Origin of the sequence: Streptomyces malaysiense (assembly GCF_000980885.2) — a bacterium.
GTDB classification, from domain to species: domain Bacteria; phylum Actinomycetota; class Actinomycetes; order Streptomycetales; family Streptomycetaceae; genus Streptomyces; species Streptomyces malaysiense.
Genome location: NZ_LBDA02000015.1, coordinates 1 through 90544 on the forward strand (window position 1 = coordinate 1; position 90544 = coordinate 90544).

The window sequence follows — 90544 nt, forward strand, 5'->3', positions numbered from 1 at the left end:
ACCCTTTCAACCTCAGCGGCAACGCCGACGGCAACACGGGCGCACAGGAGGGGACTTTCACACACATCCACGGACTGGCCGGATTGCGTTGACCTGTGAAAATGCAGATGACGGCACCTCGGCCAGCACACGTACTATGTGCTGGCTGGAAATACGCCGGTTCTGGTGCACAACGTGTGTCCGACGGCGACGCAGGTTCGAAACTCGCCAGGCGTTGTAAGTGGTGGCGAGGGGCTAGCACCCGTATCCGGCTCGTGGCTTCGAGGCTCCGAGGGTAATTTCGGAAGGATTCCAGGGCAGATAGCTGACCAGCTCCGTGGCCAGTCGTTCAAGACCTTCGGCGACTTTCGAGAGGCGTTCTGGAGGGCAGTCGGGAACGATGCGGGCATCGCCGCAAATTTCTCGCCGCAAAATGTGACCAGGATACAGAACGGGCTTTCACCTTTCGTTGTGCAGGGGCAGGCTTATCGCGGTGGATTCAACTATGTGCTACATCATTCGACACCAATCTGGGACGGCGGAGGGGTGTATGATATGGACAACATAGTTGTCATTACACCCAGGCTCCATGCAGAAATCTTGGATCCTGCCTACCATTATGAGAGGTGATGGCAGTGGCTGAGCTCAATGCTAACGCAACGAGGGCACTCGAGGTCGTCGCCCTTATTCGCAGCGGCACGCTCCCTGACGAGGATTGCGCCGAACTCCTCACCGAGCTTCAGCGACTGATTCCTCACCCGGCATGGCTGGATCTAATGTTCCACAACGATCCATCGCTTACGGATGAAGAGGTGGTCAATGCGGCCAGTTCCTATCGTCCATTTGCACTGTAGCGGGCATTTCGGAGCCCCCTGGAAAAGGTCGAAGGCGCGCCGAGGGAATTTTCTGGCACGTCCCTAAACTCGATCAGGCCGAAGCTCGCATGTAAAAACGAACGAGACCTCCCCCGCCATCTGACGAGGGAGGTCTCGCGGCTTTGACGCTGCGGCAACGCTGACGCTGAGGTTGAAAGGGCAGGGTGACGGGGGCTCCAGTGTCAGTCCGGTGCCGGTGATGAAGCCGTCAAGTATCTCGGGTCGGCGTTGGATGCCGCGTAAGCGGTTCTTCACGAGCGGGGCGAGATTGTCGATCGCGTGGGACGCGAGGTTGCCCAGGGACTTCTTCAGATGCGCCCGGACGCCTTCGACGGGGTTGAGGTGGTGAGCCAGTCGCTGTTGCGTCGCAGAACTCCCGCAGGGCCCTGACGTGGTGGGTGCTGGCGTTGTCCCAGATCGAAAATCGGGCCGAGGGCAGCGTCCATTACACATAGCGATTTTCGGCCCATTCTGTGTCGGTTCTAGCAGTCCAACTACCGCAGTCAGTTCAGCACTTCGGAAGGAAAGCCCGTGTCTGCTCCAGATGCCCTCATTCCCCTTCTCGGTCAGCCCTCACAGAGAAACATCGACACCTTCGAAACCCTGGAGCGGAAGTGGGGAGTAGCCTTCCCACGCGAATACGTGGAGTTCGGCCGCTCCTACGGGGACTCGACGATCTCGGAGTTCATCTTCGTCTGCGGCCCCAAGACACTGGAGTCTTATGCCGAGCGCATGAGTTCGAGGATGGAGCGCAACCCCTTCGTCCCGCGAGATTTCCTCCCCACGAAAGATGGCATGCTGCTGTGGGGCAACACGGTCGAGGGCGATCAACTCTTTCTGGTCGACCGGGGCAATAGCGAGTGGAACGTAGCGGCCTTCCGGCGAAACTGGTCCGACTGGTACGAATCGGAGCTGACGCTCGTGGAGTGGCTACACCTGGCTCTCACCGGACAGATCGCCTCGGACTGGCTTCCGGAATGGCCGAAGCATCACACGCTTTCACCGATGGAGGACTGAAGCGTACTCCGTTGAGACGGAAGAGCCAGCGCTCGGCCGAACAGGGCGGAACGCGGTCCCCGTCGGCACACCGGGAAACTGTCCGGGGCGAGGAGCGGTGAGCGGATCACGGCTTCAAAAGCTCGCACCGGACCCTCCGGGCGACGATCACTCCAGGGTTGAGCCGGCTGATCCGGATGCGGCGCATACCTCAGTTGCCGCAGACCCTGGCGTCCTGCCAGGCGGTGAGCCCCGCCCGCGGCAAGAACATCGGCGGTGAGGCTGACGCCGAACGCATCGGCACGGAACGCCCTTGACCGCGAGGCCGCCGTGCGGGCGATGGTAGTTGCAGCCCCCTCACTCAGCTCGTCGTACGCGCACGGAGCCGCGCGGAAGCCGGACTCGACGTCGAGGCCGCGCCGGACCCGGAGCCCCTGCCGTGGCCGGACGGGCCGTCGCCGCCCCCGCGTTCGGCCATGTCGGATGCCGTCCCCGTCCCCCGCGCCGTTCACTTCGGCTCCGCAGGGGTGCCGGGGTCCTCGTCCGTGGCACCCGGGTCCGGTGCCAGGGTGCGGGCGAGGCGTTTGAGGCCGCGGTGCGCGGCGGTACGGACCGCGCCGGGCCGTTTGCCGAGGACACGCGCGGCGGCCGGGCCGTCGAGGCCGACGACCACCCGCAGCAGCACGGCCTCCGCCTGGTCGCGCGGCAGCAGGCGCACCAGTTCCAGGGCGCGCGCGGTGGACAGCGACTCCAGGGCCTGCTCATGGGTGCTGTGCGGGGCCGCCCGGTCCAGGGCGGTCTGGTCGAGCGCGGTGGTACGGGGCCGGGTGCGGCGGCGGCGCAGATGGTCCAGGGCACGATGGCGGGCGATGGTCGCGGTCCAGCCGCGGAAGCCCGCGCCGTCCCCGGTGAACCGGCCGAGGTCCCGCGCTATCTCCAGCCAGGCGTCGGCGGCCACGTCCTCCGCGTCCTCGCCGACCAGACCGCGAAGATAGCCGAGGAGGCCGGGCTGCACGATCCGGTAGGCCACCGCGAAGGCGCACTCGTCACCCTCCTGGGCCCGCGCGACGGCCGCGCCCAGCTCCCCGTCCCGCGGCCGCCGGCTGCGGGGCTGCCCTCCCTGGCCCAAGACCGTCCTCGTCGTGCCGAGTTCATGGCCGCCGGAGCGTCCCGCGCGGTGCGGCACGCTCGGGCCGTGTCTTTTCGCCTTCCACGGTCATCAGCGTCCGCCCTGACAGAAGTGTCACAGCGAACGCGCCGGTGGACGCGTCACGGTGGACGGCCCGTCAGGCGCCGGCGGCCGCGCCGTCACGCACAGGCCGCCGCGCCCTCAGGTGGCCGCCGTCGCGTCCCGGCACAGCAGCCGCAGCGAGCCGTGCCCCATGAAGGAGCGCCGGGCCTCCTCGATCGGGTCCCAGAGCCGGCCGTCGGGGGTGCGCACCCAGTGTTCGCCGCCGGTCGTCCACCACTCGGCGCCGGTGCGGCGGACGATCACCTCGCCCGTGTAGGCGCCGAAGCCGCGCAGCACGCCGTCGACCGCCTCGACGGGCGTCCCCTCGCGTCGTATCTCCTCGATCATGCGGTCCACGCGCCACAGGCTCGTCGCCGAGTAGTCGAGCCGCACCCGGGCGCCCTCGCGCATGGTCGCGACGGCGTCCGCCGCCCAGCGCACGGGCTTCGCGGCGGCGTGCGGCCTGCTCTCCTGCGCGTTGGCCGGCGCATGGGCCGTCACGGGAGCCGTCACATGGGCGTTCGCATAGGCATTCACATAAGGAAGAGCGAGCGGGGCGAAGCTTTCGTCACCCTCGGAGGAAGCGTTTCGCCAACCGTCGCAGGACCACCCCACCGCCCTCGCACGACCGTCACACCCCGCTCTCCGCGCTCCCCCGGGCCCGCCGCGACACGACCGCGCGCAGCACCCGGCGCCCCTCGCCCGACACGTCGAGCGCGCGACGCAGGCCCTGCTTGCCGTGGTCTTCGAGGAGTTCCAGCACGGTGATCTGACGGCGCAGTTCGGCGGCGACGAGCGGTGGCAGCTCCCCGGTTCCGGCGGGGTCCGGGGCGCCCTCGGCCGCCGGGTCGAGCAGCCGGTGGACGCGCAGCGAGACCGCGGAACAGGACTCGGCCCACGGCCGTACCGCCTCGGCGGTGCGCTCGGCCGGGGCCGAGTCCAGCATGTGGGCGACGAGCCGCACCGCCGCCGGGTGCCCGTTCCCGTCCTCCGCCGCCTCCCCGTGCTCGCCGAGACCGAGCAGGGCGTCCCGCGCCTTCTCCAGCGGGGCGCCCCAGTCCGATCCGTCGGCGAGGCTGCCCCAGAGCGGGCGCAGCAGTTCCCCGTCGCCGTCGAGCAGCGGCAGGCACCGATCCAAACAGGCCAACCCACTGGCGGCCAGCCCCCGCTCGTCGGCTCGCGCGATCCGTTGCTCAAGGCTCATGAAGCCTCCCTGGTCTGGGCGCCGACCGGTACGGAGCCCGCACTTCCCCTTACTGCGTGCAATCGGGCCTAAGTGTCACAGCAGTCGAGTTTCAGCCAAAGGCGGGCATGGGTACGGGGGCCGCGAGGATCCTGGCCCGCTGCATCCTGGTCAGGTGTACGACGACCACGACGGCGAGGATCGCGGCCGCGGCGTCGAGCGCGTCGGAGAACAGCATCAGCCGGGCGGCGTCACCGAGTCGACCGGGGCCGTGGGCGGCGTCGTACTGCCGGGCGGCGGTCCGGCCCACGAGGAGGCTGAGGACCCACAGCGTCCACCAGGCGTTCACCGGGGTGGTCCGGACGCGGCTGCCCGGCGGGACGCTGGCCGTCCAGACGTCCACGACCACCCGGCGCGGCAGCCACAGGTTCCCGATCGGTACGAACCAGGCCCCGATGGCCCAGCCGCGCTTCATACGGTGCCCGTGCGGTTCGAACACCTCGGCGTTCGCCCGCACCCGCCACAGCCAGCACAGATAGACGGCGGCCGTGGCCACCAGGGCGAACCCCTGCGCGACGCTCGCCGCGTTGTAGAGCGTGTCGGCGCGGTGGGCCCGGTGGACGAGATCCCCGTCGACGCCGCCGCGGAGCAGGTCCTGGGCGACGGCCGCCTGCGTCTGGTCCGCGAAGCAGGCGAACAGGTCGGTGACGACGACCAGCCCCAGCAGGACGGCCGCGGCCAGGCCGAGACCGGCGGGCGAGCGGGGCCGGGCGCCGGGCGGAGGCGCCAGGGGCGGCGCGGGCTGGGGCGGGACGGGCATGGGCGTGGCCATGGTGTGGGATTCCCCCGAGGTCAGAACGGCGACCGGCGGGCCGCGCACGACACGCACATGGCCCGCCGGAGATATGAACACCGGAAGATACGACCCGAGATGACGCCGCGTCCACAGGATTCGCACAGTGCCGTCCGCCGCCGGCTCCGACCGTCGGGGGCACCGGCTCCGACGGTCGGGGGCACCGGCTCCGGCGACAGCGGCCCCTCAGCCCAGCCGGTCCGCCAGGGACTTGAAGTCCGTCCAGGACATGGTGGGCGCACCCGGGTCCCAGAGCTTCTGGACGGTGGCCCGCAGCGGCATCCGGATGCCGGCCGCGACCTGGTCCGGGGTCTGCGCGTCGGGGAAGTCGCCCCACACCGCGAAGGTGCCGCCGAGGATCTGGTCGTCGTACCGCGCCGGCACGGCGGTGGTGCCGCGCACCACCCGCGGGTTCCACTGCTCGTAGATCCGCCGGCCCGTGGGATAGACGAAGGTCTGCGGCTGGCCGAGGACGTAGTAGAGGAACTCGTCGTTGTGGTTGACGAGCTTGCGGCCGGCGCTCAGATACTCCTCCGGCTGCCGGGCGCCGATCTCCTTGCCGGTCCAGTAGGCGACCTGGAGATCGCCCGCGGGCCGCACGGCGGTGGAGCTGCGGTAGAAGCCGTCGTTCCAGGCGCGCACGGTCCTGCCGTGGGCGCGGACGGTGGCGGCGCGGTCGTTCAGCCACCGGGTGGTCAGGTCGGCGACATTGCCGTTCGCGCCGAACTCCCGCCGGGCGGCCGCGGCCAGCTGCGGATAGGCGGTCTGGGGATCGCTCGCCATCAGCGCCTGGTACTCGTCGCCGCCGAGGTTCCACTGGTCGCCGGTGAACAGCCCCGCGTACTCGTTCAGCAGGTCGTCGATCAGCCTGGCCGAGCCGGGCTTGGAGATGTCGATCGCGCCCTTGGTCACCACGCCGTTGCCGTTGCGCAGCCTGAGGTCGGGGTGGGCGGCGAGGACCGCGCCCAGGTGTCCCGGCGAGTCGAGTTCCGGTACGACGGTGATGTGCCGGCTGCGGGCCAGGTCCACGATCCGCTTGACCTGCGCCTTGGTGAGGTGGTCCGGGGAGACGATCTCGGGGTGGGTGCTGGACTCGATCCGGAAGGCCTGGTCGTCGGAGAAGTGCAGCCCCAGCTCGTTGTACTTCAGGTCCCCCAGCTCCCGTATCCGGTCCTCTATCCAGGACTCGGAGTACGGCTTGCGCGCGATGTCCAGCATGAAGCCGCGCACCGGCTTGGCCGGCTCGTCGCGTACGACGCCCTCCGGCGCCGTACCACCCCCGTGCACCTCCTGCTTCAGGGTCCGGGTGCCGTAGAAGACCCCCGCCCGGCCCGGCCCGCTTATGTCGACCCGGCCGCCCCGGACGGTCATGGTGTACGACTCCCGGCCGCCGCCACCGCCGCCCAGGGACAGCCGCAGATCGCCCGCCTCGGTGTCGCTCCTTCGGCCCGCGTAGCTCATCCCCAGCTCGCCGGCTATCAGCCTGCCCTCGTCGGCGAGGCCCGCGTCACTGATCACCACGCGGTCGCCGGGCCGCGGACGCCAGCCGGGGCCGCGCGCCGGGGTGTGGGAGCGGACCGCCGGGATCGTCCGGGGCGCCGTGGACATCGGGTACGACCGGGTGGGCGAGGGACTCGTCTCGGCGACGGCCGCCTGCCCGGAGGGCGCCTGGCCGCCGCCACCGCCCGACGAGGCCCACACGCCGATGCCCGTCCCGAGGACGACGGTCCCGGCCACCGCGGCGGCCACCGTCATCCGCTTCCGCTTCACCTGTCGCGCCGACGCTCGGCGCCTGTGCTGGATCACTCGCCCAACGTAAGGCCCCTCACCACTCGAACGGTCACCCGAGCGTGAGCAAACTCTCCCGTCCGAGTGAATTTCAGCCAGCGCGCGGACACAGAGTCACCACTCTCGATAGCCTGACGACACACCTTTCACGGCACTCCCCTGCCACACACGACACACACGATCCGTGACGCGAGGATCCACGCTGCCCTCCCACCGCCCACATCCGCCCCGCCCCCTCGACGCTTTCAACGCGGCGTGCGCCACCGAGGCCCGGACCCTCCTCCTGCGCTGCCTGCACAGCCCGCTCTGGTCCCATCGCGTCGCGGCCCACCGCCCCTACCCCGACCTGGACGCCCTCCTGGCCGCGGCGGACGAGGCGGCGTACGACCTCTCCCCGACGGACCTCGCGGAAGCCCTGTCCCACGAGTCCCTGCCGGGGCTGCCGCAGGACACGTACTCGGCGGCGCACGTGGCTCTCGACGCCGCCCACGCCGCCTACGAGGCCAAATTCGGTCATGTGTTCGTCATCTCGCTGGGCGGCGTCCCGGCCGCCGAGACCGCCGACTACGTCCTGGAAGCCATCCAGTCACGATCGGCCAACGATCCCGACAGGGAACGCGAGATAGTCGCGGACGAGCTCCGCCGCCTCGCGAGGGGCCGTCTGGGTACTTGCCTCAGGGGCGCGAGGCCGAATCCATGTGCGGCTCCACCGCGTGGCGCGACCAGCCCAAACGCACCCACACCCGGTAGATAACGGGACGGACCGCCGCGCGTGTCCGCCCCCCGCTAGCCCAACCGCGTGCCAGTTTGATCACACAGGTAGGCCCCCCGTAAGCCTCGCCCCGCCACACGGATACCATGCTGGGGGCCGGTGGACCGTACCCGGCCGGGCCCGACCGACAGTGAAGCCGGCGCGGCCCTAGTCCCCGCTCCCGGAGGGTTCTTCCGTGCCGGCTGGAACGCTGTACCGCGGCCGGGAAGGAATGTGGTCCTGGGTGGCTCACCGAGTCACCGGCGTCCTCATCTTCTTCTTCCTGTTCGTTCACGTGCTGGACACCGCTCTCGTGCGTGTCTCCCCCGAGGCCTACGACAAGGTCGTGGCCACGTACAAGACGCCGATCGTCGCGCTGCTGGAGTACGGCCTCGTCGCCGCAATCCTCTTCCACGCGCTCAACGGTCTGCGCGTCATCGCCGTCGACTTCTGGTCGAAGGGCCCGCGCTACCAGAAGCAGATGTTCTGGACCGTGATGGGTGTCTGGGTCGTGCTCATGCTCGGCGCGATCTACCCCGTGCTCGGCCACGCCGCTCGTGTTCTGTTCGGGAGCTGACGCCGATGTCTACCACTGAGACCACCGCCTCCGGGGTCGGCCCCGTCGAGGGTGCCGCCGTCTACAACGTGGACAACCCGGCCCCGCTGATCGAGGCCCCGCGCAAGCGGACCAAGAAGACCCCGAAGTCCACCCGCGGCAACTTCGAGCTGGCGGCGTGGCTGTTCATGCGCCTGTCCGGCATCGTGCTGGTCGTCCTCGTCATCGGCCACCTGGTCATCCAGCTGGTCCTGGACGGCGGCGTGTCCAAGGTCGGCTTCGCCTTCGTCGCCGGCCGCTGGGCCTCCCCCTGGTGGCAGATCTGGGACCTGGCGATGCTGTGGCTCGCGATGCTGCACGGCGCCAACGGCCTGCGCACGGTCATCAACGACTACGCCGAGCGGGCCGCGTCCCGCATGTGGCTGAAGGCCCTGCTGTACACCGCCACGGTGTGGACCATCCTGCTGGGCACGCTGGTGATCTTCACCTTCGACCCGAACATCCGCTAGGCACGGGGCTGCGAGAATCATGAAGATCCACAAGTACGACACCGTCATCGTCGGCGCCGGTGGCGCGGGCATGCGTGCCGCCATCGAGGCGACGAAGCGCAGCCGCACCGCGGTCCTGACCAAGCTCTACCCCACCCGCTCCCACACGGGCGCCGCGCAGGGCGGTATGGCCGCCGCGCTCGCCAACGTGGAGGAGGACAACTGGGAGTGGCACACCTTCGACACGATCAAGGGCGGCGACTACCTGGTCGACCAGGACGCCGCCGAGATCCTGGCGAAGGAGGCCATCGACGCGGTCCTCGACCTGGAGAAGATGGGCCTGCCGTTCAACCGGACGCCCAAGGGTGAGATCGACCAGCGCCGCTTCGGCGGTCACTCCCGCAACCACGGCGAGGCCCCGGTCCGCCGTGCCTGCTACGCGGCCGACCGCACCGGCCACATGATCCTCCAGACGCTGTACCAGAACTGCGTCAAGGAGGGCGTGGAGTTCTTCAACGAGTTCTACGTCCTGGACCAGCTGATCACCGAGGTCGACGGCGTCAGGAAGTCCGCCGGTGTCGTGGCCTACGAACTGGCGACCGGCGAGATCCACGTCTTCCAGGCGAAGTCGGTCATCTACGCGTCCGGCGGTACCGGCAAGTTCTTCCGGGTGACCTCCAACGCGCACACCCTGACCGGTGACGGCCAGGCCGCGTGCTACCGCCGGGGTCTGCCGCTGGAGGACATGGAGTTCTTCCAGTTCCACCCGACCGGCATCTGGCGCATGGGCATCCTGCTCACCGAGGGCGCCCGCGGTGAGGGCGGCATCCTGCGCAACAAGGACGGCGAGCGCTTCATGGAGAAGTACGCTCCCGTCATGAAGGACCTGGCGTCCCGCGACGTCGTGTCCCGCTCCATCTACACGGAGATCCGCGAGGGCCGCGGCTGCGGTCCCGAGGGCGACCACGTGTACCTGGACCTCACGCACCTGCCGCCGGAGCAGCTGGACGCCAAGCTCCCGGACATCACCGAGTTCGCGCGCACCTACCTCGGTATCGAGCCGTACACGGACCCGATCCCGATCCAGCCGACCGCGCACTACGCGATGGGCGGCATCCCGACCAACGTCGAGGGTGAGGTCCTGGCGGACAACACCACCGTCGTGCCGGGTCTGTACGCGGCCGGCGAGGTCGCCTGCGTGTCGGTGCACGGCGCCAACCGCCTGGGCACCAACTCGCTGCTCGACATCAACGTCTTCGGGCGCCGCGCGGGCATCGCCGCCGCCGAGTACTCCCACACGGCCGACTTCGTCGAGCTGCCGGAGAACCCGGAGTCCTTCGTCATCGAGCAGATCGAGCGACTGCGCGACTCCACCGGCAACGAGCGGGTGGCCACGCTGCGCCGCGAGCTCCAGGAGACCATGGACGCCAACGTCATGGTGTTCCGCACGGAGCAGACGATCAAGACGGCGGTCGAGAAGATCGCCGAGCTGCGCGAGCGCTACAAGAACGTGTCCATCCAGGACAAGGGCAAGCGGTTCAACACGGACCTCCTGGAGGCCATCGAGCTGGGCAACCTGCTCGACCTGGCCGAGGTCATGGCCACGTCGGCCCTGGCCCGCAAGGAGTCCCGCGGCGGTCACTACCGCGAGGACTACCCGAACCGCGACGACGTCAACTTCATGCGCCACACCATGGCGTACCGCGAGGTGGGCGACGACGGCACCGAGTCCATCCGTCTCGACTACAAGCCGGTCGTCCAGACCCGCTACCAGCCGATGGAGCGTAAGTACTGATGGCTACCCCTGTTCTGGACAAGGCGGACGCGGCCGGCCAGCCCGAGCCCGGCTTCGCCGACTCCCCCTACATCACGGTCACCTTCCGGATCCGCCGGTTCAACCCGGAGGTCTCGGCGGAGGCCGTCTGGGAAGACTTCCAGCTGGAGATCGACCCGAAGGAGCGCGTCCTCGACGGCCTCCACAAGATCAAGTGGGACATCGACGGCACCCTCACGTTCCGCCGCTCCTGCGCGCACGGCATCTGCGGCTCGGACGCCATGCGGATCAACGGCAAGAACCGCCTTGCCTGCAAGACGCTGATCAAGGACATCAACCCCGAGAAGCCGATCACGGTCGAGCCCATCAAGGGCCTGACGGTCCTCAAGGACCTGGTCGTCGACATGGAGCCGTTCTTCCAGGCGTACCGGGACGTGATGCCGTTCCTGATCGCCAAGGACACGAACGAGCCGACGCGCGAGCGTCTGCAGTCCGCCGAGGACCGCGCGCGGTTCGACGACACCACCAAGTGCATCCTGTGCGCCGCGTGCACGTCGTCCTGCCCGGTGTTCTGGAACGACGGCCAGTACTTCGGCCCGGCCGCGATCGTCAACGCCCACCGCTTCATCTTCGACTCGCGTGACGATGCCGGGGAGCAGCGCCTCGAGGTGCTGAACGACCGTGACGGCGTGTGGCGCTGCCGTACGACCTTCAACTGCACCGACGCGTGCCCGCGTGGCATCGAGGTCACCAAGGCGATCCAGGAAGTCAAGCGGGCGCTGATCACCCGCCGCTACTGACGCGACGTCCGGCACGGCACGAGGGCCGTTCCCCCGCTCGGGGGAACGGCCCTCGTGCGCTCCCCGGGCGGACGCCCCGATGCCGCCGGGCGGCGTGCGAGCCGACGGCCCGGTCATTCACGGGATCCCGGGGGACCGCGCTCTAATCTGACGACATGTCAGGCGAAGAGTCGTACGAACTGCTCGGGTTCGACAACGTACTGCTCCCCGTCGGGGACCTCGCGGAGGCCGTCGGGTTCTACGAGCGGGCCGGGTTCGGGGTGGGTTTCCGGTTCGACGAGGCCGGGATCGCGCTGCTCACCGCGGGGAAGGAGACCCCCGGAATCCTGCTGCGGGTGGAGGAGGCGCTGGGCCATCGCGGTCCGCCATGGCCCTCGCCGCGCCTGTGGCTGGAGGTCCCGGACGCGCGGGTGGCGGCGCGGCGGCTCTCCGCCGCGGGCATCGAGCCGGTGGACGAGGTGTTCCAGACGGCGACCGGCTGGACGGTGGAGTTCGCGGACCCCTGGGGCAACGTGCTCGGTCTGACGGACTACACCCGGCGCCCGGAACTGGGGCGCAGAGGCTGAGCCGAGCGCCCTCAGGGCACTCGTTAGGCTTCGTGGCGTGCCCGTGAACAACGACGGTCCCGAGGCGGCCGGTACCCCCAGCAGCAAGTCCGAGCAGACCCGTGCGCTGATCCTGGAGACGGCCATGCGGCTGTTCCGGGAGCGGGGGTACGACAAGACCACCATGCGGGCGATCGCCCAGGAGGCGGGCGTCTCCGTCGGCAACGCGTACTACTACTTCGAGGGCAAGGAACACCTGATCCAGGGCTTCTACGACCGGATCGCGGCCGAGCACCGGCAGGCGGTCCGGGGAATCCTGGAGCGGGAGACGGACCTGGAGACGCGGCTCGCGGGCGTCCTCACCACCTGGCTGGACATCGCGCGGCCGTATCACGAGTTCGCGGTGCAGTTCTTCAAGAACGCGGCCGACCCGGACAGCCCGCTGAGCCCCTTCTCCCAGGAGAGCGAGCACGCGCGCGAGCAGGCGATCCAGGTGCACCGGGAGGTGCTGGCCGGCTCCAGGGCCAAGGTCCCGGCCGAGCTGAAGGACGTGCTGCCGGAGTTGATGTGGCTGTCCCAGATGGGCCTCATCATGTACTGGATCTTCGACCGCACCGAGAACCGCGAGCGGAGCTACCGCCTGGCCCGCCGCGGCGCCCGCCTGACCAGCCGCGGGGTCACCCTCTCCCGCTTCCGCGTCTTGCGCCCCCTGGTCCTGGAGGTCCACGAGCTGTTCACGGACTTCCTGCCGGGCATGACGAGGCTGCTGCCGACGCCGAGCCCGGCCCCGGGCACGCGCACGGAGAGCCGGGACTGAACGACGCGGGGCCGCCCCCTCGCGGGGACGGCCCTCGATGCGTCCGGAGTCAGATCCAGTCCAGCCGCCACAGGCGGTACACGCCCGTGCCGTCCGTCAGGTACTGGCCGCCGCCCACGTCCTCCGTGGTGACCGTGTATTCCTTGCGCTGCCACAAGGGGATGAGGGGGACGTCCTCGGCGATGGCGCTCTGGATCTGCTGGAAGTCGGAGGCGGCGCGGCTCCGGTCGGCGAACTGCTGGCTCTTGCGGATGAGCTGGTCGACCGTCTTGTTGCTGTAGCCGGTGGCCATGGTGGAACCGGTGCCGACCAGCGGCTGCCCGAAGGTGTCGGCGTCGGGGTAGTCGGCGACCCAGCCGACGGCCCAGGCGTCGAGCTTGCCCGCGGCCATGCGCTCCTGGAAGTCCGTCCATTCGTAGCCCTTGACGTCGACCTTGAACAGGCCGTCCGCCTCCAGCTGCTTCTTCAGCGCCGCGGCCTCCAGCTCACCGGGACCCTGGCCCTTGCCGTAGGCGAAGGTGAAGTGGACCGGCAGGCTCACCCCGGCCTCGGTGAGCAGGGCACGCGCCTTCTGCGGGCTGTGTGTCGGGTAGGTGTCGAAGAAGGACGTGGTGTGGCCGGTGATACCGGTCGGGATCAGGGAGTACAGCGGGTCGACCGTGCCCTGGTAGACCGTGGCCGCCAGCTGCTCCCGGTTGACCAGCCAGGCGACCGCCTGCCGCACCCGCACGTCGTGCAGCGGGGAGCTCGCGCGGGTGTTGAGGTACAGGTTGCGGGTCTCCGACGAGTCGGACTCGGTCACCCGCTCCTTCGGGTCGCTCGGGTTCAGAGCGGCGAGCACGTCCGGCGGCAGCGTACGCGACGCCACGTCGACGTCCTTCGCCTTCCACGCCGCGTTCAGCTTCGCGGAGTCGGCGTAGTAGCGCAGCTCGATCGGGCGGCCGGTGGAGCCGAGGTAGCCCTTGTAGGACGGGTTCGGCGCGAGCCGGGCCTCCTGGCCCTTGGTGTACGAGGTGAGCCGGTAGGGACCGGTGCCGTCGACCGCGGAGTCCTTGCGCAGCGAGTTCGCCGGATAGGTGTCCCGGTCCACGATCGCGCCCGCGCCGGTGGCGACCTTCAGCGGGAAGGTGGCGTCCGGCTCCGACAGGTGGAAGGTGACGGTGTGCGTGTCGTCGGCGGTCACCGAGGAGAGGTCGGCGAGCAGCGAGGAGGGGCCGACGTCGGAGTTGATCCGCTTGACCCGGTCGAAGGAGAACTTCACGTCCTCGGCCGTCATCGCCCGCCCGCTGGGGAAGGTGATCCCCGCGCGCAGGGTGCACCGGTACGTCTTCGTGTCGCTGCCGACGAAGCCACAGCTCTTCGCCGCGTCCGGCACCGGCTGCACGCCGTCCGGCTCGAACGTCATCAGTGTCTGGAACACGTTGCTGAACAGGGCCCAGGACCCCGCGTCATACGCCCCGGCCGGGTCGAGCGAGGTGACCGCGTCCGTCGTTCCGACCGTGATGGTCCTGTTCTTGTTCTCCTGTGACGGCAGCAGTTTCCAGCCGCCGATGCCCACGATCGCCAGCACGAGCAACGTCACGACAATCCGCATGCGAACAGATCGCACGGTGGTGCCCTCCCCAGACCCTTGTGAGGTCCTACCCCTGGTCAGCACAAATCCCGCCACTCCCCTGAGTGACGCGGCTCACCCAATCACACGTGTTTCGGCGTGTGAAGGGCTTTCTGACCAGTTGTGGAAGAACTTGCCCAAGACGTTGTCTCCGCCCGGCGCTCGCCGCGCCTTCACGGCGTCTTCACAGGCGGCCGAGGAGATTCCGGTCACATGCGCGACGGCTCCCGGCGCAGGGCCCGTAGACCGCGCAACCCGATGACCCCGATGGCCGTCCCCAATACGAAGGAGACGATCGCCAGCACCAGGTGCACCCAGAAGTAGGCGGTCGGACGACCGTCATGGAAGGCAAGACCGCTGCCGTCCTTGACCAGGTTCTTTACGAAAGTGACCCAGATGAACCAGCTCCACACCCCGAAGGCGAGCAGGAACCAGGAGACCGGGCGGCTGAGTTTCATACCTCCAGTATCCGGGGTGCGCTTCCGTGACAGGGGCTGGGGCAGGTCCTCCCGAACCGCTGCGGGTACGTTCTCGGTCGTGCCCGCTCCCATGAACACCGCCCGGCGATCACTGCTGGCCGGCGCCGCGACCCTGCTGTCCCTCGCCGTCACCGCGCCCGCCGCCCTCGCCGCCCCGGCCGCCGGCCGGACCCCGGCCGCGACACCCCCGGCCCATATGTCGACGCTCGGCGGTGCCCGGCTCGGGCGGCCCGGCAACCAGGTGAACCTCGCGCCCGGGGTCCCCGTGCTGCCCAAGGACCTGACCGCGCGCTCCTGGATCGTCTCCGACGCCCAGACCGGCGAGGTGCTGGCCGCGCACGACGCGCACTGGGCACTGCCCCCGGCGTCCACGATGAAGATGCTGTTCGCGGACACCCTGCTGCCCCGCTTCCCGCGGACGACCGAGCACAAGGTGGCCGCGAAGGACCTCGCCGGGATGGGCGAGGGCTCCAGCGTGGTCGGCGTGCGGGCGGGCCGGACCTACAGCGTGCGCGACCTGTGGCTCGGGGTGTTCCTGCGCTCGGGCAACGACGCGGTGCACGTGCTGTCCGCGATGAACGGCGGCGTCGCCCAGACCGTCCGGGACATGCAGCAGCACGCGGACGAACTCCAGGCCCTGGACACCCATGTGGTCTCCCCCGACGGCTACGACGAGCCGCACCAGGTGTCCTCGGCCTACGACCTCACCCTGATCGCCCGCTCCGGGCTGCAGAAGAAGGACTTCCGGGACTACTGCTCCACGGTGAGCGCCGACTTCGGGGGCGAGCGGATCCGCAACACCAACCGGCTGCTCAGCGGCGACACCGACGTACCCGTCTACCAGGGCATCGCGGGCGTGAAGAACGGCAACACCACGCACGCGGGCGCCACCTTCACCGGGGTCGCCCAGCGCGGCAGCCGGGTGCTGCTCGTCACCGTGATGAACCCGCAGAAGCGGGAGCACAACGAGGTCTACAAGGAGACGGCGAAGCTGTTCGACTGGGGCTTCCAGGCGGCCGGCAAGGTCGAGCCGGTGGGCGAGCTGGTGCCGCCGCGGAGCGCCGCGTCGGCGAGTGCCGCGCCGGGCGGCCCGCCCACGGCGTCGGCGCCGGCCGGCCAGGCCGGTTCCAGGCCGACCCCGGCCGCCGCGACCGGCTCCCGGGGGATCGGCACCGCGCTCGCCCTGGTGGGCGGGCTGCTGGTGCTGCTTGCGGGCGGGGTGTTCCTGGTCAACCGCCGGTGGCCGCTGCCGGACCTGATGCACCGTCGGCCACGGCCTTGACCTTCGCCGTCCGGCCCGGGGTGGCCGTCCAGGCGGCGCAGAACAGAACCAGTTTGGCGGTGAAGTTGATCCACAGCAGCAACGCCACCGGGACCCCGAACGCGCCGTACATGCTCTTCGCGGCGACCCCCTGGATATAGCCGCTGAGCAGCAGCTTCAGCAGTTCGAAGCCGACCGCTCCGAGCAGCGCCGCGACCACCAGGCGGCGGCGCGGCGGCTCCGCCCCCGGCAGCAGGGTCAGCACGTAGAGCAGGACGAGGAAGTCGGCGAGCACGGCGACGGCGAAGGCGACGGCCCGCAGCAGCGCGGTGCCCCAGCCGTGCTGGGCGAGGCCCAGCTGGTCGGAGACCCGGCCGACGGCCGCCGAGGCCAGCGTGGACGCGGCGAGGGTGACGAGCAGGGCGCCGCCGAAGCCGATCAGGATGCCGGCGTCCTTGGCCTTGGCGACCAGCGGGTTCTGCTCCTTGTCCGGCAGCTCCCAGACCGTGCGCAGGCAGTCCCGCACCTGGCCGACCCAGTTGACGCCGGTGAGCAGCAGCACGGCACCCGCGATGACACCGACGGTGCCCGCGTTCTGGACCAGCGTGGTGATGTCCAGCTGCTGGGAGACGACCCCCGGGAACTGCTCGGCGACCTTGTGCTCGACGTTCTGCTGCTGGGCGGGGCTGAGCGTGGCGGCGGTGACCGCCGCGGCCACGGTGAGCAGCGGGAACAGCGCCACGAAGCTGACGAACGTCATCGCCGCCGCCAGCCGGGTCCACTTCACCCGGTCGAGGCGCTCGTACGCCCGCCATGCGTGAGTGGCCGTCAGCCAGGTCACCAGCGGCCCGACGACGGGCAGTCTCTTCAGCCAGTCCATGATCCGTCCCTGCCCTGTGTGTGACGTCCCATGTCCGGGTACGCGCAACGGTTCGCGCACGGAAGTCCGGCCATGACACTTTCGAGTGATCTTCGCCCCTGCGGGGTGACGTTCCTGGGCGAAGAGCGCACTTCCGGACGATACGGTCACGGGCATGCCTGTGAAGGACGCCCTCGCCCTGCCCCAGTCCATGCTCGTCCTCGGCGGCACCTCCGAGATCGGGCTCGCCACCGCCCGCCGGCTGATCGCCCGCGGCGCCCGCACCGTATGGCTGGCCGGCCGGCCCTCCCCCGCGCTTGAGCAGGCCGCCGAGAGTCTGCGCGCCCTCGGCGCGGACACCCGTACGGTCGGCTTCGACGCCCTCGACCCCGCCTCCCACGAGACCGTGCTCGGCAAGGTCTTCGCCGAGGGCGCCATCGACCTGGTGCTGCTCGCCTTCGGCGTCCTCGGCGACCAGGCCCACGACGAGCGCGCGCCGCTGCGTGCCGTGCGGGTCGCCCAGACCAACTACACCGGGGCGGTCTCCGCCGGCCTCGTCGCCGCGGGCGCCCTCCAGGCCCAGGGCCACGGCGCACTCGTCGTCCTGTCCGCCACCGCCGCCGAACGCGCCCGCCGCGTCGACTTCATCTACGGCTCCAGCAAGGCCGGTCTCGACACCTTCGCCCAGGGCCTCGGCGACGCGCTGTACGGCACGGGGGTGCGGGTGATGGTCGTACGCCCCGGCTTCGTGCGGACGCGGGCGACCGCGGACCTGCCCCGCGAGCCGTTCGCCACCACCGCGGCGGCGGTCGCCACCGCGATCGAACTGGGCCTGCGCCGGGGCGCGGAGACGGTGTGGGTGCCGGGGGTGCTGCGACCGGTGACGGCCGCGCTGCGGCACCTGCCCCGGGCGCTGTTCCGCAGACTGCCGCTCTAGCCGGGACGTGCCTACCGGCTGGCGATGGTCCCGCGGCCGATGTCGGCGGGGCCCGCCTGAGGCGGTACGACGGAGCCGCCGAAGGTGTACTCGCGCAGCTGGCGCCACACCCCGTCCGCGCCCTGTTCGTACAGCGCGAACCCGTTGCACGGCCACTCGGCTTCGAAGCCGGCCAGCTCGGCGAAGGCGCGGTCCATCGCCGCGTCCTCGATGCCGTGCGCCACGGTGACATGCGGGTGGTAGGGGAACTGGAGCTCGCGGGCGCAGGGCCCGGTGCTCTCGCGGACCCGCTGCTGGAGCAGGGCGCAGTCCTCGGCGCCCCGCACGACCCGGACGTAGACCACCGGGGAGACGGGCCGGAAGGTGCCGGTGCCGTGCAGCCGCATCGGGAACGGGCGGCCGGTGGCGGCCACCTGGAGGAGATGGGCCTGTACGGCGGGCAGCGCGGCGCGGTCCACCTCGGTCGGCGGCAACAGGGTGACGTGGGTGGGGATGCCATGGGCCGCGGCGTCGCCGAAGCCCGCGCGCCGCTCCTGGAGCAGGCTGCCGTGAGGCTCCGGAACCGCGATCGACACGCCGATCGTTACGGTCCCCACGTCGTCTCCTGTCGTCGCGTCCGTCGTCTGCTCGGCCGACTCGTACGGGCCTTCGGCATCGACTGTACGGCCATGGGTGTTCCGTGGGCAGGCGCAACGGAAGTGATGTGCAGCGCTCTGCCCACGGGGGCGTGCGAACGGTCGTGCGCCTTCGCGCCGGTTCCGTGCCTCTCGGCGCGGGCCGTGCCGTCCGGTGCTCCGGCCGGCGCTCCGGTCAGTGCTTCGCCGGCAGGAAGCCGACGCGGTCGTACGCCTGCGCGAGGGTCTCGGCGGCGACGGCGCGGGCCTTCTCGGCCCCCTTGGCGAGGATCGAGTCGAGGGTCTCGGCGTCGTCCAGGTACTGCTGGGTGCGCTCCCGGAACGGCGTCACGAACTCGACCATGACCTCGGCGAGGTCGGTCTTGAGCGCGCCGTACATCTTGCCCTCGTACTCCTGCTCCAGCTCGGCGATCGACTTGCCGGTGAGGACGGAGTAGATGGTGAGCAGGTTGGAGACGCCCGGCTTGGCCACCGCGTCGTAGCGGATGACGGTGTCGGTGTCGGTGACCGCGCTCTTGACCTTCTTGGCGGTGGTCTTCGGGTCGTCCAGGAGGTTGATCAGGCCCTTCGGCGTGGACGCCGACTTGCTCATCTTGATCGACGGGTCCTGGAGGTCGTAGATCTTCGCCGTCTCCTTGAGGATGTACGGCGCCGGGATCGTGAACGTCTGCCCGAAGCGGCCGTTGAAGCGCTCGGCCAGGTCCCGGGTCAGCTCGATGTGCTGGCGCTGGTCCTCGCCGACCGGCACCTGGTTGGCCTGGTACAGCAGGATGTCCGCGACCTGGAGGATCGGGTACGTGAACAGGCCGACCGAGGCGCGCTCGGCGCCCTGCTTGGCGGACTTGTCCTTGAACTGGGTCATGCGGCTGGCCTCGCCGAAGCCGGTGAGGCAGTTCATCACCCAGGCCAGCTCGGCGTGCTCGGGCACATGGCTCTGCACGAACAGGGTGCAGCGCTCCGGGTCCAGGCCGGCGGCGAGCAGCTGGGCGGCGGCGAGGCGGGTGTTGGCCCGCAGCTCCTTGGGGTCCTGGGGCACGGTGATCGCGTGCAGGTCGACGACCATGTAGAAGGCGTCGTGGGTCTCCTGGAGGGACACCCACTGGCGGACGGCGCCGAGGTAGTTGCCGAGGTGGAACGAGCCGGCGGTGGGCTGGATACCGGAGAGCACGCGAGGCTTTTCAGCAGGGGCCATGCCGCCCATTCTCTCATCGGCTGAGGGTGGGATCGGCCCGGGAGGCGGGGGCCGCGGGGCGTCGGGGACCGCGGACCGTGGGTGGCCGGTCGCGCCCCGTGGCAAAGCCGCGTACCGGACACGGCCCCGCGCCCCGGGGCACGGCCCCCGCCCGCCTCGATCAGCCCAGGTCGACCTCGGGGTAGAGCGGGAAGCCCGCGACCAGGTCCGCCGCGCGCTTCGCGATCTCCTCGGAGACCTTCTCGTCCAGGACGTGGGACGCCTTGCTCGGGGCGCCGGACTTGGTGGTGCCCGGTTCGGTGGTCGTGAGGACGCGGTCGATCAGGCCGGCCACCTCGTCCATCTCCGCCGTACCGAGGCCGCGGGTGGTCAGGGCCGGGGTGCCGACGCGGATGCCGGAGGTGTACCAGGCGCCGTTGGGGTCGGCCGGGATGGCGTTGCGGTTGGTGACGATGCCGGAGTCCAGGAGGGCGGCCTCGGCCTGGCGGCCGGTGAGGCCGTAGGAGCCGGCGACGTCGATGAGGTTGAGGTGGTTGTCGGTGCCGCCGGTGACGAGGGTCGCGCCCCGGCGCATCAGGCCCTCGGCCAGCGCGCGGGAGTTGTCCACGATGCGCTGCGCGTAGTCCTGGAACGCGGGCTGCCGGGCCTCGGCCAGGGCGACCGCCTTGGCGGCCATGACGTGCGGCAGCGGGCCGCCGAGGACCATCGGGCAGCCGCGGTCGACCTGGTCCTTGAGGGAGTCGTCGCACAGCACCATGCCGCCGCGCGGGCCGCGCAGCGACTTGTGGGTGGTGGTGGTGACGATCTGCGCGTGCGGCACCGGGTCGAAGTCGCCGGTGAGGACCTTGCCCGCGACGAGACCGGCGAAGTGGGCCATGTCGACCATGAGGGTCGCGCCGACCTCGTCCGCGATCTCGCGCATGATCCGGAAGTTCACCAGACGGGGGTACGCCGAGTAGCCCGCCACGATGATCAGCGGTTCGAACTCGCGGGCCTGGGCGCGCAGCGCCTCGTAGTCGATGAGGCCGGTCGCGGGGTCGGTGCCGTAGGAACGCTGGTCGAACATCTTGCCGGAGATGTTCGGGCGGAAGCCGTGGGTGAGGTGGCCGCCGGCGTCCAGGGACATGCCGAGCATCCGCTGGTTGCCGAAGGCCCGGCGCAGCTCGGCCCAGTCCGCGTCGGAGAGGTCGTTGACCTGGCGGACGCCGGTCTTCTCCAGGAAGGGGACCTCGACCCGGTCGGCGAGCACGGCCCAGAAGGCGACGAGGTTGGCGTCGATGCCGGAGTGCGGCTGGACGTAGGCGTGCCGGGCGCCGAAGAGTTCCCGGGCGTGCTCGGCGGCCAGGGACTCCACGGTGTCGACGTTGCGGCAGCCCGCGTAGAAGCGGCGGCCGACGGTGCCCTCGGCGTACTTGTCGCTGAACCAGTTGCCCATCGCGAGGAGGGTGGCCGGGGAGGCGTAGTTCTCGGAGGCGATCAGCTTGAGCATCGCGCGCTGGTCGGTGACCTCCTGGCCGATGGCGTCGGCGACGCGCGGCTCCACGGCGCGGACCACGTCGAGGGCGGCACGGAAGGCGGTGGACTCGGTGGACAGGGGCTGCTCTGGCATGGGGACCTCCGGACGGGTGCGTTTCGGCGTTCACGTTCGGCCCAGGCGCACGGCACTGATTCCCGCAAGGCCGCTCCCCGATGGTCCGTCCCATCCCAGCGCGCCAGTCACGGCCCGTGGCTCAGCGTACCGGCCGGGCCGGAGGGGGGAGATCCGGCGTCCACCATGCGGGCGAGGCGGGCCAGCCGTCGGCGGGGCCGGCGTCAGAGGATCACATGGGGCGGGAAGCGCGCGTACTCGTCGGTGACGGGCCCCGTCGACTCGCGGATGCCGAGGCCCGCGGGCTCGCCGCCGACGCCCCGGGCGCCGAGGCCGAGGACGACGTGGCCGCCGTCTCGCCGAGCGCCCGGAGCCATGGCCGGTTTCGGCCATGTTCGTGTCTCCCCCGTGTGCGTCGTGCGGCACGGCAGGCCTGGAGACGGGTGTGAGAACCGGCCAAGGGGGGTGGGCATGACAGGAAGGCGGCGGGGCTCCCTTAGAGTCCCTTTGTGCTCTTTGGAATGGTGTGCGCCCTCGGCGCGGCGGTCTGTTTCGGTACCGCGACGGTGTTGCAGGCGGTGGCGGCGAGGCAGGCCGGTCCCGGTGCGGGCGGTGAGGCGGCGCTGCTGCTGCGCGCGTTGCGGCAGTGGCGGTATCTCGCCGGGCTCGCGCTGGACGGGCTGGGGTTCCTGTTCCAGATCGCGGCGCTGCGCTCGCTGCCGATCTACGCGGTCGGCGCCGCCCTCGCGGCCAGCCTCGCGGTGACGGCGGTGGTCGCGGCGCGGCTGCTGGACGTGCGGCTGCGCGGCATGGAGTGGGGTGCGGTGGGCGTGGTGTGCGCCGGGCTCGCGATGCTGGGGCTGGCCTCCGGGCCGGAGGGCGGCAAGGAGGGGTCGGACACGCTGCGGTGGGTGATGCTCGCGGTGGCGGTGGGGCTGCTGCTGCTCGGGCTCGCGGGCGGGCGGCTGTCCGGTCCGGCGCGGGGGCTGGTGCTCGGGCTCGGCGCCGGGTTCGGGTTCGGGGTGGTCGAGGTGTCGGTCAGGCTGATCGACAGCCTCGCGCCCACCGCCCTGCTCACCAACCCCGCGACGTACGCCCTGCTGATCGGTGGCGGCGCCGCCTTCATCCTGCTGACCTCGGCCCTCCAGCGCGGCTCGGTCACGACGGCGACGGCCGGGATGGTGATCGGCGAGACGCTCGGCCCCGCGGCGATCGGCGTCGTCTGGCTCGGCGACCGCACCCGGGAGGGCATGGCCTGGCCGGCCGTGCTGGGCTTCGCCGTGGCCGTGGCGGGCGCACTGGCCCTGGCCCGCTTCGGCGAGGCCCCGACGGCGGAACCGGCGGAACCGATCGCGGCAGGCTGACGGACCGACGACGGAACCCGGCGAGCGGGCCACCCAGCAGCGACGGCCGGCGGCAGAGACCGGCGGGCGGGCACCCGGAAACGACGGACCGACGGCCGAAACCCGCGGAACAGCGCCCGGGAGCTGACGGACCGGCGGCCGGGAACGCCCGGCCGGGCGGCGGGAAGTGACGGACCGGCCGCGCCCTCCGCAGCGCAACCGGTCCGCGCACCATCCTGCGCCAACCGCACGCCCGTGGCCAGGAAGTTCATTTTCCGGAACCGGATTTTCAGGAACGTAGACTTCCGATATTTGCCGGGCCGGTGAAGCGGGCCGCGCCGAGAGGGAGCCGGGAATGGGCAGGGAAGCCCTGCGGTCGCTGCTGCGGCACAAGCGCTCGCTGATCGACCCCGTCGAGCTGGGCCGGCCCCGCCGCACCGGCCGCGGCCGGCGGCCCGCCGGGCTCTCCCAGGCCCAGGTGGCGCACACGCTGTACGTCTCCGAGCGCACCTACGCGCAGTTGGAGCGGGGCGACATGCCCTCCCCCGCGCCCGAGTTCCTCGACGCGGTCTCCACCGTGCTGCGCATGTTCCCCCGGCGCGAGCGCGCGGAGCCGGAGTTGCCCGAGCGCAACGTGATGCGCTGGACGCTGCTGCGCGAGGAGGCGCGCGAGCACCACCTGCTGGACTGGGCGGAGCGGTGGGCGGCACCGGTCGCGGCCCAGTTGCGCGCGGCGGTCGCGGCCCACCCGGACAACCCCGACCTGCGGCGGCTGGACGCGGAGGTGAACGACGCCCCCGCCGCGCGGGGCCTGGTGGCCCTGTGCGCCGCGCAGCCGCTGGGTTCGCCCGGCGCCCGGTTCTTCCACCTGGTCTTCCGCCCGGTCGCCGGCTGACCCGGCCCCCTCAGGGCAGCACCCTGCACAGCGCCTCCAGCGCCCCCGTCCACCCGCTGTCCGGAGGCGTGCCGTATCCCACCACCAGCGCGTCCACCGGCTCGGCGACGGCCTCGGGATGGCGGTGGAAGGAGAGGCCGTGCAGGGCGAGCCCCTGCCAGGCGGCGGCCTGGACGACGGAGGACTCGGTGCCCGGGGGCAGCCGCAGCAGCACGTGCAGACCGGCGGCGACCCCGGTGACCCGGACGCCGGGGGCGCGTTCGGCGACGGCCGCGGCGAGGGCGTCGCGGCGGCGCCGGTAGCGCAGCCGGGCGGCGCGGACCTGGCGGTCGTACGCGCCGGAGGTGAGGAACTCGGCGAGGGTGAGCTGTTCGAGCACGCCCACGGTGTCGACGTGCCCCTTGGCCGCGATCACCTCCTCGGCGAGGGCGGGCGGCAGCACCATCCAGCCCAGCCGGATGCCGGGGGCGAGGGACTTGCTGGCGGTGCCGAGATAGACGACGCGGTCGGGGTCGAGGCCCTGGAGGGCGCCGACGGGCTGGCGGTCGTAGCGGAACTCGCCGTCGTAGTCGTCCTCCAGGACGAGGGAGCCGGTCCGCCGGGCCCAGTCGACGACGGCCGTGCGCCGGTCGGGGTGCAGGGGCATGCCCATGGGGAACTGATGAGCGGGGGTGAGGAGTACGGCGCCCTCGGTGGTCAACGGGCCCGGGTCGGTGCCGAGTTCGTCCCAGGGCAGCGCGGGGGTGGCGAGACCGGCGGCCTGGAGGAGGCCCCAGTAGACGTCGAGGCCGTACGACTCGACGGCCACCGAGCGCACCCCGCGGGCGCGCAGCACCGGGCCGAGGAGGCGCAGGGCGTGCGAGAAGCCCGCCGTGACGACCAGGTCGTCCGGGGCGCAGCGGACGCCCCGGACGCGGGCGAGGTAGCCGGCGAGGGCGGTGCGCAGTTCGACGCGGCCGCGCGGATCGCCGTACCCCAGCGCGTCGTTGGGCGCGGTGGCCAGGGCGCGGCGGGCGGCCCTGGCCCACTCGGCGCGCGGGAACGCCGCCAGGTCGGGGGTGCCGGGGACGAGGTTGTGGGTGGGCCGGGCCGGGACGCGCGGCCGGCGGCCGGGGCCGCTCGGCGGGACCACGGTGCGTTCGGCGACCCGGGTGCCGGAGCCCTGCCGGGCGGTGAGCCAGCCCTCGGCGACCAGGTCGGCGTACGCCTCGCCGACGGTGTTGCGGGCGATCCCGAGATCGGCGGCGAGGGCCCGGGAGGAGGGCAGCCGGGTGCCGGGGGCGAGCCGGCCGGTGCGGACCGCGTCGCGCAGGGCGTCGGTCAGTCCCCGGCGCAGCCCGCCCGGGCCGGCCGGCTCCAGATGCAGGTCGACGCCCGAAGTGGCCCAGGATTCCGCCATGGAAATGGACCATACTCCTGGGCTGCCCGGCTCCTACGGTTGAGGCATGGACAAGAACGAGAACGCCGAGTACGCCACCGAGCACGCCCCCCGCCTGAACTGGAGCGAGCACGCCCCGGACGTGTACAAGGCGATGGTCCGGCTGGACATCGCGGCCCGTCAGGGGCTGGACCCGAAGCTGCTCGAACTGGTGAAGATCCGCGCCTCGCAGCTCAACCACTGCGCGTTCTGCCTGGACATGCACACCAAGGACGCGCTCGCGGCCGGGGAGAGCGTGGAGCGGATCGTCCAGCTCGGCGCGTGGGAGGAGTCGCGGCACTTCTACACGGAGAAGGAGCTGGCGGCGATCGAACTGACCGAGGCGATCACCGTCCTCACCGACGGCTTCGTGCCGGACGAGGTGTACGAGCGGGCCGCCAAGCAGTTCGAGGAGTCCGAGCTGACCCGGCTGATCGCCTCGATCACGATGATCAACGCCTGGAACCGGTTCGGCGTCACCGCCCGGATGACCCCGGGCCACTACCAGCCGGGCCAGCACCGGTGACCGGCACCGTGGAGGTGCTCCGCGCGCTGCACCGGGGACGCCCGCCCGGGGACCCGCTGATCCTGCCCGGTCCGTGGGACGCGGCCAGCGCGCGGGCCCTCGCCCAGGCGGGGTTCGAGGCGCTGGCCACGCCGAGCGCGGGTCTCGCCGCCGCGCTCGGGTACGTGGACGGCGAGACCCCGGCGGACGAGATGTTCGCGGCGGTCGCCCGGATCACGCGTGCGGTGGACGTGCCGGTCACGGCGGACATCGAGGACGGGTACGGGATCGCGCCCGGGGAGCTGGTGGAGCGGCTGCTGGAGGCGGGGGCCGTCGGCTGCAACATCGAGGACTCCGCCCGGGGCACGCTCAAGGACCCCGGGGAGCACGCCGACTACCTGGCCGAGTTCTGCGCGGCCGCCGCGGGCCGGATCTTCCTCAACGCCCGCGTCGACGTCTTCGTGCACGGCGACGGCAACCCGGAACGGGCCGTCGAGCGCGCCGCGTCGTACGTCGCGGCCGGTGCCGAGTGCGTGTACCCGATCATGGCCCCGGTCGCCGTACTGCCCCTGCTGCGGTCCGGTGTCGAGGGCCCGCTGAACGCGCTGGCCCTGCTGACGCCGGACGGCCCCTCACCCGCCGCGCTCGGCGGACTCGGGGCCACCCGGATCACGTTCGGCCCGCAGCTCCAGCGCAGGGCCACGGCGGCGGCGGCCGAAGCCGCCACCGGGCTGCGCTAGGACAGCCACTGCTTCCAGGTCGAGGGGTGGCTGTCCACCCACTTCTTGGCGGCCTCGTCCGGGGACAGCTTGTCCTGGGCGATCAGCAGGGAGACCTCGTTCTGGTCGTCGGTGGTCCAGTGGAACTTCTTCAGGAAGTCGGCCGCCTTGCCGCCCGACTTGGCGAAGTCCGCGTTGAGGTACTTCTGGAGCGGGGTCTGCGGATAGGCGCAGGTGATCTTCGCCGCGTCCGCGTCGCAGCCGTCCTTGTACGGCGGCAGCTTCACCTCCGTCATCGGGACCTTCTTGAACAGCCACTGCGGCGAGTACCAGTACGTCAGGAAGGGCTTCTTCTCCCTGGCGAACTGCTTGATCTGGGTGATCTGCGCGGCCTCGGACCCGGCGAAGACGACCTTGTAGTTCAGCTTCAGGTTCTTCACCAGGGCCTTGTCATTGGTGACATAGGACGGGGAGCCGTCCATCAGCTGGCCCTTGCCGCCGCTCTCCGCCGTGCGGAAGAGCGAGGCGTACTTGTTGAGGTTGTGCCAGTCCGTGATGTCGGGGTGCTGCTTGACGAGGTACGTCGGCACGAACCAGCCGATGTGACCGGTCACCCCGAGATCGCCGGCCCGCGCGATCGTCTTCTTGTCCTCGACGTAGCGCTTCTCCTGGTCGGGGTGGCCCCAGTCCTCCAGGATGGCGTCGACCCGGCCCTGGCTCAGCGCGTCCCACGCGGGCACCTCGTCGACCTGGACGGTGTCGACGCGGTAGCCCAGCTTGTGCTCCAGCAGGTACTGGGCGACGGCGACGTTGGACTCGGCGCCGACCCAGGACTGCACGGAGAGCGTGACGCTCTTGCCGCCGCCGTTGTGGGCGAACGGGCTGGCCTGCTTGGTCATGTCGGCGGCGCCGCAGCCGGTGGTCAGCCCCAGCACGGCGAGCGCGACGGGGATCGTCGTACGCAGTCGGATCCGCATGTCAGGCTCCCTTCCCCGGGCGGCGTTCGGTCGGCTGGGTCACCCGGTCCAGCATCAGGCCCAGGCAGACGATGGCGGCACCGGCCACCAGACCGGTCGCCAGGTCGCCCTGGGCGAGGCCGTAGGCGACGTTGTAGCCGAGGGCGCCGCCGCCGACCAGACCGCCGATGATGACGACCGCGAGGACCAGGACCACGCCCTGGTTGACGGCCAGCAGCAACGCGCGCCGGGCGAGCGGGATCTGGACCTGCCAGAGCTGCTGTCGGCCGGTCGCGCCGAGCGAGCGCGCCGACTCCAGCGCCGCCGGGTCGACCTGGCGCAGGCCCTGCGTGGTGATGCGGACGACGGCGGGCAGCGCGTAGACGACGGCCGCGGCGACCGCGGGGGCGCGGCCGACGCCGAACAGGGCGACGACCGGGATCAGGTACACGAACTGCGGCATCGTCTGGAAGACGTCCAGGACCGGGCGCAGGGCGCGCTCGACGCGGTCGCTGCGGGCTGCGGCGATGCCGACGGCGAAGCCGAGCACGAGGGTGACGGCGACGGCGGCCAGTACCTGGGAGAGGGTGTCGAGGGAGGGCTCCCACACGCCGAGCACGCCGATCGCGGCCATGGCGAGCACGGCGGTCAGGGCGGTGCGCCAGGTACCGATCACCCAGGCGAGGGCGGCGACGATCAGCAGCAGCGACCACCACGGCAGCCACTGGAGGCCGTCCCGGACCGGGTCCAGGACCCAGGTGGTGAAGTGGGCCGCCCAGTCGGCGGTGCCGCCGACGACCGGGACGCCGGAGTAGAGGTGGCTGGTCATCCAGGCGACGGCGCGGTTGACCGGCGCGGCGATCTCCACGTTCCAGCCGACCGGCCAGTCGAGCGCGCCCAGCAGCCGGGCGGCGAGGGCGGCGGCCGCGGTGACGGCGAGGGCGTAGAGCCATCCGATCGTCCGGGGCGCCTTCGCCCCGTCGGCACCGGCCGCGCCGGTCACCCGGTCCAGGACCACGGCGAGCAGCACGATCGGGATGCCGGCGGCGAGGGCCTGGCCGACGTCGACGGTGGACAGGGCCTGGTAGACGCGGTCACCGAGACCGCCGGCGCCGATGACGGAGGCGATGACGGCCATGGAGAGGGCCATCATGATCGTCTGGTTGAGGCCCAGCAGCAGTTCCTTGCGGGCCAGCGGGATACGGGCGGTCAGCAGCCGCTGGCGGCGGGTGGCACCGAGCGACTCCACGGCCTCCAGGACCTCGGGGTCGGCGCCGCGCAGGCCCAGCGCGGTGAGGCGGGCCATGGGCGGGGCGGCGTAGACGACGGTGGCGAGGACGGCCGCGGGGACGCCGATGCCGAAGACCAGGACGACGGGGAGGAGGTAGGCGAAGGCCGGGAGGACCTGCATCGTGTCCAGGACCGGGCGCAGGGCGCGGTCGAGGCGCGCGGACAGACCGCCGGCGAGACCGAGGACGAGGCCGACGAGCACCGAGGCGAGGACGGCCGCGACCATCAGCGCGAGGGTCTGCATCGTCGCTTCCCACATGCCGAGCGCGCCGCAGGCGAGGAACGCGGCGGCGGTACCGGCGGCGAGGCGGGGTCCCGCCACACGCCAGGCGACGAGGGCGCCCAGCGCGGTGACGCCCGGCCAGCCGAGCGCGAGGAGGGTGACGTAGACCGCGTGGACGGAGAGGACGACGGCGTTGCTGATGTAGCCGAAGAAGTAGAGGAAGAGGGGGTGGGTGTCGCGGTTGTCGATGATCCAGTTGCTGGCGTCGGTCAGCGGCTGGGTGAGGCTGACCGTGAGGTGGTGCGGCCAGGCGCGGCCGTGCAGCAGCGGGAGCAGGACGGCCGTGACCAGGGCGAGCAGGAGGAGCTTGCCGACGGCTCTGTTGCGCAGGACGGCGGGGGTTCTGGTGCGCAGGGCGGGGACGGTGAGGGTAGCCATCAGACGGCCTCCGGGGTGGAGGTCGCCGGCTTCTCCGCCCGCGCGTGCTCGCGGGGCTCGGTGGCCGTGTCCTTCGGTATCGGGCCGGCGGTGGGACCGCTCGCGGTCGCGGACGTGCTGTCCACACCCGCGACGACGCCCAGCAGCTGCTCGTGGCCGACCACGCCCAGGCACTTGCCCTCGTCCATCACACGGGCCGGTTCGCCGGCGCGGGCCACGGCTTCGATGGCCTCGGCGACCGTGGCGTCGGGGCTGACGGCGGGGCCGCTGCCGGTCTCGTCGGCGGGGGCGGCGGGACGCATGGCCGTACGGGCGGTCAGCACCTGTTCGCGCGGCACGTCCCGGACGAACTCGCGGACGTAGTCGTCGGCCGGGGAGCCGACGATCTCCTCGGGGGTGCCGAGCTGGACGACCTGGCCGTCGCGCATCAGGGCGATGCGGTCGCCGAGCTTGAGGGCCTCGCTGAGGTCGTGGGTGATGAAGACCATCGTGCGGCCCTCCTCCTGGTGGAGGCGGGCGACCTCGTCCTGCATGTCACGGCGGATGAGGGGGTCGAGGGCGCTGAACGGCTCGTCGAAGAGCAGCACCTCGGGGTCGACGGCGAGCGCGCGGGCGAGGCCGACGCGCTGGCGCTGACCGCCGGAGAGCTGGCCGGGACGGCGGTTCTCCATGCCCTCGAGGCCGACCTTGGCGACGATCTCGGCCGCGCGCTCGCGGCGCTCGGCCTTGCCGACGCCCTGGATCTCCAGGCCGTAGGCCACGTTGTCCAGCACGGTGCGGTGCGGGAGCAGGCCGAAGTGCTGGAAGACCATCGCGGCGCGGTGCCGGCGCAGTTCGCGCAGCCGGGACTTGTCCATGGCACGTACGTCCTCGCCGTCGATGGCGATGGTGCCCGCGGTCGGCTCGATCAGCCGGGTCAGGCAGCGTACGAGGGTGGACTTGCCGGAGCCGGACAGGCCCATCACCACGAACACCTCGCCCTTGCGGACGTCGAAGGAGACGTCGCGGACGGCGGCGGTGCAGCCGGTGCGGGTGCGCAGCTCGGCCGCGTCGAGGGCGCCGAGTTCGGGGTCGGCGGGGACGCGCTCCGGCTTGGGGCCGAAGACCTTCCACAGGCCGGAGACCGAGAAGACCGGCTCGTCGCCCTGGGCGGTGGGGGGCTTGCGGGTGGGGACGGTGGTGGTACTCATCGGCGATCGCCTCCGATCAGATCGACGGCCTTCTCCCCGACCATCAGCACCCCGATCATCGGGTTGACGGCGGGAATGGTCGGGAAGACGGACGCGTCCGCGATGCGAATGCCGTCGAGACCACGGATCTTCAGCTCCGGGTCGACCACGGCGCGTTCGTCGTCGGCCGCGCCCATCCGGCAGGTGCCGGCGGGGTGGTAGACGGTGTGGTGGGCCTTGCGCAGCAGCTCGCTGAGCTGCTCGTCGTCGGTGACCTCGGGGCCGGGGAAGACCTCGCGCTTCAGCCAGCCGGCGAACGGCTCGGTGCCGGCGATCTCGCGGGCGATCTTCACTCCGTCGACGAGGGTCCGCGCGTCGTAGCCGTCCTCGTCGGTGAAGTACCGGAAGTCGAGGGCGGGCTTGGTCTCGGGGTCGGCGCTCGTGAGGTAGAGCCGGCCGCGGGCGCGGGACTTGGGGATGTTCGGGGTCATCGACACGCCGTGCTCGGGGCGTTCGTAGCCCAGCCGCTCGGGGTTGTCGGTGAAGGGGATCTGGTAGAAGTGGAACATCAGGTCGGGGGCGTCGAGCGACTCGTCCCGGCGCACGAACAGCGCGGCGTCGGAGTCCATCGCCGAGTTCTCCGGCAGCGGCCGGTTCGTCTCCCACACGATCACCGACTCGGGGTGGTCCTGGAGGTTCTCTCCGACGCCCGGCAGGTCGTGCGTGACCGGGATGCCCAGCTCTTCGAGGTCCCGCTTCGGGCCGATGCCGGACAGCAGCAGCAGGCGCGGCGAGTCCACGGCGCCGGCGCAGACGACGACCTCCTGGCGCGCGCTGATCAGCTGCTCCGCGCCGTCCTTGGTGCGCACGTGGACGCCGGTGGCGCGCTTGCCGTCCAGCTCCAGCTTGTACGCCCAGGTCTCCAGCAGCAGCGTGAGGTTGGGGCGGTCGCCGGCCTCGATGTGCGGGTGCAGGTAGGCGACGGAGGCGGAGGACCGCTTGTTGTTCTCCGGGTGGTAGGCGAGGTCGAGGAAGCCGACGCCCTCGTGGAACGGCTTGTCGTTGAAGCCGATCACCTCCGGGACGCCGATCGCGCTCTTGGCCGCGTCGATCCAGTCCTTGGCGATGGCGTTCTGGTCCTTGTCGGCGACGCGCACGATGTTGTTGCGCAGCCGGGCGTAGTACGCCTCCATCGGGACCGCGCCCCAGCCCCTGGCACCGGCCTGCTCCCACTCGTCCCAGTCGGAGGGCAGCGGCTTGAAGGAGATCAGGGTGTTGTGCGAGGAGCAGCCGCCGAGGACCTTGGCGCGGCTGTGCAGGATGTGGGAGTTGCCGTTCGGCTGCTCGACGGTCGTGTACTCGTAGTCGAGGTCGCCGCCCAGCAGGCCCAGCCAGCGGCGCAGGGTGAGGACGTCCTCGCGGTCGATGTCGCTCGGGCCGCCCTCGATGACGGCGACGGTGACGTCGGGGTCCTCGGTGAGTCGGGAGGCGATGACCGAGCCCGCGGTGCCGCCGCCGATGACGACGTAGTCGTAGACGTGGGGGGTGTGGGACATGGGGTGCTGCTCCAGGGTGTCGGGAAGTCTCGGGGCCCGAACGGGGGCTTGCCTGAACGGCGTCCGCTCAGCCGGCGAACCAGCGCACCGGCTTCGGCGCGAGGTTCTGGTAGACGTGCTTGGTCTCCCGGTACTCGGCGAGTCCGGCGGGGCCCAGCTCGCGGCCGGTGCCGCTCTTGCCGAAGCCGCCCCACTCCGCCTGGGGCAGGTAGGGGTGGAAGTCGTTGATCCAGACGGTGCCGTGGCGCAGCCGGGCCGCGACGCGCCGGGCCCTGCCGGGGTCGGTGGTCCACACGGCTCCGGCGAGGCCGTACTCGGTGTCGTTGGCGAGGCGGACGGCCTCGTCCTCGGTGGTGAAGGTCTCGACGGTGAGGACGGGGCCGAAGACCTCCTCGCGGACGACCTTCATCTCGCGGTGGCAGCCGTCGAGCACGGTCGGCTCGTAGAAGTAGCCGGAGGCGGGCCGCTCGGGGGCGGGTTCGGGCCGCTTGCCGCCGCAGCGCAGGGTCGCGCCCTCGGCGAGCGCGGAGGCGACGTACGCCTCGGTCTTGGCGCGCTGCTGCTCGGAGACGAGGGGGCCGACCTCGACGCCGTCCTCGGTGCCGCGGCCGATCCTGATCTTCTGGGCGCGGCGGGCGAGTTCGGCGACGAAACGTTCGCGCACCGTCTCCTCGACGATGAGCCGGCCGCCGGCCGAGCAGACCTGGCCGCTGTGGATGAAGGCCGCGTTCAGGGCCTGGTCGACGGCGGTGTCGAAGCCCTCGTCGGTGGCGCAGGCGTCGGCGAAGACCACGTTGGGGTTCTTGCCGCCGAGTTCGAGGGCGACCTTCTTCACGCTGGGCGCGGCGGCCTGGGCGACCTTGGTGCCGCTGACCAGCCCACCGGTGAAGGAGACCAGGTCGACGTCGGGGTGCTCGGCGAACCGGGCGCCGACGGTGTGACCGGGGCCGGTGACGATGTTGGCGACGCCCGCGGGCAGTCCGGCCTCGACCAGCAGCTCGACGAGCGCGACGGTGGTCATCGGGGTGATCTCGCTGGGCTTGATCACGAAGGTGTTGCCGGCCGCGAGCGCCGGGGCGATCTTCCAGCTCGCCTGGAGCAGCGGGTAGTTCCAGGGGGTGATCAGGGCACAGACGCCGACCGGCTCGTGCACGACGACGCTGTGGACGTCCGGCGAGCCGGCGTCCACGACGCGGCCGGGAGCCTCGGCGGCCACCAGGTCGGCGAAGTAGCGGAAGGCGTCGGCGACACAGTCGATGTCGACCCGGCCCTCTTCCACGGTCTTGCCCGCGTCCTGGGCCTCCAGCCGGCCGAGCGCTTCGCGGTCGCGTACGAGGAGGTCGGCGACGCGGCGCAGCAGGGCGGCGCGCTCGGCGACGGGGGTGCCCGGCCAGGGGCCGTGGTCGAACGCCTGCCGGGCCGCGGCCACGGCGCGCTCGGCGTCCTTCTCGTCCCCCTCCGCGACCACGGCGAACGGCAGGGCGTCCGCGGGGTCGAGAATCTCCCGGGTCGCCCCGGAGATCGCCGTCGACCACTCGCCTCCCGCGTGGATGGTCGCCTGGTTCTGTCGTGCCGTGCTTTCCGCCATGATCGGTGTTGCCTTCCGTTACTGTTCGACGCCCCTGTGTCACGCAAAGGGCCGGCTCAGGGACCGTGGCCCCCTGCCCCGAACCTCCGCTCGCATGCCGAATCAGTCGCCAAAAGTGCGCGGCGTCACTAAAAGGAGTGCAGAAAACGGACAGAAGCGGTCATTCGAGTCGCTGCGTTCGGTCCATGGAGCCGGTACAGCCCGTGGCGGCGGGACCGGCGCCCCGTTCCATCAGCTCGCGGACGTTGGCGCGGAGCCAGGCGTGGGCCGGGTCGGCGTCATGGCGGGGGTGCCAGGCGAAGCCGACCGGGGCGGCCGGGAGCCGGAGCGGGATCTCGAAGACGGTCAGCCCGAGGGGCTCGGCGAGCGGGCGGGTCCAGGGGCTGATCAGGCCGATGAGATCGGTCTCGCGCAGCACGAACAGCGACGCCGGGTAGGTGCCGACGCTGCCCACCACCCGTCTGCTCAGGCCCAGCTCGGCCAGCGCGTCGTCGACCGGTCCGCGCAGCCTGCCGCGCCGGGACACGATGAGGTGACCCGCCGCGGTGGCGAACCGCTCGGGGGTCAACTCGCCCTCCAGCAAAGGGTGGCCGGAGCGTACGACGCCGAGCATGCGGTCCTCGTGGACCGTCTCCCGGTGCACCTCGGGGGCGATGGTGTCGATCACCCCGATCTCCAGGTCGGCGGTGCCCTGCCGCAGGAGCGGGGCGTCGACGTGGCTCTCGGACAGGAAGCGCAGCCGGATGCCGGGGGCCTCGCGCGCGGCGCGGGCGAGGAGCGCGGCGCCGTGGGTGGCGACCATGGCGTCGTGGCCGAGGATCGTGAAGGTACGGCTGACCGTGCGCAGGTCGGTGTCCCGGCCGGGCGCGAACAGGGCGCGGGCCCGCTCCACCACGGCGCTCACCTCGGCGCGTACGGCCAGGGCGTGCGGGGTCGGCACCATCCGCCGGCCGGCCCGCACCAGGACGGGATCGCCGAGGGCCTTGCGGATGCGGCCGAGGGTGCGGCTCATGGCCGGCTCGGACAGATGCAGCCGGCGCGCGGCGCCCCGCACGCTCTGCTCCTCCAGCAGCACGTCCAGTGCGGCCAGCAGATTCAGGTCGAGGCCAGTGGATTGCGTCATGCGCATTCATTCCTTGCATAAGTTGCACTGGAGTGCAGGTCAGGGGCGAGCCTACGGTGAGCGGGCATCCCCGAAAACCCGCCGAGCTCCCGGGAGGAGCCGTGCCCTCGCACGCCCTGAAACGCCCCGCCCTGCTCGCCCTGTGCGCCTGCGTCCTGGTCGCGCAGAGCATGGTGGCGGCGATCAACCTGCTGATACCGCAGCTGAGTTCGTCCTCGCTGCATCCCTCGCACACCGAGATCCTGTGGACGGTCGACGCCTATGTCATCGTCTTCGCCGGGCTGCTGATCCCCGCCGGGGCGTTCGGTGACCGGCACGGTCACAAGGGCGCGCTGCTCGCCGGGCTCGCGCTGTTCGCGGCGGGCGCCGCGACACGACCAGCGCGCTGGCCGGGGCGCCGCCGGTGCTGATCGCGGGCCGGGGCCTGTCCGGCGCGGGCGCCGCGCTGATCACTCCGGCCACGCTGTCCCTGCTGATGCGGCTGGCGGCGCCGGCGCGGCGGCGCGGCGCGATGGCCGCCTGGACACTGTCGATCGGTCTCGGCGGGGCCGCGGGCAATCTCGGCGGCGGACTCGCCGGTCAGTTCCTCGGCTGGCGGGCGCTGTTCTGGGTCATGGTGCCGCTCGCGGCGCTGCCGGCGGCGGCGGTGGCACGGGTGGTCCCCCGCACGGAGCGCTCGACCGCGGGCAACACCGATCCGCTCGGCGCGGTGCTGCTGATCGCGGGGCTGGTGACCGTGCTGTTCGGGATCATCGAGGGGCCGTCGTACGGCTGGCTGTCCGCGCGCATCGCCGGCGCGTTCGGCGCGGGGGTGGTGCTGGTGACCGCGTTCACGGTGCACGCCCTGCGTGCCCGGGAGCCGCTGTTCGACCCGCGGGTCTTCGTCTCGCCCCGGCTGCGGGCGGCGTCCCTCGGCACGGCGACCGGCTTCTTCGGCCTCTTCTCCCTCTTCTTCGTCAACTCCCAGTACCTCCAGGAGGTCAAGGGGTACGGTCCCGCCGTCACCGGGGTGGCGATCATGCCACTGGTGATCGGGATGGCCGGCGCGCAGAAGCTGGCCACGCGCTGGTCCGGCCGGCCGCGGGCGCTCGTCGGCACGGGGCTCGCGCTCATCGGACTCGGGCTGCTCGGCGCGTCCACGGCGTCCGGGTCCACGCCGTACGGGCTCTTCGTCTGCTGGCTCCTCGTCATCTCCGCCGGCGCCGGCCTGTGCATGCCGCCGCTCACCCTGGGTGTCGTCACCTCCCTCCCTCCGCACCAGGCGGGCCTGGGCTCGGGCCTGGGCACGACGGCCCGCGAAACGGGCGCGGCCCTCGGTGTCGCCGTGACCGGCACGGTGCTCTCGGGGCACACCGGCCCGGTCCAGGGAATGGGGCCGGCGTTGCGGGTGGTGGGGGTGGTGGTGCTGGTGGCCACGGCCTCGGTGGTGAGGGGGTACGGCGAGCGCGGGCCGTCGACTTCGCGGCCGACGTCAGCGGCAACCCCCTAGGGGCGCGGGGAACTGCGCGACCGGCCACGACGCACCCGCACCCGCACCCGCACCCGGCGGCACACCCCCGACCCCACGGCGAATCCCCGACCGCACACGCACGCGGGCCCCGCTCCGGAGGAAACCGGTGCGGGGCCCGCGTGCGGACTACCGTCAGATGAGGCCGAGCGCGCGGACCGCCTCGCGCTCCTCCGAGAGCTCCTTGACCGAGGCGTCGATGCGGGCGCGGGAGAACTCGTTGATCTCCAGGCCCTGCACGATCTCGTACTTGCCGTCCTTCGTGGTGACGGGGAAGGAGGAGATCAGGCCCTCCGGCACCCCGTACGAACCGTCGGACGGGATGCCCATGGACGTCCAGTCACCGTCGGCCGTGCCGTTGACCCAGGTGTGCACGTGGTCGATCGCGGCGTTCGCGGCGGACGCCGCCGACGACGCGCCACGCGCCTCGATGATGGCCGCACCGCGCTTGGCGACGGTCGGGATGAAGTCCTCGGCCAGCCACTTCTCGTCGGACACGACCTCGGCCGCGTTCTTGCCGCCGACCGTCGCGTGGAAGATGTCCGGGTACTGCGTGGCGGAGTGGTTGCCCCAGATCGTCAGCCGCTTGATGTCGGCGACGGTCGAGCCCGTCTTCTTCGCCAGCTGCGTCAGCGCCCGGTTGTGGTCCAGACGGGTCATCGCGGTGAACCGCTCGGCCGGTACGTCCGGCGCCGCCGCCTGCGCGATCAGCGCGTTCGTGTTGGCCGGGTTGCCGACGACCAGGACCTTGATGTCGTCCGCGGCGTGGTCGTTGATGGCCTTGCCCTGCGGCTTGAAGATGCCGCCGTTGGCCTCCAGCAGGTCACCGCGCTCCATGCCCTTGGTGCGCGGGCGGGCGCCGACCAGCAGGGCCACGTTGGCGCCGTCGAAGGCGACGTTCGGGTCGTCGGAGATGTCGATGCCCTGGAGCAGCGGGAAGGCGCAGTCGTCCAGCTCCATGGCCGTGCCCTCGGCGGCCTTGAGGGCCGGGGTGATCTCCAGGAGGCGCAGACGGACCGGCACGTCCGCGCCGAGCAGCTGGCCGGAGGCGATGCGGAAGAGCAGGGCGTAACCGATCTGGCCGGCCGCGCCGGTGACGGTGACGTTCACGGGAGTGCGGGTCATGGCGTTCTCCGTATGACAGCTGGCGGTGGGGCGTCCCTGCCCCGGGCGGATGATCGATCTCTTGGCGTCAAGAGAGATCCAGCGGTCAGGCTATCGCGCATCCGGCATGCGAGACGTGCGGGGCCCTGTGGCCCACCCCACAGAAGATCGCGAGTGGGCCGGAAAAGGCGGCCGTCCGTCCGGAGAGGGTGGACGGAGACGGCCGCCGGTGGGGATACCGGCGCACCGGCCTCCCGTGGGGGGTGACAGTCCGCTTGCCCGGGATCGGCGCGGGCATGCGCGGCGCTCCCGAATTCATCCGTACGGGCTTCACCGCGTACAGCCCGTACGGCCCGACGCGAGCGTGGCGCACGCCGTCGCCTGGGCCGGATCCTTCGCGGCGATCATCGGGGTGTAGGCGATGGTGTCGCCCGCCTGCGTGGCCCGCCTGGTCTCGCGGACCTTGCCCCGCGCCCCGGTGACCTGGACCTCGTCGCCGGGCACCGCGCCGGTGATCCGGCCCCACGCGGCGCCGCAGACCTTGCTGTAGCGGACCTCGAGGGTGGTGGTGCCGAGGGTGACGGTCTGGGCGGTGGTCACCTGGTCGCCGCTGCACCCCATCGACTCGGCGTCCTTGCCCACGCAGTCCGAACCGGAACACTTCACCCCGGGCGGCAGGCTCGCCTTCGGACCCGGGCTGCGGGCCGGGCGCTCGGGCGCCGCCTCGTGCTTGCCGCCGCCGTGGTCCCCGGTGAAGTGGAAGACGCCGAGGATGATCAGCAGCACCGTGGCGAACCCGCCGAGGAACATCAGCGCCGGCTGCCGGTATCCGGACCTTCCGTCGGGGCCCGAGGGCCGTACGGGGTCGGAACCCTGAGAGCCCTGAGAGCTCTGAGAGCCCTGAGGATGCTGAGGGTTCCGGGTGCCCTGAGGGCTCTGAGGACCCTGGAGGCTCTGGGTGCCCTGAGGACTCCGCGCGTCCAGGGGGCCGTGCGGGCCCTCGGGGCCGAGCGGCTCCGGCTCACCGGGGATCCGTACCGGCTCCGGCCATCCGCCCGGCCGCCCGCTCGCCCGCGACGGCCCCTGATACCCGGCCAGCCCCCATGAGTTGCCACCGGAGGACTCTCCCGGCGCGCCGCCGCGCCGCTCCGCCTCCGCCGCCTTCGGCTGGGCGGGAATCCTCGGGACGCCCGGCGTGCCGTCCTCGGTACCGCTCGCGGACCGGCTCCCCGGCACCGCGTGCTCGTGCCCCAACTCCGCCCGGCTCCAGGCCCGTTCGGCCAGCTCCCACATCGTGATGATCGGCCCCGGGCTGGTCCCCGCCGCCTCGGCCAGTGCGACGGCCGCGCCCTTGGGGGCGAGGAGCCGGCCGGCGAGGTAGCTTTCCCAGGACGCCCTGCCGTAGCCCGTGCGGTCGGCCAGGGCCGCGCCGCCGAGCCCGCCCTGGTCCACGAGCCACCGCAGTTGGCTGACGAACTCCTTGATCTCCGGGTCGAGTTCGTTCGGCAAGGTCTTCCAGCGAGACATCGTCTCCCCCCTCATCCCCACTTTCGTACCGGACGGTCACCGTTCAGCGGAACGGTCACTTCCGTGCCACAGCGCGAAGAAAGCCGTTGAACAGGCCGTTCGCCAGGAGCCAGGGTGAATCGGGCGGCGGTTCGTCCCTCATCGGGGGTGGGGACGAACCGCCGTACCACCGGCCCTATTTGGTCATCGTGAAGTGCAGCGTGTTGCTCAGGAACGGGATCTCCAGCAGGGGGTGCGGCTGGGCCATCAGGGCCAGCAGGACGATCGCCAGGCCGAGGATGCCGTAGGTGCTGATGTCGGTGAAGCGGGAGCGGACCGCGAGCATGCCGACGCCGGGCAGCAGCCAGCGCAGCACCGCGCCGGCCAGCAGCGCGGCGCCGATCAGCAGGGTGCCGACGCGGAACGCGTCCAACGCGGTCAGCAGCAGGCCGAGCGCGACCGTGCCCAGCACCAACAGCAGGGGCCACTGCCGGGCGGGCGCGGGCGCGCCGCCGGGCGCGGCCCGGCCACCGCCCTCCGGCCGGGCGGTGTCCCGCGTGAACAGCGGGAAGCGGCGGGTGACCCGCCGCGGGCGCCCCTCGGCGTCGGGGGCGCTGATCGCGTCGCGGACGGTCTCCTGGCCGTCCCGCGTGTCCTCAGCCGGCACTGCGCTCCGCCGCCTCGACCACGTTGACCAGCAGCTGGGCCCGGGTCATGGGGCCGACACCGCCGGGGTTGGGGGAGATGAAGCCGGCCACCCCGGTCACGTCCGGGTGAACGTCGCCGACGATCTTGCCCTCGGCGTTGCGGGAGACGCCCACGTCCAGGACGGCCGCGCCCGGCTTGATGTCCTCGGCGCGGATCAGGTGCGGGGCGCCCGCCGCCGCGATGACGATGTCGGCGCGCTTGAGGTGGGCGGACAGATCGCGGGTGCCGGTGTGGCACTGGGTCACGGTGGCGTTCTCGCTGCGGCGGGTGAGCAGCAGCGGCATCGGACGGCCGATGGTGACGCCCCGGCCGACGACCACGACCTCGGCGCCCTTGATCTCCACGCCGTAGCGGCGCAGCAGGGTGAGGATGCCGTTGGGGGTGCAGGGCAGCGGGGCGGGCTCGTTGAGGACCAGGCGCCCGAGGTTCATCGGGTGCAGGCCGTCCGCGTCCTTGGCCGGGTCCATCAGCTCCAGGATGCGGTTCTCGTCGATGCCCCTGGGCAGCGGCAGCTGGACGATGTAGCCGGTGCAGGCCGGGTCCTCGTTCAGCTCGCGGACGACCGCCTCGATCTCCTCCTGGGTGGCGGTGGCCGGCAGCTCCCGCTGGATGGAGGCGAGGCCCACCTCGGCGCAGTCGCGGTGCTTGCCCGCGACGTACTTGCGGCTGCCGGGGTCGTCCCCGACCAGGATCGTGCCGAGGCCGGGCGTGATGCCCTTCTCCTTCAGCGCCGCCACGCGGGCGGTCAGATCGGACTTGATCGCGGCTGCGGTGGCCTTGCCATCGAGAATCTGGGCGGTCATACCCCCATCCTCCAGGATGACCGCCCCAGGGTTCCAATCCGGGGCCGCGTCGGGGCCCCCACCAGGGTCGTAGCCGGTCCCCGGGTGATCCCTGATGTTGCACTTGCACAACACCCGGGGATTACGGCTGGACAAGTAAGTATCCGGTCAAGAACCATGAACAGCACAGTGCAGCGGGCAGCTCATCGGGGGGACGAACCGCATCTGTAGCAACTCTCCTCCGTGCGGTGCCGCGCCTCGTCCCCGCACTCGCTCGAACGACGGAGGAACACCAGCCATGAGCTATGGCGACCCGAACAACCCTTACGGCGCTCCCCAGGGACAGCCGCAGCAGCCCGGATACGGCTACCCCGCCGCGCCGCCGGTCCAGCAGCCGTACGCCACCGCCCCGATGGCCGCCATGCCGGGCAAGGTCAACGCGGCCCGCGTGATGCTGTGGGTGATCGTCGCCCTCCAGGTCATCGGCGTGGGCCTGTTCGCCTTCTTCGCCGTGGCCGTCAACAAGGCCAAGAACGACAACTCCGTGCCCAGCCTCGCCGACTACCCGGTGGGCGTGCTGTGGGCCTTCGTGGTGCTCGCGCTCGCCTGGCTGGTGTGGGCGATCGTGCTGGCCGCGAAGTTCTCCTCCGGCGGCAACGGCCTGCGGGTCACCACGCTGGTGTTCGGCATCCTGACCGCGGTGCTCGGCGTCTACCCGTTCGTCGTCGTCGTGGGCATCTTCCACATCGTGCTGGGCATCCTGATCGCCTGCTTCGTCGGCGGTGCCGACGGCAAGGCCTGGTTCGGCCGCCCGCGTTACTGAGAACGCCCGCGGCGCGGAGCGATTCGCGCCATTCGGCATCCGGGGCCGTGTCTCACCCTTCCAGGGGGGACACGGCCCCGCCGCGTCGCCCTACTCTGGGAGAAGCCGTCAGGCACGGGGAGACGCACCTTGTACAGCATCATCGTCGTACCTCCGCCGACCACGGAGGACCGGCAGCAGCGCGGCCAGATCCGCCTCGCCCCCGGCGAGCGCCTCCGCTTCGGGCGGGCGCCCGGGAACGATCTGCCGATCCCGCACGAGGGAGTCTCGCGCCGGGCCGGTGAACTCGGCGCCCAGGGCGCGTTCTGGACGCTGAGCAACCTGTCCGCGCACCAGACGTACGTCGTGGAGAACCCCGAGGGCGCGGGCGAGCACATCAAGGTCGGGCCGGGCAGACTCGACGCGCCGGTGCCCTTCGAGTTCTCCCGGATCGTGCTGCCCGCGGGCGGCGACCTGCTCGCCGTCGAGGTATGGGCACCGCGCCACGACTACCTGCGCGACGGCTGCGGAACCGACGGCGACACCACCGCCCCGGCCTTCTCCGTCGACCGCACCAAGCGCTACTTCGCCGTGCTGGCCGCCCTGTGCGAGCCGCGGCTGCGCGGAGATCCGCACGCGCCGCTGCCCACCGTCGACCAGGTCGTGGGCCGGCTCTCCCCCTCCTGGCCGGCCGCCTCGCGCGCCTCGGTGCAGTGGAACATCGACTACCTCGCGGTGAAACTGCGGCTCAAACCCGGCCCGGACACGGCGGACCCGGGCCCGCGGCTGAACGGCAAGAAGGAGTCCCTGGTCTCGCTGGCGCTCCGCTTCGACCTGGTGCGCGAGGACGACCTGATCGTGCTGTCCGGCACCGGATCCGGGCCCGCGCGCCGGAACGCCCGGTGACCGAGCCGTACGCCGTGCCGGTGCCCAGGGGCTACCGGGTCGGCGACTGGGAGGTCCGCGAGCCGCTCGCGACGGGCGCCTTCGGGAGCGTGTACGCCGCGCGGAGGGTCGGCGGGGAGTCCGGCCGGCTCCCGCGCACCGCCGCCCTGAAGTTCCTCCCCACCGGTACCGGCACGCCCCGCCAGCTCGCCCACCTACGCGAACTGGTGGAGCGCGAGGTGCGGTTGCTGCGCCGGCTGCGGCAGCCGCGGCTGATCCGGATGTACGAGACCCTCGTCGTCGACGACCCCGCTCGCCCCGCCCTCGACGGCGCCACCGTCCTCGTGCTGGAACGCGCGGCGGGCTCCCTGTCCGCGCTGCTCACCACCGCTCCCCGGCCGGCCGCCGGACCCGCGCTGCTGGCCCAGGTCTGCGCGGGGCTGGCCCAGTTGCACCGGGCGGGGTGGGTGCACGGAGACCTCAAGCCGGCCAACGTGCTGCTGATGGCGGACGGTTCGGCACGGCTGGCCGACTTCAACATGGCCGCCGAACTGGAGGGCACCCACGGCTACACGCCCGCCTTCTCCACCCCCGACTACACCCCGCCCGAGCTGCTGTGGTCGGAGATCGGCGAACGCGGCCGCCCGATCCGCCCGTCGGCCGACATCTGGGCCTTCGGCGTGCTCGCCCACCTCCTCCTCACCGGCTCCTTCCCACTGCCCGGCGGTACCCCGTCGGCCCGCCGGGATGCCGCCGTCGCCTATGCGCGCGGCACCGAGGAGCTGCGCCTGTCGGCCGAACTCCCGGACGCCTGGCGGGAGATCGTGCGGGACTGCCTGGCCCGTACGCACGCCGACCGGATCGGCACCGATGCGCTGCTGCGCCGCGTCCCGGCCGCCGCGGGCACCGGCCGCGCGCCCCGGCCGTCCCGCCGCCGTCGTCGCGGGGCCGTCCTGGCCGCCGCGGCCGCCGCCGCGGCGGTCGCCGCCGGTCTACTCGGGTACGGCCTCGACGGCCGGACCGGCACCGACGAGAAGGCCCTGGCCCGCTACGGCGCCGCCGAACTGCGCACCGACCGGGGCGTTCCGGTGCGCTACCGACGGCTGATCGTGGACGCCGCCCACGGCTGCCGCCGCCCGGACGTCAGCCCGGCGCTGATCGCGGCCATGCTGGAGGCCGAGAGCGGCTTCGACGCGGATCTCGCCGACCCGGGCGCCCAGGAGTACGGCATCGCCCGCTGGACCCCGTCCGTGCTGCGCTGGTGGATGCGGGACGACGGCGTTCCCGCCTCCGCGACCCCCACACCCCCGCTGACCCCGGCCGTGTCCATCCCGGCCATGGGCCGCTATCTGTGCTTCATCGACGCCCACCTGGGGCCGGATCTGCCCGGTGACCGGCGGGTGCTGGACGCTGCCGGATACCGGACGTCGTACAAGAAGGTCAACACCACGGGCGGTATCCCGGCGGCGTACCGCGCGTACTGCGCCGAGGTCGCCCGCCGTCTCGCGGAGTACACACCCTGAGACTTCCGAGGTACCGGCCCGGGGGCCCGGCTGGGACGGTGGAACCACTCCGCCACGGCGGAGCGACCACGTCGCTCGTTCACATGGGGGAACAGTGAATATCGCCAAGCCCGCCGCGCTGCTCGTCGCGGCCACCGCCCTGCTCGCCGGCTCCACGGCCGCGGCCACCGCCGCCCCGGACGGCACCCGGGTCACCGCCGTCCAGCGCACCGCCGACCAGGTGCTGCCGGGCCACCCGGCCGCGCTGGAGGTGACGCGTGACCAGGTCCGCTACGACGGCCTCACCCTCACCGAGGTCCCGAAGGGCGAGCTCGCCGCCAAGGACCTGGCCTGCGCGTACGGCCACCTCTGCATGATCGTCAGGGGCACCAAGTTCGACTTCTACAAGTGCCAGACCTGGACGGTGAGCAACTGGACCGGTGACGGCCCGTTCACCAACAACCAGACACCCGGCACGGTCGCCAGGTTCTTCAACAAGGACGGCAGCGTCCGCTGGACCTCGACCGCCTACCAGGCCGGCACCGCCACCTGGGACCCGGTCTTCTCCCTGCGTCCCTGCTGACCCGGCAGACGGCGCGGCGGCCTCCGGCCCCCTCGGGGGAGGGCCGGAGGCCGCCGTACGCGTCTTCGCGGCTCAGTGGAAGAAGTGGCGCGTGCCCGTGAAGTACATGGTCACGCCCGCCTTCTGGGCCGCCTCGACGGCCAGCTCGTCACGGACGGAGCCGCCGGGCTGGACGATCGCGCGGACACCGGCGTCGATCAGGATCTGCGGGCCGTCGGGGAAGGGGAAGAACGCGTCGGAGGCCGCGTAGGAGCCGCGGGCGCGCTCCTCGCCGGCCCGCTCGACCGCGAGCTTGCAGGAGTCGACGCGGTTGACCTGGCCCATGCCGACACCGACCGAGGCGCCGTCCTTGGCGAGCAGGATCGCGTTGGACTTCACCGCGCGGCAGGCCTTCCAGGCGAACGCGAGGTCCTCCAGCTCCTCGGCGGACAGCGCCTCGCCACTGGCCAGCGTCCAGTTGGCGGGGTCGTCGCCCTCGGCCTGGAGCCGGTCGGCGGCCTGGAGCAGCAGACCGCCGTCGACCGGCTTGGCCTCGATCGCGTTCGCGGGGCCGCCCTCGGCCTTCAGCACACGGATGTTCTTCTTCTTGGTGAGGGCCTCCAGGGCCCCCTCCTCGTAGTCCGGGGCGACGATGACCTCGGTGAAGATCTCCGCGACCTGCTCGGCCATCTCCTTGCTGACCGGCCGGTTCACGGCGATGACGCCGCCGAACGCGGACAGCGGGTCGCAGGCGTGCGCCTTGCGGTGCGCCTCGGCGACGTCCGCGCCGACCGCGATGCCGCAGGGGTTCGCGTGCTTGATGATCGCGACGCAGGGCTCGGCGTGGTCGTACGCGGCACGGCGCGCGGCGTCCGTGTCCGTGTAGTTGTTGTACGACATCTCCTTGCCGTGCAGCTGCTCCGCCTCGGCCAGGCCGCCCGTGCCGTCGACGTAGAGCGCGGCGCCCTGGTGCGGGTTCTCGCCGTAGCGCAGGGTGTTCTTGCGCTCGTACGTGACGCCGGTGAAGTCCGGGAAGGCCGAGTCGTCCACGGGGGCGTAGTCGGCGGCGAACCAGGAGGCGACGGCCACGTCGTAGGCGGCGGTGTGCCTGAACGCCTCGGCGGCCAGCCGCTTGCGGGCGGCCAGGTCGAAGCCGCCGTCCTTGACGGCCGCGAGGACGTCCGCGTACCGGGCGGGGCTGGTGACCACGGCGACCGAGGGGTGGTTCTTGGCGGCGGCCCGGACCATCGAGGGACCGCCGATGTCGATCTGCTCCACGCACTCGTCGGCCGAGGCCCCGGAGGCGACGGTCTCGCGGAACGGGTAGAGGTTCACGACCACCAGGTCGAACGGCGCCACGCCCAGCTCGTCGAGCTGCGCGCGGTGGCTGTCCAGGCGCAGGTCGGCGAGGATGCCCGCGTGCACCTTCGGGTGCAGGGTCTTGACCCGGCCGTCCAGGCACTCGGGGAAGCCGGTCAGCTCCTCGACCTTGGTGACCGGGACGCCGGCGGCGGCGATACGGGAGGCGGTGGAACCGGTGGACACCAGCTCGACACCGGCCTCGTGCAGCCCGCGCGCCAGCTCTTCCAGGCCGGTCTTGTCGTAGACGCTGACGAGCGCCCTGCGAAGGGGCCGCTTGTTGCTCTCGGCGGTCACTGGATAACTACCTTTCGTCCCTCGATCCGATAGCCGTGGCGGGCGAGCCGTCCCACGACCTCGACGAGCAGCCTTCGCTCGACTTCCTTGATGCGCTCGTGCAGCGCGCTCTCGTCGTCCTCGTCCCGGATCTCCACCACGCCCTGCGCGATGATCGGCCCGGTGTCGACACCGTCGTCGACGAAGTGGACGGTGCAGCCGGTGACCCGGGCGCCGTACGCGAGCGCGTCGCGGACCCCGTGTGTGCCGGGAAAACTGGGCAGCAGCGCCGGGTGGGTGTTGACGAACCGCCCGCCGAAGCGCGCCAGGAACTCCTTGCCCACGATCTTCATGAACCCGGCGGAGATCACGAGGTCCGGTTCGTACGCCGCGACCGCCGCGGCGAGGGCGGCGTCCCACTCCTCGCGGCTCGCGTGGTCCTTCACCCGGCACACGAAGACCGGCAGCCCGGCGCGCTCGGCGCGGGCGAGCCCCTCGATGCCGTCGCGGTCGGCCCCGACGGCGACGATCCGCGCGCCGTACGCCTCGGCTCCGGTGCGCTCGATCTCGTCCAGGAGCGCCTGGAGGTTGGTGCCGGATCCGGAGACCAGCACGACGAGGCGCTTGGCCACGGGGTTGGCGGCCACGGTGGGGCCCTTTCTCAAGAAGCGGTCTGTGCCGTCGGCGGTCTGTACATTCGTACGAATGCTTCGCGCCCCGGGATACGGGGAAGTCTACGAAGCGGCCGACCGCCAGCAACGATACCGGCACCGCGGACGGCCCCCACGGGACGGGTACGTGGCCGGGAGGTAGCGTTCGCAGGGAATCGGCGGGAGCAGCCCCGGGAACGCGGTCGTCGTGCGGCGCGTTGACGGGGTGGAAGCTCACGACGACAGCCGTGTCGATCTAGGGGAAGACGCTCTTTTGATGCCCGTCCGCAGCCTGCGACTCCTCACGTTCCCGCCAGATCCGGTCCGGGGAGGGGAGCGCGACGGAGTGCTGCTGCGCGAGCGGCCTTCGACGCCGCCCGACGCCCCGCGGGGCGGATCCGGTGGATCCGGTGCATCCGGTGAGGGGCACGACGGCGCCTCCGGGCGGGACGGCCGCGGCGGCGAGGGCGAAGGGCAGCGGGACAATCCGTTCGCGCCGCCGCCGGAGGGCACGCCGGACCGGCCGTGGCAGCCGCGGCACCCTGGCGGTGCGTCCGGTGGCGGTGAGGGCGGTCAGGGCGGCGGTTCCTGGGGCAGCCGGTGGAGCGACCGGCAGCCCGGCCGGTCCCCCGGCGGCTTCGGGGAGCGTCCCGGCGCGGGTCCCCAGGGGCCCGGTGGGCAGGGCGGCGGTCAGGGCGGCCCCGGTGCGGGAATGCGCTGGGACCCCACGGACCCGGTCCAGCGCCGGGCGCGCTACGCGCTGCTGTCCGGGATGTGGGCCGTCTTCTTCGCGCTGTTCAGCTGGCCGTACGTGTCGCTGCTGCTGGGCTCGCTGGCGCTGTACTGGGGCATCAGCGCCCTGCGCGCCAAGCCCCGCACCCCCGCCCCGGACAAGCCGGCCCCGGCCTCCGGCCGCCCCCAGACAACGGCGGCCGTCGGCGGCCTGGTCACGGCGTCCCTGGCCCTGGTGCTGGTCGCCTCGACGTTCACGGTCCAGTTCGTCTACCGCGACTACTTCACGTGTGTGAACGACGCGCTCACGCACGAGGCGAAACAGTCGTGCCAGACGCTGCTGCCGCAGCAGTTGCGGGGCGTGCTCGGGGCGGAGAACGAGTAGCGCGGGGCCGGCGTCAGGGGGCCTCGGGGGTTCCGGGAGGTCCGGGGGGCTGGCCCGCCCGGCTCTGGCCCGCTTCCGTGGTCCCGGCTGGTTCCGGGGCTCCGGCGGTCTTCGCGCCTTCCGTCGCGGGGGCCTCGGGCAGGGGCTGCTCGGGGCGGAGGCCGGCGGGAAGGTCGATACGGAGTTCCGCCGGCGGCTCGGCCGGGAGGATGTCGTAGGCGTCCTCCTCGGGAAGGCCGTCCTCGCGCCTGGCCCTGTCCTCGGCGCGCTTCGCCTTCTCCTCGGCACGCCTGGTCCTGCCGTCGGCCTTCGCCGGGTCCTTCGGCTTCCCGGGTTCCCTGGGCCCGCGCCCGCCGGCCGGCTGCTCGGGCTCGTCCGCTGATCGCGGGGTTCCCGCGCCACGCAGCCGCCACGCCCGTACGACCAGGGCCGTCGGCAGGCCGAGCAGCGCGGTCCAGGCGCCCGCCGCCGGGCCGGTCCGCCACCACAGGGGGCCGAAGCGGGCGAGCGCGCCGACGCCCAACGGGCCGCCGGAGAGGGCGGCGAGCAGGGCCATCAGGAGTGCGCAGACCACGGCGGTCAGCAGGGTCACGCCGGTGGTACGGGCCGCCGACCAGCGCACCCGGGGCGGCTCCCCCCGACCCCGGCGTCGTACCGCCGCGCGGGCCACGAACCATCCGGCCACCATCCCCGCCGCGACCGGCACCAGGGCGGCCGCCCAGTTCAGCCGGGTGCCGGGGCCGGCGTCCGGGACCGCCGCGAGCAGCGGGAACGGCGGCAGCAGCGGGGCCGGGTCGGAGGCGAGCGGGTGCACCGGATGCCCGGTGCCGAGGACGAACCCGGGGCCGAGGGCGTAGGACGCGGCCCACACGGAGGCGTTGGGGACCAGCGCCATGCCGAGCAGCAGCACCGCGAACCGTCCCGTCCAGCCCTCCGTCAGCTGGAGGAAGGACGCCCGCGCCACGTCCCCGTGCCACACCGTGGAGGCGGCGACGAGCAGTGCCCCGCCGCCGACCAGCGCGGCGGCCGACGCACCGGCGGCCCGTACGGCCGTGTCCAGCCGCGAGCGCGCGTCCGCGCCGAACACCAGCCGCCGCACCGGGCCCGGCACCGCCTTCAGCACGACCAGCAGCGGCTCGGACGGGCAGCCGTGCGCCGACCACACCCCGGCCCCCGCCCCGGCCGCCGCGACCAGGGGCAGGGACGTCGCCAACCAGCCCCAGGAGGGCCGGAGTTCACCGCCGGAGCAGTACAGCGCGGCGGCGCCGCCGACGGCGAGGTAGCCGAGGATCACACCGAGCCAGGCGGTGCGTACGGGTACCGGGGGCGGTCCGCCGGGCTCGCCGGAGGCGTCCGTGGCGTACCGGCCGGCCCGGTACAGCAGCCAGGCGGGCAGCGCGAGCAGCAGCAACGGGGTGACGCCCACGGGGAGGGGCACGCCCGAGAGGGTGTCGGTGCGGACCAGTTCGACGCCGTGGGCCAGCAGCCACAGCGCGGCGGCGATGTGCAGCGCGCCGCTCGGCCCGCTGTCGGGGTACGGCGAGCTGATCCACAGGCCCAGGACCAGCACGGCGAGCGCGCCGAGGCCGAGTCCGGCCGCGACCACGCCGTTCAGCAGGCTCGCGGACAGGCCGGGCGATCGGTCGCGCAGCCGGGCGGACAGGGGGGTGAGCGACGGTCGGCGCGCGGTCATCTGGGTCACCCGGCCATGGTCCCAACGACACGCGCTTTCCCGGCGTAACAGGTGAAGCACCGTGGTGTCGCTCAATATATGTTTATGTCACTTATCGTACGAAAGGGTGCACGGTGAGCACGCAGATGCCCGCAAGCCCGTTGCCACCGCCGAAGGAACGCCGACGCCTGCGCCGGTCCTGCTCCCTGACCCGGGCTCAGCTGGCCGGACGCCTCGGCGTGGCCCGCGCCACGGTACGCGCGTGGGAGTCGGGCCGCCGGGTGCCGGCCGGCGCCGAGGGTCGTGCGTACACCGAGTTCCTCGGCGCGTTCACCCCGCCGACGGCCCCTGACGAACCGTCCGGGAGGGAGGGCCCCGGCAGGCCCGAGCCGCTGACGCCCGCTCAGGCGTTCGACGCGCTCTACGCCTTCTGCGCCCCGGCCCTCGTACGGCAGACCTATCTGCTGTGCGGGCGCCGCGAACTGGCCCGGGAGGCGGTGGAGCGCGCCTTCCAGCTGGCCTGGCAGCGCTGGCCCGAGGTGGCCAGGGACCGGGATCCGGCCGGGTGGGTCAGGGCGGTGGCGTACGACTGCGCGCTCTCGCCCTGGCACCGTTTCCGCCCCTGCTACCGGCACCCGGAGCCGCCGCCGGCCGACCCGGCCGACCGGGATCTGCTGGGCGCGCTGCTCGGACTGCCCCCGTCGTACCGGCGCACGCTCGTGCTGTACGACGGTGTCGGCCTCGATCTCCCGGAGACGGCGGCGGAGACGGAGGCGAGCACACCGGCGGCGGCGAACCGGCTGACGCACGCGCGGGAGGCGATGGCCGCGCGGGTCCCCGAGCTGGCGGACGCGGCGCTGCTGCACCGCCGGCTGGCGGAACTGTCCTCCCGTGAACGGCTGCGCGCGTCCCGCCCCCCGGCGGTCCGCACCCTCGGCGAACGCCGCAACGTCTTCTGGACCCGGGCGGCGATCGCCTTCACGGTCACGATCATCGGCGCGACGACGCTCACGCTCCGTACCGCCCCCACCCACTACGAACCCCCGATCGCCCCCGCCCAGGCCGTCAGGGGCGTCCCGCGCGCGGTACCGATGGGACCGCTGTCCCGCGACGAACAGGCCCTGCGGACGAAGCTGCGTCAGGAGGATTCCTCGGGCAGCGCAAGGATCGAACCGACACCGAGGTGACCCGCACGGCCATGGGCGAGCGCCGGTGGGCGCGAACGCCGGCAGGCCCGCCCCGTGGAACGGGACGGGCCTGCCGGCGTTCAGGTCAGAGGCTCGGCTCTGCCGAAGAGGTCACGCGCCCAGGATCTCGCGGGCGAGCTTCGCCGTCTCGGTCGGGGTCTTGCCGACCTTGACGCCCGCGGCCTCCAGGGCCTCCTTCTTCGCCTGCGCGGTGCCGGAGGAGCCGGACACGATCGCGCCGGCGTGACCCATGGTCTTGCCCTCCGGCGCGGTGAAGCCCGCGACGTAGCCGACGACCGGCTTCGTCACGTTCTCCTTGATGAACGCGGCGGCACGCTCCTCGGCGTCACCACCGATCTCACCGATCATCACGATGAGCTCGGTCTCGGGGTCCTCCTGGAACGCCGCGAGCGCGTCGATGTGCGTGGTGCCGATGATCGGGTCACCACCGATGCCGACGGCGGTCGAGAAGCCGATGTCACGCAGCTCGTACATCATCTGGTACGTCAGCGTGCCGGACTTCGAGACCAGGCCGATGCGGCCCGGCTTGGTGATGTCGCCCGGGATGATGCCGACGTTCGACTGACCCGGGGTGATGATGCCGGGGCAGTTCGGGCCGATGATCCGGGTCTTGTTGCCCTTCTTGCCGGCGTGGGCCCAGAACGACGCCGAGTCGTGCACCGCGATGCCCTCGGTGATCACGACGGCCAGCGGGATCTCGGCGTCGATGGCCTCGACGACGGCGTCCTTGGTGAACTTCTCCGGCACGAAGATGACGGAGACGTCGGCGCCGGTCTTCTCGATGGCCTCCTTGACGGTGCCGAAGACGGGTACCTCGGTGCCGTCGAAGTCCACGGTCTGACCCGCCTTGCGCGGGTTCACGCCGCCCACGACGTTCGTGCCGTCACCGAGCATGAGCTTGGTGTGCTTCATGCCGGTGGCGCCGGTCATGCCCTGGACGATGACCTTGCTGTCCTTGTTGAGCCAGATAGCCATGGTGTGTCGGTGTCCTCGTCCTCGTGCTTACTTGGCGGCGGCCAGCTCGGCGGCCTTCGCGGCCGCGCCGTCCATGGTGTCGACGCGCTGCACCAGCGGGTGGTTGGCGTCCGTGAGGATCTTCCGGCCCAGCTCGGCGTTGTTGCCGTCGAGGCGGACGACGAGCGGCTTCTCGACCTTCTCGCCGCGGTCCTCCAGGAGCTTCAGGGCCTGCACGATGCCGTTGGCGACCTCGTCACAGGCGGTGATGCCACCGAAGACGTTCACGAAGACGGACTTGACGTCCGGGTCGCCCAGGATGATCTCCAGGCCGTTCGCCATCACCTGGGCGGAGGCGCCGCCGCCGATGTCCAGGAAGTTGGCGGGCTTCACGCCACCGTGGTTCTCACCGGCGTACGCGACGACGTCCAGGGTGCTCATGACGAGACCCGCGCCGTTGCCGATGATGCCGACCTCACCGTCGAGCTTGACGTAGTTGAGGTTCTTCTCCTTGGCGGCGGCCTCCAGCGGGTTGGCCGCGGCCTTGTCGTGCAGCGCCTCGAAGTCCGGGTGACGGAACTCGGCGTTGTCGTCCAGGGAGACCTTGCCGTCCAGGGCGATGACGTCACCCGAGGCGACCTTGGCCAGCGGGTTGACCTCGACCAGGAGGGCGTCCTCCTTGATGAAGGTGTCCCACAGCTTGACCAGGACGTTGGCGACCTGGTCGGCGACCTCGGCCGGGAACTTGGCGGCCGCGACGATCTCGCGGGCCTTCTCGGGGGTCACACCGTCGATCGCGTCGATCGGCGTCTTGGCGACGGCCTCGGGGCGGGTGGCCGCCACCTCCTCGATCTCCACGCCGCCCTCGACGGAGGCGATGGAGAGGAAGGTGCGGTTCGCACGGTCGAGGAGGAAGGAGACGTAGTACTCCTCGACGATCTCCGGGGCGGTCTCGGCGATCATCACCTTGTGGACCGTGTGGCCCTTGATGTCCATGCCGAGGATGTCCGTCGCACGCGCGACGGCCTCGTCCGCGGAGGCGGCCAGCTTCACGCCGCCGGCCTTGCCACGACCACCGACCTTCACCTGCGCCTTGACGACGGACTTGCCGCCCAGACGCTCGGTGATCTCGCGCGCCGCCTCAGGCGTGTCGATGACTTCACCGGCCAGCACCGGTACATCGTGCTTGGCGAAGAGGTCCCTCGCCTGGTACTCGAACAGGTCCACGCGCTTCCGTCCCTATCAGTGATCTCGCGGTTCGTTGGATGCGTGGGCGTGCCGCGAAGGGCAACGTGACGTCCGCTTGTCACTAGGGGGGCGCACACGGTGTCCGAGCGCGCGGCATGTCCGTCTCGCAGGTTATCGCCGCTTGCGGGGGCTCCCTAAATCGAGGGTCACACACGAGCGGTGATACCTGTCACATGATGCCGGGTTCTCTGGCACGCCGTGCCGCAACATCCTCACCCTACCGACGGGTACGAGACCTCACCGGGCTGGGGTTTACCCGGTGAGGCCCCCGGACGACCCCGATGGCGCCGGGGCCGGACCGGTTGATCCCCACCCCAATGGGGACCACCCGCCCCACCCGCGAAGCTCCGCCCGGTCGGTCCGACGGCGTTCGGCCGACCGGGTGCGACCGCCCCGCGGAGCGAGCCGACCGGGCGACGAGCGGATGTGCCGGCTACCCCATGCCCCCTGCGACGCCCCGTACGCCGCACGGGTTCCCGGTTCCCCTCTTCGTCACACCGTCTCCGGTACCGGCAGCGGCCGCTTCTCCAGTGCCGCCGCCATCACCTCGGGGAACAGGTCGGGGGTGCAGGCGAAGGCCGGGGCACCGAGGGCGGCGAGCGCGGCCGCGTGCTGCCGGTCGTAGGCGGGCGCACCCTCGTCCGACAGCGCGAGCAGCGCCACGAACTGCACCCCGGACGCCTTCATGGCCGCCACCCGCTTGAGCATCTCGTCGCGGATGCCGCCCTCGTAGAGGTCGCTGATCAGCACGACGACGGTCTCGGCGGGCCGGGTGACGCGCGCCTGGCAATAAGCGAGCGCCCGGTTGATGTCCGTGCCGCCGCCGAGCCGGGTGCCGAAGAGGACGTCCACGGGGTCGTCCAGCTGGTCGGTGAGGTCGGCCACCGCAGTGTCGAAGACGACCAGACGGGTGCTGATCGACCGCATGGAGGCGAGGACCGCGCCGAAGACGGACGCGTGAACCACGGACGCCGCCATCGAGCCGGACTGGTCGATGCAGAGGATCACCTCCTTCTTCACCGACCGCGCGGCGCGCCCGTGGCCGATGAGCCGCTCCGGCACGATCGTGCGGTACTCGGGCAGGTAGTGCTTGAGGTTGGCCGCGACGGTGCGGTTCCAGTCGATGTCGTGGTGGCGCGGCCGGCTGACGCGGGCGCCGCGGTCCAGGGCACCGGTCAGGGTGGCCCGGGTGCGGGTCGCGAGCCGCTTCTCGAGTTCGTCCACCACCTTGCGCACGACCGCCCGCGCCGTCTCCTTCGTCGTCTCCGGCATCGCGCTTTTGAGCGAGAGCAGCGTGCCGACCAGGTGCACGTCGGCCTCCACTGCCTCCAGCATCTCCGGCTCCAGCAGCAGGGCGGAGAGTCCGAGCCGGTCGACGGCGTCGCGCTGCATGACCTGGACCACGGAGGACGGGAAGTAGGTGCGGATGTCCCCGAGCCAACGGGCCACGGACGGTGCCGAGGACCCGAGCCCGGCCGCGCGCTCCCGGCCCGGCCGCGGCCTGTCCCCCTTGCCGTAGAGCGCGGCCAGCACCCCGTCCATCCCCGCGTCGCGCCCGGACAGCGCGCATCCGGTGCCGTCCGCCTGCTCGCCGCCGAGCACGAGGCGCCAGCGCCGCAGCCGCTCGCGCGCCGGGTCCCCGGGCTCCGTCACGTCTCGGTCGTCATGCGCCCACCCCCGTGAGGCTCTCCTCGGTCGCTGTCCCGAGCAGCAGCCGCAGCACGGGGAGTACGGCGTCGGCGCGCTCGGCGTCCGGCCCGGCGCCGAAGCCCGGTGCGACGAGTCTCCGGGCCACCGGGTCGCCCCGGTCCCCCGAACCGCGCCGGACCAGTTCGCCGAGGGTCCTGCGCACCCCCGGGTCGTACGCCGCGAACGTGCGCCGCAGCAGCGGCAGTACGTCCGTGAACGCCTGCGCCGGCACCTCGGTCAGCCAGCTGTCGACCAGGCCGAGCAGCCGCTCGTCGTGCACCAGCAGCATGCCGCCCCCGCCGCCGACGAAGCCCTCGATCCAGGCGGCGGCGTCGGCGGGCGGCGTCCCCGGCGACAGCGCGAGCCCCATCAGCCGCGCCGCCTCGCCGCCCCCCAGCTCCCCCTCGTCCGTCAACAACCGCACCGCCCGTCCCCGGACCACCCCGGCGACGGTGTCCCGCCCCGCGAGAACGTGGAGCACACCCCGCCAGCGCCGCCGCAGCCCGCCGAGACCCCGGACACGGCCGGTACCGTCGGGGACCGGGGCCGGGGCGGCGCCTCCGGCGCCGGCGGCCGCCTCCCCCAACAAGCCCACCGCTGTGTGCACCGCGTCCACATGCCCCCGCATCAGCTCCGCCGCGTCGCTGTCCAGGGCGGTGCACGCCGGGGGCAGCCCGACGAAGATACGTTCGGCCAGGCCGGCCGCGACCTCGGACAGTGCGCGGGTGGCGGTGCCCCGCACGTCGCCGTAGCGCAGGGACCGGACGAGCGCGGGCAGGGCCTGGGCGAGGTGACCGACGTCCGTGTCCAGGGCCGCACGGTCGGTGAGCGCCCTCATCACCGCGGGCAGGGCGTCGGGCAGACCGGCGAGCAGGCACCGCTCGGCGAGCGCCGTGACGTCGGCGAGCGCCCCGGCCGCCGCCGCGTCCGCCTCCGCCCTGGCCCGCGCCGCCGCGGCCACGGTCGTCCCCCACACCCCCGCCTCCGCGACCCGCACCGACAGCTCCGGCTCCCAGCGCAGCCGCCAGGTCTCCCGGAACGTGCCCGTGCTCCCCCGCGAGGGGCCCGGCTCCCCCCAGCCGATCCCGAGCAGCCGCAGCCGGTGCAGCAGCCTGCTGCGGCCCGCGTCCGTCTCCCCCCGAAGATCCAGTTCCAGCTCGCGCTCCAGCGCCTCCGGCTTGAGCCGCAGCGAGCGCTGCCGCCGCACCAGATCACGCTGCAGCGGCACGGCGGGGGCCGAATCCGGCACCTCCCCGAGGACGTCCCCGACCACCAGCCGGTCGTGCACCAGCGCGAGCGGCACGTCCGAGCCGTCGCACATCACCGCGCGCACCGCGTCGGTGGTCTCGCCCAGGCCGGGCAGCGGGCGCCCGCGCACGGCCGCCAGGGTGTCGGCGAGCCGTACGGCCTCGATGACATGCGCGGAGGAAACGATCCGGTCCTCCGCGCGCAGCAGCCCGGCCACCTTGGTCAGCCACCGTTCCACCGGCCGGTCGGGGGCGTGGAAGAGATGGCCGTACCAGCCGGGCGAGTCGATGCCGGCGCCGTAGCCGCTCGACCGGGCCAGCCTGCGGTGCGTCCAGGGCACCCAGGTCAGGTCGGCCTTGACCTTGGGCAGCCCCTTCAGCAGTGCCCGGTCGGCGGTGACGGTCGTCCGCTCGCGCAGCGCGGGCACGTGCCAGGCCCCGCAGACCACGGCCACCGCGTCCCCGGACTCCTTGCGCGCGGCGCGCAGTCGGAGCCGCATGTGCGCCTCGCGCACCAGGTCCCGGGGGCGTCCGCCCGCGCCGTACCGCTCGCGCAGCGCGCCCATGGCCTCGGCCAGCGCCTCGAACGGGGCGAACGGGTCCCGCTCCCCGGGCCCCCGGTGTTCCACGACGTCCTCCCACCAGCGCTCGGGGTCGTCGTACCCGGCGGCCCCGGCGAGCTCGGCGAGCGGGTCGACGCGGACCCGCTCGCCCTCGGTGGTCCGGGTCTCCTCCCCTTCCCCCGGCGGGAGTTCCGCGTCCCAGGCGAGGGTGTGGGCGGCCGGCAGGTCGATGAAGCGGGCCGGGACGCCGTGCTCCAGCGCCCAGCGCACGGCCACCCACTCCGGGCTGAAGGCGGCGAACGGCCAGAACGCGGAGCGGCCGGGCTCGTCCACGGCATGGGCGAGCAGCGCGACCGGCGGCCGCAGATCCGGGTCGGCGGCCAGCGGGACCAGCGCGTCGGCCTCGGGCGGCCCCTCGATCAGGACGGTGGCGGGCCGGGCGGCGTCCAGCGCGGCCCGCACCGCGCGGGCGGAGCCGGGCCCGTGGTGCCGCACCCCCAGCAGGAGCGGACCGGCACCGGCCGTGCCGGTCATGCGCTCACCTCCCGGCACGCGCGGTAGAAGTCCGTCCAGCCCTCGCGCTCGCGCACGACCGTCTCCAGGTACTCCTGCCAGACGACCCGGTCGGCCGCCGGATCGCGCACGACGGCGCCGAGGATGCCGGCGGCGACATCGGCCGGGCGCAGCACGCCGTCGCCGAAGTGGGCGGCGAGCGCGAGGCCGCCCGTGACGACGGAGATCGCCTCGGCCGTGGAGAGGGTGCCGCTGGGCGACTTCACCTTCGTACGGCCGTCGCCGGTCAGCCCGTCGCGCAGCTCGCGGAAGACGGTCACGACACGGCGGATCTCGGTCTTCCCGTCCGGCGCGGCCGGCAGATCGAGGGAGCGGCCGATCTGTTCGACGCGGCGGGTGACGATGTCCACCTCGGCCTCGGCGCTCTCCGGCAGCGGCAGCACGACGGTGTTGAAGCGGCGGCGCAGCGCGCTGGAGAGGTCGTTGACCCCTCGGTCGCGGTCGTTGGCGGTGGCGATGAGGTTGAAGCCGCGGACCGCCTGGACCTCCTCGCCCAGCTCCGGGACGGGCAGGGTCTTCTCGGACAGGATGGTGATCAGCGTGTCCTGCACGTCGGCCGGGATGCGGGTCAGCTCCTCGACCCGGGCGGTCCTGCCCTCGGCCATGGCGCGCATGACGGGGCTGGGCACGAGGGCGTCGCGGCTGGGGCCGTGGGCGAGCAGCCGCGCGTAGTTCCAGCCGTAGCGGATGGCCTCCTCGGGAGTGCCGGCGGTGCCCTGGACCAGCAGGGTCGAGTCGCCGCTGACGGCGGCGGCCAGATGCTCCGACACCCAGGTCTTGGCGGTGCCGGGCACCCCGAGCAGCAGCAGGGCGCGGTCGGTGGCGAGCGTGGTGACGGCGACCTCGACGATCCGGCGCGGTCCCACGTACTTCGGCGAGATCACCGTGCCGTCCGGCAGGGTGCCGCCGAGCAGGTACGTGGCCACCGCCCACGGCGACAGCTTCCAGCGGGCCGGGCGCGGCCGGTCGTCCTGCGCGGCCAGCGCGGCGAGTTCGCCCGCGAACGCGTCCTCGGCGTGCGGCCGCAGGGCCGCCGCGCTCTCGCCCGGGTGCGGCGCGGCGGTCCTGGACGGCGTGGACGCAAGGTTGGCTGACATGGCTGAGGCCCCCTCCAGCTCGGCCGGTTCGGATCTGCGACCAACGATGGACCACCCCACTGACAATCGCTCTGACCAGCACGAACGCTCACGCAGGGCCGATTGTCAGTGGGGCGATCTACCGTCGGGGACATGACTGAGCAGGGGGTGCGCTGGACCGCGGACCAGGTGCTGGCACTGGCGCCTGACGCCACGTCACGCAAAGCGGCCGGCAGGCTCGGCACGGCCGGTCCGTGGTCCGAGGCGGGGAGCGGGAAGGAGTCGGTGTGGGGGCTGTGCAAGGGCGGTGGCAGCAGGCCGTACCGGACGGTGGTCGACCTCACCGGGCCCGCGTACGGGTGCAGTTGTCCGAGCCGTAAGTTCCCGTGCAAGCACGCGCTCGGACTGCTTCTGCTGTGGGCGGGGGACGGCGGTTCGGTGCCCGCCCGCGCCGAACCGCCGGACTGGGCCGGGCAGTGGCTCGCGGGCAGACGGGAACGCGTGCGGGACGAGCGGCCGGGGGGCGGCCCCGGCGCTGCGGCCGCCGATCCGGAGGCGGCCCGGCGCCGCGCCGAGCGCCGGGCCGAGCGGGTCACCGCGGGCGCGACCGAACTGGAGCGGCGCCTGGCCGACCTGCTGCGCGGCGGCCTCGCCGCGGCCGAACAGGCGGGGTACGGACTGTGGGAGGAGACGGCGGCCCGCATGGTCGACGCCCAGGCTCCCGGACTGGCCGCGCGGGTACGGGAGCTGGGGTCGATACCGGCGTCCGGCGCGGGCTGGCCGGCCCGGTTGCTGGAGGAGTGCGCGCTGGTGCACCTGCTCGACCAGGGCTGGCTGCGCCGCGACCTGCTGCCGGAGCCCCTCGCGGCCACGGTCCGCTCCCGGCTCGGCCTGCCCGCCCCGGCAAACGGGCCGCCCGAGCGCGACCGCTGGCTGGTCCTCGCCCGGTACGACACGGCGGACGCGAAGCTGACGACCCGCAGGATCTGGCTGTACGGCGCCGCGTCGCACCGGATCCGGCTGCTGCTGTCCTACGGCGCGGGCGGCCGGGCCCCCGAGCTGTCGCTGCCGGTGGGTCTCGCCCTGGACGCCGAGCTGTCCGTGTATCCGGGTGCCGGTCAGCTCCGGGCCGCGCTGGGCGAGCGGTTCGCGGCGCCCGCGCCGGCCGGCCCGTGCCCTCCGGGTGTCACCACGGCCGAGGCCGTGGCCCGGTACGGCACCGCCCTGCGTGCGGACCCCTGGCTGGAGTCCGTCCCGGCGGTCCTGGAGCGGGTCGTTCCGGTGCCGGACGCCGAGCGGTGGCAGCTGGCCGACGCCGACGCCGACTCGGCCCTGCCCCTCACCCGCTCCGCCCGCTCCCGCCCCGGCCTGTGGCGCCTGCTCGCCCTGTCCGGTGGTGCCCCCGTCACGGTCTTCGGCGAGTGCGGCCACCGGGGCTTCACCCCGCTCACGGCATGGCCGGAGGGCGGCGGGGAGGCGGTGCCGCTGTGCTGACCGCCCCGCCCCACTCCACCCGAAGGGAAGGCAACGCGATGAACGGCACCGCACCCCGCCCGGACGCCGAGAGCGGCTGGGCGGACCTGGTCACCACCGCGCTCCTCGGCACCGACCGGCGCCCGCCCGCTCGGCTCGTTCCCGGCCGCCCGGCCCCGGTCACGCTGCTGGACGCGGCCGCCGAGGCGACCGTACGGCGGCGGGCCGGACTGCGGGCCGCACGGGCCGCGCGGCGGCCGGAGCGGGCTCCGGAGGATCCCCGACCGGCGCTGCCGCCTGCCGCGGCGGGCCGGCTGGCGGCGCTGCTGGCCGAGCGTTCCGGCGGCGCCGGCGGCGGGCGCCGGGGCAGCTCCCCGGACCTGATGGAGCTGCTCCCGCAGTGGCTCGCGGCGGCCAACGGACACGGGTACGCGGCCCCCACGCAGGCGCTCCCCGCACTGCTGGACGCGGCCCGGGGGCGTACGGACCTGCGCCCGGCGGCGCTGGCCTTCGCCGGGCCCCGGGCGCTGTGGCTGGCCCGGTTCAACCCGGACTGGCGGTTCGCCCTGCGCACGGCCCCCGGCGGCGCGGCGCTCCCGGATCCCGGCGACGCGGAGGCGGTCCGGGAGCTGTGGGAGGAGGGCCTGTTCGCCGAGCGGGTGGCCCTGCTGGGCGCGCTGCGGGCCCGCTCCCCAAAGCTCGCCCGTGCGTTGCTGGCCGGCACCTGGCCGACGGAGCGGGCGGAGGACCGGCTGATGTTCCTGGACTCGCTGCGCGCGGGCCTGTCCGCGGCGGACGAGCCGTTCCTGGAGAAGGCGCTGGGCGACCGCGGCCGCAACGTCCGGGCCACGGCGGCGGAACTGCTGTCCGCGCTGCCGGGTTCGGCGCTGGCCGCGCGGATGGCCGTGCGGGCCACGGCGTGTGTGGCCCTGGACCGTTCGGGAGACGGCCCGCTGATCGTGGTGGAGGCGCCGCACGAGTGCGACTCCGGTATGGAGCGCGACGGAGTGGTGGCCACCCCGCCCGCCGGCCGGGGCGAACGGTCCTGGTGGCTCGGGCAGTTGGTGGAGGCCGCACCGCTCGGCAGCTGGCCGGAGCGGCTCGGGGGGCGCGACGCGCGGGAGATCGTGGCGCTGCCGGTGGCGGACGGCTGGCAGGGCGAGCTGCACGCGGCCTGGTGCCGGGCTGCGGTGCGGCAGCGGGACGCGCGCTGGTCGCGGGCACTGCTCGGCGCCCCGTCGGCGCCGGAGGCGGGCGGCCCGGGGGCGGTGTCGCTGGCGGAGCGCGCCAAGCTGCTGGGCACGCTGGATCCCGCGGAACGGGCGGGGTGGGTCGCCGGGTTCATCGCGGCCCACGGCCTGTCGGAGGCGTTCCAGCTGCTCGGCGTGTGCGCGGTGCCATGGTCGGCACCACTGGGCCGGGCCGTCGTGGACGCCCTGAACATCGCGCGGGACGCCGGGAGTTACCCCTGGAGCTTCAGCGGCGTGATGGGCCTCGCGGAGCGCTGCCTGGACCCCGCCGAGGCCGCCCGGCTCCAGTCCCTGCTGGCGGTACCCGACGAACGCGAGGACGCCGCGCCGGGCGCCGGCGGCTACTGGGCCGAGGCGTTCCAGCGGCTCGTCACCACGCTGCGGCTGCGGGCGGCGATGGCCGACGAGCTGAGACCGGCGCCGGCTCCGGGCGTGGGGTGACCCGGTCGCCGGGCGTCACCGGCACGCGCACGGGACCGGACGCCGGGCACCACGGACCGATGGACCGACGGCCCCGACGGGCACGCGGCCGGAGGACCGGCCCGCCCCGCTCCCGGTCCGCCGCGCCGCCTCAGCCCCCGGACGCCGCCGGCTGACGCGCGTTCTCCCTGACCCACTCCACGATCGACGCGGTCGTCGCGCCCGGGGTGAAGATCTCAGCGACGCCCTTCTCCTTGAGCGGCGGGATGTCCTCCTCCGGGATGATGCCGCCGCCGAAGACCAGGATGTCCTCGGCGTCACGCTCCCTGAGCAGGTCGATGACCGCGGCGAAGAGGGTGTTGTGCGCGCCGGAGAGGATGGACAGGCCGATCGCGTCGGCGTCCTCCTGGAGCGCGGTGTCCACGATCTGCTCGGGCGTCTGGTGCAGCCCGGTGTAGATGACCTCCATCCCGGCGTCCCGCAGGGCGCGCGCGATGACCTTGGCCCCCCGGTCGTGGCCGTCGAGGCCCGGCTTGGCGACCACCACACGGATCGGACCGGCTGCCACACCCATCACTGCCTCCCTCACACGACCCCGTCACGCGAGCACCTCGCTCGGCCGCGCCATACGACCGCGGCGGCGGCGCGCGGCCGGCGGAGGCGCTCGCCGCCGCCTTCCGACAAGTACCCCGCTTTCGGCACGCCCCGCCACCCGGCGCGAGGTGAACGGACGTTGTCCCCAGCATCCCGCGCCCGGCGGTTTTACGGTGCGCGGCGACGGGGCATTATTTGAGTGGGACATGCAGGCACACGGGGGATGGAGCCGTCCGCCGGTGTGCCGACGGGAGGTCGGCCATGAAGGTCACCGGAGTAGTGCCACTCTTCTCCCCGTACGCGTACTGCCGCCGCCTGTGGCCGGGCAAACTGGCCGGGCTGTCGGTGACACTGCTGAAGGCGACCGCCCTGGACGCCGCGATCCTCGCCGGACACGTCCTGCTGTATCCGACCGGCCTCTTCCAGGAGCGCCTGGCCCCCGACGTACCGTCCGGCGGCGCCGCCCGGCTGCCGGTCCGCCCCGGCCCCCCGGTCGTGCTGCTGCACGGCTTCATCGACAACCGCTCGGTGTTCGTGCTGCTGCGCCGCAGCCTCGCCCAGCACGGCGGGCAGCGCGTCGAATCGCTCAACTACTCGCCGCTGACCTGCGACATCCGCACCGCCGCCGAGCTGTTCGGGCGGCACGTGGAGGGGATCTGCGAGCGCACCGGCAGCGACCGCGTGGACATCGTGGGACACAGCCTCGGCGGTCTGATCGCCCGGTACTACGCGCAGTGCATGGGCGGTGACCTGCGCGTACGCACACTGGTCACCCTCGGTACCCCGCACTCCGGCACCCGGGTCGCGCCGCTCGCCGACGCTCATCCCATCGTGCGCCAGATGCGGCCCGGTTCGCAGGTCATCGAGGAGCTGGGCCGTCCCGCGCCCGGCTGCCGCACCCGGTTCGTCAGCTTCTGGAGCGACCTGGACCCGCTGATGGACCCGCTGGAGACGGCCTGTCTGGACCATCCCGACCTCGACGCGCGCAACATCCGGGTGACCGGCATCGGCCATCTCGCCCTGCCGGTGCATCCCGCCGTGGCGGCCGGGATACGCGAGGCGCTGGACTTCGCCGACGCCGCGGAGCGGCCCGCGAACGGTCTGACGGTGGCGTGAGGCCGCCGAGCGCGCCGTGAGGGGCGCATCCCGCCGTCCCACAGCCGCCTGACATCGAACACACATCGAACAGAAAGCCAAACTCGGGTCGAGCGCTCCCCGAAACAGCGCCGAATGCCCGTTTCCGGTCCAGCGAAACCGGCCGAAGATTGTCGCGCCCGCATACCGCCGGGTACAGTCGCCGCACTGCTCTGGCAGCCCCTGTTGTCGAGGCGAAAGAGAAGTTGGTGAACGACCGTCACCCGTCGGGGACCCTGACCACCCCGGCCCCGGCTTCCGACGCCTCCGCGGCTCCCCCGGCGTCGTACGGCACCCCGGAAGTCCCCTACGACGACTTCACCACGTACGGCGGCTACGACGCCACCGGTTTCACCAGTGGTTCCGCCGCGGGCCTCACCCCGGACGCGCCCTCCGGCCACTTCCCCGGCGGCACTCATGCCACGGGTGAATATGCCACCGGCCAATGGTACTCCGACGCCGTGCCGGCCCCCGCCTACGGCGCCTACGCGCCCCAGCACCAGGCCGGTTACGACACGGGTGCCTACGACAGCACCGCCTGGACCGTCCCCGCGCAGGCCGCGGGCAACGAGGTGAGCGGCCAGTGGGACGCGGGCGCCTGGCTGCACCCCGACCACTCCGGCACCCCCGTCGCCACACAGCAGTGGGAGTGGGGCACCCAGACCTTCGACACGGGCGCGTACGACGCCACGCAGTGGAACTCCGCCGGGCCGGTCGCGGCGGCGGGCGCCGAACAGGAGGCCGTGCCCTACGAGCAGGGGGCGGCGCCGTACGAGCACGGCGGCATGCCGTTCCAGCAGGACGGTGTGGCGTACGAGCCGGACACCGTACCGTTCGACCAGCAGGAGACCGCGACCTTCGAGGGGTTCGCCGGCCTGGACGGCACCGGTGAACCCGCCGCCGTACCGCACCTGCTGGAGAATCAGCAGGAGCCCGCACCGACTCCGGTCCCTACGGGTGGACGCGCGGGCGCGCGGGCCGGGGCGCGTTCCCGGCGCCGTACCCCCGCGAAGCGCTCCGCGCTGCTGACCATCGCCGTTCCCTCGGCCTGTGTGGTGGGTGTCGCCGGGATCGCGGTGGCCTCCGTCGGCGCCCTGCACGACGACGGATCCACCGAGACCACCGCCTCCGCCTCGGACGCGCACGCGGTCCAGCCGTCGGTCGCCAACAGCAAGCTGGACACCCAGCTCAAGGGGCTGTCGGCGGGCGCCGACGACTTCGCCGACCGGGCGAGCCGCACCCAGGAGCGGATCGACCTCAAGCAGCAGCAGGACCAGGAGAAGAAGAAGGCGGCCGCGGAGGCCGCCCTGAAGGAACGGCTGCGGCCCAAGTTCGTGCTGCCGGTCCTCCAGAAGGGCCTCAGCGCCTACTTCGGCCAGGCCGGCGTCAACTGGATGTCCGTGCACACCGGCATCGACTTCCCCGTCGCCTACGGCACCACGGTGATGGCCGCGACCGACGGCACCGTCGCCACCAAGTGGAACAGCGCCTACGGCAACATGCTGATCCTGACCGCCAAGGACGGCACGCAGACCTGGTACTGCCACCTGTCCCGCTATGTCGTCGCCCCCGGTACGACCGTCAAGGCGGGCCAGCCGATCGCCCACTCCGGCAACTCCGGCAACTCCACCGGCCCGCACCTGCACTTCGAGGTACGGCCCGGGGGCGGGGCGGCGGTCGACCCGCTGCCGTGGCTGCGCAGCCACGGGCTCGACCCCACGTAACCAGGACGTCGAACGAAACCGGAACGTCCGGCTGAGACGGGGCCCCGCCGATGGCGAGGGCCCCTTCCCGCGTCCGCCTAGAGCTTCTCCACCGGCGCGTAGCGCAGCAGCAGCCGCTTCGGCTTGGTGTCGCCGAAGTCGATCGTGGCCTCCGCGTTCGCGCCCGTGCCCTTGACCCCGACGACCGTGCCGAGCCCGAACTGGTCGTGGGTGACCCGGTCCCCGACGGACAGCCCGACCACCGGCTTCTCCGCGGTGCGCCGCGTGGCGAAGCCGGACGCGCCCGAGGCCGAGGAACGCGAACGCGAGGAGGACAGCGAGGCCGCCACCCCGGACGCGGGCCCGGAGGACAGCGGCGCCGTCGCGCCCGTGCGCTTCCAGTCCACATGTGCGGCCGGGATCTCCTCCAGGAAGCGGGAGGGCGGATTGTACGACGGCTGCCCCCAGGCGCTGCGCATCGCGGCCCGCGTGAGGTACAGCCGCTCCCGCGCGCGGGTGATGCCCACGTACGCCAGACGCCGTTCCTCCTCCAGCTCCTTGACCTGCCCGAGGGCGCGCATGTGCGGGAAGACGCCGTCCTCCATGCCGGTCAGGAACACCACCGGGAACTCCAGGCCCTTGGCGGTGTGCAGGGTCATCAGGGTGATGACGCCGTCGCCGTCCTCCCCGTCCGGGATCTGGTCGGAGTCGGCGACCAGGGCGACCTGCTCCAGGAACTCGGCCAGCGTGCCGCCCGTGACGGGGGCGTCCGGCGCCACTTCGCCCTCACCTCGCTCCTGTTCGAACTCCAGCGCGACGGCGGCGAGTTCCTGGAGGTTCTCGATCCGGGTCTCGTCCTGCGGGTCGGTGGAGTTCTGCAACTCCGCCAGATAGCCGGTGCGTTCGAGTATGGCCTCCAGGACCGTGGCCGGTCCGGCTCCGGACTCCACGATGGTGCGCAGGTCCTCCATCAGCGTGTTGAAGCGCTTGACCGCGTTGGTGGAGCGCGCGGCCATGCCGTACGCCTCGTCCACCCGCTTGAGCGCCTGCGGGAAGCTGATCCTCTCCCGCTGGGCGAGGGCGTCGATCATCGCCTCGGCGCGCTCGCCGATGCCCCGCTTGGGCACGTTGAGGATGCGGCGCAGCGGTACCGAGTCCTCGGGGTTGGCGAGGACGCGCAGGTAGGCGAGGACGTCCCGGACCTCCTTGCGCTCGTAGAAGCGGACGCCGCCGACGACCTTGTAGGGCAGGCCGACGCGGATGAAGATCTCTTCGAAGACACGGGACTGGGCGTTGGTCCGGTAGAAGACGGCCACGTCACCGGCGCGCGCCTCGCCCGCGTCCGTGAGGCGGTCTATCTCGTCGGCGACGAACTGGGCCTCGTCGTGCTCGGTGTCGGCGACATAGCCCGTGATCCGTGCACCCTGCCCGGCGTTGGTCCACAGGTTCTTCGGGCGGCGGGACTCGTTGCGCTCGATGACCGCGTTGGCGGCGGACAGGATGGTCTGCGTGGAGCGGTAGTTCTGCTCCAGCAGGATCGTCGTCGCGTCCGGGTAGTCCTCCTCGAACTGGAGGATGTTGCGGATGGTCGCGCCGCGGAAGGCGTAGATCGACTGGTCCGCGTCACCCACGACGCAGAGTTCGGCGGGCGGGACGTCGTACTCGCCGGGGGGTACGTCCGCGTCGTGCCCGGCGGTGCCGACCAGTTCGCGGACGAGTGCGTACTGGGCGTGGTTGGTGTCCTGGTACTCGTCCACCAGGACGTGCCGGAAGCGGCGGCGGTAGTGCTCGGCGACGTCCGGGAAGGCGCGCAGCAGGTTGACCGTCGTCATGATCAGGTCGTCGAAGTCGAGCGCGTTGGCCTCGCGCAGCCGCGACTGGTAGAGCGCGTACGCCTGGGCGAGGGTCTTCTCGAATCCGTCGGCGGCCTGGGCGGCGAAGTCCTCCTCGTCGATCAGCTCGTTCTTCAGATTGCTGATCTTGGCGCTGAAGGACTTGGGCGGGAAGCGCTTGGGGTCGAGGTCCAGGTCGCGGCAGACCAGGGCCATCAGGCGCTTGCTGTCGGCCGCGTCGTAGATCGAGAACGACGACGTGAAGCCGAGCTTCTTGCTCTCCCGGCGCAGGATGCGCACGCACGCGCTGTGGAAGGTCATCACCCACATCGCGCCCGCACGAGGGCCGACGAGCGCCTCGACGCGCTCCTTCATCTCACCCGCGGCCTTGTTGGTGAAGGTGATCGCGAGGATCTGCCCCGGGTGCACATCGCGCTCGGCGAGCAGGTGGGCGATGCGGTGGGTGAGCACACGGGTCTTGCCGGAGCCGGCGCCGGCCACGATGAGCAGCGGGGAGCCGGCGTGCGCGACCGCGGCGCGCTGGTTCTCGTTCAGCCCCTCCAGCAGGGCCGCCGCGTCGAGCGGGGGGCGCGGGGCGCCGTCGCGGTAGTGGGTGTCCCGGTCCGGCGGCACGTCGAACTTCCCGCCGAACAGATCGTCCGGGATCGGCTCCGGAGCATGATCGTCCTCGGGCGGTGGCGCGTGTTCCTCCTCGTGCCCACGCGGGGCCTGGAGATCCGCCAGGAAGCTGTCGTCAAAGAGGCTGCTCATCGCCTTCCGAGTCTAGGGCGCCCCACCGACAACCGGTCCCGCACCCGGAAACCCGAGGGTAAAGCCGGGGAAATCACGGATCCCGCCCCCGGCGCTGTCCCGTCCGGGTGTTTTCGCGCCCCCGCGCGCGTGCCCGCCCCACCCGGCCCGGGACTCTGCCTAGCATCGGGCGCATGTCCGGTCTGCGTACGTGGTGGGCGGGCCGGTCCCCGGCCGCCGGGACCGCCGTGATGGCGACCGGCATCGTGTCGACGGGGCTGCACCTGATCGGCGCCGAGGCCCTCTCCCTGGCGGCGCTGGCGCTGGCGGGCGTCTCCTGGGCGCTGCTGAGCGTCGGTTTCGTACAGCGGCTGCTCCTGGAACGGGGCCGCTGGGCGGCCGAGGCACGCAGCCCCGGGGCGCCGACGGCGGCCGCCGCGACCGCCGTGCTGGCCTCCCGCCTCGCGACCCTGAGCCGGCACCTCCCGGCCGAGGCGCTGCTGGCCCTCGCGACGGTGCTCTGGGCGGTGCTGCTCCCGATCGTGGTACGGCACTGGCAGTCACGTATGCCGGGCGCGGTGTTCCTGTGCTGTGTGGCCACCCAGGGGCTGGTCCTGTCGGCCGCGGCCCTGGCGGCGGCCGAGCGCACGGCCTGGCTCGCGCACACCGCGCTGGTGCTGTTCTGGCTGGGGTTGGTGCTCTACGCCCTCGCCCTGCCCCGCTTCGATGTACGGCAGATGCTGGAGGGGCCCGGGGACCACTGGATCGCGGGCGGGGCGCTCGCCATCTCGGCGCTGGCCGGGGCGGGCCTGCTCGCCGCCGGGGACACGAGCGGGCTGTACCTGTGGAACGAGGACGACCGCGGCACCCTGCTCACGACGACGGTCCTGCTGCTCGCCCTGTCCCTGGCGGCCTACGTCGTGCTGCTGGCCGCCGAGGCGGTCCGCCCCAGGCTCCGCTACGACCAGCACCGGTGGGCGACGGTCTTCCCCCTGGGCATGACGGCCGCGGCGACCCTGTCCGTCGCGACCGCGGCCGGTGTCCCCTGGCTGAGGGTGCCCGGCCACGTGCTGGTCTGGGTGGCGGTGGCGGCCTGGCTCTGGGTGGCCGCCGGCACGGTCACCGCCGCGGTGCGCACGGCCCGCGCCGGGTCCGTCGAGATCAGGTCCAGAGCACCGCGATGAAGACGTTCGTCGCGGTCAGCGCGCCGACCAGCCCGAACTGCGCCTTGTCGATCCGCTCCTCGTCCCGCTTGACGTAGACCAGGCCGAGGATCACGATCAGCAGCGCCAGCTTGATGCCGATCTTTATGGTGTTGATGTGGGCGCCCTGCGCCTGATTGAGCCCGACCAGGGCCACACCGGTGACCAGCATGGTCAGCGCCCCGTGCAGCATCCCGGGCACGAACCGCGCCGTGCCCCGGCCCATCGCCTTCATCTGGGTAAGGAAGCCACCGAGCAACGCGGCGATGCCGATGATGTGCAGGCCGACGAAGAGATGGATGAGTACGTCCATGGAGCGGGAGCCTAATTCGTCGGCATCAGGGCCCAGGACGGCAGGGTGCCGTTCCGGGCCCTCGAACGGTGCGAGCCGGGGCACCGAGCTCCGACTCCGGACCGGCACACCCACCGCCCGTCACCGCCACCTGCGCACACATCCCGCGCGGATGCGGCCCATAGCACCTCACCCCTCTCCCCTCCATCACTTCTCACCCTTCGGTCACCACACTGCGCGAAGGCGACGCCGTGGACCCTCCGGCTCGGTCGCATACGGACACATGCCGCCCCATCAAAGCCATTTCCGCACAGTGCGTTACCAACTCGTCACCGTCCGGCTTAGCTTCCTCCCCCGGGCACCCGGCCCCCGCCGCCGGGTCCCGCATCGGATGTCCCGGCCGTATCGGCCGCATCAGTCGCATCAGTCGTACGAAAGGACGTGACGGCACAGGTGGCAGCGCACCGCAGGCCACGGCAGCACCCGTTCAGGGGCCACACGGCCCGGACCGCGGCCATCCTCGCCATGGCGGGGGCGGCCACCGCGACGGGCTTCGACGGCACCGGACAGGCCGAGCCCCGGCTGACGGCCACGCAGGTGAGGACCGAGGTGGCGACCTTGTACCGGGAGGCCGAGACCGCGACACAGAAATACGACGGCGCCAAGGAGCAGGCGGACGCGGGCGAACGCCGGCTGAACTCGCTGCGCGACGAGGCCGCCCGCAGGACGCGGAAGCTCAACTCCGCCCGGGACGCACTCGGTACCTTCGCCGCCGCGCAGTACCGCTCCGGAGACATCGCCCCCGCCTGGCAACTCGCCCTGTCCAGTGACCCGAACCGCTACCTGGACGACGCCGCCCTCGCCGAACGCGCCGGCGCCCGGCAGGCCGCCGCGGTGTCCCAGGTGCGCCAGCAGCTCCAGGAGATCGAGCGGCTGCGCGGCGCCGCCCGCGTCGAGCTGAAGTCCCTGAAGTCCCACCAGGACGAGCTGCGGCGGCAGAAGGCGTCCGTCACCGGCAAACTGGCCGAGGCTCGAAAGCTGTTGGCCGAGTTGAGCCCGGCGCAGCGCGACCGGGTGACCGGCGGCGGCACCACCGCGGGACACGCCTCCCGGTCGGCAGACGACACCCGGGGGGCACTGGCGCGGGCCGGCACCGCCGCGGCCCCCGACTCCCGCGCTGCGGCGGCCGTCGCCTACGCCTTCACCAAACTCGGCAGCCCCTACGTGTGGGGCGCGACCGGCCCCCACGCCTTCGACTGCTCGGGCCTGGTCCAGGCCGCCTACCGCTCCGCCGGGGTGTCCCTCCCCCGCACCACCTACGCCCAGATCGACGCGGGCCGACGCGTCTCCCGCTCCGAACTGCGCCCCGGCGACCTGGTGTTCTTCTACTCGGGCATCAGCCACGTCGGCCTCTACATCGGCGACGGCCGCATGATCCACGCCCCCAACCCCTCGGCCCCGGTCCGCGTGGCCCCGATCGACCAGATGCCGTTCGCGGGGGCGACGCGGGTGGTGTGAGGGCCCTGCGCGCGGGCCCGGGGCCGGCGGGGATCCGCTGCGCCGGGGTCAGACCAGACGTCGTGCCGTCGCCCAGCGCGTCAGCTCATGCCGGTTGGACAGCTGGAGCTTGCGCAGGACCGCCGAGACGTGGGACTCGACCGTCTTCACCGAGATGAACAGCTGCTTGGCGATCTCCTTGTAGGCGTAGCCCCGGGCGATCAGGCGCAGCACCTCCCGTTCGCGCTGGGTGAGGCGGTCCAGGTCCTCGTCCACGGGCGGGGCGTCGGTGGACGCGAAGGCGTCCAGGACGAACCCGGCCAGCCGCGGGGAGAAGACCGCGTCCCCCTCCTGGACCCGGAAGACCGAGTCCACCAGGTCGGTGCCGGTGATCGTCTTGGTGACATAGCCGCGGGCGCCGCCGCGGATCACCCCGATCACGTCCTCCGCCGCGTCCGACACGGACAGCGCGAGGAAGCGGACCGGTTGCTCGGCGTCCGCCATCAGCGCCGCGCACCGGCGCAGCACCTCGACCCCGCCACCGCCCGGCAGATGGACGTCGAGGAGGACCACCTCGGGCCGGGTCGCGGTGATGACGGTGACCGCCTGGTCGACGTCCGCGGCCTCGCCCACCACCTCCACACCGGTGGTGGCGGTCTGACCGATCTCCGCCTGTACGCCGGTGCGGAACATCCGGTGGTCGTCCACCAGCACCACCCGGACGTGCCGCCCGCCCGCACCGCCGCCGGCGAGCCCGCCGATCGCGGCCGCGTCCGCCGTCTCCGCCGTGCCGTTCGCCTCGGTCGCGTCGCTCATGCCGTCTTCTCCGCCCTCTCCATCTCCAGCTCGACCTCCGTGCCGCTCCCCGGAACCGCCCGTAGCCGGGCCGTACCGCCGTTGCGCTCCATGCGTCCGATGATCGATTCCCTGACGCCCATGCGGTCGGCGGGTATCGAGTCGACATCGAAGCCCGGACCTCGGTCGCGCACGGACACGAACACCGTCCCGCCCTCGACCTCGGCGTAGACCTGCACGGCGCCGCCGACGCCACCGTACTTGGCGGCGTTCACCATCGCCTCGCGCGCGGCCTGCATCTGTGCGGCGATCCGCTCGTCCAACGGGCAGTCGCCGACGACGACCACCTCTATGGGCACCCCGTGCTTGTCCTCGACCTCGGCCGCGTTGCGCCGCACCGCCTCGGCGACCGTGTCCGGCTCGTCGGCCTCGTCCTTGCCCGTCCCCTCCGGCTTGTAGAGCCAGGTGCGCAGATCGCGCTCCTGGGCGCGGGCGAGGCGACGGACCTCGCCCGCGTTGTCCGCGTTGCGCTGGATCAGGGTGAGGGTGTGCAGCACGGAGTCATGGACGTGCGCGGCGACCTCGGCACGCTCCTGGGCACGAATGCGCATCAGCCGCTCCTCGGAGAGGTCCTGGGTCATCCGGACCAGATACGGACCGGCGAGCAGGGTGATCCCGACGAGGACGGCGAGCGCGGCCTGGAGGACGGCCCCGAGGTGGGCGGCCGAACCCTGCAGGACGAAGATCGCCGAGACGCCGGCCGTGACCAGCAGGACACCGGCGGCCGCGCGCACCAGGGTCAGAGTGCGGCGGCGCCGGCCGACCTCGACCCAGCGGGCCCGGCGGGCGTTGTCCGCCTGGCGCCAGACGAGGGCGACACCGGCCGCGACGAGCACGGCGGGCACCAGATACGCCTTGGCCGCGCCGGTCGGGTTGACACTGCCCACGAAGACCGTGGACACGATGACCATGAGGAGCAGCGCGACCATCTGACCGCGGTCCGGCTTGCGGGCCACGAGTCTTCTGCGGCCGCCGGATGTGGTCTCGGCGGTGACCGGGGACGTCTTCTGTCCCCCGACGCCACCGACACCGAGCGGGACGAAGAACCAGAACGCCGCGTACAGCAGCGCGCCGAGGCCGTTGGCCATGAACAGACCGGCGAACGCGAGCCGGACCCAGACGACGGGCAGCCCGAGATGCCCGGCGAGGCCCCGCGCCACTCCGCCGAGCCAGCGTCCGTCGCCGCTGCGGTAGAGCTTGCGCGGCGGCCGCGGGTCGTCGAGTGGCAGGCTTGCGGCTTCCGGCATGGCATCGATGGTCACACGGCCGGCCGTGGCGGGGCATCAGGGTCGGTCCCCGAGACGCCCCTGATCTTCCACGGGGCCGGGCCGGGGCCTCGCTCCCGCACCGGTACCGGCCGGTCCGCGCCGCCCGGACGCCTTCCCCGGCCCGCGTCAGGGCCGATTTCAGGGTTCGCCCAGGGTTGTCCCGGCTGCCGCCGCGCCGCCCCGGCCGTCACCATGGACCCATGACGGATCACGAGCACGCCGCGACGGGTCCGGGACCCGGCGGCCCACGCCCGGCCCCGGGCACCGGGCCGACGGATGCCGCGCCCGCCGCGACGGAGGGAACGGACGCGGCTGCCGACGGCTCCGCCCCCCGCGCGGAACACATGGGGAAGACGGGCGAGGCGGAGAGGACGGATCGCACAGGCACGGCCCCCCGCGCCCACACCGGCGCGCGGGAGGAGGAGCAGCGGCACGGACCGGCGCAGGGACAGGGCCGGGCGCGGAAGGAGGACCCGCCGCAGGGGCCCGCTCCGCAGCCGGGTCCCGTCGATGACGCACCCGACCGGTTCCGGCGCGGGCGCCGGTACAAGATGATCGCGGGCGTGTGCGCGGGGCTCGGCCAGCAGGCCGACATGGACCCGGTGATATTCCGGATCACCCTGGCCGTCCTGTCCGCGACCGGCGGCATCGGTCTCATCTTCTACGGCTTCGTGTGGCTGCTGGTGCCGTACGAGGACGAGGAGGAGAACGAGCTGCGCAAGCTGCTGACCGGCCGGGTCGACGGCCAGGCCCTGGCCGCCGTGCTGTTCGCCCTGGTCGGCTGCGGGACCTTCCTCACCATGCTGAGAAACGGCGGGGCGCTGGCCTTCGCCGCGGTGCTCTCCCTGATGCTCGCCGGTGCCGGCTACTGGTCGCGGCGCCGTGGCGCCCCCGACCCCGACCCGCTGGCCGCGCAGGCCGCCGCCGACGCGCCGCCGGAGGCGCAGGCCCCGCCGGTCGCCATCACCTTCCCCTCCTGGTGGCGGGACCCGATCGTCAAGGACGGCACCCATGTAGGCGGCACCGGCTACCTGTGGGGGCCGGGCGACGCGCGGATGCGCGACGGAGACCTGCTCTCGGTCGTCGACGTCCGCATCGCCGCCCCCTGGACCCACCCCGGCGCGGCGCGACAGCCGCGGCACCCCGCGCCCCCGAAGCCGCGCGGACCGCGCTGGATAGGCGGCCCGGTGTTCCTGCTGGCGGTGCTGGCGGGCGGCCTCGGCTCAGGGCTGACATGGCACACCCGCACCCTGGGGGCCAGCCTTCAGACCGGACTCGCCTGTGCGCTGGCCGTCTTCGGCCTGGGCATCGCGGTCAGCTCCTTCCTGGGCCGCACCGGTGCCGGGACGGTGTTCCTGGCGATCGTCACGGCGGCTCTGCTCGGCGGGGCGGCGGCGATGCCCCGGGACATCACCACGCGCTGGCGGGAGACGTCCTGGACACCCGGCGCCGCGGCTCAGGTCCGGCCGGCGTACGAGCTGGGCACGGGCCGGGGCACTCTCGACCTGACCCGGGTACACCCGGCCGAGGGACGGACCGTCGGCACGGACGCCCACATCGGGGCGGGCCTGCTGAAGGTGATCGTGCCGGCCGACGCGACCGTGCGGCTGAACATCGATGTGGGCGTGGGCGACATCAAGTTGCCGGGAGGGAACGGAAAGGACGTGGACGTGCGGCCGCGACGGCACAGGGACGTGACCCTGGCACCGGTCAAGGGCGGCAAGGACGGCGGCACCCTGGACCTCACCCTCGGGGTAGGGGCAGGAGAGGTGGAGGTGAACCGTGCTGCGCCATGAGTTCCGGCCGGGGAAGCTGGTCGCCGGGTTGTTCCTCGCCGCCACCGGGGTGGTGTACGCCGGGGACGCGTGCGGCCTGTGGAAGACCCCGTGGTTCGCGATCGTCCCGCTGGTGGTGGGCGGACTGTGCCTGGCCGGTGCCACGGCGACACTCAGCCGGTCGATACGCGGGCGGGGCGGGACCGAGCGGGGATAGGCTCCGGGCGGCCTCCGGGACCGCCGGGAGGCCGAGCACCCGGCGGCTTCCGGAAGGCCGGAGGCTCACCGCGGCCTTCCGGTCCGCGACCCCCGTCCAGCCCCGAAGCACCGGCACCGGCACCGGCACCGGCGTGTCCTGCCCGCTCGATCCCCTACAGGTATCCGAGCGACCGCTGCCGCCCCCGGGCACGCCATGCGGCGTCCAGCGAGAGGTACGGCGCGCCGGCCAGGACCAGCGGCAGCCAGGCCATCAGGTAGGCGAGGTCGTTGCCGTAGTAGTAGGGGGTCGTGGCCCAGCTCATGGTCAGCCACAGACTGAGGGAGATCAGCGCGCCTCCCAGTGCGGCGAGGCGGCCGAGCAGTCCGAGGAGGGTGGCGAGACCGACGGCCAGCTCACCGAGGGCGATGGCGTAGCCGAAGCCGACCGGGCTCTTCAGGGCGAGGTCGATCAGGGCGGGGAGGGCGGCGGTGCCACGGGCCGCGTGCATGGTGTCGCCGATCGAGCCGGCGCCGGCGGCCTTCATGAAGGTGCTGTCGGTGAGCTTGTCCAGGCCCGCGTAGAGGAAGGTGACGCCGAGGAAGGCACGCAGGGGCAGCAGGGCGTAGTGGGCGGCGGTGTCCCGCCAGCCGTCCCGGCTGTCCAGCCTGCCGGTGCGTGTGTCCATCCGAAGACCGGTCATCCTGCCTGCCGCCTCTCGCCCGTTGTCCCCGCCGTACCTGCCCGTTCTCCCGACCATATGTATGACAAAGAGGGGGCGCTCAATCATCGCCCAGGGGTTTTTCCGGATTTCAGGCGTTCGTATGAGAGGAGGACCGCGAGTGGGGGACGCTCACTCGGTGATCTGGACCGTGTAGCGATTGGTCGGTACGCCGGCCGCGGTCACCACCTGCACCTCCACCGAGCCGGGCTCGACGTCGGCCGGGACGGGGGCGGTCAGAACGGTGTCCGTGGGGTTGCGGAAGCCGCCGGTGACCGGGACCAGCGGGACGTGGACGTCGACGGCGCCGATGCGGACGACCATGCGGGAGAGCCGTTCGGCGGTCCGGGCGCCGGGCGGGACGAAGCCGGTGCCGCGGATCTCGATGTCGTCGCCGGTACGGATGGGACCGTCCAGGTCGCCGGGTTCGCGGGCACGGACCACGGAGAGGATGACCGCACGGCCGCCCTCCGCGTACTTGCCCGCCAGATAGGTGGCGGCCGAGATCAGGACGACGACGGCGAGTCCCCAGGGCAGGTCGGGCAGTTGGTCGGGGCGGCGGGCGAGCCGGACGGCGGCGAAGACCAGGGCGACGGCGCTGATGGCGACGTACTGGATGTCGGTGAAGGCTCCCCCGCCGGAGTCGTCGGTGAGCAGGTCGGCGGCGCGCGGGCGGTGGGCCGGGACCTTCTGGAGCCGCTGGGCGAGGATGCGCAGGCCCACCACCCGGCGGACCAGGACGGCGATGCCGCAGACCACGGCGAGGACGGTCACCACGCCGGCGCCGCGGGCGAGGTCGAGGCCCGAGATGAGCGCGTCGCGTTCGGCGTGGTCGGAGGCGGCGGCCAGGCGGGCGGCCAGCAGCAGGACGGCGTAGCCGATGAACAGGACCCAGCAGACGGCGACGGAACGAGAGGTGGACATGCGATGGTCCTCGCCGATCACCGGGGCGAGAGCGCCACCGCGCGCCCGGTGGAACCAGCAGGCGGCGGACAGCGCGCCGGCCACGACGAGGGCGGCGAGCAGAGCCGCGGTGCGGGCGGTGGTCCAGCCGGCGCCGATCGCGGTCAGCGCCTCGCCGAGCAGCAGGGCGACGACCGCGCCCCACACCGTGCACAGGGTGCGCAGCCACAGGCGGGTGAGCCACATCTCGCCCTCGGCGCGGCCGCGTTCGGCGACGGCCTCCGCGCGCTGGGTCAGCTCCTCGGAGACCCACTGACGGGAGGCCGAGGGAGAGTGGGCCACGGCAGTGGGCAGGCCCTGGCCGGCGGCGAACTCGTCGCGGCGTCGCAGGAACGCGGCGACGGCCCGCCGGTGCCCCTCGCGGGCGCCGTGCGGACAGTCCCCGCAGCCGCAGCCGCCCTCGTGGACGCCCTCGGCATCCGCGCCCCCTCTCGCCTCCTGCACCGCCACGTCCGACGCCCGCCTTCCCCGCGACCTCGCGGCACGGCCGCCGGCCCCTCGGTGAGCCGTCCCGCCGCCGTGCAACTCCCCTACGTCAACAGCGAATTGTGCCTTACCGGGACCGGTCGGAGCCCACCGACATGATTCTGTGGAGTGAACTGTCGGGCGCCGTGTTGACGCGACCAGTCGCGATCGTCCCGAACTCCCCCAACCTCTCCCGACCTCTCCCGACCTCCCGCTGCCTCCCCCGGTCGTTCCCCGCCGTCCCGTCGGGGTCAGCCGAGCAGGTCGGGTTCGCTGCGGGTGATCTCCTGCCAGAGCGGCTGGTAGTTGATCCAGGCCACGAGGTCGCCGCCGAGTTGTTCGCGGGTGGCGACGGCGAGTCGGTGCTCGATGAGGACCGGGCGGCCGGCCGCGCGGGCCAGCAGCTGCACCTGGCAGGAGCGGTCCATGGACAGGAACCACCAGGCGGCGGCGTCCACGGAGCCGCCGACGGTGAGCAGTCCGTGGTTGCGCAGCACCAGCGCCTTGCGGGAGCCGAGCGCGGAGGCGATGCGGCGGCCCTCCTCGGCGTCGACGGTGACGCCGGTGTAGGCGTCGTAGAGGGCGGCGTCCTCGTAGAAGGCGCAGCTCTCCTGGGTGAGCGGGTCGATGAGGTCGCCGAGGGCGGCGAGGGCGCGGCCGTGCACGGAGTGGCAGTGGGCGACGGCGACGACGTCCGGGCGGGCGGCGTGGACCTGGGCGTGCACCGTGAAGGCGGCCTGGTTGACGTGGTAGCGGCCCTCGATGACCTGTCCGTCCTGGTTGACGAGGACGAGGTCGCCGACGGTGACGTGCCTGAAGGGCATCCCGAAGGGGTTGACCCAGAAGCAGTCGCTGAGCTCCGGGTCCCGGGCGGTGATGTGGCCGGAGACCCCGTCCTCGAAGCCGTTCCGCCCGAAGATCCGCAGGGCTCCGGCGAGCCGTTCCTTGCGGTGCCGGCGTTCGTCCTCGACCGAGTCGTGTGTCGGCGGCATGGCGAACTGCAGCTGGTCGGTGGACAGCGGCAGCGGCGGGGTGGGCCCGGACATAGGTCCTCCAGCGCTGGTAGGGCGGTACGGGCCGGAAGTTACCGCCGGTCAGCCCAAAAGGGCAGGGGTGTTCCGTAAAGATGGCGCGCAGACAGGAAAGGCGACAGGAGATGTCAGGTTGGGCGAGCACACTCGACCGCTATGAACTGGGCAGACTTCACCACGGCCGAACCGGGCCTCGCGGCGGCCGCCGAGCGGCGCTTCGGCGCCTTCCGGCACCACGTCCTCGTCACCCTCCGCCGCGACGGCTCGCCCCGCCCCTCGGGGCTGGAGGTGCGCTTCGTCGGCGGCGAGCTGTGGCTCGGCATGATGCCGGGTTCGCTGAAGGCCCGCGATCTGCTGCGCGATCCGCGGTTCGCGCTCCAGGCCAATCCGGGCGAGGGCACCGCGATGGCCGGCGGGGACGTGCGGATCGGCGGGCGGGCCCACGAGGTCGCGGACGGGGCGGCGAAGGCCGGGTACGTGGAAGAGGTGGAACCGCCGGAGCCGTTCCACCTCTTCCGCACCGAGTTGACGGAGGTCGTACGGACCTGTGTCGAGGACGACCGGTATCTGGTCGTCCAGGTCTGGAAGCCGGGAGAGCCGGTGCGGACTCTCAGGCGGACCTGAGCCTCAGGGGGCTACGGGGAGCCCTACTCCCACTCGATGGTGCCCGGCGGCTTCGAGGTGACGTCGACGACGACGCGGTTGACGTCCCGGACCTCGTTGGTGATGCGGGTCGAGATGCGGGCGAGGACGTCATAGGGCAGCCGGGACCAGTCGGCGGTCATGGCGTCCTCGGAGGAGACGGGGCGCAGCACGATCGGGTGACCGTAGGTGCGGCCGTCGCCCTGGACGCCCACGCTGCGCACGTCGGCGAGCAGGACCACCGGGCACTGCCAGATCTCGCGGTCGAGGCCGGCCGCGGTCAGCTCCTCGCGGGCGATGGCGTCGGCGTCGCGCAGCAGGTCCAGACGCTCCTTGGTGACCTCGCCGACGATGCGGATACCGAGGCCCGGACCGGGGAAGGGCTGGCGCTGGACGATCTCGTCCGGCAGGCCCAGCTCCTGGCCGACCATGCGGACCTCGTCCTTGAACAGCTTGCGCAGCGGCTCGATCAGCTTGAACTCGAGGTCCTCGGGCAGGCCGCCGACGTTGTGGTGCGACTTGATGTTGGCGGTGCCGGTACCGCCGCCGGACTCGACCACGTCCGGGTAGAGGGTGCCCTGGACCAGGAACTCCACGGCCGGGCCCGCGTCCGCGATGATCTCGGCCTGCGCCTGCTCGAAGACACGGATGAACTCACGGCCGATGATCTTGCGCTTCTCCTCGGGGTCGCTGACCCCGGCGAGGGCGGCCAGGAAGCGCTCCTCGGCGTCGACGACCTTCAGCTGGACGCCGGTGGCCGCGACGAAGTCCTTCTCGACCTGCTCGGTCTCGCCCTTGCGCATCAGGCCGTGGTCGACGTAGACGCAGGTCAGCTGGGAGCCGATGGCCTTCTGCACCAGCGCGGCGGCCACGGCGGAGTCCACGCCGCCGGACAGACCGCAGATCGCACGCCTGTCGCCGACCAGCTCGCGGATGGCCTCGACCTGCTCCTCGATCACATTGCCCGTGGTCCAGGTCGGCTCCAGGCCCGCGCCGCGGTACAGGAAGTGCTCCAGCACCTGCTGGCCGTGCGTGGAGTGCATGACCTCGGGGTGGTGCTGGACGCCGTAGAGCTTCTTCTCGTCGTTCTCGAACGCGGCGACCGGGACCAGGTCGGTGGACGCGGTGACCGAGAAGCCCTCGGGGGCGGCGGAGCAGGCGTCGCCGTGCGACATCCAGACCTGCTGCTCGTCCGGTGTGCCCTCGAAGAGGGTGGAGGACGACTTGGAGACGTGCAGGTCGGTGCGGCCGTACTCACGGGCGCCGTTGTTGTCGACGGAGCCGCCGAGGGTGAGCGCCATCAGCTGGAAGCCGTAGCACATGCCGAAGACGGGGACGCCGGCCTCGAAGATCTCGCGGTCGAGTCGGGGCGCGCCCTCCTCGTACACCGACGAGGGGCCGCCGGAGAGGATGATCGCCGCGGGCTTCTTGGCGAGCATCTCCTTGACCGGCATGGTGCTCGGCACGATCTCGCTGTAGACCCGCGCCTCGCGGACGCGACGGGCGATGAGCTGGGCGTACTGCGCACCGAAGTCGACGACCAGGACGGTGTCGGGGGCAGTGGGAGTCGCTGATGACACGGGGTGCCTTCTGGTGGTCCGGGCGGGGGTCTGTCATACGAGTCTAACGGTGCGGGCGCCGAGCACTCCGCCGAGCCGGAGGCCCGCGAGGGCGGCGCGACCGCCCCGGAAGCGGGCCGCCGCCGGACCGGCCGTGGCATACTGGATCCATGCTTCAGCACACGACCTTCGTCTTTACCTATGGCATCCGGCCCGCCGGCTGCCATGGTCGTGCTGCTTAGCCGAACGCTTAAGCGACATCCCAGGCGCCCCGGGCCGACAAGGCCCGGGGCGCCTGTCGTTTCTCCGGGTCACGCCGTTCCGGGGCATCCGAACCGTACGAGGATCAGGAGCCCCCGACATGAGCACCACCACCCCCGAAGAGACCGCCGCGACGCCGGAGGCGGCCATCGCCGCCGCGCGGGAGCGCATCGACGCGATCGACGACCGGATCATCGGCCTCATCCAGGAGCGGACGGCCGTCTCCGCCGTGGTCCAGCAGACCCGTATCTCATCGGGCGGCCGGCGGGTCAGCCTCTCCCGCGAGATGGAGATCCTCGGCCACTACCGCGAGGCGCTGGGCAAGCCCGGCACCGCGCTCGCCATGACCCTGCTGGAGCTGTGCCGGGGCCGTATCTGAGTCAGCTGATTATCCGACGTGAGTTCGGCCGCCGTCTCACCCGTACGGCGCGTGACCGCCTCGCGGCCGCCTTCGTTAGCGGGGTGTCCGTGCCAGCCAGGGGCGGGCCCGAGAGAACCACGCGTGGCTCGCTGGGGCGATGAGGCGTACGGGTCGTGCCGTACGCCGTGGGACCTCGCTCCAGGGAAGTGACCGGACGGCAGGGGACAGCAGCCCGGTCACCCAGAGAACGGTCGGCTCCGGGGACGCCCGGAGCCGACCGGCGGAACACCGGTCCCCGTCCCGCACAGAACACCGCGGCCCCGGGCGCGAGGCGCACGAGAAGAGGGACCTGCATCCCCCTCCGAAGGCAGGTCCCTCTTTACCGTCTTCTTGATCCGGTAGCAGGTTTGATCGGCGACGGCGGAGGAGGGTTGTGCCGGAATCCGGGATTCCCGGGTGATCCGGATCACATCCGGGTCGCGTCCGGGTCACCGGCCGCCGGAGGGCTACTCGGCCTTCGGCGGCACCGCCGGCATCCCCAGGAACGGCAGCCGCAGCGCGCCGAACGCCTCCGCCGGGACCGCGGGCGACCGCGGCTCCACCGGCTTGAGCCGCTCGTACGCCGCCCCCGGCGTCGGCCGCGGGTCCTCCTCGCCCTTGTTCGGCCAGAACGACATGGCCCGCTCGGCCTGCGCGGTGATCGTCAGCGAGGGGTTGACGCCCAGGTTCGCCGAGACCGCGGCGCCGTCCACCACCGAGATGCCGGGGTGCCCGTACAGCCGGTGGTACGGGTCGATCACCCCGGTGTCGGCCGAGTCGCCGATGGGGCAGCCGCCGAGGAAGTGCGCGGTGAGCGGGGTGCCCATCAGTTCGCCGACGTTGCTGCCCGGGAAGCCGTTGATCTCGGCGGCGAGGGCGGCGGCGGCCTCCGAGGCGGCCTTGATCTGCTTGGGGTTGGGCGCGCCGTGCCCTTGCCGCGCGGTGAGCAGGCCCTTGCCGACGCCGCCCGGCTTCAGGTACGTCGTCAGCGAGTTGTCCAGGGACTGCATCACCAGGCCGATGATGCTCCGCTCCGACCAGCGGCGGTTGGACAGGGAGCGCAGCACCAGGGTGGGGTGCCGGGCCGCGTTCGCCAGCCAGGCCAGCGCCCGCGAGGAGCCCTCGGTGTACGGCACCTGGAGGATGGACAGGCCGCCCATCGCGTTGGAGCCCTTGCCGTAGCGGACCGGCTCGATGTGGGTGTTCTCGTCCGGGTGGATCGAGGAGGTGATCGCGACGCCCCGGGTGAAGTCGGCCCTGGGGGTGCCGTGCGCCTTGCGGTAGCGGTGGTTGTCGGTCTGCGCGCCGACCAGCGCCTCCGAGTTGGTACGGGTGAGCACGCCCAACCGCGCCGAGAGGTAGGGAAGCTGTCCGTGCGCCTTCATCCGGTGCAGCAGGGTCTGGGTGCCGTACGTACCGGCGGCGATCACGACCCGGCGCGCGGTGAACAGCCGTCCCGCGCCCTTCTTCCTCCGGTCCGTCGGCAGGGTGGCCACCGCGTACCCGCCGCGCGAGTCGTCGGTGACGGAGACCACCGTGGTCATGGGGTGGACCACGGCGCCCGCCTTCTCGGCGAGGTGGAGGTAGTTCTCGTTCAGCGTGTTCTTGGCGCCGTGCCGGCAGCCGGTCATGCACTCGCCGCACTCGGTGCAGGCGTTGCGCTCCGGACCGGCCCCGCCGAAGTACGGGTCGGGCACCGCCTGTCCGGGAGACGCCTCGGCCGCGCCGTCCGCGTCCTTGCCGTCGCCGAAGAAGACGCCGACCGGCGCGAAGTGGAAGGTGTCGCCGACGCCCATCCGCTCGGCGGCCGCCTTCAGATGGACGTCCGAGGGGGTCATCGTCGGGTTGAGCCGCACGCCGAGCATGCGCTTGGCCTGGTCGTAGTACGGCTTCAACTCCTCCTGCCAGTCGGTGATGTCCTTCCACTGGGGGTCCTCGAAGAACGCCTTCGGCGGTACGTAGAGGGTGTTGGCGTAGTTGAGCGAGCCACCGCCGACACCCGCGCCGGCCAGCACCATCACATTGCCCAGCAGATGGATGCGCTGGATGCCGTACATGCCGAGCTTCGGGGCCCAGAGGTAGTTCTTCAGGTCCCAGGAGTTCTTCGGCAGGGACTCCCGGGTGAAGCGGCGCCCGGCTTCGAGGACACCGACCCGGTAGCCCTTCTCGGTCAGGCGCAGGGCGGACACGGAGCCGCCGAACCCCGAACCGATCACGACGACGTCGTAGTCGTACCCGTCATGCGCGTCGTCGCCGTCGCGCCCGTTCTCGTCCCGGGTCTGGACGGACTTCTCCTGCGGCACGTGCTCTCCTCGTCGAGAACGGGGGTTTCTAACGGAAGCGGAGCGCCTTCAGCAGGCGCAGGCTCGTGGTCATGAAGCGGGCGTAGCCCTCTTCCGTCATGCCCAGGGAGGGCGCCATCGGCAGCAGCCGCTGCTGGGCGACCGTCTGGGCCTCGGTGTACTTGAGGATGCCCTCGGAGCCGTGGCGGCGGCCGAGGCCGGAGTCCTTCATGCCGCCCATCGGGGACTGGACACTGCCGTAGGCGGGGGCGTAGCCCTCGTTGACGTTGACCGTGCCGGTGCGCAGCCGGGCGGCGATGTCCCGGCTACGGCTGGAACTGGTCGTCCAGACGGAGGCGTTGAGCCCGTACGGCGTGGCGTTCGCGCGCTCGACGGCATCGTCGTCGGAACCGAAGCGGTAGACGGACACCACCGGGCCGAAGGTCTCCTCCTCGCAGACCGCCATGGAGCCCTCGACACCGTCGAGGATGGTGGGCTCGAAGAAGAAGGGGCCGATGTCGGGCCGGGCCACGCCGCCCGCGAGCACCGTGGCGCCCTTGTCGACGGCCTCGCGCACATGCCGTTCGACGTTCTTCAGCTGGCGCTCGCCGACCAGGGAACCCATGTCGGCCCCGTAGGCGAGGGAGTTGCCGAGCCGCATGGCCCTGGTGCGGGCGGCGAAACGCTCGAGGAAGGCGTCGGCGACCGACTCGTGGACGTACAGCCGCTCGATGGAGATGCAGAGTTGGCCGGCGGAGGAGAAACAGGCGCGTACGGCGCCGGCGGCCGCCTTCTCGATGTCGGCGTCGTCCAGCACCAGCATGGCGTTCTTGCCGCCGAGTTCGAGGGAGACGCCGATCAGCCGGGCCGCGGCGCCCTGGGCGACCTCACGGCCGGTCCGGGTGGAGCCGGTGAAGGAGACGTAGTCGGCGTGCTTCACCAACTCGGGTCCGACGACCGGGCCCTCGCCGATGACGACCTGGAAGACGCCCTCGGGAAGCCCGGCCTCGATCAGCAGGTCGCGGGCCCACAGGGCGGTGAGGCAGGTCTCGGTGTCCGGCTTCATCACGACCGCGTTGCCCGCGACGAAGGCGGGCAGCGCGTCGCCGACGGACAGCTCCAGCGGGTAGTTCCAGGGCGCGATCTGGCCCACGACCCCGCGCGGGTGGCGCAGTTCGGTGACCTTCGTCAGGGTCGGCACGGCGCCGGTGTGCCGCTTCGCGCGCAGATAGGCGGGGGCCTTGCGGCCGTAGTGGCGGGCCGCGATGGCGACGGCCAGCACCTCCTCGTGCGCGTGCAGCCGGGCCTTGCCGGTCTCCAGCTGCACCAGGTCGAGGACCTCGGCCTGGCGTTCGAGGATCAGGTCGTGGAAGCGGAGCAGGACGGCGGCCCGCTGCCGTACGGGGGTGCGCTCCCAGACGGCCTGCGCGGCACGGGCCGCCTCGAAGGCCCTGAGCACGTCCTCGGGAGCGGACTCGGGCAGGTCGGCCAGCTTCTCCCCGGTGAACGGCGTGTGGTTGGCGGTCCGGCCGGAGCCGGTGACGCCCTTGGCCAGCCTGGCCACCAGTTCGGGGGTGACCACGTCGGCGGCGGTGCGGACGCCCTCGGGGGAGGGCGCGAGGGGGTTGGTACCGGCGATGTCCGGCGCCTGCGCGTCCGGGGCCTGCGTGTCCGTCATGAGGCGCAGGGTATGCCGCGGCGAACGCTTTGTGTACCCGTCGGTAACGGGGATTCACCGAGTACCCACATCACGCCAGTGATCACTGGCAACGAATGGCCTGATCAGCGCGTTGCCGGTGGTTGCCGGTTCGAACACCCGCCCGATCAGTCGCCCGCGGGTTTTTTCGCCAGGAAGAGGGTGAGGGCGTTGAAGGGGGTACGGCGACGGGGCGCGGGCCGGGCCGCGGAGCCCGGCCGCGACTCGGGGGCTGCCGGTGGCTCGGGGTTCGCGGACAGCCCGAGGCCCGCCGATGACTCGGGACCCACCGGCGGCCGTCCGTCCGGCCGCGGCCACCCGTCCGGTGCGGCGCCGAGGGCCCGCCCTTCCCGTCCGCCGGCCTGTTCCGGTACGTCCGTCACGCCCAGGTACTCCCGCAGCTCCGCCGCCACCCGCTCCGCATCCGGGCGGGCCTCGGGCCGCTCCGCGCGCAGCCGGTCGAGGAGGGTGCCGAGCGGCCCGGGGGCCGTGTCGCCGAGGGTGGCGCGCAGCAGGGCACCCAGGGACCACAGGTCCGAGGCGGGCCCGGCCCCGGGCCCCGCCGCGCGCTCGGGAGCGACGAAGGGAGCGCCCCCGCCGGGCCGGCTCCAGCCCCCGGCCCCGCCGCCGCTCCCGGTCCCGGCGCCGCCCCCTCCCCCACCCGGCCCGTCCCCGATCCCGAAGTCGGTGAGGACGACCCTTCCCGTGCCCGATTCCAGCAGCACGTTGGCCGGTTTGAGATCACGGTGCACGATGCCTACGGCGTGCGCGGCGCGCAGGGCGCCGAGGACGGCGAGCCCGACGCGCGCGGCCTCGGCGGGCGCCAGGGGTCCGCGGCGCAGCGCCTCGCCCAGGGACTCGCCCTCCACCAGCTCCGTCACGATCCAGGGGACGCCCGCCTCGGTGACGACGTCGTACACCCTGGCCGCGGACGCATGCCGCACCCGGGTGGCGGCGCGGGCCTCCCGGTACAGCCGGTGCGCGAGCCGCCGGCTCTCCTCGTCCGCGGCCGGGTCGCCGGGCAGCGACGGCTCCTTGACGGCGACCTGGACGCGCCCCTCGCCGCCCTCGTCCTCGGCGCGCCAGACGGTTCCGGTGGGACCGGTGCCGAGTCGCCCGGCCAGCCGGTAGCGCCCGCCGATCAGGCGCGTGTCGACCGGATGTGCGCCGAGCGGGTGTTCGCCGTCGTCAGCCATGCCCCATCAGTACCGTGCGCACCGCGCCGTTGTCGAAGCGGGCGGCTCGGGCGGCCCACCGGCACAGCCCGAACCCGCCGTTCTCCGCGCGCACTTCGACGACACCGGCGCCCGCGAAGTGCGCCGGGACGACCAACACCCGTTCGCCTGCTGCCTGTTGGGGCAGCCGCCACCTGCTCGAAGCCGCCTCCGACGGATCAAGGCAGAAGCAGCGTATGTGTGTGCACGACGACGTCGACCACGGCCGGATCCACCCCGGCCCGCCGCAGCGCACCACCCGGGTCCGGATCGCCGGCCTCGCCATGTCCCGGTCCGGCTCCCGGTACCGGGCACCAGCTCCCCCGCGCGCTCCCGCCACACCTCCTCCCGGCACCTGGTACCGGGCGTCCCGCCGGCACGAGCGGCCCCTGCCGCTCCACGATCCGCAGCACCTCGACATCGCCGACGGTGAATGTCGAACTCCGGTCCGCCGTCGGCCTGCGCGTCGCGGGCCCTGCACTGCGAACCGGCGGTGCCCTGGACGGCCGAGCGGCGGGGGTTCGGGATCACGCCGGGCCGGTACCGGGACCGCGCGGCGGCCTCCTGATCCCGGCGCCTCTGAGCAGCAGCCCCTCGGTGGCGGGTCGCTCAGGGCCCGGAGCGCAACGGCTCGGGGGCCGAACGGTCAGGACGCCTCAGGACGCCTCGGAACGGCCTCAGGACGCCGAGAACGTGTCGAGCGCGACGTCGAAGTACTCCCGCGCCTCCCGCACCTTCCCCACCGGCGCCGACACCCACACGTCGTACAGCCGCCCGGACTCCTCCCAGCACAGGTCGTACGTGTGGCGCGCCCCCTCCTTCACGCTGTAGCCGTTCCAGGTGAACTCCCAGAGCGCGGCGGGGTGTCCGGCGTGCGTGGTACGGGTGACCCGGCCGTCGTGGTAGCCGGGGTTCGACACCGACCCGTTCGCCGCCTGCCCCTTCATCACCGCCTGCGGACCCCCGGGCTGGGGGACGGCGACCTTGACGCCGAGGCGGTACGTCCCCTCCGGCGAGAGGTAGAACACCCGCTCCCCCTGCGGGCTGCGGACGAAGTCGGCGGGCACGGCGAGCGAGAACCCGGCCGGGTCGTGGGCCGTGCGGTAGCCGGAGGGCGCCGTGCCGGGGCCCGGGGAGCCCGGCCGGGACGGGGCCGGGGTCGTGGCCGAGGGCGAGGGGCCGCGACTCGTACCGCTCGCGCCCCCGGTCGCCGGTGTCGTCGCCGAGCCGCCCGGACTTCCGCCGCCCCCGCCGCCGTCCCGGTTGATCAGCAGTGTCGCGGCCGACCCGCCCGCCGCCGCGAGCGCCGCGATCAGCAGCGCCGCCAGCAGCACCGAGCGCGTCGAGGAGCGCCCGGACGGCGCCTCCGCCGTGACCGCGGACCCTCCGGACGGCGGTTCGGACCCGCCGGGCCGGGTGGCCTGCTGCGGCACGGTCCGCGACGGGCGCCCCACCCCGAGCCGGTGCCCGCGCGAGGTGCCCGGCGCGTCCGGCGCCTCAGGGGTGTGCCCGGTCTCCAGATAGGCGCGCAGCAACCGCTCGGCCTGTGCCGCGCCGAGCCGCCGGTCCGGGTCGCGTTCCAGCAGCCCCCGTACGACGGGCTCCAGCGGCTCGGCCTCGACGGGCGGGCGGATCTCGGCCGCGACCACCGCGTGCAGGATCCCGCCGATCGAGTCGCGCCGGAACGGCGACTCGCCGCTGAGCACCGTGCACAGCAGCGCGCCCAGCGACCACAGGTCGGACTCCGGGCCGGTGCGCACCCCGGACATCCGCTCGGGCGCGGTGTACTCGGGCGAGCCGACGAAGGAGCCGGTCTCGGTGAGCGTGGTGGCGCCGGCGACCTGCGCGATGCCGAAGTCGGTGAGCACGACCCGCTCGGTGCCGGACTCGATCAGGACGTTCGCGGGCTTGATGTCCCGGTGCAGCACGCCGGCCTCGTGCGCGGTGTCCAGCGCGCTGAGCAGGGCGATGCCGATCCGCGCGGCCTCGGCCGGGGTCACCGGGCCGTGCCGGGCGATCCGGTCGGCGAGCGAACAGCCGTCGATCAGCTCCATGACCAGGTAGGGCCGTTCGTCCTGCTCGACCACGTCGTGCACGACGATGATGTGCGGGTGGCGCAGCTGGGCGACCGCGCGCGCCTCCCGGAACGTACGGTCGCGGCGGCGGCGCGCGTCGTCCTCCGGGAGCGCGTCGTCCGCGAGGATCTCCTTGACCGCGACGAGCCGGCCCAGCAGCTCGTCGCTCGCCCGCCATACGACGCCCATGCCGCCGCGTCCGATACGCGCCTGGAGGCGGTAGCGGCCGGCGATCACCCGGAAGTCGGCGCCCTCGGTCCCCATGCGCCCATCATGCCGCAACGGACCCACCCGCTCCGGGGCTCCGATCGGCCAAGCCGCACGGTTCAGTGACTCGTTTTCAGCCGTTTCAGTCGCAAAGAGCACCCGTCCGGCTCAGTGCCGGTCATCTCGTCTGACTCGGCTGCTGCCAGCTCTGGAGCACCCATTTGAACTGCTTGCCGGTCGTCGGCCAGTCGGCGGCGGGCCCGGACATGTAGATGGCGTACTCGGTGCCCTCGCGCGAGAAGTACGTCTCCTCGATGGCGTGCCGCGGACCCGGCACGTACGGCGGGTCCTTCTTCAGCGCGGTCCAGGTGTACTCCCACAGCGAGCCGTCCCGGTCGCGGTAGACCTTCGGCTCCATGATCACCCGCTTGTAGCCGACCAGCCGTTGGAGCTGCTGCTCCAGGTCCTTCTGGTGTTCGTAGGCGTTGGCGAAGTCCGGTGAGCTGTCGATGGATATCCGTAGGAAGTGCTTGCCGCCGTCGGGGGTGTAGTCGATCTGCTTCAGAGCCCCGTTGATGCCGTAGACCTGGCGCTTCCAGCCCTTGGGCAGGGAGATGCTGAAGCCCAGCGGGTCGTGGTGGGTCTCCCAGCTGTCCGGGACCGTGCCGGTGTCACGGTCCTGGCCGCCGCCGGGGCTCGCCGAGGATGCCGGGCCGGGGTTCGTGCGGTTGTGCGCCCCGGTGTGGTGCCGCGAGTTGTTCCACTCCTGGAAGCCCACCGCGGCACCGCCGCCGAGCACGGCCGCGAAGGCGACGACGAGCGCGAGCGTGCGGAGCTTGCGCCGGGGCCGGACCGGCCGCCCGTCGCCGTGCGCGCCCGGCGCGGGACCCACCGCGGTGGGTCCGACGCCCGACGGACCGCCCGGACTGGTGCCGGGCCCGGCCGGGCCCGCCTCGGACGCGCCGGTCGCGGGCCCGCCCGCGCTGACCGGGGTGCCGTAGCCGCCGGTGTCCCCCGGGCCGTTCAGACCCGAGGTCCGGGTCGGCACGAACGCCTGCGCGGCGTTCGGCCGGCGCCCCTCCGCGGCCTCGGCGAGCATCTGCTCGGCCTCCTCCGCGCCCGGCCGCCGCTCCGTCTCCTTGCACAGCAGCGCGGAGATGACCGGGCCGAGCGGCCCGGCGTTGTGCGGCTGTTCGGCCTCCTCCTCGACCACCGCCTGCATGGTGCTCAGCGGCGAGGTGCGGCGGAACGGCGAACGCCCCTCCACCGCCGTGTACAGCGTCGCCCCGAGCGCCCACAGGTCGGAGGCGGGACCGGGGTCGTGACCGCGCACCCGCTCGGGCGCGAGGTAGTCGACCGAGCCGACGACCTCTCCGGTGCGGGTGATGGTGGAGTCGCCCTCGATCTGGGCGATGCCGAAGTCGGTGAGCAGCACCCGCCCGTCGCGGCCCAGGAGAACGTTGCCAGGCTTCACATCACGGTGCAGCACACCGGCGGAGTGCGCGGCGCGCAGCGCCCGCAGCACCCACAGCCCGATCCGCGCGGCCTCCCGCGGCTCGATGCGCCCCTGCTCCTTGACCGCGTCGGCCAGCGAGTTGCCCTCGACCAGCTCCATCACGATCCAGGGACGGCCGTCGTGGTCGAGGACGTCGTGCACGGTGACGACCGCGGAGTGGTTGATGCGCGCCGCGGCCCGCGCCTCGGCCCGGGTGCGGGCCAGCAGCACGGCCTGGTCGCTGTCGGAGACGTAGAGCGCGGCGGTCAGCTCCTTGACGGCGACCGCCCGGTGCAGCACCTCATCGTGGGCACGCCAAACCCGGCCCATGCCGCCGCTGCCGATGGATTCGGCAAGCCGGTAGCGGCCCGCTATGAGCAGGCCCTGCATCTGATTCACGTTGCCCCGCAATGCTCTTGTCAGGGTCAGACTAAGGACCGGCCCGTTCACAGGGAACAAGCGGGGTCCCAAGGAAACCGCACTGTGACGATGGTCATTTCCGCGCGAAAACGGGAACCGGCGCGCCGGGCCGGGGCCGTTGTGTACGCCGTGCTCAACCGGTGTAGCGATACGTCGCGGTCGCTTCCTCGTACAGTCTGGTCACCTCGTCCCGGTCGGCGTCCGGGCCGCGGACCTGGAGGATGTGGTACCGCCCGTCCAGCAGGATCGCCATGTTGCGCACGAAAAGGTCCCTGCCCTGTCCGTCGGTCCAGGTGAACTGCCCCTCGGCCATGGTCCGTCCGCCCACCTCGATGGTACGCAGTCCGGTGGCGGTGGCCCAGCTGGAGTCCCGGTACGGCTGGAGTTCGCGCTCCTTGTCCCGCTGATAGGCCATCGGATCGCCGCCGTACGTCGCCGCGCGGTCCCGTCCGGGTACGACCAGCAGCTCGAAGTCGCCGTGGGAGTAGACGACTTCTCCGCCGCCGTTCTTCGGGGTGCGCGTCCAGCCCTTCGCGACCGCGACGTCGAATCCCTCGGGGTCCTTGCGCAGGGCGAAGCCCTCGGGCACGGAGGAGGTGCCGCCGGCCTGGGTGTCGGAGGCGGAGGGGCTGTGCTGGGAGGGGGACGGCTGGGGGCTCGGCCGGCCGGCCGAGGGGGACGTGCCGGTCCCGCTCCGCCCCCGCGACGCGTGCTGTCCCGGCATGAACAGCATCGCGTAGGCGACCGCGCCGGCCAGCAGCAGGAGGATCAGCACGAGCAGCACCCGGCCGAGCCGGCTCGGTGAACTCCGCTCTTCCCGGTCCCGCTTGTGTCTGGCGTGCGCGTCGGGAAGCCCGGCGCGGCGCCTCCGTACCAGTTCGCCCCGGCGCCGGACGATCGGCAGCCGCCTCGGGTCGGGCGGCACCGGCACCACCCGGCTGCCGGCCTCCGGCTCGGGCGCGGACCGCACCAGCGAGCGCAGCCAGCCGCCCAGCTCCTCGAAGTCCGGCCGCTCGGTGGAGTCCTGACGCAGCAGGGACTCCACCACCGGCCGCAGCGGCCCGCACTCCTCGGCGTACGCGGGCGGCTCGGCACACACCAACTGCACCAGTTCGGCGGTGGATTCCTCGGGATAGGGCGCATGCCCCTGCACCGCCCGGAACAACAGCGCGCCCAGCGCCCACAGATCGGTGGCGGGCCCGACCGGCGCCGCCAGCTGCCAGTTCTCGTGCACGGACCCGGCCTGCTCCGGCGCCCACCGCTCGGTCACCGGCCCCACCAGCGCCATCCGCGCCTGCCGTGCCCGCTCGGCCGCGAGCGCCCCGGCGGGCCGCCGCGCACCGGTGGCGGAAACGGGCTCGCCCCAGCGGGCCTGCCCCTGCGGCGGCACGGCGGCCGCCGGGGCCGGGGTGTCGTGCCGGGCGGGTTCGAGACCACGCGGTCCGGCGGGCGGGGGGAGGT

Annotated in this window: 78 protein-coding genes, 3 pseudogenes and 1 riboswitch; of the genes and pseudogenes, 33 read left to right on the top strand and 48 right to left on the bottom strand. The window is 72.6% G+C overall.

Annotated features, from left to right (window positions below; translation table 11 throughout):
- The first annotated feature begins 174 nt into the window (after positions 1-174).
- Together VT52_RS39665 and VT52_RS37505 are read left to right on the top strand one after the other, a co-directional pair.
- Positions 175-609, top strand: coding sequence for a hypothetical protein (locus VT52_RS39665; protein ID WP_420856267.1), 435 nt, complete (start codon positions 175-177; stop codon positions 607-609).
- A 5-nt stretch (positions 610-614) separates the two neighbouring features.
- A complete protein-coding gene (locus tag VT52_RS37505; protein WP_143070852.1) occupies positions 615-833 on the top strand; it encodes a hypothetical protein in 219 nt (72 codons plus the stop codon).
- A 198-nt stretch (positions 834-1031) separates the two neighbouring features.
- On the opposite strand, the pseudogene VT52_RS39670 reads toward VT52_RS37505, so the two are convergent.
- Positions 1032-1196, bottom strand: a pseudogene (locus VT52_RS39670) (IS630 family transposase); the annotation flags it as partial.
- A gap of 189 nt (positions 1197-1385) precedes the next feature.
- On the opposite strand from VT52_RS39670, the gene VT52_RS07620 reads away from it, so the two are divergent.
- On the top strand, positions 1386-1871 hold the full coding sequence (locus VT52_RS07620) for an SMI1/KNR4 family protein (protein WP_046417932.1): 486 nt from the start codon (positions 1386-1388) through the stop codon (positions 1869-1871).
- 487 nt (positions 1872-2358) lie between these two features.
- On the opposite strand, the gene VT52_RS07625 is transcribed toward VT52_RS07620, so the two are convergent.
- From VT52_RS07625 to VT52_RS07645, 5 genes are all read right to left on the bottom strand, one after another.
- Positions 2359-2979 (bottom strand): RNA polymerase sigma factor, encoded by a 621-nt coding sequence (locus tag VT52_RS07625; RefSeq protein ID WP_046417930.1) that lies wholly within the window; start codon positions 2977-2979, stop codon positions 2359-2361.
- A 201-nt stretch (positions 2980-3180) separates the two neighbouring features.
- On the bottom strand, positions 3181-3522 hold the full coding sequence (locus VT52_RS07630; protein ID WP_046417949.1) for a hypothetical protein: 342 nt from the start codon (positions 3520-3522) through the stop codon (positions 3181-3183).
- 190 nt (positions 3523-3712) lie between these two features.
- Positions 3713-4285, bottom strand: a complete 573-nt coding sequence (locus tag VT52_RS07635) for a hypothetical protein (RefSeq protein WP_046417928.1) — start codon at positions 4283-4285, stop codon at positions 3713-3715.
- A gap of 91 nt (positions 4286-4376) precedes the next feature.
- Positions 4377-5096, bottom strand: a complete 720-nt coding sequence (locus VT52_RS07640) for a DUF4328 domain-containing protein (protein WP_046417948.1) — start codon at positions 5094-5096, stop codon at positions 4377-4379.
- 207 nt (positions 5097-5303) lie between these two features.
- Positions 5304-6872, bottom strand: a complete 1569-nt coding sequence (locus VT52_RS07645) for a beta-N-acetylhexosaminidase (RefSeq protein WP_046417925.1) — start codon at positions 6870-6872, stop codon at positions 5304-5306.
- A 217-nt stretch (positions 6873-7089) separates the two neighbouring features.
- Between VT52_RS07645 and VT52_RS07650 the strand changes: the two genes are divergently transcribed.
- The 7 genes from VT52_RS07650 (at position 7090) to VT52_RS07680 (ending at position 12636) form a co-directional block, all read left to right on the top strand.
- Positions 7090-7659, top strand: a complete 570-nt coding sequence (locus VT52_RS07650) for a 2-oxo-4-hydroxy-4-carboxy-5-ureidoimidazoline decarboxylase (RefSeq protein ID WP_046417924.1) — start codon at positions 7090-7092, stop codon at positions 7657-7659.
- A gap of 193 nt (positions 7660-7852) precedes the next feature.
- Positions 7853-8233, top strand: a complete 381-nt coding sequence (gene sdhC, locus VT52_RS07655) for a succinate dehydrogenase, cytochrome b556 subunit (protein WP_078967379.1) — start codon at positions 7853-7855, stop codon at positions 8231-8233.
- Positions 8234-8238: 5 nt separating this feature from the next.
- The gene (locus VT52_RS07660; RefSeq protein ID WP_037656035.1) at positions 8239-8721 is read left to right on the top strand and encodes a succinate dehydrogenase hydrophobic membrane anchor subunit; all 483 of its coding nucleotides are present in this window, start codon (positions 8239-8241) and stop codon (positions 8719-8721) included.
- A 19-nt stretch (positions 8722-8740) separates the two neighbouring features.
- Positions 8741-10495 carry a succinate dehydrogenase flavoprotein subunit gene (sdhA, locus tag VT52_RS07665; protein ID WP_046417919.1) on the top strand — a complete coding sequence of 585 codons (1755 nt, stop codon included), beginning with the start codon at positions 8741-8743 and terminating at the stop codon, positions 10493-10495.
- Positions 10495-11274, top strand: coding sequence for a succinate dehydrogenase iron-sulfur subunit (locus VT52_RS07670; protein ID WP_046417918.1), 780 nt, complete (start codon positions 10495-10497; stop codon positions 11272-11274). Before sdhA ends, VT52_RS07670 begins: the two co-directional genes overlap by 1 nt.
- Before the next feature lie 155 nt (positions 11275-11429).
- On the top strand, positions 11430-11840 hold the full coding sequence (locus tag VT52_RS07675; RefSeq protein WP_046417916.1) for a VOC family protein: 411 nt from the start codon (positions 11430-11432) through the stop codon (positions 11838-11840).
- A 37-nt stretch (positions 11841-11877) separates the two neighbouring features.
- Positions 11878-12636, top strand: a complete 759-nt coding sequence (locus VT52_RS07680) for a TetR/AcrR family transcriptional regulator (RefSeq protein WP_046417913.1) — start codon at positions 11878-11880, stop codon at positions 12634-12636.
- Positions 12637-12685: 49 nt separating this feature from the next.
- On the opposite strand, the gene VT52_RS07685 is transcribed toward VT52_RS07680, so the two are convergent.
- Together VT52_RS07685 and VT52_RS07690 are read right to left on the bottom strand one after the other, a co-directional pair.
- Positions 12686-14230, bottom strand: a complete 1545-nt coding sequence (locus VT52_RS07685; RefSeq protein ID WP_046417910.1) for an ABC transporter substrate-binding protein — start codon at positions 14228-14230, stop codon at positions 12686-12688.
- Positions 14231-14457: 227 nt separating this feature from the next.
- Positions 14458-14706 (bottom strand): SCO4848 family membrane protein, encoded by a 249-nt coding sequence (locus VT52_RS07690; protein ID WP_046417908.1) that lies wholly within the window; start codon positions 14704-14706, stop codon positions 14458-14460.
- Between the two features lie 79 nt (positions 14707-14785).
- Between VT52_RS07690 and VT52_RS07695 the strand changes: the two genes are divergently transcribed.
- Positions 14786-16009 (top strand): D-alanyl-D-alanine carboxypeptidase family protein, encoded by a 1224-nt coding sequence (locus tag VT52_RS07695; protein ID WP_046417906.1) that lies wholly within the window; start codon positions 14786-14788, stop codon positions 16007-16009.
- Here the strand turns inward: VT52_RS07695 and VT52_RS07700 are convergent.
- The gene (locus tag VT52_RS07700; RefSeq protein WP_046417904.1) at positions 15957-16868 is read right to left on the bottom strand and encodes a YihY/virulence factor BrkB family protein; all 912 of its coding nucleotides are present in this window, start codon (positions 16866-16868) and stop codon (positions 15957-15959) included. The genes VT52_RS07695 and VT52_RS07700 overlap by 53 nt on opposite strands.
- 160 nt (positions 16869-17028) lie before the next feature.
- Between VT52_RS07700 and VT52_RS07705 the strand changes: the two genes are divergently transcribed.
- Entirely contained in the window at positions 17029-17784 is a 756-nt protein-coding gene (locus VT52_RS07705) for a decaprenylphospho-beta-D-erythro-pentofuranosid-2-ulose 2-reductase (protein WP_046417901.1), read from the top strand.
- Between the two features lie 11 nt (positions 17785-17795).
- Here the strand turns inward: VT52_RS07705 and VT52_RS07710 are convergent, their stop codons facing one another.
- The 4 genes and pseudogenes from VT52_RS07710 to VT52_RS37510 all read right to left on the bottom strand — a co-directional run.
- A complete protein-coding gene (locus tag VT52_RS07710; RefSeq protein ID WP_046417900.1) occupies positions 17796-18380 on the bottom strand; it encodes a 2'-5' RNA ligase family protein in 585 nt (194 codons plus the stop codon).
- Positions 18381-18594: 214 nt separating this feature from the next.
- Positions 18595-19611: a tryptophan--tRNA ligase gene (gene trpS, locus VT52_RS07715; RefSeq protein WP_420856266.1), complete on the bottom strand. Its 1017-nt coding sequence runs from the start codon at positions 19609-19611 to the stop codon at positions 18595-18597.
- Positions 19612-19771: 160 nt separating this feature from the next.
- Positions 19772-21220, bottom strand: coding sequence for a glycine hydroxymethyltransferase (locus tag VT52_RS07720; RefSeq protein ID WP_046417895.1), 1449 nt, complete (start codon positions 21218-21220; stop codon positions 19772-19774).
- Positions 21221-21252: 32 nt separating this feature from the next.
- A riboswitch (ZMP/ZTP riboswitch) is annotated at positions 21253-21341 on the bottom strand.
- Between the two features lie 82 nt (positions 21342-21423).
- Positions 21424-21573: pseudogene (locus tag VT52_RS37510) on the bottom strand (glutathionylspermidine synthase family protein); the annotation flags it as partial.
- Between the two features lie 147 nt (positions 21574-21720).
- On the opposite strand from VT52_RS37510, the gene VT52_RS07725 reads away from it, so the two are divergent.
- A complete protein-coding gene (locus VT52_RS07725; RefSeq protein WP_046417893.1) occupies positions 21721-22563 on the top strand; it encodes a DMT family transporter in 843 nt (280 codons plus the stop codon).
- Positions 22564-22897: 334 nt separating this feature from the next.
- Complete coding sequence (locus tag VT52_RS07730) at positions 22898-23437, top strand: helix-turn-helix domain-containing protein (protein ID WP_046417891.1); 540 nt, start codon at positions 22898-22900, stop codon at positions 23435-23437.
- Between the two features lie 10 nt (positions 23438-23447).
- On the opposite strand, the gene pdxR is transcribed toward VT52_RS07730, so the two are convergent.
- Positions 23448-24836 (bottom strand): MocR-like pyridoxine biosynthesis transcription factor PdxR, encoded by a 1389-nt coding sequence (gene pdxR, locus VT52_RS07735; RefSeq protein ID WP_046417890.1) that lies wholly within the window; start codon positions 24834-24836, stop codon positions 23448-23450.
- A 46-nt stretch (positions 24837-24882) separates the two neighbouring features.
- On the opposite strand from pdxR, the gene VT52_RS07740 reads away from it, so the two are divergent.
- The gene (locus tag VT52_RS07740) at positions 24883-25380 is read left to right on the top strand and encodes a carboxymuconolactone decarboxylase family protein (RefSeq protein ID WP_046417888.1); all 498 of its coding nucleotides are present in this window, start codon (positions 24883-24885) and stop codon (positions 25378-25380) included.
- A complete protein-coding gene (locus VT52_RS07745) occupies positions 25377-26099 on the top strand; it encodes an isocitrate lyase/PEP mutase family protein (protein WP_079174907.1) in 723 nt (240 codons plus the stop codon). The genes VT52_RS07740 and VT52_RS07745 overlap by 4 nt, the downstream gene beginning before the upstream one ends.
- Here VT52_RS07745 and VT52_RS07750 read toward each other — a convergent pair.
- The 6 genes from VT52_RS07750 to VT52_RS07775 all read right to left on the bottom strand — a co-directional run bounded on the left by VT52_RS07750 (position 26096) and on the right by VT52_RS07775 (position 34427).
- Positions 26096-27049: an ABC transporter substrate-binding protein gene (locus VT52_RS07750; RefSeq protein WP_420856268.1), complete on the bottom strand. Its 954-nt coding sequence runs from the start codon at positions 27047-27049 to the stop codon at positions 26096-26098. The genes VT52_RS07745 and VT52_RS07750 overlap by 4 nt on opposite strands.
- A gap of 7 nt (positions 27050-27056) precedes the next feature.
- Positions 27057-28985 (bottom strand): ABC transporter permease, encoded by a 1929-nt coding sequence (locus VT52_RS07755; protein WP_079174908.1) that lies wholly within the window; start codon positions 28983-28985, stop codon positions 27057-27059.
- A complete protein-coding gene (locus tag VT52_RS07760; protein WP_079174909.1) occupies positions 28985-30175 on the bottom strand; it encodes a quaternary amine ABC transporter ATP-binding protein in 1191 nt (396 codons plus the stop codon). Before VT52_RS07760 ends, VT52_RS07755 begins: the two co-directional genes overlap by 1 nt.
- Complete coding sequence (locus VT52_RS07765) at positions 30172-31710, bottom strand: GMC family oxidoreductase (RefSeq protein ID WP_046417884.1); 1539 nt, start codon at positions 31708-31710, stop codon at positions 30172-30174. The genes VT52_RS07760 and VT52_RS07765 overlap by 4 nt, the downstream gene beginning before the upstream one ends.
- A gap of 67 nt (positions 31711-31777) precedes the next feature.
- On the bottom strand, positions 31778-33298 hold the full coding sequence (locus VT52_RS07770) for an aldehyde dehydrogenase family protein (RefSeq protein WP_046417882.1): 1521 nt from the start codon (positions 33296-33298) through the stop codon (positions 31778-31780).
- Positions 33299-33458: 160 nt separating this feature from the next.
- Positions 33459-34427: a LysR family transcriptional regulator gene (locus tag VT52_RS07775; protein WP_046417880.1), complete on the bottom strand. Its 969-nt coding sequence runs from the start codon at positions 34425-34427 to the stop codon at positions 33459-33461.
- A gap of 95 nt (positions 34428-34522) precedes the next feature.
- On the opposite strand from VT52_RS07775, the pseudogene VT52_RS07780 reads away from it, so the two are divergent.
- A pseudogene (locus tag VT52_RS07780) lies at positions 34523-35910 on the top strand (MFS transporter).
- Between the two features lie 153 nt (positions 35911-36063).
- Here the strand turns inward: VT52_RS07780 and VT52_RS07785 are convergent.
- From VT52_RS07785 to VT52_RS07800, 4 genes are all read right to left on the bottom strand, one after another.
- On the bottom strand, positions 36064-37053 hold the full coding sequence (locus tag VT52_RS07785) for a malate dehydrogenase (protein ID WP_046417877.1): 990 nt from the start codon (positions 37051-37053) through the stop codon (positions 36064-36066).
- A 309-nt stretch (positions 37054-37362) separates the two neighbouring features.
- Positions 37363-38559: a DUF2690 domain-containing protein gene (locus tag VT52_RS07790; protein WP_046417875.1), complete on the bottom strand. Its 1197-nt coding sequence runs from the start codon at positions 38557-38559 to the stop codon at positions 37363-37365.
- 175 nt (positions 38560-38734) lie between these two features.
- On the bottom strand, positions 38735-39205 hold the full coding sequence (locus VT52_RS07795; RefSeq protein ID WP_046417874.1) for a DUF3017 domain-containing protein: 471 nt from the start codon (positions 39203-39205) through the stop codon (positions 38735-38737).
- Positions 39195-40049: a bifunctional methylenetetrahydrofolate dehydrogenase/methenyltetrahydrofolate cyclohydrolase gene (locus VT52_RS07800; RefSeq protein WP_046417871.1), complete on the bottom strand. Its 855-nt coding sequence runs from the start codon at positions 40047-40049 to the stop codon at positions 39195-39197. The genes VT52_RS07795 and VT52_RS07800 overlap by 11 nt, the downstream gene beginning before the upstream one ends.
- A gap of 277 nt (positions 40050-40326) precedes the next feature.
- On the opposite strand from VT52_RS07800, the gene VT52_RS07805 reads away from it, so the two are divergent.
- The 4 genes from VT52_RS07805 (at position 40327) to VT52_RS07820 (ending at position 43800) form a co-directional block, all read left to right on the top strand.
- A complete protein-coding gene (locus VT52_RS07805; protein WP_046417869.1) occupies positions 40327-40851 on the top strand; it encodes a membrane protein in 525 nt (174 codons plus the stop codon).
- Positions 40852-40980: 129 nt separating this feature from the next.
- The gene (locus tag VT52_RS07810) at positions 40981-41736 is read left to right on the top strand and encodes an FHA domain-containing protein (protein ID WP_046417867.1); all 756 of its coding nucleotides are present in this window, start codon (positions 40981-40983) and stop codon (positions 41734-41736) included.
- Positions 41733-43238, top strand: coding sequence for a protein kinase domain-containing protein (locus tag VT52_RS07815; RefSeq protein ID WP_046417864.1), 1506 nt, complete (start codon positions 41733-41735; stop codon positions 43236-43238). The genes VT52_RS07810 and VT52_RS07815 overlap by 4 nt, the downstream gene beginning before the upstream one ends.
- Before the next feature lie 94 nt (positions 43239-43332).
- Entirely contained in the window at positions 43333-43800 is a 468-nt protein-coding gene (locus VT52_RS07820) for a hypothetical protein (RefSeq protein WP_046417862.1), read from the top strand.
- A 72-nt stretch (positions 43801-43872) separates the two neighbouring features.
- On the opposite strand, the gene purH is transcribed toward VT52_RS07820, so the two are convergent.
- Together purH and purN are read right to left on the bottom strand one after the other, a co-directional pair.
- Positions 43873-45435: a bifunctional phosphoribosylaminoimidazolecarboxamide formyltransferase/IMP cyclohydrolase gene (gene purH / locus VT52_RS07825; RefSeq protein WP_046417860.1), complete on the bottom strand. Its 1563-nt coding sequence runs from the start codon at positions 45433-45435 to the stop codon at positions 43873-43875.
- Positions 45432-46061, bottom strand: a complete 630-nt coding sequence (purN, locus tag VT52_RS07830; protein WP_046417858.1) for a phosphoribosylglycinamide formyltransferase — start codon at positions 46059-46061, stop codon at positions 45432-45434. The genes purH and purN overlap by 4 nt, the downstream gene beginning before the upstream one ends.
- A gap of 280 nt (positions 46062-46341) precedes the next feature.
- Here purN and VT52_RS07835 point away from each other — a divergent pair, with 280 nt between their 5' ends.
- Positions 46342-47181 carry a hypothetical protein gene (locus VT52_RS07835; protein WP_071387420.1) on the top strand — a complete coding sequence of 280 codons (840 nt, stop codon included), beginning with the start codon at positions 46342-46344 and terminating at the stop codon, positions 47179-47181.
- Positions 47182-47194: 13 nt separating this feature from the next.
- Here VT52_RS07835 and VT52_RS07840 read toward each other — a convergent pair whose 3' ends face one another.
- The gene (locus VT52_RS07840; RefSeq protein ID WP_079174911.1) at positions 47195-48874 is read right to left on the bottom strand and encodes a cell division protein PerM; all 1680 of its coding nucleotides are present in this window, start codon (positions 48872-48874) and stop codon (positions 47195-47197) included.
- A 125-nt stretch (positions 48875-48999) separates the two neighbouring features.
- Between VT52_RS07840 and VT52_RS07845 the strand changes: the two genes are divergently transcribed.
- Positions 49000-50040, top strand: coding sequence for a helix-turn-helix domain-containing protein (locus tag VT52_RS07845; RefSeq protein WP_079174910.1), 1041 nt, complete (start codon positions 49000-49002; stop codon positions 50038-50040).
- Between the two features lie 111 nt (positions 50041-50151).
- Here VT52_RS07845 and sucD read toward each other — a convergent pair whose 3' ends face one another.
- The 5 genes from sucD to VT52_RS07870 all read right to left on the bottom strand — a co-directional run bounded on the left by sucD (position 50152) and on the right by VT52_RS07870 (position 57432).
- On the bottom strand, positions 50152-51036 hold the full coding sequence (gene sucD / locus VT52_RS07850) for a succinate--CoA ligase subunit alpha (RefSeq protein ID WP_046417853.1): 885 nt from the start codon (positions 51034-51036) through the stop codon (positions 50152-50154).
- 27 nt (positions 51037-51063) lie between these two features.
- Positions 51064-52242: an ADP-forming succinate--CoA ligase subunit beta gene (gene sucC, locus VT52_RS07855; RefSeq protein ID WP_046417849.1), complete on the bottom strand. Its 1179-nt coding sequence runs from the start codon at positions 52240-52242 to the stop codon at positions 51064-51066.
- 513 nt (positions 52243-52755) lie between these two features.
- The gene (locus tag VT52_RS07860) at positions 52756-53916 is read right to left on the bottom strand and encodes a VWA domain-containing protein (protein WP_046417847.1); all 1161 of its coding nucleotides are present in this window, start codon (positions 53914-53916) and stop codon (positions 52756-52758) included.
- 10 nt (positions 53917-53926) lie between these two features.
- The gene (locus tag VT52_RS07865) at positions 53927-56296 is read right to left on the bottom strand and encodes a DUF5682 family protein (RefSeq protein ID WP_046417846.1); all 2370 of its coding nucleotides are present in this window, start codon (positions 56294-56296) and stop codon (positions 53927-53929) included.
- Positions 56293-57432, bottom strand: coding sequence for an ATP-binding protein (locus tag VT52_RS07870; protein ID WP_046417844.1), 1140 nt, complete (start codon positions 57430-57432; stop codon positions 56293-56295). Before VT52_RS07870 ends, VT52_RS07865 begins: the two co-directional genes overlap by 4 nt.
- Before the next feature lie 132 nt (positions 57433-57564).
- Between VT52_RS07870 and VT52_RS07875 the strand changes: the two genes are divergently transcribed.
- A complete protein-coding gene (locus VT52_RS07875; RefSeq protein WP_046417841.1) occupies positions 57565-58905 on the top strand; it encodes an SWIM zinc finger family protein in 1341 nt (446 codons plus the stop codon).
- A gap of 38 nt (positions 58906-58943) precedes the next feature.
- A complete protein-coding gene (locus VT52_RS07880; RefSeq protein WP_046417839.1) occupies positions 58944-60575 on the top strand; it encodes a DUF5691 domain-containing protein in 1632 nt (543 codons plus the stop codon).
- 130 nt (positions 60576-60705) lie between these two features.
- Here VT52_RS07880 and VT52_RS07885 read toward each other — a convergent pair whose 3' ends face one another.
- Positions 60706-61128 carry a coenzyme B12-dependent isobutyryl CoA mutase small subunit gene (locus VT52_RS07885; RefSeq protein ID WP_046417838.1) on the bottom strand — a complete coding sequence of 141 codons (423 nt, stop codon included), beginning with the start codon at positions 61126-61128 and terminating at the stop codon, positions 60706-60708.
- Between the two features lie 281 nt (positions 61129-61409).
- Between VT52_RS07885 and VT52_RS07890 the strand changes: the two genes are divergently transcribed.
- The gene (locus VT52_RS07890) at positions 61410-62264 is read left to right on the top strand and encodes an esterase/lipase family protein (RefSeq protein ID WP_046417836.1); all 855 of its coding nucleotides are present in this window, start codon (positions 61410-61412) and stop codon (positions 62262-62264) included.
- 227 nt (positions 62265-62491) lie between these two features.
- Positions 62492-64006: a M23 family metallopeptidase gene (locus VT52_RS07895; RefSeq protein WP_046417835.1), complete on the top strand. Its 1515-nt coding sequence runs from the start codon at positions 62492-62494 to the stop codon at positions 64004-64006.
- A 77-nt stretch (positions 64007-64083) separates the two neighbouring features.
- Here VT52_RS07895 and pcrA read toward each other — a convergent pair whose 3' ends face one another.
- Positions 64084-66588 (bottom strand): DNA helicase PcrA, encoded by a 2505-nt coding sequence (pcrA, locus tag VT52_RS07900; RefSeq protein ID WP_046417833.1) that lies wholly within the window; start codon positions 66586-66588, stop codon positions 64084-64086.
- Positions 66589-66761: 173 nt separating this feature from the next.
- Between pcrA and VT52_RS07905 the strand changes: the two genes are divergently transcribed.
- Positions 66762-67751: a tellurite resistance/C4-dicarboxylate transporter family protein gene (locus VT52_RS07905; RefSeq protein WP_046417831.1), complete on the top strand. Its 990-nt coding sequence runs from the start codon at positions 66762-66764 to the stop codon at positions 67749-67751.
- Here the strand turns inward: VT52_RS07905 and VT52_RS07910 are convergent.
- Positions 67729-68082 (bottom strand): hypothetical protein, encoded by a 354-nt coding sequence (locus VT52_RS07910; RefSeq protein ID WP_046417827.1) that lies wholly within the window; start codon positions 68080-68082, stop codon positions 67729-67731. The genes VT52_RS07905 and VT52_RS07910 overlap by 23 nt on opposite strands.
- A 432-nt stretch (positions 68083-68514) precedes the next feature.
- On the opposite strand from VT52_RS07910, the gene VT52_RS07915 reads away from it, so the two are divergent.
- A complete protein-coding gene (locus VT52_RS07915) occupies positions 68515-69579 on the top strand; it encodes a C40 family peptidase (protein ID WP_046417826.1) in 1065 nt (354 codons plus the stop codon).
- A 48-nt stretch (positions 69580-69627) separates the two neighbouring features.
- Here the strand turns inward: VT52_RS07915 and VT52_RS07920 are convergent, their stop codons facing one another.
- Entirely contained in the window at positions 69628-70374 is a 747-nt protein-coding gene (locus VT52_RS07920) for a LuxR C-terminal-related transcriptional regulator (RefSeq protein ID WP_046417825.1), read from the bottom strand.
- Positions 70371-71660, bottom strand: a complete 1290-nt coding sequence (locus tag VT52_RS07925; RefSeq protein WP_046417940.1) for an ATP-binding protein — start codon at positions 71658-71660, stop codon at positions 70371-70373. The genes VT52_RS07920 and VT52_RS07925 overlap by 4 nt, the downstream gene beginning before the upstream one ends.
- A gap of 221 nt (positions 71661-71881) precedes the next feature.
- Here VT52_RS07925 and VT52_RS07930 point away from each other — a divergent pair, with 221 nt between their 5' ends.
- Together VT52_RS07930 and VT52_RS07935 are read left to right on the top strand one after the other, a co-directional pair.
- Entirely contained in the window at positions 71882-73477 is a 1596-nt protein-coding gene (locus tag VT52_RS07930) for a PspC domain-containing protein (RefSeq protein WP_206306460.1), read from the top strand.
- Positions 73464-73673 (top strand): hypothetical protein, encoded by a 210-nt coding sequence (locus tag VT52_RS07935; RefSeq protein WP_046417822.1) that lies wholly within the window; start codon positions 73464-73466, stop codon positions 73671-73673. Before VT52_RS07930 ends, VT52_RS07935 begins: the two co-directional genes overlap by 14 nt.
- Positions 73674-73827: 154 nt before the next feature.
- Here VT52_RS07935 and VT52_RS07940 read toward each other — a convergent pair whose 3' ends face one another.
- The 3 genes from VT52_RS07940 to VT52_RS07950 all read right to left on the bottom strand — a co-directional run bounded on the left by VT52_RS07940 (position 73828) and on the right by VT52_RS07950 (position 76847).
- Positions 73828-74340, bottom strand: a complete 513-nt coding sequence (locus VT52_RS07940; protein WP_046417820.1) for a DoxX family membrane protein — start codon at positions 74338-74340, stop codon at positions 73828-73830.
- A gap of 165 nt (positions 74341-74505) precedes the next feature.
- The gene (locus VT52_RS07945; RefSeq protein WP_046417819.1) at positions 74506-75786 is read right to left on the bottom strand and encodes a hypothetical protein; all 1281 of its coding nucleotides are present in this window, start codon (positions 75784-75786) and stop codon (positions 74506-74508) included.
- 266 nt (positions 75787-76052) lie between these two features.
- Positions 76053-76847: a class II aldolase/adducin family protein gene (locus tag VT52_RS07950; RefSeq protein WP_046417817.1), complete on the bottom strand. Its 795-nt coding sequence runs from the start codon at positions 76845-76847 to the stop codon at positions 76053-76055.
- Between the two features lie 141 nt (positions 76848-76988).
- On the opposite strand from VT52_RS07950, the gene VT52_RS07955 reads away from it, so the two are divergent.
- Complete coding sequence (locus tag VT52_RS07955; RefSeq protein ID WP_046417816.1) at positions 76989-77456, top strand: pyridoxamine 5'-phosphate oxidase family protein; 468 nt, start codon at positions 76989-76991, stop codon at positions 77454-77456.
- Between the two features lie 23 nt (positions 77457-77479).
- Here VT52_RS07955 and guaA read toward each other — a convergent pair whose 3' ends face one another.
- Positions 77480-79054 (bottom strand): glutamine-hydrolyzing GMP synthase, encoded by a 1575-nt coding sequence (guaA, locus tag VT52_RS07960; protein WP_046417813.1) that lies wholly within the window; start codon positions 79052-79054, stop codon positions 77480-77482.
- 340 nt (positions 79055-79394) lie between these two features.
- Between guaA and VT52_RS07965 the strand changes: the two genes are divergently transcribed.
- On the top strand, positions 79395-79673 hold the full coding sequence (locus tag VT52_RS07965) for a chorismate mutase (RefSeq protein WP_046417812.1): 279 nt from the start codon (positions 79395-79397) through the stop codon (positions 79671-79673).
- A gap of 488 nt (positions 79674-80161) precedes the next feature.
- Here VT52_RS07965 and VT52_RS07970 read toward each other — a convergent pair whose 3' ends face one another.
- The 7 genes from VT52_RS07970 to VT52_RS07995 all read right to left on the bottom strand — a co-directional run.
- Entirely contained in the window at positions 80162-81997 is a 1836-nt protein-coding gene (locus tag VT52_RS07970; protein WP_276207938.1) for a GMC family oxidoreductase, read from the bottom strand.
- 28 nt (positions 81998-82025) lie between these two features.
- Positions 82026-83654 carry a succinic semialdehyde dehydrogenase gene (locus tag VT52_RS07975; protein ID WP_046417810.1) on the bottom strand — a complete coding sequence of 543 codons (1629 nt, stop codon included), beginning with the start codon at positions 83652-83654 and terminating at the stop codon, positions 82026-82028.
- 146 nt (positions 83655-83800) lie between these two features.
- Positions 83801-84868 carry a serine/threonine-protein kinase gene (locus tag VT52_RS07980; RefSeq protein WP_046417808.1) on the bottom strand — a complete coding sequence of 356 codons (1068 nt, stop codon included), beginning with the start codon at positions 84866-84868 and terminating at the stop codon, positions 83801-83803.
- Complete coding sequence (locus VT52_RS37855; RefSeq protein ID WP_167377664.1) at positions 84861-85007, bottom strand: hypothetical protein; 147 nt, start codon at positions 85005-85007, stop codon at positions 84861-84863. Before VT52_RS37855 ends, VT52_RS07980 begins: the two co-directional genes overlap by 8 nt.
- Positions 85008-85563: 556 nt before the next feature.
- Positions 85564-87225: a serine/threonine-protein kinase gene (locus tag VT52_RS07985; protein ID WP_046417806.1), complete on the bottom strand. Its 1662-nt coding sequence runs from the start codon at positions 87223-87225 to the stop codon at positions 85564-85566.
- Positions 87226-87346: 121 nt separating this feature from the next.
- Positions 87347-89053, bottom strand: coding sequence for a serine/threonine-protein kinase (locus VT52_RS07990; RefSeq protein ID WP_046417805.1), 1707 nt, complete (start codon positions 89051-89053; stop codon positions 87347-87349).
- A 163-nt stretch (positions 89054-89216) separates the two neighbouring features.
- Positions 89217-90544: serine/threonine-protein kinase (locus VT52_RS07995; RefSeq protein ID WP_476756020.1), on the bottom strand; the 1328-nt coding region annotated here is incomplete at its 5' end.

Excerpts from the sequence above, each read along its gene's own strand:
- VT52_RS07635 (WP_046417928.1), bottom strand. The coding sequence starts at position 4,285 with ATGAGCCTTGAGCAACGGATCGCGCGAGCCGACGAGCGGGGGCTGGCC.
- VT52_RS07640 (WP_046417948.1), bottom strand. The coding sequence starts at position 5,096 with ATGGCCACGCCCATGCCCGTCCCGCCCCAGCCCGCGCCGCCCCTGGCG.
- VT52_RS07645 (WP_046417925.1), bottom strand. The coding sequence starts at position 6,872 with ATGACGGTGGCCGCCGCGGTGGCCGGGACCGTCGTCCTCGGGACGGGC.
- VT52_RS07660 (WP_037656035.1), top strand. The coding sequence starts at position 8,239 with ATGTCTACCACTGAGACCACCGCCTCCGGGGTCGGCCCCGTCGAGGGT.
- sdhA (WP_046417919.1), top strand. The coding sequence starts at position 8,741 with ATGAAGATCCACAAGTACGACACCGTCATCGTCGGCGCCGGTGGCGCG.
- VT52_RS07670 (WP_046417918.1), top strand. The coding sequence starts at position 10,495 with ATGGCTACCCCTGTTCTGGACAAGGCGGACGCGGCCGGCCAGCCCGAG.
- VT52_RS07675 (WP_046417916.1), top strand. The coding sequence starts at position 11,430 with ATGTCAGGCGAAGAGTCGTACGAACTGCTCGGGTTCGACAACGTACTG.
- VT52_RS07685 (WP_046417910.1), bottom strand. The coding sequence starts at position 14,230 with ATGCGGATTGTCGTGACGTTGCTCGTGCTGGCGATCGTGGGCATCGGC.
- VT52_RS07690 (WP_046417908.1), bottom strand. The coding sequence starts at position 14,706 with ATGAAACTCAGCCGCCCGGTCTCCTGGTTCCTGCTCGCCTTCGGGGTG.
- VT52_RS07700 (WP_046417904.1), bottom strand. The coding sequence starts at position 16,868 with ATGGACTGGCTGAAGAGACTGCCCGTCGTCGGGCCGCTGGTGACCTGG.
- trpS (WP_420856266.1), bottom strand. The coding sequence starts at position 19,611 with ATGGCCCCTGCTGAAAAGCCTCGCGTGCTCTCCGGTATCCAGCCCACC.
- VT52_RS07720 (WP_046417895.1), bottom strand. The coding sequence starts at position 21,220 with ATGCCAGAGCAGCCCCTGTCCACCGAGTCCACCGCCTTCCGTGCCGCC.
- VT52_RS07725 (WP_046417893.1), top strand. The coding sequence starts at position 21,721 with ATGGTGTGCGCCCTCGGCGCGGCGGTCTGTTTCGGTACCGCGACGGTG.
- VT52_RS07730 (WP_046417891.1), top strand. The coding sequence starts at position 22,898 with ATGGGCAGGGAAGCCCTGCGGTCGCTGCTGCGGCACAAGCGCTCGCTG.
- pdxR (WP_046417890.1), bottom strand. The coding sequence starts at position 24,836 with ATGGCGGAATCCTGGGCCACTTCGGGCGTCGACCTGCATCTGGAGCCG.
- VT52_RS07740 (WP_046417888.1), top strand. The coding sequence starts at position 24,883 with ATGGACAAGAACGAGAACGCCGAGTACGCCACCGAGCACGCCCCCCGC.
- VT52_RS07755 (WP_079174908.1), bottom strand. The coding sequence starts at position 28,985 with ATGGCTACCCTCACCGTCCCCGCCCTGCGCACCAGAACCCCCGCCGTC.
- VT52_RS07760 (WP_079174909.1), bottom strand. The coding sequence starts at position 30,175 with ATGAGTACCACCACCGTCCCCACCCGCAAGCCCCCCACCGCCCAGGGC.
- VT52_RS07765 (WP_046417884.1), bottom strand. The coding sequence starts at position 31,710 with ATGTCCCACACCCCCCACGTCTACGACTACGTCGTCATCGGCGGCGGC.
- VT52_RS07770 (WP_046417882.1), bottom strand. The coding sequence starts at position 33,298 with ATGGCGGAAAGCACGGCACGACAGAACCAGGCGACCATCCACGCGGGA.
- VT52_RS07775 (WP_046417880.1), bottom strand. The coding sequence starts at position 34,427 with ATGCGCATGACGCAATCCACTGGCCTCGACCTGAATCTGCTGGCCGCA.
- VT52_RS07785 (WP_046417877.1), bottom strand. The coding sequence starts at position 37,053 with ATGACCCGCACTCCCGTGAACGTCACCGTCACCGGCGCGGCCGGCCAG.
- VT52_RS07790 (WP_046417875.1), bottom strand. The coding sequence starts at position 38,559 with ATGTCTCGCTGGAAGACCTTGCCGAACGAACTCGACCCGGAGATCAAG.
- VT52_RS07800 (WP_046417871.1), bottom strand. The coding sequence starts at position 40,049 with ATGACCGCCCAGATTCTCGATGGCAAGGCCACCGCAGCCGCGATCAAG.
- VT52_RS07805 (WP_046417869.1), top strand. The coding sequence starts at position 40,327 with ATGAGCTATGGCGACCCGAACAACCCTTACGGCGCTCCCCAGGGACAG.
- VT52_RS07835 (WP_071387420.1), top strand. The coding sequence starts at position 46,342 with ATGCCCGTCCGCAGCCTGCGACTCCTCACGTTCCCGCCAGATCCGGTC.
- VT52_RS07840 (WP_079174911.1), bottom strand. The coding sequence starts at position 48,874 with ATGACCGCGCGCCGACCGTCGCTCACCCCCCTGTCCGCCCGGCTGCGC.
- VT52_RS07845 (WP_079174910.1), top strand. The coding sequence starts at position 49,000 with ATGCCCGCAAGCCCGTTGCCACCGCCGAAGGAACGCCGACGCCTGCGC.
- sucD (WP_046417853.1), bottom strand. The coding sequence starts at position 51,036 with ATGGCTATCTGGCTCAACAAGGACAGCAAGGTCATCGTCCAGGGCATG.
- VT52_RS07865 (WP_046417846.1), bottom strand. The coding sequence starts at position 56,296 with ATGACCGGCACGGCCGGTGCCGGTCCGCTCCTGCTGGGGGTGCGGCAC.
- VT52_RS07870 (WP_046417844.1), bottom strand. The coding sequence starts at position 57,432 with ATGTCAGCCAACCTTGCGTCCACGCCGTCCAGGACCGCCGCGCCGCAC.
- VT52_RS07875 (WP_046417841.1), top strand. The coding sequence starts at position 57,565 with ATGACTGAGCAGGGGGTGCGCTGGACCGCGGACCAGGTGCTGGCACTG.
- VT52_RS07880 (WP_046417839.1), top strand. The coding sequence starts at position 58,944 with ATGAACGGCACCGCACCCCGCCCGGACGCCGAGAGCGGCTGGGCGGAC.
- VT52_RS07885 (WP_046417838.1), bottom strand. The coding sequence starts at position 61,128 with ATGGGTGTGGCAGCCGGTCCGATCCGTGTGGTGGTCGCCAAGCCGGGC.
- VT52_RS07890 (WP_046417836.1), top strand. The coding sequence starts at position 61,410 with ATGAAGGTCACCGGAGTAGTGCCACTCTTCTCCCCGTACGCGTACTGC.
- pcrA (WP_046417833.1), bottom strand. The coding sequence starts at position 66,588 with ATGAGCAGCCTCTTTGACGACAGCTTCCTGGCGGATCTCCAGGCCCCG.
- VT52_RS07905 (WP_046417831.1), top strand. The coding sequence starts at position 66,762 with ATGTCCGGTCTGCGTACGTGGTGGGCGGGCCGGTCCCCGGCCGCCGGG.
- VT52_RS07910 (WP_046417827.1), bottom strand. The coding sequence starts at position 68,082 with ATGGACGTACTCATCCATCTCTTCGTCGGCCTGCACATCATCGGCATC.
- VT52_RS07920 (WP_046417825.1), bottom strand. The coding sequence starts at position 70,374 with ATGAGCGACGCGACCGAGGCGAACGGCACGGCGGAGACGGCGGACGCG.
- VT52_RS07925 (WP_046417940.1), bottom strand. The coding sequence starts at position 71,660 with ATGCCGGAAGCCGCAAGCCTGCCACTCGACGACCCGCGGCCGCCGCGC.
- VT52_RS07930 (WP_206306460.1), top strand. The coding sequence starts at position 71,882 with ATGACGGATCACGAGCACGCCGCGACGGGTCCGGGACCCGGCGGCCCA.
- VT52_RS07940 (WP_046417820.1), bottom strand. The coding sequence starts at position 74,340 with ATGGACACACGCACCGGCAGGCTGGACAGCCGGGACGGCTGGCGGGAC.
- VT52_RS07950 (WP_046417817.1), bottom strand. The coding sequence starts at position 76,847 with ATGTCCGGGCCCACCCCGCCGCTGCCGCTGTCCACCGACCAGCTGCAG.
- VT52_RS07955 (WP_046417816.1), top strand. The coding sequence starts at position 76,989 with ATGAACTGGGCAGACTTCACCACGGCCGAACCGGGCCTCGCGGCGGCC.
- VT52_RS07965 (WP_046417812.1), top strand. The coding sequence starts at position 79,395 with ATGAGCACCACCACCCCCGAAGAGACCGCCGCGACGCCGGAGGCGGCC.
- VT52_RS07975 (WP_046417810.1), bottom strand. The coding sequence starts at position 83,654 with ATGACGGACACGCAGGCCCCGGACGCGCAGGCGCCGGACATCGCCGGT.
- VT52_RS07980 (WP_046417808.1), bottom strand. The coding sequence starts at position 84,868 with ATGGCTGACGACGGCGAACACCCGCTCGGCGCACATCCGGTCGACACG.
- VT52_RS07985 (WP_046417806.1), bottom strand. The coding sequence starts at position 87,225 with ATGGGGACCGAGGGCGCCGACTTCCGGGTGATCGCCGGCCGCTACCGC.
- VT52_RS07990 (WP_046417805.1), bottom strand. The coding sequence starts at position 89,053 with ATGCAGGGCCTGCTCATAGCGGGCCGCTACCGGCTTGCCGAATCCATC.